The 115,343-nt window shown below is 50.9% G+C and carries 102 protein-coding genes and 3 rRNA genes (2 of these 105 only partly in view); 33 read left to right on the forward strand and 72 right to left on the reverse strand.

Translation table 11 applies throughout. The annotated features are described in order from the left end of the window. The 3 genes in view from NST84_RS25660 to NST84_RS25670 are tightly spaced (at most 60 nt apart) and all read right to left on the reverse strand, a layout consistent with a single transcriptional unit that may run on beyond the window. Positions 1-738 carry the beginning of an ABC transporter substrate-binding protein gene (locus NST84_RS25660; protein WP_342562925.1) on the reverse strand. 873 nt of this gene lie to the left of the window's left edge, so 738 of the gene's 1,611 nt are visible here — the first part of the coding sequence; it begins with the start codon at positions 736-738; its stop codon lies beyond the left edge, outside the window. Between the two features lie 60 nt (positions 739-798). Beyond that, positions 799-1,680: a carbohydrate ABC transporter permease gene (locus tag NST84_RS25665; RefSeq protein WP_342562926.1), complete on the reverse strand. Its 882-nt coding sequence runs from the start codon at positions 1,678-1,680 to the stop codon at positions 799-801. A 17-nt stretch (positions 1,681-1,697) separates the two neighbouring features. Continuing rightward, the gene (locus NST84_RS25670) at positions 1,698-2,555 is read right to left on the reverse strand and encodes an ABC transporter permease subunit (protein ID WP_342566523.1); all 858 of its coding nucleotides are present in this window, start codon (positions 2,553-2,555) and stop codon (positions 1,698-1,700) included. A gap of 513 nt (positions 2,556-3,068) precedes the next feature. Here NST84_RS25670 and NST84_RS25675 point away from each other — a divergent pair. Next, positions 3,069-4,109 (forward strand): LacI family DNA-binding transcriptional regulator, encoded by a 1,041-nt coding sequence (locus NST84_RS25675; RefSeq protein WP_342562927.1) that lies wholly within the window; start codon positions 3,069-3,071, stop codon positions 4,107-4,109. Positions 4,110-4,123: 14 nt separating this feature from the next. Here the strand turns inward: NST84_RS25675 and NST84_RS25680 are convergent, their stop codons facing one another. Beyond that, positions 4,124-4,810, reverse strand: coding sequence for a metallophosphoesterase family protein (locus tag NST84_RS25680; protein WP_342562928.1), 687 nt, complete (start codon positions 4,808-4,810; stop codon positions 4,124-4,126). A gap of 175 nt (positions 4,811-4,985) precedes the next feature. Between NST84_RS25680 and NST84_RS25685 the strand changes: the two genes are divergently transcribed. From NST84_RS25685 to NST84_RS25695, 3 genes are read left to right on the forward strand one after another with little or no spacing between them, the layout of a single operon-like run. After that, positions 4,986-6,461: a hypothetical protein gene (locus NST84_RS25685; protein ID WP_342562929.1), complete on the forward strand. Its 1,476-nt coding sequence runs from the start codon at positions 4,986-4,988 to the stop codon at positions 6,459-6,461. Between the two features lie 14 nt (positions 6,462-6,475). Then, complete coding sequence (locus NST84_RS25690; RefSeq protein WP_342562930.1) at positions 6,476-7,171, forward strand: response regulator transcription factor; 696 nt, start codon at positions 6,476-6,478, stop codon at positions 7,169-7,171. Next, entirely contained in the window at positions 7,165-8,562 is a 1,398-nt protein-coding gene (locus NST84_RS25695) for an ATP-binding protein (protein WP_342562931.1), read from the forward strand. The genes NST84_RS25690 and NST84_RS25695 overlap by 7 nt, the downstream gene beginning before the upstream one ends. An 89-nt stretch (positions 8,563-8,651) precedes the next feature. Here the strand turns inward: NST84_RS25695 and NST84_RS25700 are convergent, their stop codons facing one another. The 4 genes from NST84_RS25700 to NST84_RS25715 form a co-directional block, all read right to left on the reverse strand. Next, positions 8,652-9,245: a flavin reductase family protein gene (locus NST84_RS25700; protein WP_342562932.1), complete on the reverse strand. Its 594-nt coding sequence runs from the start codon at positions 9,243-9,245 to the stop codon at positions 8,652-8,654. A gap of 27 nt (positions 9,246-9,272) precedes the next feature. Beyond that, complete coding sequence (locus tag NST84_RS25705; protein WP_342562933.1) at positions 9,273-10,223, reverse strand: ring-cleaving dioxygenase; 951 nt, start codon at positions 10,221-10,223, stop codon at positions 9,273-9,275. 168 nt (positions 10,224-10,391) lie between these two features. Next, positions 10,392-10,913, reverse strand: a complete 522-nt coding sequence (locus NST84_RS25710) for a GNAT family N-acetyltransferase (RefSeq protein ID WP_342562934.1) — start codon at positions 10,911-10,913, stop codon at positions 10,392-10,394. 64 nt (positions 10,914-10,977) lie between these two features. Then, a complete protein-coding gene (locus NST84_RS25715; protein ID WP_342562935.1) occupies positions 10,978-11,754 on the reverse strand; it encodes an NAD(P)-dependent oxidoreductase in 777 nt (258 codons plus the stop codon). 184 nt (positions 11,755-11,938) lie between these two features. Here NST84_RS25715 and NST84_RS25720 point away from each other — a divergent pair, with 184 nt between their 5' ends. After that, complete coding sequence (locus NST84_RS25720) at positions 11,939-12,733, forward strand: sulfite exporter TauE/SafE family protein (RefSeq protein ID WP_342562936.1); 795 nt, start codon at positions 11,939-11,941, stop codon at positions 12,731-12,733. A gap of 20 nt (positions 12,734-12,753) precedes the next feature. On the opposite strand, the gene NST84_RS25725 is transcribed toward NST84_RS25720, so the two are convergent. Together NST84_RS25725 and NST84_RS25730 are read right to left on the reverse strand one after the other, a co-directional pair. Continuing rightward, on the reverse strand, positions 12,754-13,461 hold the full coding sequence (locus tag NST84_RS25725; protein WP_342562937.1) for an SDR family oxidoreductase: 708 nt from the start codon (positions 13,459-13,461) through the stop codon (positions 12,754-12,756). A gap of 42 nt (positions 13,462-13,503) precedes the next feature. After that, on the reverse strand, positions 13,504-13,953 hold the full coding sequence (locus NST84_RS25730) for a hypothetical protein (protein ID WP_342562938.1): 450 nt from the start codon (positions 13,951-13,953) through the stop codon (positions 13,504-13,506). Between the two features lie 126 nt (positions 13,954-14,079). On the opposite strand from NST84_RS25730, the gene NST84_RS25735 reads away from it, so the two are divergent. Further along, a complete protein-coding gene (locus tag NST84_RS25735) occupies positions 14,080-14,238 on the forward strand; it encodes a stalk domain-containing protein (RefSeq protein WP_342562939.1) in 159 nt (52 codons plus the stop codon). Between the two features lie 65 nt (positions 14,239-14,303). Here NST84_RS25735 and NST84_RS25740 read toward each other — a convergent pair whose 3' ends face one another. Continuing rightward, positions 14,304-14,897, reverse strand: coding sequence for a DUF421 domain-containing protein (locus tag NST84_RS25740; RefSeq protein WP_342562940.1), 594 nt, complete (start codon positions 14,895-14,897; stop codon positions 14,304-14,306). A gap of 305 nt (positions 14,898-15,202) precedes the next feature. On the opposite strand from NST84_RS25740, the gene NST84_RS25745 reads away from it, so the two are divergent. Then, positions 15,203-17,131 carry an ATP-dependent DNA helicase gene (locus NST84_RS25745; RefSeq protein ID WP_342562941.1) on the forward strand — a complete coding sequence of 643 codons (1,929 nt, stop codon included), beginning with the start codon at positions 15,203-15,205 and terminating at the stop codon, positions 17,129-17,131. A 1-nt stretch (position 17,132) separates the two neighbouring features. Here NST84_RS25745 and NST84_RS25750 read toward each other — a convergent pair whose 3' ends face one another. From NST84_RS25750 to NST84_RS25770, 5 genes are all read right to left on the reverse strand, one after another. Then, entirely contained in the window at positions 17,133-17,339 is a 207-nt protein-coding gene (locus tag NST84_RS25750; protein ID WP_342562942.1) for a response regulator, read from the reverse strand. A 94-nt stretch (positions 17,340-17,433) separates the two neighbouring features. Next, positions 17,434-18,240, reverse strand: coding sequence for a phosphonate ABC transporter, permease protein PhnE (gene phnE, locus NST84_RS25755; RefSeq protein WP_342562943.1), 807 nt, complete (start codon positions 18,238-18,240; stop codon positions 17,434-17,436). Positions 18,241-18,255: 15 nt separating this feature from the next. Beyond that, positions 18,256-19,071, reverse strand: a complete 816-nt coding sequence (gene phnE, locus NST84_RS25760) for a phosphonate ABC transporter, permease protein PhnE (protein WP_342562944.1) — start codon at positions 19,069-19,071, stop codon at positions 18,256-18,258. Then, positions 19,061-19,846: a phosphonate ABC transporter ATP-binding protein gene (gene phnC, locus NST84_RS25765; RefSeq protein WP_342562945.1), complete on the reverse strand. Its 786-nt coding sequence runs from the start codon at positions 19,844-19,846 to the stop codon at positions 19,061-19,063. The genes phnE (NST84_RS25760) and phnC overlap by 11 nt, the downstream gene beginning before the upstream one ends. A 102-nt stretch (positions 19,847-19,948) precedes the next feature. Beyond that, positions 19,949-21,031 (reverse strand): phosphate/phosphite/phosphonate ABC transporter substrate-binding protein, encoded by a 1,083-nt coding sequence (locus tag NST84_RS25770; RefSeq protein WP_342566524.1) that lies wholly within the window; start codon positions 21,029-21,031, stop codon positions 19,949-19,951. Between the two features lie 209 nt (positions 21,032-21,240). Between NST84_RS25770 and NST84_RS25775 the strand changes: the two genes are divergently transcribed. Next, positions 21,241-22,836, forward strand: a complete 1,596-nt coding sequence (locus tag NST84_RS25775; RefSeq protein ID WP_342562946.1) for a bifunctional metallophosphatase/5'-nucleotidase — start codon at positions 21,241-21,243, stop codon at positions 22,834-22,836. A gap of 81 nt (positions 22,837-22,917) precedes the next feature. Here the strand turns inward: NST84_RS25775 and NST84_RS25780 are convergent, their stop codons facing one another. The 4 genes from NST84_RS25780 to NST84_RS25795 form a co-directional block, all read right to left on the reverse strand. Next, the gene (locus NST84_RS25780) at positions 22,918-24,756 is read right to left on the reverse strand and encodes a hypothetical protein (RefSeq protein ID WP_342562947.1); all 1,839 of its coding nucleotides are present in this window, start codon (positions 24,754-24,756) and stop codon (positions 22,918-22,920) included. Beyond that, entirely contained in the window at positions 24,740-26,791 is a 2,052-nt protein-coding gene (locus NST84_RS25785; RefSeq protein WP_342562948.1) for a hypothetical protein, read from the reverse strand. The genes NST84_RS25780 and NST84_RS25785 overlap by 17 nt, the downstream gene beginning before the upstream one ends. Next, positions 26,775-28,076 (reverse strand): hypothetical protein, encoded by a 1,302-nt coding sequence (locus tag NST84_RS25790; protein ID WP_342562949.1) that lies wholly within the window; start codon positions 28,074-28,076, stop codon positions 26,775-26,777. Before NST84_RS25790 ends, NST84_RS25785 begins: the two co-directional genes overlap by 17 nt. Before the next feature lie 188 nt (positions 28,077-28,264). Then, positions 28,265-29,353: a hypothetical protein gene (locus tag NST84_RS25795; RefSeq protein WP_342562950.1), complete on the reverse strand. Its 1,089-nt coding sequence runs from the start codon at positions 29,351-29,353 to the stop codon at positions 28,265-28,267. A 420-nt stretch (positions 29,354-29,773) separates the two neighbouring features. Here NST84_RS25795 and NST84_RS25800 point away from each other — a divergent pair, with 420 nt between their 5' ends. Further along, positions 29,774-31,510 (forward strand): methyl-accepting chemotaxis protein, encoded by a 1,737-nt coding sequence (locus NST84_RS25800; protein ID WP_342566525.1) that lies wholly within the window; start codon positions 29,774-29,776, stop codon positions 31,508-31,510. Positions 31,511-31,684: 174 nt separating this feature from the next. On the opposite strand, the gene rrf is transcribed toward NST84_RS25800, so the two are convergent. From rrf to NST84_RS25825, 5 genes are all read right to left on the reverse strand, one after another. Beyond that, a 5S ribosomal RNA gene (gene rrf / locus NST84_RS25805) occupies positions 31,685-31,801 on the reverse strand. A gap of 152 nt (positions 31,802-31,953) precedes the next feature. Further along, positions 31,954-34,871, reverse strand: a 23S ribosomal RNA gene (locus tag NST84_RS25810). Positions 34,872-35,170: 299 nt separating this feature from the next. Then, positions 35,171-36,709 (reverse strand): 16S ribosomal RNA (locus NST84_RS25815). The 16S, 23S and 5S rRNA genes sit together here, the layout of an rRNA operon. A gap of 1,158 nt (positions 36,710-37,867) precedes the next feature. Beyond that, on the reverse strand, positions 37,868-38,638 hold the full coding sequence (locus NST84_RS25820) for a class III extradiol ring-cleavage dioxygenase (RefSeq protein ID WP_342562951.1): 771 nt from the start codon (positions 38,636-38,638) through the stop codon (positions 37,868-37,870). Positions 38,639-38,657: 19 nt separating this feature from the next. Next, on the reverse strand, positions 38,658-39,305 hold the full coding sequence (locus NST84_RS25825; protein ID WP_342562952.1) for a dienelactone hydrolase family protein: 648 nt from the start codon (positions 39,303-39,305) through the stop codon (positions 38,658-38,660). Between the two features lie 172 nt (positions 39,306-39,477). On the opposite strand from NST84_RS25825, the gene NST84_RS25830 reads away from it, so the two are divergent. Beyond that, entirely contained in the window at positions 39,478-40,029 is a 552-nt protein-coding gene (locus tag NST84_RS25830; RefSeq protein ID WP_090718718.1) for an XRE family transcriptional regulator, read from the forward strand. Positions 40,030-40,115: 86 nt separating this feature from the next. Here NST84_RS25830 and NST84_RS25835 read toward each other — a convergent pair whose 3' ends face one another. Beyond that, positions 40,116-41,201 carry an L-dopachrome tautomerase-related protein gene (locus NST84_RS25835; RefSeq protein WP_342566526.1) on the reverse strand — a complete coding sequence of 362 codons (1,086 nt, stop codon included), beginning with the start codon at positions 41,199-41,201 and terminating at the stop codon, positions 40,116-40,118. A 164-nt stretch (positions 41,202-41,365) separates the two neighbouring features. Beyond that, positions 41,366-41,647, reverse strand: a complete 282-nt coding sequence (locus tag NST84_RS25840) for a hypothetical protein (RefSeq protein WP_221803530.1) — start codon at positions 41,645-41,647, stop codon at positions 41,366-41,368. 184 nt (positions 41,648-41,831) lie between these two features. On the opposite strand from NST84_RS25840, the gene NST84_RS25845 reads away from it, so the two are divergent. From NST84_RS25845 to NST84_RS25865, 5 genes are read left to right on the forward strand one after another with little or no spacing between them, the layout of a single operon-like run. Next, entirely contained in the window at positions 41,832-42,074 is a 243-nt protein-coding gene (locus NST84_RS25845; protein WP_074083998.1) for a spore gernimation protein GerQ, read from the forward strand. Between the two features lie 12 nt (positions 42,075-42,086). Next, the gene (locus NST84_RS25850; protein ID WP_342562953.1) at positions 42,087-42,473 is read left to right on the forward strand and encodes a spore coat protein; all 387 of its coding nucleotides are present in this window, start codon (positions 42,087-42,089) and stop codon (positions 42,471-42,473) included. Further along, the gene (locus tag NST84_RS25855; RefSeq protein ID WP_342562954.1) at positions 42,470-43,606 is read left to right on the forward strand and encodes a zinc-dependent alcohol dehydrogenase; all 1,137 of its coding nucleotides are present in this window, start codon (positions 42,470-42,472) and stop codon (positions 43,604-43,606) included. Before NST84_RS25850 ends, NST84_RS25855 begins: the two co-directional genes overlap by 4 nt. A 30-nt stretch (positions 43,607-43,636) precedes the next feature. Continuing rightward, positions 43,637-43,840: a hypothetical protein gene (locus tag NST84_RS25860; protein ID WP_090718710.1), complete on the forward strand. Its 204-nt coding sequence runs from the start codon at positions 43,637-43,639 to the stop codon at positions 43,838-43,840. A gap of 11 nt (positions 43,841-43,851) precedes the next feature. After that, positions 43,852-44,148 (forward strand): spore coat protein, encoded by a 297-nt coding sequence (locus NST84_RS25865; protein ID WP_342562955.1) that lies wholly within the window; start codon positions 43,852-43,854, stop codon positions 44,146-44,148. A gap of 212 nt (positions 44,149-44,360) precedes the next feature. Here NST84_RS25865 and NST84_RS25870 read toward each other — a convergent pair whose 3' ends face one another. Further along, positions 44,361-44,954: an SDR family oxidoreductase gene (locus NST84_RS25870; RefSeq protein ID WP_342562956.1), complete on the reverse strand. Its 594-nt coding sequence runs from the start codon at positions 44,952-44,954 to the stop codon at positions 44,361-44,363. Between NST84_RS25870 and NST84_RS25875 the strand changes: the two genes are divergently transcribed. Then, entirely contained in the window at positions 44,917-45,474 is a 558-nt protein-coding gene (locus NST84_RS25875; protein WP_342562957.1) for a TetR/AcrR family transcriptional regulator, read from the forward strand. The genes NST84_RS25870 and NST84_RS25875 overlap by 38 nt on opposite strands. 247 nt (positions 45,475-45,721) lie before the next feature. Here the strand turns inward: NST84_RS25875 and NST84_RS25880 are convergent, their stop codons facing one another. The 3 genes from NST84_RS25880 to NST84_RS25890 form a co-directional block, all read right to left on the reverse strand. Continuing rightward, positions 45,722-47,131 carry a 6-phospho-beta-glucosidase gene (locus tag NST84_RS25880; protein WP_221803535.1) on the reverse strand — a complete coding sequence of 470 codons (1,410 nt, stop codon included), beginning with the start codon at positions 47,129-47,131 and terminating at the stop codon, positions 45,722-45,724. A gap of 24 nt (positions 47,132-47,155) precedes the next feature. After that, on the reverse strand, positions 47,156-49,060 hold the full coding sequence (locus NST84_RS25885) for a beta-glucoside-specific PTS transporter subunit IIABC (RefSeq protein WP_342562958.1): 1,905 nt from the start codon (positions 49,058-49,060) through the stop codon (positions 47,156-47,158). A 129-nt stretch (positions 49,061-49,189) separates the two neighbouring features. Further along, positions 49,190-50,020, reverse strand: a complete 831-nt coding sequence (locus NST84_RS25890) for a PRD domain-containing protein (protein ID WP_221803537.1) — start codon at positions 50,018-50,020, stop codon at positions 49,190-49,192. 386 nt (positions 50,021-50,406) lie between these two features. Here NST84_RS25890 and NST84_RS25895 point away from each other — a divergent pair, with 386 nt between their 5' ends. Beyond that, a complete protein-coding gene (locus NST84_RS25895; protein ID WP_342562959.1) occupies positions 50,407-51,723 on the forward strand; it encodes an extracellular solute-binding protein in 1,317 nt (438 codons plus the stop codon). 71 nt (positions 51,724-51,794) lie between these two features. Here the strand turns inward: NST84_RS25895 and NST84_RS25900 are convergent, their stop codons facing one another. The 7 genes from NST84_RS25900 to NST84_RS25930 form a co-directional block, all read right to left on the reverse strand. Further along, positions 51,795-53,399 carry a response regulator gene (locus tag NST84_RS25900; RefSeq protein WP_342562960.1) on the reverse strand — a complete coding sequence of 535 codons (1,605 nt, stop codon included), beginning with the start codon at positions 53,397-53,399 and terminating at the stop codon, positions 51,795-51,797. Next, positions 53,392-55,182 (reverse strand): sensor histidine kinase, encoded by a 1,791-nt coding sequence (locus NST84_RS25905; protein WP_342562961.1) that lies wholly within the window; start codon positions 55,180-55,182, stop codon positions 53,392-53,394. Before NST84_RS25905 ends, NST84_RS25900 begins: the two co-directional genes overlap by 8 nt. A 196-nt stretch (positions 55,183-55,378) precedes the next feature. Beyond that, positions 55,379-56,326, reverse strand: coding sequence for an ABC transporter permease (locus NST84_RS25910; protein WP_342562962.1), 948 nt, complete (start codon positions 56,324-56,326; stop codon positions 55,379-55,381). A 1-nt stretch (position 56,327) separates the two neighbouring features. Continuing rightward, positions 56,328-57,818 carry a sugar ABC transporter ATP-binding protein gene (locus NST84_RS25915; RefSeq protein ID WP_342562963.1) on the reverse strand — a complete coding sequence of 497 codons (1,491 nt, stop codon included), beginning with the start codon at positions 57,816-57,818 and terminating at the stop codon, positions 56,328-56,330. Between the two features lie 35 nt (positions 57,819-57,853). Further along, entirely contained in the window at positions 57,854-58,816 is a 963-nt protein-coding gene (locus NST84_RS25920; protein WP_342562964.1) for an ABC transporter permease, read from the reverse strand. Between the two features lie 90 nt (positions 58,817-58,906). After that, complete coding sequence (locus NST84_RS25925; RefSeq protein ID WP_342562965.1) at positions 58,907-60,073, reverse strand: Xaa-Pro peptidase family protein; 1,167 nt, start codon at positions 60,071-60,073, stop codon at positions 58,907-58,909. 53 nt (positions 60,074-60,126) lie between these two features. Further along, positions 60,127-61,137, reverse strand: coding sequence for a substrate-binding domain-containing protein (locus NST84_RS25930; protein ID WP_342562966.1), 1,011 nt, complete (start codon positions 61,135-61,137; stop codon positions 60,127-60,129). A gap of 359 nt (positions 61,138-61,496) precedes the next feature. Here NST84_RS25930 and NST84_RS25935 point away from each other — a divergent pair, with 359 nt between their 5' ends. Beyond that, positions 61,497-62,276, forward strand: a complete 780-nt coding sequence (locus NST84_RS25935; RefSeq protein WP_342562967.1) for an alpha/beta hydrolase — start codon at positions 61,497-61,499, stop codon at positions 62,274-62,276. Positions 62,277-62,491: 215 nt separating this feature from the next. Here the strand turns inward: NST84_RS25935 and NST84_RS25940 are convergent, their stop codons facing one another. Both NST84_RS25940 and NST84_RS25945 read right to left on the reverse strand, forming a co-directional pair. Beyond that, positions 62,492-63,313 (reverse strand): RNA methyltransferase, encoded by an 822-nt coding sequence (locus NST84_RS25940; protein ID WP_342562968.1) that lies wholly within the window; start codon positions 63,311-63,313, stop codon positions 62,492-62,494. A gap of 33 nt (positions 63,314-63,346) precedes the next feature. Beyond that, positions 63,347-64,006: a TrkA family potassium uptake protein gene (locus tag NST84_RS25945; RefSeq protein WP_342562969.1), complete on the reverse strand. Its 660-nt coding sequence runs from the start codon at positions 64,004-64,006 to the stop codon at positions 63,347-63,349. A gap of 192 nt (positions 64,007-64,198) precedes the next feature. On the opposite strand from NST84_RS25945, the gene NST84_RS25950 reads away from it, so the two are divergent. Then, positions 64,199-64,444 carry a small acid-soluble spore protein SspI gene (locus NST84_RS25950; protein ID WP_342562970.1) on the forward strand — a complete coding sequence of 82 codons (246 nt, stop codon included), beginning with the start codon at positions 64,199-64,201 and terminating at the stop codon, positions 64,442-64,444. A 97-nt stretch (positions 64,445-64,541) separates the two neighbouring features. Here the strand turns inward: NST84_RS25950 and NST84_RS25955 are convergent, their stop codons facing one another. From NST84_RS25955 to NST84_RS26010, 12 genes are all read right to left on the reverse strand, one after another. Further along, positions 64,542-66,122: a peptide chain release factor 3 gene (locus tag NST84_RS25955; protein ID WP_342562971.1), complete on the reverse strand. Its 1,581-nt coding sequence runs from the start codon at positions 66,120-66,122 to the stop codon at positions 64,542-64,544. 164 nt (positions 66,123-66,286) lie between these two features. Then, the gene (locus NST84_RS25960) at positions 66,287-67,519 is read right to left on the reverse strand and encodes an MFS transporter (RefSeq protein WP_342562972.1); all 1,233 of its coding nucleotides are present in this window, start codon (positions 67,517-67,519) and stop codon (positions 66,287-66,289) included. Between the two features lie 205 nt (positions 67,520-67,724). Beyond that, a complete protein-coding gene (zwf, locus tag NST84_RS25965; RefSeq protein WP_342562973.1) occupies positions 67,725-69,275 on the reverse strand; it encodes a glucose-6-phosphate dehydrogenase in 1,551 nt (516 codons plus the stop codon). A 328-nt stretch (positions 69,276-69,603) separates the two neighbouring features. Then, a complete protein-coding gene (locus tag NST84_RS25970) occupies positions 69,604-70,641 on the reverse strand; it encodes a YwmB family TATA-box binding protein (protein WP_342562974.1) in 1,038 nt (345 codons plus the stop codon). A 286-nt stretch (positions 70,642-70,927) separates the two neighbouring features. Next, positions 70,928-71,230: a hypothetical protein gene (locus tag NST84_RS25975; RefSeq protein ID WP_342562975.1), complete on the reverse strand. Its 303-nt coding sequence runs from the start codon at positions 71,228-71,230 to the stop codon at positions 70,928-70,930. Then, positions 71,202-71,852 (reverse strand): response regulator transcription factor, encoded by a 651-nt coding sequence (locus NST84_RS25980; protein WP_068725710.1) that lies wholly within the window; start codon positions 71,850-71,852, stop codon positions 71,202-71,204. Before NST84_RS25980 ends, NST84_RS25975 begins: the two co-directional genes overlap by 29 nt. Before the next feature lie 16 nt (positions 71,853-71,868). After that, positions 71,869-72,909, reverse strand: coding sequence for a sensor histidine kinase (locus NST84_RS25985; protein ID WP_342566527.1), 1,041 nt, complete (start codon positions 72,907-72,909; stop codon positions 71,869-71,871). Between the two features lie 34 nt (positions 72,910-72,943). Continuing rightward, positions 72,944-73,591, reverse strand: a complete 648-nt coding sequence (gene liaF, locus NST84_RS25990) for a cell wall-active antibiotics response protein LiaF (protein ID WP_342562976.1) — start codon at positions 73,589-73,591, stop codon at positions 72,944-72,946. Between the two features lie 276 nt (positions 73,592-73,867). Next, positions 73,868-74,572 carry a PspA/IM30 family protein gene (locus NST84_RS25995; protein WP_342562977.1) on the reverse strand — a complete coding sequence of 235 codons (705 nt, stop codon included), beginning with the start codon at positions 74,570-74,572 and terminating at the stop codon, positions 73,868-73,870. Positions 74,573-74,575: 3 nt separating this feature from the next. Next, positions 74,576-75,076 (reverse strand): PspC domain-containing protein, encoded by a 501-nt coding sequence (locus tag NST84_RS26000; RefSeq protein ID WP_342562978.1) that lies wholly within the window; start codon positions 75,074-75,076, stop codon positions 74,576-74,578. A 4-nt stretch (positions 75,077-75,080) separates the two neighbouring features. Then, positions 75,081-75,758 (reverse strand): PspA/IM30 family protein, encoded by a 678-nt coding sequence (locus NST84_RS26005; protein ID WP_342562979.1) that lies wholly within the window; start codon positions 75,756-75,758, stop codon positions 75,081-75,083. Between the two features lie 54 nt (positions 75,759-75,812). After that, entirely contained in the window at positions 75,813-76,115 is a 303-nt protein-coding gene (locus NST84_RS26010; protein ID WP_342562980.1) for a hypothetical protein, read from the reverse strand. A gap of 315 nt (positions 76,116-76,430) precedes the next feature. Between NST84_RS26010 and NST84_RS26015 the strand changes: the two genes are divergently transcribed. From NST84_RS26015 to NST84_RS26045, 7 genes are all read left to right on the forward strand, one after another. Next, complete coding sequence (locus tag NST84_RS26015; protein ID WP_342562981.1) at positions 76,431-78,284, forward strand: glycosyltransferase; 1,854 nt, start codon at positions 76,431-76,433, stop codon at positions 78,282-78,284. Continuing rightward, positions 78,281-78,715 carry an S-layer homology domain-containing protein gene (locus NST84_RS26020; protein WP_342562982.1) on the forward strand — a complete coding sequence of 145 codons (435 nt, stop codon included), beginning with the start codon at positions 78,281-78,283 and terminating at the stop codon, positions 78,713-78,715. Before NST84_RS26015 ends, NST84_RS26020 begins: the two co-directional genes overlap by 4 nt. Then, on the forward strand, positions 78,673-80,682 hold the full coding sequence (locus NST84_RS26025) for an exosporium glycoprotein BclB-related protein (RefSeq protein WP_342562983.1): 2,010 nt from the start codon (positions 78,673-78,675) through the stop codon (positions 80,680-80,682). Before NST84_RS26020 ends, NST84_RS26025 begins: the two co-directional genes overlap by 43 nt. A gap of 200 nt (positions 80,683-80,882) precedes the next feature. Continuing rightward, complete coding sequence (locus NST84_RS26030) at positions 80,883-81,569, forward strand: response regulator transcription factor (protein WP_342562984.1); 687 nt, start codon at positions 80,883-80,885, stop codon at positions 81,567-81,569. Then, positions 81,566-82,600: a HAMP domain-containing sensor histidine kinase gene (locus NST84_RS26035; protein ID WP_342562985.1), complete on the forward strand. Its 1,035-nt coding sequence runs from the start codon at positions 81,566-81,568 to the stop codon at positions 82,598-82,600. Before NST84_RS26030 ends, NST84_RS26035 begins: the two co-directional genes overlap by 4 nt. Positions 82,601-82,691: 91 nt before the next feature. Then, positions 82,692-83,393: an ABC transporter ATP-binding protein gene (locus NST84_RS26040; protein ID WP_342562986.1), complete on the forward strand. Its 702-nt coding sequence runs from the start codon at positions 82,692-82,694 to the stop codon at positions 83,391-83,393. Next, a complete protein-coding gene (locus tag NST84_RS26045) occupies positions 83,390-85,921 on the forward strand; it encodes an FtsX-like permease family protein (RefSeq protein ID WP_342562987.1) in 2,532 nt (843 codons plus the stop codon). The genes NST84_RS26040 and NST84_RS26045 overlap by 4 nt, the downstream gene beginning before the upstream one ends. Positions 85,922-86,108: 187 nt before the next feature. Here NST84_RS26045 and NST84_RS26050 read toward each other — a convergent pair whose 3' ends face one another. Together NST84_RS26050 and NST84_RS26055 are read right to left on the reverse strand one after the other, a co-directional pair. Then, positions 86,109-87,095 (reverse strand): EamA family transporter, encoded by a 987-nt coding sequence (locus NST84_RS26050; protein WP_342562988.1) that lies wholly within the window; start codon positions 87,093-87,095, stop codon positions 86,109-86,111. A gap of 156 nt (positions 87,096-87,251) precedes the next feature. Continuing rightward, positions 87,252-87,704 carry an Lrp/AsnC family transcriptional regulator gene (locus NST84_RS26055; RefSeq protein ID WP_342562989.1) on the reverse strand — a complete coding sequence of 151 codons (453 nt, stop codon included), beginning with the start codon at positions 87,702-87,704 and terminating at the stop codon, positions 87,252-87,254. A 340-nt stretch (positions 87,705-88,044) separates the two neighbouring features. On the opposite strand from NST84_RS26055, the gene NST84_RS26060 reads away from it, so the two are divergent. After that, positions 88,045-88,263: an ABC transporter permease subunit gene (locus tag NST84_RS26060; protein WP_342562990.1), complete on the forward strand. Its 219-nt coding sequence runs from the start codon at positions 88,045-88,047 to the stop codon at positions 88,261-88,263. Continuing rightward, complete coding sequence (locus tag NST84_RS26065; RefSeq protein WP_342562991.1) at positions 88,260-88,496, forward strand: hypothetical protein; 237 nt, start codon at positions 88,260-88,262, stop codon at positions 88,494-88,496. The genes NST84_RS26060 and NST84_RS26065 overlap by 4 nt, the downstream gene beginning before the upstream one ends. A gap of 119 nt (positions 88,497-88,615) precedes the next feature. Here the strand turns inward: NST84_RS26065 and NST84_RS26070 are convergent, their stop codons facing one another. Next, positions 88,616-89,713, reverse strand: coding sequence for an NADH:flavin oxidoreductase (locus NST84_RS26070; RefSeq protein ID WP_342562992.1), 1,098 nt, complete (start codon positions 89,711-89,713; stop codon positions 88,616-88,618). Between the two features lie 238 nt (positions 89,714-89,951). Between NST84_RS26070 and NST84_RS26075 the strand changes: the two genes are divergently transcribed. After that, positions 89,952-90,545: a TetR family transcriptional regulator gene (locus NST84_RS26075; protein ID WP_342562993.1), complete on the forward strand. Its 594-nt coding sequence runs from the start codon at positions 89,952-89,954 to the stop codon at positions 90,543-90,545. Between the two features lie 49 nt (positions 90,546-90,594). On the opposite strand, the gene NST84_RS26080 is transcribed toward NST84_RS26075, so the two are convergent. From NST84_RS26080 to NST84_RS26160, 17 genes are all read right to left on the reverse strand, one after another. Further along, positions 90,595-91,449: a MetQ/NlpA family ABC transporter substrate-binding protein gene (locus NST84_RS26080; protein ID WP_342562994.1), complete on the reverse strand. Its 855-nt coding sequence runs from the start codon at positions 91,447-91,449 to the stop codon at positions 90,595-90,597. A gap of 82 nt (positions 91,450-91,531) precedes the next feature. Further along, positions 91,532-92,194 (reverse strand): methionine ABC transporter permease, encoded by a 663-nt coding sequence (locus NST84_RS26085; protein ID WP_342562995.1) that lies wholly within the window; start codon positions 92,192-92,194, stop codon positions 91,532-91,534. Further along, positions 92,194-92,949: an ATP-binding cassette domain-containing protein gene (locus NST84_RS26090; RefSeq protein WP_342566528.1), complete on the reverse strand. Its 756-nt coding sequence runs from the start codon at positions 92,947-92,949 to the stop codon at positions 92,194-92,196. Before NST84_RS26090 ends, NST84_RS26085 begins: the two co-directional genes overlap by 1 nt. Before the next feature lie 614 nt (positions 92,950-93,563). Then, complete coding sequence (locus NST84_RS26095) at positions 93,564-94,574, reverse strand: endo-1,4-beta-xylanase (RefSeq protein WP_342562996.1); 1,011 nt, start codon at positions 94,572-94,574, stop codon at positions 93,564-93,566. 99 nt (positions 94,575-94,673) lie between these two features. Then, positions 94,674-96,335 carry a glycoside hydrolase family 43 protein gene (locus tag NST84_RS26100; protein WP_342562997.1) on the reverse strand — a complete coding sequence of 554 codons (1,662 nt, stop codon included), beginning with the start codon at positions 96,333-96,335 and terminating at the stop codon, positions 94,674-94,676. 54 nt (positions 96,336-96,389) lie between these two features. After that, positions 96,390-97,349: a carbohydrate ABC transporter permease gene (locus NST84_RS26105; protein WP_128083637.1), complete on the reverse strand. Its 960-nt coding sequence runs from the start codon at positions 97,347-97,349 to the stop codon at positions 96,390-96,392. 3 nt (positions 97,350-97,352) lie between these two features. Further along, positions 97,353-98,327: an ABC transporter permease subunit gene (locus tag NST84_RS26110; RefSeq protein WP_068725679.1), complete on the reverse strand. Its 975-nt coding sequence runs from the start codon at positions 98,325-98,327 to the stop codon at positions 97,353-97,355. A gap of 85 nt (positions 98,328-98,412) precedes the next feature. Continuing rightward, positions 98,413-100,116 (reverse strand): sugar ABC transporter substrate-binding protein, encoded by a 1,704-nt coding sequence (locus NST84_RS26115; RefSeq protein WP_342562998.1) that lies wholly within the window; start codon positions 100,114-100,116, stop codon positions 98,413-98,415. A gap of 112 nt (positions 100,117-100,228) precedes the next feature. Then, entirely contained in the window at positions 100,229-101,761 is a 1,533-nt protein-coding gene (locus tag NST84_RS26120; RefSeq protein WP_342566529.1) for a response regulator, read from the reverse strand. 11 nt (positions 101,762-101,772) lie between these two features. Further along, positions 101,773-103,578 (reverse strand): histidine kinase, encoded by a 1,806-nt coding sequence (locus NST84_RS26125; RefSeq protein ID WP_342562999.1) that lies wholly within the window; start codon positions 103,576-103,578, stop codon positions 101,773-101,775. A 21-nt stretch (positions 103,579-103,599) separates the two neighbouring features. Further along, on the reverse strand, positions 103,600-105,141 hold the full coding sequence (locus NST84_RS26130; protein WP_342563000.1) for a response regulator: 1,542 nt from the start codon (positions 105,139-105,141) through the stop codon (positions 103,600-103,602). A 199-nt stretch (positions 105,142-105,340) separates the two neighbouring features. Beyond that, entirely contained in the window at positions 105,341-106,735 is a 1,395-nt protein-coding gene (locus NST84_RS26135) for an ADP-ribosylglycohydrolase family protein (protein WP_342563001.1), read from the reverse strand. Then, the gene (locus NST84_RS26140) at positions 106,735-107,694 is read right to left on the reverse strand and encodes a nucleoside hydrolase (protein WP_342563002.1); all 960 of its coding nucleotides are present in this window, start codon (positions 107,692-107,694) and stop codon (positions 106,735-106,737) included. The genes NST84_RS26135 and NST84_RS26140 overlap by 1 nt, the downstream gene beginning before the upstream one ends. 59 nt (positions 107,695-107,753) lie before the next feature. Then, positions 107,754-108,692 carry an ABC transporter permease gene (locus NST84_RS26145; RefSeq protein ID WP_342563003.1) on the reverse strand — a complete coding sequence of 313 codons (939 nt, stop codon included), beginning with the start codon at positions 108,690-108,692 and terminating at the stop codon, positions 107,754-107,756. After that, on the reverse strand, positions 108,689-109,738 hold the full coding sequence (locus NST84_RS26150; RefSeq protein WP_342563004.1) for an ABC transporter permease: 1,050 nt from the start codon (positions 109,736-109,738) through the stop codon (positions 108,689-108,691). The genes NST84_RS26145 and NST84_RS26150 overlap by 4 nt, the downstream gene beginning before the upstream one ends. Then, positions 109,731-111,293, reverse strand: coding sequence for an ABC transporter ATP-binding protein (locus NST84_RS26155; protein WP_342563005.1), 1,563 nt, complete (start codon positions 111,291-111,293; stop codon positions 109,731-109,733). Before NST84_RS26155 ends, NST84_RS26150 begins: the two co-directional genes overlap by 8 nt. Before the next feature lie 123 nt (positions 111,294-111,416). Next, positions 111,417-112,556, reverse strand: coding sequence for a BMP family ABC transporter substrate-binding protein (locus NST84_RS26160; protein ID WP_342563006.1), 1,140 nt, complete (start codon positions 112,554-112,556; stop codon positions 111,417-111,419). Between the two features lie 327 nt (positions 112,557-112,883). Between NST84_RS26160 and NST84_RS26165 the strand changes: the two genes are divergently transcribed. The 4 genes from NST84_RS26165 to NST84_RS26180 form a co-directional block, all read left to right on the forward strand. Further along, complete coding sequence (locus NST84_RS26165) at positions 112,884-113,639, forward strand: AraC family transcriptional regulator (RefSeq protein ID WP_342563007.1); 756 nt, start codon at positions 112,884-112,886, stop codon at positions 113,637-113,639. 126 nt (positions 113,640-113,765) lie between these two features. Continuing rightward, a complete protein-coding gene (locus NST84_RS26170; protein ID WP_342563008.1) occupies positions 113,766-114,131 on the forward strand; it encodes a Na-translocating system protein MpsC family protein in 366 nt (121 codons plus the stop codon). Between the two features lie 258 nt (positions 114,132-114,389). Next, positions 114,390-114,944, forward strand: a complete 555-nt coding sequence (locus tag NST84_RS26175; protein WP_342563009.1) for a flavin prenyltransferase UbiX — start codon at positions 114,390-114,392, stop codon at positions 114,942-114,944. After that, a protein-coding gene (locus tag NST84_RS26180) for a UbiD family decarboxylase (RefSeq protein WP_342563010.1) crosses the window boundary here: on the forward strand, positions 114,944-115,343 show its 5' portion. Its footprint extends 944 nt past the window's final position; only the first 400 of its 1,344 coding nucleotides appear in the window; the start codon lies at positions 114,944-114,946; the stop codon falls past the right edge of the window. Before NST84_RS26175 ends, NST84_RS26180 begins: the two co-directional genes overlap by 1 nt.

Here is a 115,343-nt window from a genome sequence, read left to right on the forward strand (position 1 = left end):
CCCGAATGATCCGAACAGGAACACCAGATCCTCCGCACCAGGCTTATTAATGAAGGAAAGCGGAATTTCATCGGCCTGGCCGTTGCCGTTCGGGTCCTGGGTCTTGAAAGCAATCAGCACCTGCTTCAATTCTTCGGTAGTCGTTGGCATGTCGAGGCCCAGATTTTTCAGCCATTCCACATTGATCCACGGCATACTGTCCACTGCCTGAATTCTTTCCTTGCCGTTCCCCAGCTCTTCAATCCAGGGGAAGGCGTAGATGTTACCGTCAGGCGCTGTGATCATACTTTTGTACTCGGGAGCTTCTTCCAGCACTTTTTTAAAGTTGGGCATGTTCTGCTCAATCAGGTCATTCAGCGGAATGATCGTGCCGTCCTTAGCCAGCTTCAGCAGCTCATAGTCACTGTAATCCGCGTTAAAAATAGCATCCGGAAGATCGCCGCTGGCTACGGCCAGATTTCTTTTTTCTACAAACACATCATTCGTGAAGTTCTTCCAGTTGATATGCACATTTGTTTTTTCTTCAAGCCGTTTATTGATCAGCTTGTCGTTCGGATCGGCCGGGGCCAGTGCAGAGCTTTGCGTAATGAAGTTCAGGGTGACTTTGCCGTCAGGGTCCTGCTGCTCACTGGCAGCACTGCCTCCCCCGCTGCCGCATGCAGCAAGAAACATGAAGGAAGCAAGGACAGAGGCAGAAGCTGCTTTTGACAAACCTTTTGTACGTGTTGAGCTTTTCATCGGATATGACCTCCAAAGTAAAAATAAATGAAAAGAAATTATCTATGTGCAGCCTGCTTCCTATTTAATGGAGCCGACCATGACACCTTTTTCAAAATACTTCTGGAAAAACGGATACATAATGATTAGCGGGAGGCTTGAAATTACGATCGCAGCGTATTTGATGATTTCTGACAGACGCTTCATTTCAGCCGCCGCCAGCTGGTCACTGATCATGCCCGGGTCCACCTGGTTCTGGATCAGGATTGAGCGCAGCACGAGCTGCAGCGGGTGAAGAGCAGGATTATCGAGATAGATCATGGCGTCGAAGTACGAATTCCACTGGCCGACAAAGGCATACAGCGCCAGCACGAAAATGATCGGCTTGGAGAGCGGCAATACGATGCTGAAGAAAATCCTCATCTCCGAGGCCCCGTCCACATTGGACGCCTCCTTCAGCTCCTTCGGCACCCCTTTGAAGAAGGTTCTGGACAAAATAATATTCCATACATTGACCGCTCCGGGGATGATGACAGCCCAGACCGTATCCAGCAGCCCCAGATTTTTAACCAGCAGATAAGTCGGGACAAGGCCGCCGCCGAAGAACATCGTGAACAGGAACAGCGTCATAAACAAGCCCTTCCCCTTCAGGCGGTCATCCGACAAGGCATAGCCCGCGCATACAGAGACCGTAACGGTCAGCAGCGCAAAGGCGGAGGCATAAAAAACAGCGTTTGCAAATCCCCGCAGCATTGCAGGATTGGTAAGGATCATCTTATAGCCTTCAACAGACCAGTCAGAAATCTTAAATGAAATGCCCCGGCTCAGCAGGACCGAAGGGTCCATGAAGGAGGCGATCACTACATAGATTAGCGGAAGAATGACCACCAGCACGGCCAGTGTCAAAAAGGCTGCGTTCAGCGCGAGCATGAAGCGATCCAGCCGCGAATGTTTAACGAACATGATTGGTTGCTCCTTTCCTAATAAAGGCCTTCGCCCTCATTCAGCTTCTTCACGGTGAAGTTCACTGTAATCAGCAAAATAACATTGATAACCGAGTTGAACAGTCCCACTGCGGCTGAGTAAGCGTAGTCGCCCGACTGCAGGCCGATTTTGTACACATAGGTTGGAATAATCTCAGAGGTTGGCAGGTTCGTCGCCGTCTGCATCAGATAAGCCTTTTCAAAGCCGATCGACATGATCCCGCCCGCGGCAAGAATGAACACAATCGCCATAATCGGCCTGATGGTCGGCAGGTCAATATGCCGGATTCTTTGCAGCAGATTCGCACCGTCCAGGTTGGCTGCGTTATGTAACTCAGGGTCCACATTGGCAAGCGCGGCTACATAGATGATGGAAGCCCAGCCCGCACCCGTCCAGATGTCGGAAAGGATGTAGATCCAGCGGAAATACTCCGGACGCGACATGAACATCACCGGCTCCCCGTTAATCCAGCTGAACAGCTGGTTGATCGGCCCTGTTGGAGAGAGGAAGATGAACAGCATCCCTACAACAACCACAACGGATATAAAGTTAGGTGCATAGAGGAAAAGCTGAATGTTCTTTTTGACCCCGGCGCGGCGGATCTGATTGAGCATCAGGGCAAGCAGAATCGGCACAGGAAAGCTTAGAATCAGGCCGAAAAAGCTCAATTTAAGCGTATTCATAAAAATAACCTCGAAGTTCGGGGAAGACAGGAATTTCTCAAAGTTGTATAGTCCCACCCATTCACTGCCCAGAATCCCTTTGATCGGGCTAAAATCCTTAAAGGCGATAACCGCACCATACATAGGACCGTATTTAAAAATCAGGGTCAGGATCAGCGCCGGGGCCAGCATAAGATACAGGAAATAATGCTTCTTCAAATATTCCGGCAAGGAGCTCTTCCTCACCGCCGTCACGCGCCGGGAATCCGCTTCTATTGAATTTTGCAATGCCTTTACCTCCGTTCATGTACATGATTTATAGTTCAAAGCTCGGGGGACATTGTTGAAAGGCTTACATTTCAGTGCAAATGCCCTCTGGTTCCTTTACAATTTATCAAATCAATAACCATCAGTCAATACATTTTGTAAAATTAATTTTGTTCATTTGAACATAATTTCATTCTTATTCCTCCCGTTTCTTTTGACAAAAAGCGAGAAAAGCTAACTTTTGTTAAAAAAACCTCCTCTATAAACCTGAAAAGCGGCTTTCTCACAGTATAACCCTTAAATTCGTCCAAATAAGAAATGATATTTTGTAAACTAATTTGTGCATTTGTAAAATATAATTTGCTATTTTGCTAAAACTATTATACATTTAAGGGAGTAGACGAAGAGAAACATTAATATAGAGGTGAGCTTACATATATGGCACGGGGAAAAGTAACGATCCAGGATATCGCCGATGCGCTGGGCATCTCCAGAAATACGGCCTCCAAAGCCTTGAACGGCACGGAAGGCCTGCCTGAGGAAACCAGAAACAAGGTCATCAAGAAGGCGATTGAGTTAAAGTATAAGCAGTTTTCATTAATAGAGCCGGAGAATGTCCTGCCCAAGAGTTCCCGGAACATTGCTCTCTTAACCGAGAATCTGCCGAATACCTCCCACTTCGGTTCAACCCTGATCAGCGGCCTGGAGAAGCACATCAGTGCGGAGGGCTACAATTTGTCCATTCACATCATACGGGAAATCGAACAGAAATCTCTGACGCTCCCTAATAATTTTGATGTGGATAATGTAGATGGTATCATCTGTATCGAGCTGTTCAATCTGGAATACAGCAGGCTGATCACGGACCTCGGCGTTCCGACGATCTTTATCGACTGCTCCGCACATGTATGCTACCCGGAACTCCAGGCGGATATTCTGCTGATGGAGAACGAGCACAGTACTTATCATCTTACCAAAAAGCTAATTGATGGCGGTTACACAACCCTCGGGTTTATCGGGGACTACAATCATTGCATGAGCTTTAATGAACGGTGGTCGGGCTTCAACCGCGCCCTTTCGGCAGCGGGAATCCCTCTACGAACGGAGCAATGTATCCTGGAGGAGGACCGCCTGTTCTTCGCAACACCTGAATGGGCAGCCGGGAAATTACAGGCCATGCCGGAGCTCCCCTCGGCCTTTATCTGTGCCAATGACTATATCGCCGTCAATATGATGAAGGCCCTGAAGCAGTCGAACTATTCCATCCCGGGCGATATCGCCGTCTGCGGGTTCGATGACGGTCCCGAGGCGTGCATCATCGAGCCTCATCTGACCACCGTCCATATTTACAGCACGGAAATGGGGATCAAGGCCGCCGAACTGCTGCTCTCCCGGATCAAAAGTCCGGAGCAGCCCTATCAGGTCAGCCATATCAGCACGAGGCCGGTTATAAGAGAATCAACGCCGGAATTTTTTTAGATTCGTCAATCATCCTAATACCGTCCGATTCGCCGCTCCTCAAGAGTCTGCTTAGCCTGCTTATACACGAGATACGTCATCTCCGTCAGATTGACCAGTCCGAGCGCCCGTTCATCCAGCACGGAGTATGTATTCGAGCCCAGATCGCAATTCATTCTGGCTCCGTCCGAATAAATCCGCTCTACCGGAGTATGCCCGTGTATGACGGGCTTTCCGCCTGTTAAGGCAAGCAGCTCCGCCCGCGGCTGATGATAGAAATCATGCTCATTCATCCACAGGATATCCCGGTTCTGCTGATCCAGCGGCTGACCGGGATTCAGTCCGGCATGGGTATATACATATTCGTCGTCCTCATAATACAAAGGCAAAGAACAGGCCCACACCATATACTTCTGCCGGACCCCTTCATCGGGAAATTCGGCAGCGAAGCTTTTCAGCGTCTCACGCCCCCCGTGGCTTAGCCAGAGCTTGTCCCCCTGCACCAGATAATCCCCCATCATCTCTTCATGATTGCCGATAACCGCATGAACATGATCCGGGTACTGCTCTGTGAGCTGCTTAACCAGTTTGACCACGCCGGCCGAATGTTTTCCGCGGTTAATCATATCTCCCCCGAACACAAGCTGATCCCGTCCAGGCGCCACCTCCGCCTTTTTAAGCAGCTGCTTCAGTCCCTTCAGGTCCCCATGAATATCAGTCATGAAAAATTTCCGCATCCTTTTCTCCTCCATCCTTATAACCCGCACACCTGCTATTTTACTTAATCATACCAAGCCGGCCGCTTGGCAGACAGCGCAACCTTTACCATTTTGCAACTACTTTGCCACACGGTTGGGATATACTAGCCACAGATACAGCAAAGGAGATTGTACCCTTATGAATAAATCAGGTTTAGGCCTCGGTGCCATTTTATTATTAACGTTAATAACGTCAGGCTGCGGCGCACCTAAAGCGCCCAGTGATCTGCTCCGCCCCCCTTCACAGGGCAATGCAGACGGAACTATTACCAGTATTGTAAAATCATTTCTTCCGGCAGGCTCCCATCTGACTGTCCCCGTTCATTCCGAGTCAGGAAGCGCCATTCAACTGCAGGATCTGGACAAGGACGGCCAGAATGAGATTATGGCCTTCTATAAAACGGATAAAACCGATTTTGAAGTCAACACCCTTGTCCTGTCACAAACCGGCGGTGAATGGAACAAGCTGACTGCCATCACCGGAGTCGGCAGTGAACTGGATTATGTGCAATTCGTTGATGTCACAGCAGACGGACAGCCCGATGTGCTGCTGGGCTTCAGCGGCGGCAAAGGCCTCAGCAAGGAGCTGGCCGTCTATAGTTTAAAGGACGGTGCCATGTCCGAAATCCTCAAGCAGCCTTATGACCATCTGGCGGTAGGCGACCTGACCGGCAGCGGGCAAACAGATGTCGCCCTGTTCCAGACGACCTTTACCACCGATATGCAGCCCAGTGCAAGACTGCAGTTATTCCGGCTGGCAGGCGGGCAGCAGCAGAGCATATCCGACCAGGCTTTTGACGGAGCCATCATTCAGGCCCAGTTCGCCAAAGCGGCTCCCGGCGCCAACGCTCTGTTCGTAGATGTGGCAATCGGCGCACATTCTTCCTATACTTCCCTTCTGACTTGGGAAAACGGCAAGTTTATTGATATACTTGCAGCAGATGATTATCATCATGAAGAGCTTTCGGACAGCGGCAATATCACACTTACGCCTCTGGCTCCCCAAGCTGACAGCAAGCTTGGCGTAAGCAATATGGCGATCAAGGATTATCCGCTGTACAGCACGGATGTGAATCGCGACGGCATAGTGGAAATCGGCTTCCTTGTTCCGCCTGCCGGCACAGAGAGTATGGCTCCGCTGGCCACTCCGTTCATCACTAAATATTATCAGTGGGACGGACAAACCGGCCTTGTCTTTACGGAAGAGCAATTCGACAGATGGGGCTTTAATTTCCATATTCCGCAGAGCTGGAAAGGCAAATATGCGCTTGAGATTGCAGAGGAGTCTCCGGAGCCGTGGAAAAATATCCGGTTCAGCTACAAAGATACCGGCTCTGGATCGCGGGCAACACTGCTTGAATTGCGGCTACTGACTAAGCAGGAGTGGCAAAGCACGGAGGCCAGGCTGAAGGCGGAGAATAGGATTTACACCATGCTCTATGAACTGCAGAATACAGAGGATGCTGCGGCACCTACCGTGCTGGTTGCTGTGCTGCCTGCGGATAATGCAGCCGGCAAGCTGAGCGGCTCCCTACTGCAGGAGTACAACCAGCTGAAGCTGTCGCTGGAAGAGGTCCGGCAGCTGGCCGGCACACCGCAGCCGCCGGTGTACTGATTAGGAGGTTGTCCATGAAGGTGCTGGTACTGGAAGACGAGAAGCCGATACGCGATTTTTTACAGGTGAATCTGAAGCGGGCCGGTTTCGAGGTGACCGAAGCTGCCACGGGCGAAGCAGCACTCGCGGCAGCGCGGGAACAGAGGGATTTTGACATTGCCATTCTCGACCTGATGCTTCCCGGAATCGGCGGTTTTGAGGTATGCGCCATGCTGCGCAGGGAATTCCCCCGGCTGGGCATCATCATGCTGACCGCCAAAAGCCAGGAAATCGATAAGGTAATGGGCCTGGATTCGGGGGCGGACGACTATGTAATCAAGCCCTTCAGCCCGGTCGAGCTGCTGGCCCGGGTCCGCTCACTGTACCGGCGCATCTATCCCGGGGAAGCGGTGCTGCAGGAAAACAGTATCCAGCTCCCCCCTTTCACCCTGATGCCCGATGAGCGGAAGCTGCTGAAGGACGGGGTAGAGATTTCGCTCACACCCACTGAGTTTTCTATTGTTAAGCTGCTGATGGAGCAGCCCAATAAGGCGGTTAACCGCGATGATATTCTGACATCGGTCTGGGGGCAATATTTTATGGGGGAGCTCAAAATCGTGGACGTCAATATTAGCCGGATCCGCCAAAAAATCGGCCAGGACGCCACGGGGCCGCAATATCTGGAAACGGTGTGGGGCTTCGGCTATTTATGGAGGGTACAACATTGCTGAGAGGGATCAGGGCACGGCTTATCACCTATATCACGCTTGTCCTGCTCCTGATCGTCCTGCTGCTGGAAGGGGTGTTTATTGCAGCTGTCCACTATTATTACCTGGGCAGTGCGATGGAGACCCTGTCTTCACGGGCTACGACCTCCGCTACCTTTTTCAACAAGTATCTGGAGGGCTATTCGATCAATGAGCGGGCAAGATACATTCTGGAGAACCTCTCCACGGAAGAGAGCAGCAAGGTCGAGGTTCTTAACACTGAAGGCAATGTGATCATCAACTCATTCGGCTTCTCCAGCTCTGAGAGGATTGATACGCCAGATGTGAGAACCGCGCTAAGCAGCGGAAAGGGAAGCTATCAGAGTCTTACTCCCGTGGGCGGGGAACGGATTATGGCCGTCTCCCTGCCGATCAAGGAAGCGGGTACCAATATCGGCGTGCTGCGGTATTCCGTTTCGGCAGAGCCCTTATACGATGTCATTGTCACGATTGTGCTGAACGCGGTATGGGTGGGGCTGCTTGTCATCCTGTTCGGCTTTGTGCTCAGCCTGATTATTGCCAAACGGATTGTCGGCCCGATCCGGCAGCTGACCACGGTAGCCAAGGAGATGGCGACCGGAAATTTTACAGCCAAGGCGGCGAAGCAGCATAATGACGAGATCGGGACGCTGGCGGTCACGCTCAATTATATGTCCGAGGAAATCCTCAAGAGCGAAAAAATTAAATACGACTTCATCTCATCCGTCACGCATGAGCTGCGTACTCCCCTGACCTCCATCAAAGGCTGGGGTGAGACGCTGCTTATGGGTGATTTGTCCGATAAAAAAGAGACCCTGCAGGGTCTCGAGGTAATGACCGGAGAAACAGACCGGCTGATCGGACTGGTCGAGGATCTGCTTGATTTCTCCAAATTTCAGGCCGGGGAGATTACGGTTGATCTGCAGCCGTATGATCTCCGGGGGCTGCTGGAGGATCTGCTGCTGCAGTTCCGGTACCGCGGGCAGACGAAGCAGATCCGGCTCTACGCCGATATTCCCGACCAGCCGCTGCCGGTTAACGGTGATTTCAACCGGCTGAAGCAGGTATTTGTCAATCTGCTGGACAACGCCTTTAAGTTCACTCCGGCTGAGGGTGCGGTAAGTATTACCGCCGCCCAGCAGGAGGAGCTGATTGTTGTAACCGTAACGGACACCGGAGAAGGCATTGAAGCCGCTGATCTGGAGAAGCTCGGCACCAAATTCTTCAAGGGCCGCTCGCGCCAGTCCGGCAGCGGTCTGGGACTGGCCATCTGCAAGGAGATCATCGGGCTCCACGGCGGGCAGCTGAAGATTGAAAGTGAGTTCACGATCGGAACATCAGTGATTGTCGAGCTTCCGCGTTATATTATACAGTAGCTGAATAGAATCAGGTCTGCTTACAAAGTCTGCTTACAAACAGGAAAAAGCCGGTTGATGACCGGCTTTTTCCTGTTCAACATATTCTTTTAGACAGGCCGTTCAATCTCAAAAATCTCCCCGATCCCGGCATAATGATTACCGGCCAGCCGGCTGACCGCCGCCAGCTTGAGCGGATCAATCCTGCCCTGATTATAGATGTCATCGGCAACATGAAACTGGACGACTCTGCCGATCAGCAGTTCGAAGCCCGGGAACTCTACCGTACGCTCCAGCACGCATTCCATTCTTACCTTCGCTTCCTGGACTCCCGGCACAGCTATCAGGGCGCTTTGGACTGGTGTCATTCCTGCAAGCGCAATTTCACTTTGATCCGGTCCAAGGGGAGCTGCGGTCATGTTGACCTGCTCTACATTGTCCCGGTCCACAATATGCACGACAAATTCCTGGCGTTCCATTATATTACGTGCCGTATCCTTCGGCTTGCCTGCCGCATGCTGAATGGACAGGGAGATCATCGGCGGATTCGATGATACGATATTGAAATAGCTGAAGGGTGCACCGTTCAGCACCCCGCCCAGGGATAACGTTGTTACAAAGGCAATCGGCCGAGGAATAATGCTGCCGACGAGCAGCTTATAATTGTCCCTTTCCGTATTGCCTGCCGGGTCTATCGCGAGCATACCCTTCATCCCTCTCTTCAGGTTAATTTAGTCAAGCTCTCTGATCTGGAACGGAACCAGAACCTGTTCAATCTGTCCTCTGTGCGGCTCATACTGGGCAGGCAGCTTCAGCTCCGTACCCATGGTTTCAGGCGTTTCGTCATGAGCAAAGCCGGGAGGATCTGTCGCAATCTCAAACAGAATTTCCCCATGCTCTCTGAAATAAATCGCGTTAAAATAATTCCGGTCCTGCACAGGCGTTACACCATATCCGTGATCATGCACATAGCTCTGCCAATCCAGCTGATCCTGATCATCCTTTGCTCTCCAGGCAATATGATGCACCGTGCCGACACCCATTTCGCCGCGCTGTACAGCGGTCATTTTGAGATCAATGACATTGCCGAGGTCAGCTGCAGAATGGTAGCGTGCGATATCATTTTCCCGTCCGATGAACGTAAGACCCAATACCTGCTCCAGCAGCTCTGCCGTTGCTTCCGGATCAGTGGACAGCAGGGTAGCCCCGCCGAAGCCTTTGATGGCAACTTCAGGAGTAACGCCTCCGAAAGTCCAGTTATTCAATTCTCCGGCTTGGCGTTCCACCAGCTCCAGATGCAATCCGTGCGGATCATCAAATTCAAGCACCTGCTCGCCGAACCGTTCCAGCTCCGTAAAAGCAATCTTGAACTTTGCCAGTCTCTCTTTCCAGAAGCTCATCGCGCCCACAGGGATAATGTACGTTGTTACCCCAACCTGTCCGCCGCCGATTTTTCCTTTGTAAGCTCCAGGCCAAGGGAAGAACGTAATGATCGTGCCCGGTTTGCCTCCATCATTGCCGAAGTAGAAATGATAAGTGCCCGGATCATCAAAGTTGACTGTTTGCTTGACCAGACGCAAGCCCAATACCCCTGCGTGAAAATCCATATTCTCCTGCGGATGTCCGACAATCGCTGTAATATGGTGAATCCCCATTGTTTGTTTTGCTGCTGCATTAGTCATTATAACCGACTCCTTTAATGGTAGTGTTAATTCAAAGGTTACATTTCATACGATATTATATTTTAAAGATTCTTAACTTTAAGATATTACCTGGAAATTATCTTTAAGTTAAGATAACTTCTTGATCTCAATTTACTCCCTTTTTATCTTAAAGTCAAGATATTTTCATTAAAATTTATAATACCAGAAAATTGCCTGCTCATCGGCAGTCGAAAAATTAGAGTACAGCATGTTATCTACCCCGCCGATGATAAAGCCGTAACGGGCATAGAAGCCGCATGCGGCAGCATTTACATCCTGCGTTTCCAGCATCAGGCCGGCCAGCTTGTGCTGCTGTGCCCATTGCACCGCCTGATCCATAAGCCGGCTTCCAATTCCCTGCTGCCTCCGGCTGCCGGCCACGCCAATATCCTCGACCATCGCATATCCGTTCCAATTAGCACGCAGCCTGATCCGTCCGAGACAATGTTCACCCTCATAATACAAAAATACGGCTTTACTCTCTTCTTCTATATAAGCTGCACCTATCTCCTCATCTGCATAACGCTTCATATAAGGTTCTGGCAGTTTCTCTTCCGTATACGTCCACACACCGTTATCATACTTGGGGAAAATCCGGCCGGTAACCGGAAATTCTTCATTCGGCTTGTTATAGTCGGCCCTATTCGCCTCTGTCATTTTGAGAATCAATTGTCAGCGCCCCGTTTCTCTTTAAAAAAGCCCCGCAACGCGGAGCCTTTTTCCTCTGCTTACTTTATTCTTTTTGCCCGCCCTGATAGACCGTTTCGTCCCGGCGGATGTCTCTTCCCTGCGTCTTAGCCTGCTCGAGCAGCTCCGCACCGTCATCCTGCGGCTTGTAGCCGATCAGCTCCTCCAGGTAAGCGATATCATAATAGTTATCGCTGTTGGCAGATGTACCATACAGGTTCAGATACTGCATGGCTTCATCGGCCTCGATACAACAGATGACCAGCTGCAGCATGTCACGTTCGGAAATCCAGATATGACCCGCACGCTCCGAATGAGGACGGTCATCCCCCGGAAAGTTGCCGATACGGATATTAAAGGAGGAGATTTTGCCCTGATCAGCATACAGGCGGCCAAGCAGCTCAATATAGCATTTGCTCAGCCCGTACAAGCTGTCCGGCCGGTAAGGGTCAGACGGGTCAACCTGCTCATTCGTCTTATAGAAGCCGGTGGCATGATTGGAGCTGGCGAAGACAATCCGCTTAACGCCGCTTTTCACTGCAGCATCGAACAGCTTGTAAGCACCGGCTACATTCCCTTGCAGCACCTTTCCCAGAAAATCATCTTCATCCTTAATCCAGGCAAAATGCAGTACCGTATCGATACCCTGCGTAAGCTCGGCAATCCGGTCTTCATCGGCAATGTCCATTTGGACGATCCCCTGTGCAGCATCCTCCTGAATATCTGTCCCGATGACCTCATACCGGACGTCATTCTTCAAACCTTTATAAATAGTATTTCCTATAACACCAGATGCTCCTGTTACAAGCAGTTTCCGTTTCACGGTTAACCAGCTCCTTTTCTCCGTTCATGGGCAATTGTGCTGTTAGTTATTACCCGCAGAGTAAAGAAACTATACCTGACGATATTCCTCCTGCTAAAATGGGTACAAAAGTCTAATAACTACTTTCGCAGAAATGTGGGAAAGTTAACAGTGATTATCTTCACAAAAGAAAGGGAGCTGCTGAGTGCTAACCTATCTGCTTCTATTCATTCTCGGACTTACTGCCGGCATCTCCGGCTCTCTGGTGGGGCTTGGCGGCGGATTTATCGTCGTACCTGCACTAGCCTTTATGTATCCGGATCTGCCAACCGCTCATTTGGCCGGGACTTCAATGGCCATGCTGCTGTTCAACTCCATTTCCAGCACTTATGTGTATGCAAAACAAAAAAGAATCGATTACCAGGCAGCCCTCTGGTTCGCAGCCGCTTCCATTCCGGGTTCAATAGTCGGGGCGCTGCTCTCTGAACAGGTTGAAGGCAGAACCTTCTTTGTCAGCTTCGGCATTTTTCTGATTCTGATTGCACTTTTGCTACTGTTCAAGCCGAAAAAGCCCCTGACCTTGCCGTTTAATCCCACGGTCAAGCGGAGCTTTATGGATGCCGGGAGCAACCGGTTTGAGTATGCCTATCATATGCCTACCGGTGTTATAATCAGCTTTTTTGTCGGTTTCCTGGCCAGCCTGTTCGGCGTAGGCGGCGGCAGCCTGATGGTGCCGACCATGACACTGCTGCTCGGCTTCTCGACGCATATTGCGGTTGCCACTTCCATGCTGCAGATCTTCCTGTCTGCAATTGTCAGCACATCTACACATGCCTACCTGCAGAATATTGAATGGATCATGGTATTATGCCTGGCGCCCGGCGCGATTATCGGCGGCCAGCTCGGCGCCCGGCTGGCCAAACGCCTGCCGGCCAAGCTGCTGCTCCGTCTGCTGGCGGTCTTCCTGATTATTGTAGCTGCCCGGCTTATAGTGAAATAAATTCCGGCCACGGGCTGGGCTTACCAGGGCAGCCGTTCCTCCAAGTAAAAGAAACCTCCCGTTGGCCCGTCCGCCGGCAAAGTGGCATAACGGACAGCTGTTTTGGCACCTTCCTCAGGCGTCAGCTCGGCTTTGTCGCCGCCCATCCGGGTTTTTACCAGACCGGGATGCACCGTATTAATTTTAAGCGGGGTATCCTTGTATTTATTGGCCCAGTATACAGTGAGCATATTAAGTGCGGCTTTGGATGCAGCGTAGGCAGGCGTTGCGATCCGCTGTGCCAGCTCATTGCTCACTTGAAACGCAATGGAACCTAGAGCACTGCTCTGATTAACAATTCTGCCGGCCTCACTTTTAAGCAGCAGCGGCAGCAGAGCCTCGGTAATGTGATACGGCGCAAATGTGTTGACCGCAAATGTAGTTTCAAAAGCATCCTCAGCTTCTGTAGCTTCCGCCAGGATTCCAGCATTGTTCACCAGCACATCCAGCTTGCCATACTGCTCGTCGATCCATCTGGCTAGTGCAGCAATATGCGCTCTGTCTGTCACTTCAAGCTCTACGCCAACTGCTTCGATGCCCTCCTCCTTCAGCTGATCTGCGGCTTCTTCGGCAGCGGCCTTGGTGCGTGCAGACACCAGTACCGTAATTCCCTGCTGGCCCAGCTGTCTTGCTACCTCGAATCCGATTCCCTTGCCCGCTCCTGTTACAAGTGCAATGGTATGACTCATTTGAATTCCTCCTGATTTATGAGAATGAACGTTCTAGTATTATCAGACCACAACCGCATAATTTCCGGCCGCATTCAGCCACCGTACAGCCTCGTTCAAGTCACTAAAGCTTTGCTGCTGATACGGCAGCTGACCCTGTGCGCTTACGGCACGGTTCACGCTTAATTTGGCGACCACACTGCCCGGCTCAATCATTGCGAGAAATTGCAGGCCGCTTTTATACACATGCTGTACAAAAAAATCTGCCATCCATGCTTTATCCTCCTCCTTGATTACCGAGCCCTGCCGGATATCCATCAGCACCTTGCCGCTTTGCTTCTTTCTTAGCAGCTCTGCTCCCTGCATCAGAATCGCCTGAAACCCGTCTCCGTGAGAAAAACCGTTCCACTCAATCTTTACGCTCTGCAGCCGTTCATCCCATGCTACCAAACCATGTACCGACTCAAAGTAGTTCATTTCCGCCAGTCCCTTCAGCTTTTTATACGGGAACAATCATTCTAATATCTGCATTATGTATTGCCTGTTCCCTTGCTTTTGAACCTATCTTAGCATAATGGGAACGATCGGTAAATAATTATTTTTACTGATCGTTCTCAAAAAGGATGGTAAAACGATTCGTTGGACAGTAACCAGCAAACGGTGATGCAAGAAGCTCCTTTACTTTTGAAAGAACGGCAGTTCGTTCCTATTCGATTTGTGGCTGAGCAGTTAAATGCTTCCGTTGAATATATGGGAAGCAAGCATAGGGTCGTGATTTTCAAAAATGAAGCAGCATAACGGGAACCGTTAGTTCAACAACAGCGACTGCTTTATATAGTCCGACATTTTATTTTCACAGAACATCAGCCTTCTTTAATCTGCTCAAACAGATTTTCGTCCGGGCTTTCAGGCCCCTGCTCTTTCTGTGCTGCCGCACTGTGCCCGGCTCCTGTACCGCTCAAGTACTTGGCCAGCAGCTCCTCCACCTGAGCCAGGGTCACCGGCTTCGCCGCATCCTGAAGCTCATAACCCAGCATCCCGTTAGGCTCAATCGTCGCTGTCTTCACATCACTGAGCCGGGAAATCCCCTGCTCCCTCAGGTTCATCTCCAGCGCCTCCAGTGTAAGTCTCAGCTTCCGCAGATTCTGATTCTGGACCCGGCCGTCTTTAATAACGATGACCGCAGGTCCCTTAATCAGCCGCTCAAACAAACTCCATTTCAACTGTAGCCACTCCACCGCAATCAGTACGATGATAAACACTGCGGCAGCCGCCATCGTAATCAGGATATGATGATCTGCGATCGGTTCCACGATAATCGTCCCGATCGAGATCATCGCAATCGTCGTCGGAATGGTCATCTGTGAGATGGATTTTCTGCCGGACAGCCTGAGCACCAGCATGCCAAATATAATCAGAACCAGAGCCTTCCAGATCTCATTCCAAATATCATTCATTATCTTGTCTCCTTCAAGATACTGCATTTAGGATTAATCTGGATATTCTTTGCTGCTCAGGCCCTGATTATGCACTTTTACAGTTACAGAGCGCTGATGAACTCAATTCCCCTGACAACCGGCTTGACTGTCCAGCCTCTATCGGAGATAATTACAGTTTGACCCAAAAAATCAATCTACCGGTAAAGGTGCATTGAAATAGAGAAGGGGCGATTGTCATCAGCTGGTTAAGTGATCTTTATAAATTACAGAAACGGGAGCAGAAGAAGGACATCGAGCCCGCTCTGGTCAATGCCATCTTCCGGATGTACGACCGGTTTCCCAGAATCGGCCTGAGGGAACGGACCGGGCAGCAGGATATGTCGCTGGATATCGCGGAGGCTTATATTAACGGGCGTAACGCTATGATCGAGGCTGGCGTCGGCATCGGTAAATCTTTTGCCTACCTGATCCCCGGTCTGTTAATTAACCATATCTCGCAGCAGCCGGTTATTATCGCCACCTCCTCCATCCAGCTCTCGGAACAGATTCTTAAGGATCTGCGGGTAATCGGGAGCCGGCTCGGATTTACTACGGTCCGTTCCGTAGTCGGAAAAGGGATGGGGCAATATGCCTGCCGCTACAGGGCCGGGGGCTTGAACAAGCCTGAGGATGCAAGCTCCCCGCTGCCGCAGCTAGTTGAGCAGATTTTAAATTATGAGATTGAAGAACGGGCGGATATTAAGGGCGGGATCAGTGATGCCGTATGGTCCGAGGTTTGTGTGAATGACTGCAAATTTGAGCAATGCCGCTACAGAACCACCTGCTCGTTCTATGATATGAGGGCAAAAATCAGCGCCAAAACCGGCGACATGGACTTTATTATCGTTAACCAGGATCTGCTGATCCGCGATCTGATCAAGAAAAAGGAAGGCACCAAGGGCTTAATCACGGAACGTCCCGCCCTGATCATCATCGATGAGGCGCATAACCTGGAGGCCAAGGTCCGGGATGCCATGACACTCGAATTCACTTTTCGGGGAGCCGGCCGTGTGCTGGATGATACGCTGCAGATTCTTTTTAAGCAGTCGAGAGAGAAAAGCCTGATGACACAGGCCAGATTTATCAAAAGCTGCCTGGGCAGCATTTTCAAACAGGTCGAAACGGATTTGCTGCACACCGCCAAACAGGATACCGACCGGGTAAAAGTATCTCAAATCTCCGGGGTTCCGTTTAACCGGGCATTGCAGGTGCTGAAGGAATTCAGTCTAAGTCTTTCGGTGTTGACCTCGCGGCATGAACGGGAAATTGACAATGCTTTTGAAGCTGTGAACGGACTTATTGAGCTGTTTGAAGTACTATCCGGTGCAGAGGATAACTATCTGATCTGGGCAAGCAAAGGGAAGCGGGAAGCCACCGTCAGCATCTGTCCCAAAAACATCAGCCAGTTCCTCAAACACACCTTATTCAACAGTAAAACCTCTGTCATCCTGACGTCAGCAACAATGTGCCAGGGCGGCGATACGCTGGAGGAGCAGTATGCTTATCTGACACAATCCCTTGGTTACAGGGGAGATTATATGGAGCGACAGCCCTCCCCGTTTGATTACGACAGCCACACCATGATGTACATTTCGGGCAGTGTTCCTTATTACAACCACGAGAACAGGAAGGATTATCTTGAAGCAGCGTACAAGGAAATGCTCAGGCTCTGCAATGTAACGGAGGGTCGGACGCTGGTACTGTTTTCGGCAAAAGAGGATATGAAGTACGTGCATGAGAAGCTGCGGTCGGAGAAGCTGGGCTGGGCGCTGCATATGCAAAAAGAAGGCTCGTCCCAGGATGAGATTATCGCTAACTTCCGGGCCAGCAAAGGCGTGCTGCTCAGCACCGGTGTATTCTGGGAAGGGATCAATATCGAGGGCTCCGACCTGTCGCAGGTGATCGTGTTCCGCCTGCCTTTTCCTGTTCCGGCCGATCCCGTCTACGAATATAAGGCGTCGAAGGCCCATAATCCGTTAAAAGAGGTCTTTGTACCGGACATGCTGCTCCGCCTGAGACAGGGTACCGGACGGTTGATCCGCAGTGAAACCGACCTTGGCGTGCTCAGCATCCTCGACTCCCGGCTGTCTGCTGCTGCCAGGAAGGATTACCGGGGAAAGGTGCTGGAGGCTTTGCCGTTCAAGCAGGTGACCGAGGATTTCCGGGTGCTGGAGCGGTTTGTGAAAGCGAAGAGAATAAAGCGCAGTATATAGTCTAAGCCCGGCGGATTAGCGCCGGGCTTTGTTTTATCTGGCTGATTCCGTCGAGGATTTCCTGCATATCCGTGTCTTTCAACAAATAGCCTGCAGCGCCTGCACGTATGCCTTCAATAACATAAGCCTCAACATCGAATGTCGTCAGCAGCACGATCCTGATTTCAGGATGCTCGCGCAGGATGCGCTGAGTCGCTAATATTAACATGCCAATGAATAGGATAGTATAACCGCGACAAAAAAGCCCCGAAGCATCAAGGTTCTCTTGATCATCAGGGCCATTCTTAATGATTGTAAATGCATTATCCCTTAACCAGCTTCGCACGCACCCGGTTCGAGAAGTATTCAATGATAAGAATAAAGACAACCAGTCCGATGAGGATCGAACCGACCTGATCCCATTTGTAGCTGCGCATCGCGAAGATCAGCGGTGCCCCGATGCCTCCGGCGCTAACCATCCCCAGAATCGAAGCTTCACGCATATTCATGTCAAAGCGGTAGATCATGACCGACATGAACACGGACAGGAGCTGCGGCACGATGCCGAAGCGGATTTTCTCAAAGGTGGTACAGCCCACAGAGGTCATCGACTCCAGGACACGCGTATCCAGCTCCTCGATCGCATCGACATACAGCTTGGCCAGCATTCCGATGGAGGTTAGGCCGACAGTCAGTACCCCGGCGAACGCCCCCGGACCGGTAACCCGGATGAACATGAGTCCGTACACCAGTGCCGGTACAGTGCGGATGACGATCAGCACAAGTCTTGTAACCCAGGATACCGGCTTCGGTACAATATTGGAGGCTGCGAGAAAGGCCAGCGGTACTGCCAGTACTGCGCCTACAATCGTCCCGAGAAAAGCAATCGCTACCGTCTCAAGCAGCAGGTACAGCACACTCTGCTTTGTCACATTGAACAGCAGCTCCGTATCCGGATGGGTAAGCCCATATACGATATTTTTGGCAATCCGCAGACCGCTTTGTTCGATTTGATTCAAATTAACCGCGGTCAGTGACCATACGAACAACGCAGCGACAATGGCTGCAATCGTCCACAGATACCGCTGATTACGGGGAGCAGCTGCAAGCTGCTTTTCTATGGTATTCATTCCTGCAACGTCTCCTTAAATAAGCTTCTTACGGAAATGCTCACTGACACTTTCGATCAGGACTACCGTTATAATCAGCACCAGAATGATCATCCCGACTGCAGAATAATCACGCCAGCCGATCCCTTCGTTCAAAATCAGCCCGATCCCTCCGGCCCCGACAAAGCCCAGAATGGCCGCATAACGCACATTTCCCTCAAAACAATACAGGGAAGTTGAGATGTAACCGGGAAGCACCTGCGGCATAACGGCAAACCGGAAGGCCTGCAGCCGGGTCATCCCGATGGACTCCATCGCTTCAAAAGGTCCCATATCCACATTCTCAATCTGCTCGTACAGCAGCTTGCCGACATAGGAAATGGTAAACAGCATGATCGCAACCGTGCCCGCCATTGTCCCCAGGCCAAACACAAAGGTAGCGATTAACGCAGATACCAGTGTCGGCAGGGTACGGAGCAGGCTGAGTACCACCTTACTGATGAAGATTATAATCTTCGACTGGATGATATTTGCAGAAGCCGCCACCGCCACGGGCAATGCAATGACTGCACCGATGATGGAGCCCAACAGTGACATTTTGATTGTATCCAGCAGCGGGGACCAGATATTAGACAGGCTACCCCAGTCCGGCGGAATCATTGCCAGCACGATCGTAAAAAACTGGTTCATCCGTGTAAACAGCACCTTGAAGCTGAAGCCTGTAAAATCCGCGGACAACAATGTACACGCCACCAGAATGAGGATAATCAGCGGTGTACGCGACCGTTTCTGCAGAACAACTTGGCCGGAAGGGAGCACGATTTTTTTCGGGGGAAACAGTTTATCGTACATAGGCCGACTGCTCCTCTATCGCTGCTTTCTCCGCTTCCCATTTTCCGCCGTAAATATCCTGCAGAATCTCCTGGGTTACCTTTGAGGTCAAGCCGTCAAAGACAACCTCCCCCTTGCGGATGCCGATAATCCGGTCCGCATATTCAAGGGCAATCTCCACGTGGTGTATATTCATAATCACGGAGATATTCATTTCTTTATTGATCTTTTTGAAGTCATCCATTACCACGCGCGCCGTAACCGGATCGAGAGATGCAATCGGCTCGTCCGCCAGAATAATGTCCGGACTCTGGGCGAGGGTACGTGCCAGGGCGACACGCTGCTGCTGCCCGCCGGACAGCTGGTCCACCCGGACGAACGCTTTGTCCAGAATACCGACCTTTTCCAGCGCCTGCAGCGCTTTGATCTTGTGCTCCTTCCGGAAAATCCCCGTCACCTTCCGCCACATTGGAAGCTCCGGCACGAAGGATACCAGGACATTGTTGATCACGCTTGTACGGGTAACGAGATTAAACGACTGAAAAATCATCCCGATCCGGCGGCGGAATTTACGGATATGCTGTCCTCTGAGACCCGCTACATCGACCTTATCAACGATGATTTTGCCGCTTGAGATATCATGTATACGATTAATGCAGCGGATCAAGGTAGATTTGCCGGCACCTGACAGGCCGATAACCGCTACAAATTCCCCCTGCTCGATTGTCAGATTAACGTTATTAAGGGCCGTAGTTCCATTCGTATAGGTTTTGGTTACATCGACAAACTGAATCATGGGGCATTCAATCCTTTAGTGAATTTTTGAAAAGCAACAAAAATGAGAGCATCATGAAATCATGATGTTCTCATTCAGATGTTCACGCCTATTGTGAAACTGTTATTTCATGCTCCGGATCAGTTCCTGTGCCTGACGTTCACCGTCATAGTCGGAAGACTGGGCAATCTTGTAACCTTCATGAGAGTAGATCGCGATAACTTCTTTGCCTTCAGGGGTTTCAGCAATTTCCATGAACGATTCCTGCAGTGCTTTTTTCAGCTCGTCATTCATGATCGGCGAGTTTTTGCTTACGCTGACAGTGTCATTGTAAATCGGCTGTGTTACGCCGATAACGTTGGTCTGATCCCAGATCGGGCCAGTGCCGCCGTACTCGGTTGTCCATTTTTCTTCATTGTCACGGCGTGCATCGGCAAATGCGACAACAATGTCAGCCTGTCCGGCAGCAAGGCGGGCAAAGGAGCTTCCGTACGAATCGGACTGTGTTACCTTAGCCAGGTCAGTCAGGCTCTTGCCGTATTTCTCCTGCAGCCACAGTGTCGGATAGATGTAGCCGGCAGAGGATGAAGTAGACATTACAGCCCATGTAGCGCTGTTCAGATCTTCCCAAGTCAGCTCTTCGCCGTTGTTCACTTTTGCAGCCAGCTCTTGTCCTTTAGCGGAAGGACCTGCGATGAGCAGTGAGCGGTAGTAGGAAGCCTGCTCTGTATCAATGCCTGTAGTCGGCTTGTTATCATTCCAGTCCTTCGGATTGTCGGAATCATTAGACAGCGCTTTGCGTGTGGATGTCAGGAGAACTTCTGCCCCGTCATCGTACAGTGTGTATGTACCGCCTGGAATCAGACCAACATCTGTTGTTCCTGCACTGAGTGCTTCTCCCACTGCTTCATACGTTGTTCCTACATCAATTTGTACATCGCCCACTGCGAAACCTTTGGTATCCAGCTGTTTCTTCAGCAGCTCTTTCAACGGTTCAGTAGCTGTTATGATTTGATCCGGATCTTTGGAAGGGACAAAGCTTACTTTCAAAACATCAATGGCTGTGCTAGCAGCAGGCTGTTCTGTTGCCGCTGCGCTATTTGCTGCTGCCGAGTTGTTCACATTTCCGTTATTAGCCGAATTGTTATTTGCGCTGCATCCTGCCAGCAGTCCGATTGCCAGTACCCCTGCAAACAAGTGCTTCATTCTTTTTTTCACTTAGAGAACCTCCACTTTTTTTCGTCTTGGAAAAAGACTGTATTTTTTTGAGTGCTTAATCACTATATAATCCAATTGTTAAATAGCTCACATAGAAATGTAATCGCATTGATAAAACTCTCAGGGTCTAGCAGATTCGTAAATTTGTGTGATAGAATAGTCCAATCTTTCTAGAAAAGCGGTAAAGGAGCGTAAAAATGTCTTCTGAGCAATGTGAAGTGGTTCTTATGGAAACCAGTGATCTGCACGGATTTATACTGCCGGGCAGCTATGCTACCCGCTGTGGAGTACCGTATGGACTGGCACGTACAGCAAGGATTATCAAGGAGATCCGCCGCACTTATCCGCATACCCTGCTTATCGATAACGGGGATTGTCTGCAGGGTACTCCTCTAACGTACTACCATGCCAAGGTGAACAGCCTGCTGCCGAATCCGGTGATCGCCTGCCTGAATGAGCTGCGTTATGACGCTGCCGTTCTGGGCAATCACGAGTTCAATTACGGACTGCCTTATCTGCGGAATGCCGTAGAAGCTTCGGACTTCCCTTGGTTGTCCGCCAATACGTTGGATGCATCTACCGGCCAGCCGGCGTTCGGCGCACCTTATCGTATATTTGAATTGGAAAATGGTATACGGGTCGGCGTCCTGGGGCTGACAACCTCCTATATCCCGGTCTGGGAGCAGCCGCAGCATATCGACGGGCTGCATTTTGAAGATCCTGTGAGTACGGCGCAGATATGGATTCCCGTCATGAAGACTGTGGGAAAGGCGGATGTGATCGTAGTGTCTTACCACGGAGGCTTTGAGCGTGATCCTGAAACCGGTCTGCCGACTGAGCCCTTAACCGGGGAGAACGTTGGCTACGCACTCTGTGAGCAAGTGGAGGGCATAGATGTCCTGCTTACAGGCCATCAGCACCGGGCCATAGAGAACTGCAGTATCAACGGGGTATGTGTAGTGCAGCCAGGAAATGAAGGCAGATATTTAGGAAAAATCACACTGCAGCTGGAGCGGCATCCGGAGGGCTGGCGTGTGACCCGCAGCAAGTCGGAGTTAATCTCCACTGCGGAGTATGAGCCGGATCAGACTATCCAGCAGCTTGTGGGCGAAATCGAGGAGCTGACCCAAACCTGGCTTGATCAGCCGTTTGGCTTTGTGGACGGGGATATGACGATTCGCTCCCATGCCGCTGCCCGGCTGCAGGAGCACCCGCTGATTGAGTTTATTCACCGCGTACAGCTGGACAGCTCCGGCGCGGAACTGTCAGCTGCGGCCCTGTTCGACAATGTATCTCCCGGCTTCGGTGAGGTCATTACGATGCGCGAGATCGTTTCAAACTATATTTATCCCAACACCCTGAAGGTGCTCCGGGTTTCGGGGGCAGATATTAGAGCTGCACTCGAACAATCGGCAGAATATTTCACATTAAACGCAGAGGGCCAGATCACCGTAAACCCGGCCTTCCTGTCACCCAAGCCGCAGCATTTTAACTATGACATGTGGGAAGGGATTGAATATGAGCTCGACATCTCTAAACCGGCCGGCCAGCGGGTAACAATGCTGCAGCGGAACGGCCAGCCGCTTGGTGCAGACACGGAATATGATGTCGTCATGAACAACTACCGCGCAGCCGGTGGCGGCAACTTTGCAATGTTCCAGGGCAAGCCTGTCGTTAAGGACATTCCGGTTGATATGGTCGAGCTGATTGCCGATTATATCAGCGGACGGGGCCGGATCACAGCCGGGGTTAACCACAACTGGCGGGTTATTGGCGGGGTAACGAGTAATTGATAAAGAAGACGATGTTACTAATGTAACCCATCAAACAAAAAACGATCTAAGCACCCAATAAGTGTCCAGATCGTTTTTTTCTTATTTTGCAGCTATCCAGTTCCGGAAAGTATAAACTAACAAATCCAATCCAACCGTATTGCTATGCTCTCCCGGATATAGCTGCAGAAACGTTCCGCAGCCGGTTTCCATCATCGGCTCATGCTGCTCATCTCCAGGATAGATACAAAGGACATTATGCACAGGGGTCCGTTCGTATCTTTTTCTGCCCTGCTCCATGCTTACATATCTGAACATAAAGTATCCCGACATCTGCTGCATAGTATCGGTATAACCCTGATCTGCATAAATATTCCGGACAGGACGATACTTTACCTCCAGGATCATAGAAGACACAAAACGTGTTTCATTGGTTGCTGAATGATGATCTGCAAATAAATCAATGCGGATATCCGGTTTGCGTCTGGTATCCGGACTAAAGAAATGGGTCTGTTTCGTTAAGGCCATCTGGTCAACATTTTCTACCTGCTGGTCATACGTAATGACGATGAGACTGCTGCCTTTTTTCAGCCTCACTGCTGTCCCCTCCTGCAGGCCGCCCATATAATAGTTTTGCTGTAACTGCTCAGTGATCGTATCATGATAAGGCTCATATCCAAGATAACCAAAGCTTTCGATCGTCTTAAAAAGCACATAATATTCGTAAAGCAGGGATGTAGGTTTAACAACGGGAACGAGCACCTCTTTGCCCTGACGCCCGTCTGACTTATTCCATGAAGCGGAACCCTTCCAGATTTCATAAATAACACCATAAGCATGATGATGGCCCAGCAGCAGCCGGCGGGGTGCCTGATCCTGGATTCCCCGCCAAAATACCGATTGAACCGTTTTTCGTAATGTACTGTAATTATACTGGCACTTCTCTTCAAACTTTTGCAACTCACTCAGCTGCTTGGCTAGTAAGGCCAGATTCTGTTTTTTTCCGTAAAGCGTATTAGCGGTTTGATCCAGATGATTCCTCGCTACCACTTTACGCTGTCTCAGCTCCTGGAGGCTTCTTTCCTCCTGCTCAATGATATTCTCCAGCCGGTCATGCTGTAAGGAAAGGAGATGGTAGTCTGCATGCAGCGCAGTGATGACTTGTCCCATCGTAGCCAGGATCGACCGCACCCAGTATTTAATCAGACGGTTAGATTCCGAATCCGCATGCAGCTCCATACGCCGGTTTAAGGTCTTAACGCCCTCATATTTTGCTCCATGACCTGCCGCGCCCCAGCGGACACTCTTTAACGTTTGCCTGCGCTGGGCCGACTCGACCAGATAGATTTGTTTCAGTTCCGCTTCATGATTCAGTTCAATAACCTTCAGAGCCTGAAGCAGCTGCTTCTTGACCCCCTCATACCAGGTAAAATATCTCCATGACGCATATTGCTTCAGCACTTCTGTATCTGCGACAGCCCGTTTCATCTTAAGATAGTCCTGGATCAGGCCTTCCAGTGTCTGGTTCAACGTATCATGCATCGAGATCAGCTGTGCTTCATCAACGTTTCTGGGCCGGACCTCGAAGGTTCCATAATACGTAAGTCCCTGATGGATAACCCGGTACTGATATAATCCGCAACGCCAGGGATATTCCTCAGTACTCCGGTTCAACAGATGCCTGTTATGCTCCCTGGACAAAATAACCGGTTGTTCCGCCGCAGTTTCATTTCGTTCGACTAATTGATCCCACAGAAGAATAACTTCATCATCTTCCCGGCCATTCGTCAGCTCCACACTTAGCTGCAGATTTTCCGTAACCCCAACAGGGCTAATGTCTGCCGGCTGCAGCATAAGATTATCCAGGGGAATCTGTTTGACGGATGCACCTTCCCCTTCCCATAAAGTCAGAAGAAACGGCAAATCAGTTGGCATAACCATGTACAGTCAGCTCTTTCGCTTTTTTCTTCAACATTTGAAGCGAATGCTCAAATGTCGAGCTTTTCTGGCTGGACACCGCTTGAAGAATACGAACCAGTTCGCCTTCCTGGTAAACATCGCCATGAAATTCCCCGACCAGTCTGCCGATTGTTGCTTCCATTCCGGAAATCTTGGATAAGACCCGCTGCTTAAACTGGATATCCAAAGCCGTCTCCCTACTTATTGCTAACGAGCCGTCAGCCAAAACAGGAACATTACTGATGTAATGGGCAATGGCACAGACTACCCTGAAGGATATTCCCAGCTGGCTGTCAGCCTGCTGCATCGTTTCATGAATTTCGTCCATTAGTGAGATCTCATCATCCGTCAAGTCAGAGATGTTTCCGTCAAGGCTCCTCATCCATCCCTCCCTGAACACCGTTCTGGAAACAGGAGCTGCCGTATATGGACCGGCGGTTTGATCCTGCTGCATGCTGTGCACCTCTCTGAAGCTTAGTTTCCGCGGTGTAATGATATTGGCCCGGTCGAGCAGCCGGTGAGAAAACGCTTTGGTCGTCTCATCAAAATTCACCGTACCCACAAAGATGACATTATCGGCGATCTTGACTTCAGGCGGATAAGCATTAGTACACTGCTTCTGCGAATGATACAAACGAAGCAGGCGTTTGCTTGCTTCTAATTCGAGTAATGAGATAAACGGGCTGAACCAGTGCTCAACCTGCGCCAGATTCATCTCGTCAAAAATAAACATATACATTTGCTCAGGATTAGCCTCTGCTTCTATCAGCAGGCTGACAAGCCCCGTTTCACTCTCCAGGTATTCACCTGTGGTCGGATTCAAGAACCCCAATATATCCCCGGGCTCATGATAAGAGGGCGAAATCGGCAGCATTTTCAGATTCTTACCGTACTCCAGACCAAGCGTCTCCCCATACAACAACGCCAGCTGTGATTTTCCAGTGCCGGACATTCCGCCGATAATCGTCAGCATGTTTGTTTTTAAGCTCAAATGTAAATTTGTAAGGTCCGCCTGGTCAAAATAGAGCCCCTCGGAGATTGCGTTATCTGCCAAGTGATCTAAAAATTCAGCTTCACTGACTTCCCGCACTGCCGTTAACTGCTGTACCGCATCATGGGCCAGTACATGAGCCGGCTCGTCAGCAGGTTCATTCACTACCGGAGCATGCTCTATATTCATCGTCTCAATTGTGCCTGTCAGCAGTTGTTTTTTCTTCCGCTCAAGCCGCTTGTCCTTAGCCTCATGCAGGGAGAAACTATTAGCCTTCATTTCTCTCTGCAGACCGGCAAGATATCCGGAGGTCACTATGTATGCCTGATCTGCCTGTCTGATCAGCACGTTATTAAAGAACTCATGGGAGACCTCCAGGCAGCGGACCTCATCCGGATTTTGCAAATAGTATGTAGTAGGATTGCCCGATGTTCTAAGTTTCAGATTGCTGTACAGCACCTTGTCGAGATAAAGGAAGGAGGGGCCTCGTAAAAGATCAGGGTGGTGCGGCAATACAAAAGGTCTTCCTTGCTTCAGACGCTCTTCAAAGTCTCCGCCTCTTTCATTCACTCCTAATAAGGGGCCCGGGATGATTTCATATTTTTCATCTGCTGCCTGCTCATCAGCCTCTTCAACCTTCAGAATATCCAGAAACAGGTTCGTACTGCTTGAAGACAGCGAGAAAAGCACCAGCTTGTTCTCCAGGCTTTGCTGCAGCCTTTTCCTCTGGTCCTCCGGATTCAAATTGCTGAAATTGTGGACGAGCTGAGACTTTATTTTCTGCAGATTGTTGGGGCTTCGGGTGCTGCCGCGGAAGATTTTGTTCTGGTAGGCAAAGTATTGGGCAATCTCATCCGGAAGATCCGACAGGCATTTAAGATGAAAAGTAATAAAATCATAACTATCCACCTTAACCGGCTCCAGCATGGAATAAGCCAGTTCTTCTTCTGTTGTTAATCTTCCGACAAAAACCGCCTTCTTCAAGCGTGCATCAATGTCACTTGTAAGCTCACGTGTTAATTTCATTTATCATTGCTCCTTCGAAATAATAGATGATTTGTCTTGTTACCGCGCTTACGCCGCCGCTTACCGATTTAAATGGACGCTCATAAGCTTCAATAAGCTCATCCAGGTAAAATTGCTCTTTTGACGAAAAGCTGTCGGAATGAACAAATATATATTTAATGCCGGATTCCAGTTGATGCTCCAGCAAATCCTGCGTATCCCGGATCGTAATAATCTGCTCTGCAGGGAGCAGGTTAGCGTAGTCCTCCCGGTCAGAACGGGTAATCAGTACAAAATCCGACTCTTTAACAAGCCGGTATTCATCTGCTCCCCGGGCAGCGGCAGCCTGTGTTAAGGAGATTTGCTGCTGCATGAGTGAATCCTTTTCCGCCTGCATTGACGTGCGCGTCTTTTCCAGTTCAGCTTCAGCAGCCGTCAGCTTGCTCTCAAGCCCGGAAATCACCTTTTTGAATACAGCTTCAGCTTCTTCTCTGTCCGTGTTCAGCTTTTCCAGCCTTTTAAGCTTGCGCTCCTTGGCCTTGTCTTCCCTTTCCAGATCACCCTTTTCCTTCAGCAGGTCGGTCATTATTTTCCAGACTGCCTTCTGGCTGTCATGAAAAGCCATCTGAAAAAAGGCAGCCTTTTCACCCTCCGTCCATTTGCTGATCTCGCCCATTTTAGTAGATGCTAGCGAGGCAATTTCGCCGCTCTCCACTGAGCCCTTTTCCTGGAGCCAGTCCTTCAAACTGCCCTCTATTTCCGGATTCAGATCCAGCGCTTCTTCCATAAGAAAACGGACGGCATCTGTTGCCGGAGGATCTTCCCAGGCCAGGGCTTTTATTTGCAGCTGCCTTTTAAAGGCCAGCTTTTTTGTCCCCAGCTCTTCCAGAGGATGCTTCTTTTCTTCTATGTTCTGCTGCATTTTAACCACATTCTCATTAAAGAGCGCCGGGAATAATATGCCGGTTACTGCAACAGCTTCTGCGGGAGAAACGGTATCCCCGATCCTGTATGTATGACAAAATTCTTCAAAATCTATTTTCGCTTCCTTTACCTTCATTACATTGGGGTCATACCATTTCTCCATCCAGGAAACCGGATTGGTGAATTTCTTTATTTTCTCCACTGTTTTTTTGCGCAGCATGGCTGGCGGGGCCTTTACCGGATTTTTGAAGCCTTGTATTGGCGGCTGAACGATTGCAGCCATCCGGCGCACTTCATTTTCACTCAGCAGCTTATAGATCATTTCCAGCCAAATCTCTGAATCAATAGTTTCTTCAACGTTTTCTTGAGCTTCTGTGGCCATAGTGGATCTCCTTTTGTTGGTTTCTACTTGTATATATTAAATCATAGCAGTCAGTCACTTATTTGCCAGGGAATGTATGTTCTTTTCTCCATAGATAGCTTCGACTATATAAACCCGGATATATGATAATAGGCCTTCCTCAGATATTTTGAGTCAGGCCTATCCATTGATGCTCTATAAGTAAAATCCTAGATTTCTGAAGCTAAGGCATGGTTTATTTTCTCTGTGACTAGTGATAGATCAGACAGGACTTTAAACTTTAGCTCCTTTAAAGACAATGAAGATATATCTCTCTTCTTCAGTTTAGCTATTTGAAGATAAGTATGACTTAACGACCAATTTTCGGGAAGAACTAATTTCTGTTTAACGTTCGTTTGAGCATTTCTATAACTGGACAAACGGATATCCGGCATTTTCTTTTCCACCAGATAGGGGGATGGTATCGTTTTTATCTCTAGTGAAAAGTTATCGAACCATGAAAAATAAATGCCAATATCAAATTCTCTTTCCGGTTTGCGCCATTCAGGTAAATAGAGGATGTATTCGTACAGGATGCCTGCCTTTTTGTTCTCGACATTCCGCTGTGTTAGATACCCTGTTATTGGGCCGCCAAAAATATAGTCAGTGATCCGGTCAAATAAAATTTCTTTGGCAAGCCGGTTTGATCTCCACTGTGCAATCGATCCTAAAACGTTTTGTAGAGGAACATCAAACGCCTCCTGAATGGGCAAATAGAATGTTTCCTGAAAATATTCCCACCATGAAATTAATATCTGATTCTGCGGATCAATATGATCCTTCATAAGAGTGCAAATATCCCGATGAACAACAGTGACAATTTTACGGTTACGTAGCTCGTTAAGTTTCTTGTCCGAAACATATCCTGTTTTGAAAAATACGGGGATTACTTTCATTTCGGGATCCATATCCTTAAGCTTTGCCAGATAGTACTCAAGCTGTTCAAACCGGTTCTCTTCCCCCCAGGTTTTATCCTCAATTAATACTTGAAACTGCCCGCCGGTTATTTTAGATGTAAAAGTAAGTAAAATATCGATATCCTTGATCTGCTGTTGGATAGTAAGCGTATAGCTGTCCCATGATTCAGCGGCGAAATCATTCTTATTCAATTCTCTGTAGTTTTGTATGATTTGGTCCAACAGCTTTCTTGAAATCGTTCTGACAGATGATTCAGCCTCAATGTCCGCATGCCGGAAAACCCAGCACAGAAAGGCATCCTGTGCTAATTCCTTCGTTGCAAAATGAAATAAGTTAGCCATTTGATTGATCTCCTTAAAATTATAATATCAATACCACATTAACTGCTCCCCGTTTAGTTTACCTCTATTTCCCATTATTCGTCATCCTATGTACAATCACCATTCATCCGGCTTGTATAGGATTCAATTGTATAAGCCCATACCGTATCGGCATGGGCACTGTAACAGCTAATAAAGGAACCTTCACTCCTCCTTCTAAGGTGCATGCAGGTGTTAATTGTCGTGCCTAAAGAAAATAGTAACCTGTTGAAATTAAGCCATAAATAGAGAAAAGAACCTACTTTTCTAAAATTTGAGCTTGCAGACCCCGCTGCTCCAGAATTTTTTTAATAATCAAAATTGTATAGCTACAATTCAATGGAAGATGTGTCGATATACATACAGACGTATATATTTTGCAACAAGTTGAGGAGTGGGAAGATGAATAACAAAAGGGGAACTGTATTAGAACGATTGAGGCTTACGATTCGGATGAAATTGTTGGCTGGATTTCTGGTTGTGGCTGCATTGCTTGCCTTTGTAAGCATTTTTGCCTTAACCCAGATTAATGAGATGGCTGAAACTGCCGAATCAATTGATCAAGAGTCGATGCCGAGTGTAAGTTTACTTGGCATGATGAACGGTGATATCTCAGATATAGAGCGGCTGGCTCTTGCAGTCATCGTTGAGACAAAACAGGGTGAAATTAAGAAATTTGATGATTCTTTGGATCAGCTCCAGGTCAAGATAGAAGATGAGCGCAAAGAGTTACTTGCTTTTGCTGAGGGCCGTGACGATACAATGAAACTGTATACTAAATTTAGCACGAACTACGATGCTTATTTAGAGAAACTGCCTGCATTTGTCGAACGAGGCCTGGCTAACGATTATGAGGAGGCTAGCAGGCTGCATGGAGAGGCTTACCCCTTATGGTCTACAGCTAATGATACAATCGCCCAACTGATTACATTAACCAATGAATTATCAGGACAGGCTACATATGATTCAATATCAAAAGCAAACCGTGCATTTATTATTATTTTGGCGGTAACGATTATTTCCTTCCTGATCGCCTTATTTATTGCCTTCTTCATTGCAAGTATTATCTCAAAGCCTATTAAAAAAATGAATGCCTCGGCAATGCTTATTGCAAACGGTGATCTGACCGGCGAAACCATTACGCTTAAAAATAAGGACGAGCTCGGCACATTGGCTGCTTCCTTCAATACCATGACAAGCAACCTGCGCACGATGATCCATTCGGTTTCCATGACCTCCGAGCAGGTAGCCGCCTCTTCGGAAGAGCTGCTGGCGAGCGCAGAGCAGAATGCAAAGGCATCTGAGCAAATCTCAGAAACCGTTGAGCTGCTGGCGGCGGGGACCACGGAGCAGGTAAACATAGTAAAACGTTCTTCTCAATCCATGAACGAAATGTCGCTGGGTTCAGAACAGATTGCTCAGCTTGCCCAGAGCGTTTCCGTATCTGCAGTAGATGCTGCCAACCAGTCGGCTGAAGGAAACAGAATTGTCCATCAGGCAGTAGAACAAATGAGTTCCATCCGTACTTCCATTGCATCACTGACAGAGCTCGTTACCGGGCTGGGAGAGCGCTCTGCAGAGATTGGCAGTATTACCGGGGTAATCAATAATATTGCCCGCCAGACTAACCTGCTTGCATTGAACGCAGCTATCGAGGCTGCACGTGCGGGTGAGCATGGCCGGGGATTCGCCGTTGTGGCCGGAGAAGTACGCAAGCTTGCCGAGGAATCATCTATCTCTGCACAGAAGATTAGCGATCTGGTACAGCTCATTCAAAACGATACGAACCATGCTATTGAGGCTGTAAAAGTGAACAGCAGTGAAACAGAAGCCGGAATTGAGATCGTGACTGCAGCGGGACAGACATTTGGGCAAATCTCGGAGGCAGTGAGCAAGGTCGCGGGTGAAATTCAGGAAGTTTCTGCAGGCTCGGAAGAAATGTCAGCCAGCACAGATGAAGCAGTCCGGTATATGAGTGAGATCTCCAGTATTGCAGAAGAATCATCAGGCGGGGTTCATAATGTATCTGCTGCCGCTGAAGAACAGCTGGCTTCCATGGAAGAAATTGCTTCATCAGCAAGCGCTCTTTCCAAGATGGCAGAAGAGCTTCAGAAAGAGATCAATAAATTCAAAGTATAAATCATTCGCAGTAAGTTAGCGGAATTATATCGCAAGGTATGCCAGCTGAGCCGGGGAGAAATCCCCGGTTTTGTGTTGCCTGATGCAGAAGGTTTACTTTTAAGCAAACCTTCTGAACAAAGCAAAACTTCAAAGCAAAACAAAAAGCACCCCTTTAAGGGATGCTTTGTTTGTGCTTGGCGGCGTCCTACTCTCCCAGGACCCTTCGGTCCAAGTACCATCGGCGCTGGAGGGCTTAACGGTCGTGTTCGGGATGGGTACGCGTGGAACCCCTCCGCTATCGCCACCAAACAGGTTTTTCCGGTCGTGTCACTCCCTGAAAACCTTCAGGAAAAATAACCAACCTTCAAAAAACTAATCGTCCTGCAGAGGACCAAGCTTAAGGTTGTTCAGGAACTTGATTCCTGAAAACTGAATCCGAAACAAATCTGCGTTTGTAGATATTGGATAAGCCCTCGACCGATTAGTATTGGTCAGCTCCATGCATTGCTGCACTTCCACCTCCAACCTATCTACCTCGTCGTCTTCAAGGGTCTTACATACTGGGAAATCTTATCTTGAGGGGGGCTTCACGCTTAGATGCTTTTCAGCGCTTATCCCGTCCGTACGTAGCTACCCAGCCATGCTCCTGGCGGAACAACTGGTGCACCAGCGGTACGTCCATCCCGGTCCTCTCGTACTAAGGACAGCTCCTCTCAAATTTCCTGCGCCCACGACAGATAGGGACCGAACTGTCTCACGACGTTCTGAACCCAGCTCGCGTACCGCTTTAATGGAGCGTAAACAGCCCAACCCCTTGGGACCTCTTCAGCCCCAGGATGCGATGAGCCGACATCGAGGTGCCAAACCTCCCCGTCGATGTGGACTCTTGGGGGGAGATAAGCCTGTTATCCCCAGGGTAGCTTTTATCCGTTGAGCGATGGCCCTTCCATGCGGTACCACCGGATCACTAAGTCCGACTTTCGTCCCTGCTCGACTTGTAGGTCTCGCAGTCAAGCTCCCTTATGCCTTTGCACTCTTCGAATGATTTCCAACCATTCTGAGGGAACCTTTGAACGCCTCCGTTACTCTTTAGAGGCGACCGCCCTGAGTCAAACTGCCCGCCTGACGACGGTCCGTACCCGTTTAGGGGGTACCAGGTTAGAACCTAGATACGATCAGGGTGATCCCAACGGCGCCTCCACAGAAGCTTGCGCTCCTGTTTCTACGGCTCCCACCTATCCTGTACAGATCGTACCCAAATTCAATATCAAGCTGCAGTAAAGCTCCATGGGGCTTTCCGTCTTGTCGCGGGTAACCTGCATCTTCACAGGTATTAATCACCGGATCTCGTTGAGACAGCGCCCAAGTCGTTACGCCATTCGTGCGGGTCAGAATTTACCTGACAAGGAATTTCGCTACCTTAGGACCGTTATAGTTACGGCCGCCGTTTACTGGGGCTTGGTTCATCTTCCGGTTGCCCCTAACCACTCCCCTTAACCTTCCAGCACCGGGTGTCAGCCCGTAACTTCGCCTTGCGGCTTCGCACAGACCTGTGTTTTTGCTAAACAGTCGCTTGGGCCTTTTCACTGCGGCCCCCTCGGGCTATTCACCCTACCGAGGCACCCCTTCTCCCGAAGTTACGGGGTCATTTTTGCCGAGTTCCTTAACGAGAGTTCTTCCGCGCGCCTTAGAATTCTCTTCTCGCCTACCTGTGTCGGTTTGCGGTACGGGCACCTTCTCCTGGCTAGAGGCTTTTCTTGGCAGTGTGAGATCACTGACCTTCGCTACTATAATTTTCGTCACCCCCATCACAGCCCAGCCTTAACGATGTGCGGATTTGCCTACACATCAGCCTCACTGCTTAGACGGACATCCATCAGTCCGCGTCACTACCCTCCTGCGTCACCCCATCGCTCATAGCGGATTACGGTGGTACAGTAATTTCAAACTGTTGTCCTTCGACTACGCCTGTCGGCCTCGCCTTAGGTCCCGACTTTACCCTGGAGCGGACGAGCCTTCCTCAAGGAAACCTTGGGCTTTCGGCGGATCAGATTCTCACTGATCTTTTCGTTACTCATACCGGCATTCTCACTTGTATGCTGTCCAGCGCTCCTTACGGTACCTTCAACCCACATACAACGCTCCCCTACCCCCTGATGCAAAGCATCAAGCCATAGCTTCGGTGGTGTGTTTAGCCCCGTTACATTTTCGGCGCAGAGTCACTCGACCAGTGAGCTATTACGCACTCTTTTAAATGGTGGCTGCTTCTAGCCAACATCCTGGTTGTCTGTGCAACTCCACATCCTTTCCCACTTAACACACACTTGGGGACCTTAGCTGATGGTCTGGGCTGTTTCCCTTTTGACAATGGATCTTAGCACTCACTGTCTGACTCCCGGCAAGAAGATAATGGCATTCGGAGTTTGACTGAGCTTGGTAACCCTTGCGGGCCCCGCCACCCAATCAGTGCTCTATCTCCATCACTCCATTCACCGAGGCTAGCCCTAAAGCTATTTCGGGGAGAACCAGCTATCTCCGAGTTCGATTGAATTTCTCCGCTACCCCCACCTCATCCCCGCACTTTTCAACGTACGTGGGTTCGGGCCCTCAGTGCGTGTTACCGCACCTTCACCCTGGACAGGGGTAGATCACACGGTTTCGGGTCTACGTCCACATACTAAATCGCCCTATTCAGACTCGCTTTCGCTGCGGCTCCGGCTTCTCACCTTAACCTTGCATGTTAAACATGTAACTCGCCGGTTCATTCTACAAAAGGCACGCCATCACCCATAGATCGGGCTCTGACTTTTTGTAAGCACACGGTTTCAGGTTCTATTCTCCCCCTTCCGGGGTGCTTTTCACCTTTCCCTCACGGTACTGTTTCACTATCGGTCGCCAGGTAGTATTTAGCCTTGACAGATGGTCCTGCCGGATTCATACGGGGTTTCACGTGCCCCGCACTACTCGGGATCGCCCTGAGAGAACACAGTTTAGGCTACAGGGCTTTTACCTCTATCGCGGGCCTTTCCAGACCTCTTCGCCTACCATATTCCTTTGTAACTCCATGTGAGACGTCCCACAACCCCAAGGAGCAAGCTCCTTGGTTTAGGCTGTTCCGCGTTCGCTCGCCGCTACTGACGGAATCACTATTGTTTCTCTTCCTCAGGGTACTAGATGTTTCAGTTCCCCTGGTCTGCCTCTGCACATCCTATGTATTCAGATGTGAGTAACCTGCGAATTACCACAGCTGGGTTTCCCATTCGGACACCCCGGATCAAAAGCTTGCTTTACAGCTCCCCGAGGGCAGTTTCGTTGTTCGCCACGTCCTTCGTGGCTCCTGGCGCCTAGGCATCCTCCGTGTGCTCTTATTAGCTTAACCTCGATTTTCTCCGGAGGAGAAATATCGGACCATTGAATGAATTCAAGATCTTCATTTCCTTCACAGAAAAAAATTCGTATCAACTAATAACTATTTCAACTTGCTTACACAAGTTTCAGCTAAAAGATGTTCTAAAACGCAAATTCGTTTCGGTATCCAGTTTTTCAAGGATCAAGGTACTGCTGAGAGCTTAAACTCTCAAAACTGACCAACGAGTGAGTAACAGGCCTAAACTCTGAGTTTTGGAAGCTTAGCTTCCGATTTGAATGTCATCATTGCAGATGACGATTCTCCATAGAAAGGAGGGTGATCCAGCCGCACCTTCCGATACGGCTACCTGTTACGACTTCACCCCAATCATCTACCCCACCTTCGGCGGCTGGCTCCCTGCGGTTACCCCACCGACTTCGGGTGTTGTAAACTCTCGTGGTGTGACGGGCGGTGTGTACAAGACCCGGGGAACGTATTCACCGCGGCATGCTGATCCGCGATTACTAGCAATTCCGACTTCATGCAGGCGAGTTGCAGCCTGCAATCCGAACTGAGACCAGCTTTGCTGGGATTGGCTCCACCTCGCGGCTTCGCTTCCCGTTGTACTGGCCATTGTAGTACGTGTGTAGCCCAGGTCATAAGGGGCATGATGATTTGACGTCATCCCCACCTTCCTCCGGTTTGTCACCGGCAGTCACTCTAGAGCTCCAGTTTAACCTGCTGGCAACTAAAGTCAAGGGTTGCGCTCGTTGCGGGACTTAACCCAACATCTCACGACACGAGCTGACGACAACCATGCACCACCTGTCTCCGATGCTCCGAAGAGGGGCACTATCTCTAATGCTTTCATCGGGATGTCAAGACCGGTAAGGTTCTTCGCGTTGCTTCGAATTAAACCACATACTCCACTGCTTGTGCGGGTCCCCGTCAATTCCTGAGTTTCAGTCTTGCGACCGTACTCCCCAGGCGGAGTGCTTACTGTGTTAACTTCGGCACCAAGGGTATCGAAACCCCTAACACCTAGCACTCATCGTTTACGGCGTGGACTACCAGGGTATCTAATCCTGTTTGCTCCACCACGCTTTCGCGCCTCAGCGTCAGTTACACAGAAAGTCGCCTTCGCCACTGGTGTTCCTCCACATCTCTACGCATTTCACCGCTACACGTGGAATTCCACTTTCCTCTTCTGTAAGCCACCCAGTTTCCAGTGCGACCTCAGGTTGAGCCCAAGGTTTAAACACCAGACTTAAATAGCCGCCTCGCGCGCGCTTTACGCCCAATAATTCCGGACAACGCTTGCCCCCTACGTATTACCGCGGCTGCTGGCACGTAGTTAGCCGGGGCTTTCTTCTCCAGGTACCGTCACTCCGGTAGCAGTTACTCTACCGGACGTTCTTCCCTGGCAACAGAGCTTTACGATCCGAAAACCTTCATCACTCACGCGGCGTTGCTCCGTCAGGCTTTCTCGCCCATTGCGGAAGATTCCCTACTGCTGCCTCCCGTAGGAGTCTGGGCCGTGTCTCAGTCCCAGTGTGGCCGTTCACCCTCTCAGGCCGGCTACGCATCGTCGCCTTGGTGAGCCGTTACCCCACCAACTAGCTAATGCGCCGCAGGCCCATCCCTTACCAGCAGATTGCTCCGCCTTTCATTCTCTCCTCATGCGAAAAGAGAAATATCCGGTATTAGCTACCGTTTCCGGTAGTTATCCCAGACTAAGGGGCAGGTTGCCTACGTGTTACTCACCCGTCCGCCGCTAAGCTTACCCCGAAGGATAAGCTCCGCTCGACTTGCATGTATTAGGCACGCCGCCAGCGTTCGTCCTGAGCCAGGATCAAACTCTCCAATAAGGTTTTTCCGAGCAGCTACTTCACCCGAATGACTCGAGGAAATAACCATCCGAAAACTATCGAAAAAGAGCGATTGCTCATTTTGAAACATCTGACGAGAATTTACATTCTCAAGATGAATTTCTAAAGCGTACAAGACGCTGTGAAAATCATCACTTTTGGATCTCACCGAAGTGATTTCCGATACTCACTCGTTGTTCAGTTTTCAAAGATCAAGCTCGTTGTTGACTTCAATGTTCTCGTCGTCAGCAACTCTTATACTATATCACGTCCAGCCGTTCGATGCAAGCTTTTTTTAATTTCTTTTTCCGAGCTTGGCGTCGATGCTTTTCAGCATTTCTTGGCCGGATTAATAATATACCATACTTTCGAAAGGATATGCAAGACTTTTTTTAATGATAATCTATGAATCATTTAGGCAATATTGAAACAGGTAGAGTTACAGGATTAAATGAATGAAATAAAAAGGGATATACCAGATTGAGCTGCAGGAACCTCTGAGATCTGTTACAGAAATGGCGCTCGGCCAAATCCATCAGGAGCTGGAAGAACAAAGGTTGGGCTACCATGAACCGTTAAGCCTCTCTCATGTCAGCTTTTACTGCCAATTAACCGGCATGTCCAGTCTATCCGCAAACGCAATGCCCCGATCGAAACCGGCGTAGGCCCCACCTGGTGAAGCAGGTGCTGCGTGACATTGATGAGCATCCCGAACGAGAAGCTTCCCTTGCCAGGCTCTCAGAAAATGCGCAAATGTATCCGCACCTCAATTCTCACGCGTTTTTCGCCAATTGACCACTATGAATGTTACCCAATATGTGAACGCCAAACGGATTATCCGTGCCAAGGAGCTCCTGATCCGCTCAGATCACAAGATCGCTGATATTTCAGAACAATGCGGATACGAAACACCAACTCATTTCTACCTGATGTTCAAAGCTTTGACAGGAATAACGCCTCACAAATATAGACAAAATCAGTCCAATATGTAAAAGAAGTCTGAGGAGTATTCAGTGACTAAGTCGCTGCTCCGCAGACTACTTTTTAGTTTCATTTTTCCGTATCTATTTGTCCGGCCCGAACGCCGAAATAACAGGAATTTCGAAGCAAAACCAAAGGGCAGCGAAGATTTACCCATCTCCACTGCCCTTTGGTCTTTTAATTAAATTGCCAGCAACTCAAGCTGAGGTTCCCATACTGATAGCTCCGGTGAAGAAGTTTGGCCTTGCGGCTAGCATCACCAGTGCCCATGGCCAGCAGCAGCGGGATGAAATGCTCGTTTGTAGGAACGGCTTCCCGCGCATAGGGGGCAAGCTCGCGATATTGAAACAATGCTTCGGTATCCCATGTCTCCAGCTTACGCTGAATCCAGTTGTCAAACTGTTCAGCCCACCCGTCAATCCCCTCGGACGACCAGTTCAATCCCCTTAAATTATGCACGGTTCCTCCGCTTCCGATAATGAGCACATCCTGCTCACGAAGCTCAGCCAGTGTCTTGCCGATCTCATACTGCTGTTCATTAGACAAATGACGGTTCACGGATAGCGCTACGACCGGGATATCTGCATCCGGATAGAGCAATTTTAGAATCGCCCATGCCCCGTGATCCAAGCCTCTTGTCTCATTCCGGGTGTTCTCAACACCATACTTGGTAAACAAATTCTGGATTTGATCCGCAAGTACCAGGTCACTCTGCGCCGGATAAGTCATCTGGTACAGCTCGTCCTGGAATCCGCCAAAATCATAAATCGTTTCATACGCCTTAGCAGCGCCAACCGTCTGGACTGCTTCTTCCCAGTGCGCGGAGAAAAGAACAATCGCTTTCGGCTTTGGCGTATTGTCTTTAAACTGCTTCAGCAGCTTCGTATAGTCATTATCCTCAAGCACGATTGAGGGTGCACCGTGTGCAAAGAAATAGGAAGGTATCATCTTTTGTTCCACTCCTTATTTAGATTGAGTTGACATCTTTCTTAAGCCACTCTAACAAATCAATTTGGTTCTCTTCAGATACGCCATGATCAGTCGGATACACTTTGAAAGTCACGCGCTCCGTTTGTTCTTGCAGATAGGCAGCTGTCTCGTGCCCGATGCGGACCGGAAATACAGAATCATATTCCCCGTGCGAGGCAAATATAGAGACGTCCTTAATGCTGCGAAGGGAGTACTCTGTTTTCACAAAATCAGGAATATATCCGTTAAGCGCTACTATCCCCTTTAATTGTGATCCCATCGTAAGGGCAAGTGTCATGGACAGGATCGCCCCCTGGCTGAAGCCGAGCAAATAACGTTTATCCGGATCAACCGGATACTTCTCTGTAGCATAATGAATGAACGATTCAAGCTCTTTTACCGCCTGGTCGAACATCTCCCGGATCGGGTTACCCAGGCTTTTCAGATCGTAATACTGGTATCCGTTACCGAGCGGCAGATTGCCGCGAATGCCTATAATGATGAAGTCATCAGCCAGCGGAGCAACCAGACCATACATATTGCGTTCATTCGAACCTTTGCCGTGAAGCGTAAAAATCACCGGATACTTCTTGTCTTGCTCCAGATTAACCGGTAAGTGAACGTCATATGGATATGCGGTATTCATCCTTGACCCCTCCTTGCTGTTCGTTATCTACTGCTTTGCTTATAAAAATATTAGTAATAAAAATATATTTTCTATATGAGTAATTTAACGCGTCTCACATTGACTTGTCAACCCGAAAATTGATAATATAAATTTAAGTTTTGTATTACAAATATCCCAAGGGTGTGATCAGATGGATATTGGCTCGACGATCCGGGCAATCCGGAAGCGTAAAAATATAACGATTGCCCAAATATGCGAATTGACCGGCCTATCCCAAGGCTTTATGAGCCAGGTTGAAACGAATAAAACCTCGCCATCTATTTCTACATTGGAAAATATAGCCCAGGCGCTAAAAGTCCCGCTGGCCTATTTGCTTCTAAAGAAAGAAGAACGAATGCACATTGTTCGTAAGGACGAACGGACCATTACCACCAGCGGACCGGAAAACCTGAAAGTGGAACACTTGAGCTCTACGAAGAACGTACGTATGAGCATTGTAGAGATCCCTCCCGGTGCCATGACCGGCGAGGCGCCGCATGCGCACGAAGGGCAGGAAGTGCATGTAGTCATTAAAGGGAGGATATATGCAGAGCAAGGAGAGGATGGAGCCGAGTTTACGGAAGGTGATTCCTTTAGCTGGAATGCCTGCACCCCCCATCTGGTAAAAAATATTGGAGAAGACACAGCCATCGTGCTGATCTCCATCTATACCGAGAATGAGAACGCACAAGACTTAATCTAAGACAAAGCCCGTACACGAGCCATTAGGCCGGGTACGGGCTTTTGTGATCATTTTCAGCTAAGAATCCTTTATACCATTCAGTATTGCTAGAAGGTAGGGGCAGGAGACTCGGCTATTTTCATACGTAATAAGCTGTAAGGCTTCTGCCGCAAGTCATTTCCATAGTGAAATCTTGACTGCCGGTGTAATTGGTTCACGATGAAATACAAGCATTGATCTGGACCAATAGAAAAAGTATCCGGCCATAAAATTCTCGGATCATGTGCGATGGTTTCCATTACTCCAGTCGGCAATATCTTTCGGATACTATTGTTTTCATAGTCTCCAGCGTACACGTTCCCTTTTGCATCGGTGATCATGCCATCTGAAGCGCCTTTTTCTCCCCAATACTTCACGTAATCCTGTAGAGTCATATCCGGTATGGTCCGGTCTCTTAAAGCTTCCGTTGAAATCGAGTACAGATGACGGCTGGAGAGCGGGCAGAAATACAACATCTTGCCATCCGGAGAAATGGCTATACCATCGGATGCCAATCTAAAGGGTGAAGTAGACCCGTCTTTGTTTCGATTCATCAGGATCTTACCTTCAACTTTTGGTATGAAAAAGAGATCGGGCGAAGTGGAATTTGCCCCGTTTAACCGTCTCCAGGCATAACCGGTTTCTAAATCAACGACAATAATGGCTCCAGGTCCTCGGGAAGACGAATCCGTGATATATGCATAACCTGCTTTACCAACACGAAAATCAAATCGGACATCATTCAGATAGGTAGTCGGCAATACAACATCTTCTGTAAATGTATATATACTTCTTATGGTGTTTGAATTTAAATCTACAGCGACTAACTTCGCCCCTCCTTTGATAGGCTCTGAGAAATTAGGAGCTCCTGTATCCAGTACCCAAAGCGTACCCTTTCCATCGGCAACGACACTTTGGACACTAATGAATGACGTTGTGATGTTCGATGGGCTTACCACATTGGCTTCTAAGCTAGGGTAAGGCTGTAATGTACCTTGAACGATTTCAGCCACCGTAAATTTAACGTCATCTCCCCACTTTGGAAAGCAAATGAAAATACGCCCGGTCTCAGAAACAGTAACACCTGTAGGCATGGCCCCGTTAAATAAAAAAACCGACTCAAATTCACCAAAATATTTTTCACCCGGTAACATCACTTGGTTAAAGTCCTCCTCAACTGTTCGAACTGCTATCCCTTATTTATATGACCGAACAGGGTTCAATTGCCCGGATAAAAAAATAATTTTACAGCCTGAAAAAGCCTTCAAAACCACTGCTAAAGTGGAATTGAAGGCTCTCTGTAAAAGCTGCCAGCGTTTTATTGTTGGTCCGGCAGACGTAATGCGTTTGCTGAAGTCTGCGCTTGGTCTAAAAATTCCTCTGCCCGGGTCAATTGCTGCCGGGCCGTCTCCAGAGCTTGTGAATTTGTTGCCGCATTAGATTCATTTATCGAGCTTATCGCCTGATTTAATGCCGTTTGCACCTCAGAGACCGCGTTAGATGCATGCTGCTCCAGCGTATTGCCGCCCGAGTTAAGTGCACCTTCTGCCGGTTTTTTTGCATTTTCAGTGGCTAGATCAACTTTCTTTCCATTGGGCAAGGTGAGTCCCCCTTCCGTGAGCAAAGATGAATAACTTAAAACACAAATCAGTATGCGGTTTGGATTATGTTTATATTCTTACAACCGGCATGGGAAAATCCGGCCCCCGGCTACTTTTATTAGTATAAGATCCGATGAAGTCGGAGAATTTAACGGTGAAGTTAAAAGGAGGGAATCGTTCTCAATGAATACGCCAACGCTAGCGCCGCACGAATCAATGGAACTACATGAAGCATTAAACTTTAAAACGCTCTGCCTCGCAAAGTCAAAACTTATGCAAGGCTTGGTCTTTGACCAGGAGCTAAAAGCGTTAATGCAGAAAGACGTAATTCAATCCATCCAACAGATCGCTGAGCTTCAAACAATCTATGCAAGAGCTCCTTTCCAAGCGCCTGTTCCGAATAGCCCGACACCTATAACACACTAAAGGGGAACCCCAATGAATACCGATTATTTAGACCCGATTAATTCATTAAACATGCCGGAAATGGCAGATACGACTTTTGCCATGGACTTCCTTCTTCGTGCCAAGGAAGGTGTACGTAACTTGTCCATCGCCCTGACGGAAACAGCTTCTCCCGATGTAAGAGCGCTGCTGCGCACTCATCTTATGCAGGGGATCGCACTGCATCAGGAAATCTCGGAGCTTATGATCCGCAAAAAATGGTTCCATCCTTATGAGCTGAACGAACAGTACCAGCTCGACCAGCTTTCGGCGAAAAACACGGTGATGATCGGGCAGATGAATTTGTTCCCGGGTGATACGTCGCGTAAAGGGATGTTTGATCGAACTCCAGATGAACATATTGGGGGACATGAAGCATGAAGGCTGTAACATATCAAGGAATTAAAAATGTCGTGGTCAAAGAAGTACCCGATGCTAAGATTGAGAAACCGGACGATATGATTGTAAAGATCACCAGTACCGCCATTTGCGGTTCAGACCTTCACCTGATTCACGGCATGATCCCTAACCTTCAGGAGAATTACGTCATTGGGCATGAACCGATGGGGATTGTAGAAGAAGTAGGCCCTGGCGTGACAAAGGTAAAGAAGGGCGATCGAGTGATCATCCCGTTCAACATTGCATGCGGAGAATGCTTTTTTTGCAAAAATCAGCTTGAAAGCCAATGTGACAACGCTAACGAACACGGGGATATGGGCGCATATTTTGGCTACTCCGGAACAACAGGCGGATACCCTGGCGGGCAAGCCGAGTATTTACGGGTCCCGTTCGCCAACTTTACCCACTTCAAGATTCCCGAAAACTGCGAACAACCGGACGAAAAGCTAAGCTTGATCGCCGATGCCATGACAACGGCTTTCTGGAGCGTCGATAACGCCGGCGTCAAGAATGGAGATACGGTCATCGTGCTCGGCTGCGGTCCGGTCGGACTTCTGGCCCAGAAATTCTGCTGGCTTAAAGGGGCTAAGCGTGTTATAGCCGTCGACTATGTCGATTACCGCTTACAGCATGCGAAGCGAACGAACAACGTCGAAATTGTAAACTTCGAACAGGATAAGAATATCGGTAACACTCTCAAGGAAATGACCAAAGGCGGCGCCGATGTCGTGATTGATGCGGTAGGTATGGACGGTAAGATGAGTGATCTCGAATTTCTGGCCAGCGGTTTGAAGCTGCAGGGCGGCACCATGAGCGCATTTATCATTGCGTCCCAGGCTGTCCGCAAAGGCGGCACCATCCAGGTCACCGGGGTATACGGCGGACGCTATAACGGGTTTCCCCTCGGCGATATCATGCAGCGCAACGTGAATATCCGCTCCGGACAAGCCCCGGTCATTCACTATATGCCGTATATGTATGAGTTGGTTACTTCGGGCAAAGTAGACCCTGGAGACATTGTTACGCACGTCATTCCGCTCAGCGAAGCCAAGCGCGGCTATGAAGTGTTCGATACCAAAACCGATGATTGCATCAAAGTCATCTTAAAGCCTTGAATATGGCAAATACCCGGGAGGACAATTCCAATGAAGAATTCCAATTACGCTTTGCATGAGATACTGGAGGTTCATGAAATGGCTGCGTTCAAGGCGGTTTGCTTAACGAAATCTACGACCATGCAAGCTCTGGTAACCGACCCGGAGCTCATGCAAATTTTGCAGCAAGATGCGACATTATCACAGCAGCAGCTTCAGGAACTCGGTGGAGTTTTATCTAAAGTGACTGTATAGGAGATAAAAAAATGAACCCAATATTAGAACACATGACTGGTCTTCATACGCTGACCGATGACGTGATCGCAATGGATCTTTTGATGAACGCCAAGAGCGGAGTCAGAAACTACGCCATGGCTGTGACTGAATGTGCCACCCCCGAAATCAGGGAAATATTGATGAAACAACTCGGCGAGGCTATTAATTCACATGAAAAGATAACAGACTATATGATGCAGCGGGGCCTTTACCACCCCTACCATATTCCAGAGCAAATTCAGCTTGATCTGAAAAATATTCAGACCGCTACGAACATTCCGTCCTGACAACATATTCGCCAACAAAATGCGCATAATCACCATGGTTCAGGCGCTCGGGGGATAAAGTCTTATGTGACTGCAACAAGAGGCCGTCCCAAAAGCCATGAAAAGGCTGCTTGGGACAGCCTTTTGTTATTCTTGCTTAGCTCCTTCCGCGTGATGGGTTCCTGATTCGCAATTGCCCCCCCTTCGTCCTGCTCCAAATCCTCTTTCTGTCCTTAAAGTCTGCTTCCTCCGGTAGCATCAATGAACTGCCCCGTGATCCACCGCGCTTCCTCAGAGGCTAGAAATACAACGATATCTGCAATGTCCTCAGTAGCACCAATTCTTCCAAAAGCAGACATTGAAGCCGCCCCAGCGTAAACTGCCGGGTCAGCGAGCCAATCCTTGTTCATATCCGTAGCCGTAACTCCCGGCCTTACTGCATTAACCGTAATACCCTTTGCTGCAAAAAGTGGAGCCAAGGCCAAGGTAAGTGTCTCAATGCCCCCCTTGGAAGCCGCATAAATGGAACGCTCTGGACCAGCAACACGAGTAAAGCCAGTTGATATATTAATAATCCGTCCATCATTCCGTATAAAATTGCTGGCTGCCTGAGTAAGGAAATAGGGAGCTTTAAGGTTCACATTAATGACAGCTTCAAACGTTTCTACTGACGTTTCTTCAAAGGGAATTTCCGGTGCAATCCCTGCGTTATTGACCAGGATGTCCAATTGCACAGAACCCATCTCAGAACGGACAGCCTCTTCAAAAGCACTGGACGCAGCACTTTGCATGTTTTGGAAAAAAGGGTACGAAGGCACGTCGTACACGGACCTTACGCAAGCTACGGGTGTAGAACGCCCGGCGCTCTATTCCGCGTTTGGCAACAAGGAGGCGTTGTTCCTCCGGGTTCTTGATCGCTATTACAATCACTACCATACTTTCTTTCCGGCTGCACTGGAGCTGCCGACCTCGCGGGAGGTGGCCGCACGTATCTTTCGCGAAGCGGCCGAATTGCAGACGCGTTACCCCGATCACAAGGGGTGTCTATATGTACACGGTGACTTGGCCGGCACAGATGAGTCCGAACCGATCCGACGTGCATTGGTTGATGCACGTGCGGAAGGGGAAACTTCGCTGCGTGATCGTTTCGAACGGGCGAAGCAGGAGGGTGATCTTCCGGAGAATGCGAACTGTGCTGCGTTGGCTGCATTCGTGATGGCTGTACTCCACGGCATGGCTGTTCAAGCCACGGCCGGCTTCAGCCGCAACATGCTGGAGGCTGTTGCCGAGCAAGCGCTCTCCACCTGGCCTACCGGCAGTTCTGCACTGTCCGGAAAGTCTTCCTAAGCAAATTTCAAAAAGGCTCCCGCTAAATGGGAGCCTTTTTGTTTGCAGCTACTTTAATTTACAATGAAAGTTAATGAGGCCGCTGCATTTCCTGCAGCGGCCTCTGGCAATCAGAAGATAGTATTTTGCTGAAAAAATAATATTATGCGGTCATTACTGGCGGTTGCAGCTACAAACGTATGAGCTTAATCCCGGTCTCAAAAAGGGGCTCCATATATTATAGCTGAGCGATTCAATCTCCCTTAGACTATAAGCTCCCCCCGTTGGAAGCGATAACCTCCTTGTACCAGTCGAAGCTCTTCTTCTTGATTCTCTGTAAGGTGCCGTTCCCCTCATTATCTTTATCTACATAGATGTAACCGTACCGCTTCTTCATCTCACCTGTAGAGGCACTTACAATATCAATCGGTCCCCAGCTCAGGAAGCCCAGCAGTTCAACGCCGTCTTCAATGGCTTTTCCCGCCTCAATCATATGGTCCCGTAAATAGGTGATCCGGTAATCGTCATGGATGCTCTGATCTTCTCCAACAATATCTACAGCGCCGAATCCGTTTTCGACAATGAAAAGTGGCTTCTGATAGCGGTCGTAGAGCTGGTTCAGCGTGAATCTCAGGCCCGCGGGATCAATCTGCCAGCCCCAGTCCGAAGCTTCCAGATAAGGATTCTTGACACCCATTGCCAGGTTGCCCGATACCATCTCCAGTTCACTCGGATTGGCACTGGCACAGCGGCTCTTATAATAGCTGAAGCTGATGTAATCGACGGTATGCTGTCTCAGCAGTTGTTCATCCTCTGCCGTCAGATCCAGCTCGATATCATACTCCCTGAACCATCGTTTCACGTAAGTAGGGTAGTATCCTCTTGCCATAACATCCGTGAAGAAGTAGACTTCTCTGTCCATTTCCATGGCTGTGAGAATATCATCCGGATGGCAGGTATGCGGGTAATACGGCCCTGCGGCGATCATACAGCCCATCTGCGAGCCCGGAATGATCTCATGGCAGGCTTTCGCCGCCAGGGCGCTGGCTACATGCTGGTAATGCGCCATCTGATAGATGATCTGCTTCTTATTTTCGCCTTCCTGAATGACCGTTCCTCCGCCGACGAAGGGAATGTGGAGCAGGACATTGATCTCGTTGAAGGCAATCCAATATTTCACTTTTTCCTTGTAGCGCTTGAATACGGCAATCGCATATCTCTCAAAGAACGCTATCAGCTTGCGGTTTCTCCATCCGCCGTAATCCTTAACAAGTCCAAGCGGCATCTCATAATGGGAAAGCGTCACAACCGGCTCAATATTATACTTCCGCATACAATCGAATAATTGATCGTAGTACTGTAAACCAGCTTCATTGGGAGTCTCTTCGTCCCCATTCGGGAATATTCTTGTCCAGGCAATGGAGGTACGAAGCGCTTTGAAGCCCATCTCAGCGAATAAAGCGATATCCTCCTCATATCTGTGATAGAAATCAATCGCCTCATGGTAAGGATTCTTCTTATCGGGATGCTCATATGGCGGGTTAAAGATCCCGTTGGCCAGGATGTCAGCAATCGATAACCCTTTACCATTCTCCTGATAGGCCCCTTCCGCCTGATTAGCCGAAATCGCGCCCCCCCATAAGAAGCCTTCCGGGAATTGGATGTCTGTCTGTTTCATTCTATAATCTTCCCTTCTGATGTTTTATACATTAAGTTTCAATAGAGTATCCTTTTCTTTCACGGTGGTCTGGCTGACAGCGGTAATGCCTGCGTAGTCGCCGGTATTAGAAATAATTACCGGAGTAATGATATCGAAGCCCTCCTGAGTAATGCTGTCCATATCGAATTCAAGAATCAGATCGCCGACACTCACCCGCTCGCCTTGATTAACATGAAGAGTGAAGTGTTTACCGCCCAGCTTGACCGTGTCAATCCCGACGTGAATCAGAACCTCTGCCCCATCGTCGCTGGTAAGGAGGACCGCATGTTTCTTTTTGAAAGCCACCGACAGCACACCATTAATTGGAGAGACAACACGGCCCTCGCTAGGCAGGATGGCAATCCCTTTCCCCATCGTCTCCTGCGAAAAAGCGGGATCGCTGACTTCGCTCAAGCTTTTAACTTCGCCTGCTATGGGAGCATAGATTTCTTCGTTTTGCAGTTTTTTGGCAGATTGGGGCTCATTAGCGGGCGGACTGGAAGGATCTTCATTGTTCTCTTCCACTGCCTCTTCTTGAACATCCTTGAATCCCAGAACGTAAGCAACAACAGCAGCAACGACAAAGCTGACACACACCGCCAGAACCATCAGCGAAAATTTATGTCCGATATACAGCGGCAAGGACGGCAAGCCGACTTTACCCAGCGCATAGGCTGCCACTTGGAAGATACTTAAGATGAATGCACCTGCCGCACTACCGATCAACCCGGCAATAAAAGGCTTTTTCAATTTGAGGTTCACACCATAAATAGCCGGCTCAGAAATTCCCATCAGCGCACTGATAGTTGAGGCTCCAGACAAGGACTTCATACTGTTATTCTTGGTTCTCAGGAATACAGCGAATACAGCACCTGCCTGCGCGATATTAGCAACGGTCATAATCGGCATAATATAGTCGAAGCCGTTCTGGGCAATCGCCTGAAAGACAAGCGGAATGAGGCCGTAATGCAGTCCGGTGATGACCATCAACGAGAATGTGGCTCCAAGCAGAGTGCCGGCGATCACACCGAAATGCTCATAGAAATACATGTAGCCATCGGCAATGGCATTACCCGCATAAATTCCTAACGGGCCAATCACGATTAATGCGATAGGTGCCACAATTAACAGGATCAGCATCGGTTCCAGGATGGTCTTCAGTACATTCGGTACAATTTTACGGACAAAACGTTCTACATAAGACATGATCCATACGGTAGCAATAATAGGAATGACAGACGAAGAATAGGATACCAGCTTGACCGGCAGGCCCAGGAAGCTCATCGACGTTATACCGTCGGCCATAAATTTGGCAAAGTTAGGATGGAGCAGCACGCCCCCTATAACAACAGCCAGATACGGATTGACATTGAATTTCTTAGCAGAGCTGAAGGCGAGCAGCATCGGCAGGAAATAGAAAACGGCATCCGAAATAATATTCAGAATTTTGTAGAGATCCGTATTCGCCGCTGTGGCATTGAACATGACGATTACAGCCAGCAGCGCCTTGATCATCCCTGCACCCGCTATAGCCGGAACAAGAGGATTAAATATCCCGGGTAATATATCTGCAAAAAACTTGCCAATCGAGCCCTTGATGCCGAGCTTCTGCCCTTTATTGTTACCTTGATGTTCAGCGTTCTCCCTGGTAGAGCCAGCATTGTTTTTGGCTATCTTGCTTAACTCCCCATACACCTTGGACACATCGTTTCCGATAATCACCTGAAATTGCCCGCCGTTAATGTTAACATCCATAACTCCAGGCAGCTCCTTTAGCTTCGCCCGGTCCGCCGCCCCATTATCCCGCAGATTGAAGCGAAGTCTGGTCATACAATGGGTATAATCCTGTATGTTGTCTTCCCCGCCTACTAATTTTAGTATTTCTTTTGCCAGCTTTTGTTGATCCATGATACAGCTCACTCCTCTTCATTTATAAGAAAAACCTAAACTAGTGAAAGAATACCCCTGAAAAACAAAGGGATAGTCCTTTACCAGTTTAGGTTTTGCCTGCTCCGCAGTAGCAACCCCAAACAAGGGTTATTTTAGATGTACGACTCTTTCAATATGAATCGTTAAATACATGACTTCTTCATTGGTTAGTGTGCAATTGTACGTTTTTCGGATATAGTCTTGAATCTTTTGTCCACACAAGAAGGAGTCCTTATACTGCTGTCTGACCATCTCGTATAACTCACTGTCGGTATTCTCGATATGCGTTCCGTTTAATATTCTTCGGGCGAAGAATTTGAGATGGGTGATGAACCTGTAATAGGTTAGCGACTCTTCTGCATAATCGATTTTGAAGTGATATTTCACGATATTGAGAATTTCATGCACAATCTTCGTGATTTTGACTACATTTGGAATCTCTTCATTCATATGCGCATTCACCAGATGAAGCGCAATATGAGCGGCCTCGTCCTCCGGGAACATAATCCCCAGCTTCTCATGGATGAGCAGCAGCGCTTTCTCTCCAATTGCGAACTCATCCTTGTAGAATTTCTTGACCTCCCACAGCAACACATTCTTGATATGATGTCCCTGCTTGAATCGTTCGATCGCTGAATGAATATGGTCTGTTAGACTAACATAGATGCTGTCATGCAATCGCTTCCCCAGATTCATTTTAGCTATCGTGATAACGCTCTCCGATATTTCCATGTGCTCAAGAGGGATTTCAGACAGAAGCGTCTTCATTTGTTCCGATATACTCTCGTTATCCATGAAGATTTTCTCAATTTTAGCTTCTTCGATCAGGTCTCCTGATTTCTTCTTAAATGCAATCCCCCTGCCTATTACCACCACTTCTTTATTCTGGTCATTCACAGTAATGATGGCATTATTATTCAACACCTTTGCAATTCTCATAATAACCACCTTTATCACAAAATAAAAAAGGCAAGACCACAAACTTCACCATATAAATATGGCTCTGTTAATGGTATTGCCTACATACGTAGTAACAATCCACGATATCTACTTAATTTAATTATGAACCGATTATATCATGGATTTTTTGGTTCAACAAGACTTTCTTGCAACCCTTTTCATGGGAAATGTTGCTTCCCTGCGGGAGCATTCAGCCGATTAATGCAGGAGCCCCCGGCTCGGGCGTTTCTCATATTCTTTTCCATACCACATCTTGCAGATGGCAGTATTTGAAAGAAACATTTCTGTCGATTTAATCAAATAATCAAACTATACTATTAGAGAAAGATAACCTGATTTTGCTTTGGGGGTGTGTGGACAAGTCTATGCTCAGATCCAAGCCTTTTTACTATCTGTTATTACTGTCACTCCTGACACTGGCAGCCATCTTCCTCTTGAGCACCCGTTCGAATGAACGCGGGTCTGGAAATGAAGCAGCCCAATCAGCGTCGCCGCTCTCCGGCCGTCCCGACCAGATCAGCATTCTGATCGAAAACTCCTATCTGCCATATATCAGGAAAATAGCCACGCTGTATGAAGAGCAATATGGGATCAAAGTCGATATCCGCTCCACCGATATCAACTCGCTGCATGACCAGATAGAAGGCAGCATCCTGCGGGGAGGCACCGATTTGGATATTATCCTGGTCGATACAGTCTGGACCACCGGATTTGCCAGAACCGGCTTGCTTGAGCCTCTGCGGAACTATGTCACAGGAAGCGTAATTGATAAATTGGTACCCATTGCTTATAACCAGCGGGTTATCAGCAATGATTTATATGCGCTTCCTGATTTATATGCCTTCCCGGTCATCATGGAAGAGAAGTTCCTCTACTATAATGAATCGATGCTGAAAAGCGCCGGCATTTATGCTCCTCCAGGCACCTGGGAGGAACTGCAGGACATGGCGAAGTATATTCAGGATAAGGGACTTGCCAAGTACGGCCTGATCTGGAGCTGGAAGCCGGGCGAAGGCCTGATCACCGATTATACGCTGTTGGCCAACGCCCTTGGCGTGCAGGCGAAGGATGCCAACGGCCGCTGGGTATTCAATGAGGGCGGCGGCGTGCAGGCGCTGGAATTTATGGTGGACACCCTGCGGAGCAGCGGTTTATCCGATCCCGCTTCCCTGACTGCAGGCGATATGTCGGCTATTGAGACCTTCGCGGAGGGCAAGACGCCTTTTTTGATTAGCTGGGCTTATGCCGATCCGATCCTCAGCCGTAAATCCGGCTTTAAAATGGCGCTCGTGCCCGGTTTCCAGGGATATCAAAGAAGCTCCACCGTTACCGGAGGCGGCGCACTCGGCATTACCCGGACTTCACGTCATAAAGACTGGGCCTGGAAATTTATAGATTTGACGATCAGCTTGAGAAACGAAGTGTCTGCCAAGGACCAAATTGGAGGCCTTTCAGTCTGGAACGAGCAGATCGACCAATTCGGGAATGAAGAAAAATACCTGAACCGGAATCTGATGACCGAACAATTTGAATATGCAATCAACAGGCCGAGCATGTCATCTTACGTAGAGTGGTCGGTTGTACTGCAGGATGCCATCACCTCGGCGCTCACCGGCAGCAAGACAGCCGGGCAGGCGCTGAATGAAGCCAAGGCAGAAATCGAAAAGCAGGGCATCAAATAAAAAATCTCTATCCCCGCTTGTTTGCCAAACCGGCCGGGGATAGAGATTTTTTGCTATACGCCCTCCTGGCGTTATAACGCATTGCAGCGGGGGCCGAACAAGGTTTCTTTATATTCCGAGGGTGTCATTCCATAATATTTTTTGTATACCTGCCCGAAGTATTTCCCGTCCGCGAACCCGACCCGGCGGGCAACCTCCAGTACGGTCAAACGACGGCTGCCGGCCAGTAATTGCTTGGCCTTTTCCACCCGTTTGAGCGACAGATACTCGTTAAAGTTAGTCCCCAGCTCTTTTTTAAAAATTCTGCTGAGATGGCTGGCGCTCACATGGAACAAGTCTGCAACCAATTGAAGATTCAGCTCGGGTTCGTCATAATGATCATCCACATACCGGGCGATCCGCTCCGCCAGGCTTCTTCCCATCGATTCTTCCTTCCTCCATAAGGCCTCCTCGCAGGCCAGGGCTGTAATCCGGCTTAACAGGTCCTTATATTCTTCGAAGGTCCGCAGTCCGGTGATTCCCGCAATGGCTTCCGTGATTTGGTCCTTTATCCTCCATTCCGGTACATGCTTGGACAGGCCGAGCAGGAAGTCAAGACAGCTGTTCAGGGCGATGCTTTTATTCCTGCCGGCTCTTATGCCGGCCGTGAATTTGTCCAAATACCGTTTCGCTTCCGGCTCGTTGCCGTCACAGATTGCCTCAAACCATTCATCATCCATACGGCTCAAAGGCGGATTGCCAGAGCTGCACTGAAGTGCATCCTGCAGCTTTGGCATCAGATTTCCCCAGAACAATTGGGTCTCGAGCAGCTTAAGCGCATACTGGAAGGAGCTGTACAGCTCGCTGATCTCCTGAAATTGGGTACCGATGCCGACGCTGATTTGCTTTTTTAAATACATTTCGATGTTCTCCAGACATTCGGTTGTCGCTTCTACCACTCTTTTGCGGATAATCACCTGCTGCAGGGCGGGGTCAGACTTGACGACGACAACGCTCTTTCCTTCCATATCCACGATGGAGGTCGCCATTTGGAAACGGTGGTACGTTTCATTCACTATATTGTTGACCGCATACTGGTACAGGGAGGCATACTCTTCATATGAAAGATCCGAGGGATTATACATCTCAAACACCACGACCACTCCGCAGCCAAGCCGGATACTGTAATCCTCCAGCTTTGTGCGCATAGCGGCAATATCCTTATTGCCGTTCACAATCACATTCATGAGGATGCCCGCCTCCACGATGTCCGCGTTCTCCCGCCTGGAGTCACTGGCCGCCTGCAGCAAAGAAGCTCTACTGCCGTTGATCCTGTCCACCGCCTTAAGAATGCAGGCATTCAGGTCCGGAATCTTGATCGGTTTGAGCAGATAATCGAATACTTGATGCCTTACTGCGGTACGGGCATAGTCGAATTCACTGTATCCGCTCAGGAGAATCGTGATCATCCCCGGATAATGACGCTTGATATGCTCGGCCAGCTCCAGCCCGTTCATCCCCGGCATCTTGATGTCGGTAATGACGATGTCCGGTTTAAAGCGTTCAATGACTTCTATGCCTTCCAGTCCGTTGGCGGCCGTCCCGCATACCGTGCAGTTCAGCTTGCTCCAGTCTACCTTCTCGCTCAGTCCCCGGCTTACGATGTCTTCATCATCCACAATCACGATCTTATACAATATGCTTCCCACCTTCATCCGCAGTATTGGGAGACGCAGTTACAGTCTCCATTACAGGCACTATAATATCGACAATGGTGCCGCTGCCCGGCATGCCGTTGATCGTCAGACCGTAGCCTTCGCCGAACAGCATTTGAATCCGTTTGTGTACGTTTCTCATTCCGTTGCCTGTCCCTTTGGCGCTGCCGAAGTCCACCTCCCCCGTGAATTCCAGCAGCCGGTCCCGCTTCTGCTCCTCGATCCCGACACCGTCGTCAATTACCCGGAATCTTACGTTCCTTCCATCCATGATCCCGATTATGCTCAGGTTGCCCGGACCGACTTTATTCTCCAGCCCGTGCACGAATGAATTTTCCACAATCGGCTGCAAAATAAACCTAGGAATCCATAGCTCCGCAATATCGTCGTCCATGTGGATTGAAACCGTGATCCGGCTCTCAAAACGGGTCTTCTGAATAGCCAAATAAGCATTGATATATTCCAGCTCCGAGCGGACCGGCACCATTTCCCGGTGATCGGCCAGATTGGCCTTCAACAGCTGCGCCAGTGAGATGGTCACATTCTCGATCTTGTCATTCTCACCGTACATGGACAGCCAGCGGATCGTATCCAGCGTATTGTACAGAAAATGGGGATTAATCTGGGCCTTAAGTGCCCGGTATTCTGATTCACGCTGGGCCAGCTCCTTCTGGTACACCTCGGAGATCAAATAATTGATCTTACCCATCATCTGGTTGAAGCTGCGAGCGAGCCGCCCGAACTCATCCCTCCGGTTGATTCTGACCTGCTGATCGAAACGGTCTGTCTCCACCTGATCCATAACCTTCTTTAGCGCGTGGAGCGGAGCAATTATGCGGCTGGCCGTGAACCAGGTCAAGAGGATGCCCACCAGCACGCCGATTACTCCGATCGCGATGATCCAGCGTCCGATCAGTTCCGTGCCTTTGGAGATTTCCTTAAGCGGAACAAGTGAGACTACTCTCCACCCTTCCTGGGCGGATATGAAGGTTGTGAACAGCATTTTTCCGTACGGCTCCATATTCAATACAGAAGGCTTCTCGGCGGACTGCAATTTCGCACGGCGGAGCAAATCCTCCACGCGGATATCCGGAACCTCGCTGCTGCTGACAACGACACGATCCTGCTCGTCAAATACGTAGCTGTAGCGGTAAGGCTCTGACTGCAGGCGTTGCTTTAAATAATCGTCCCTCAGCGAAATGGTTATATAGCCGAGCATCTTGAGCGAATCCCGTTCCCGGATGGCTCTTTCAATATAAATAACCCCTTTGTTAACCCTCCAGGTGATTCTTCCCACCGTGTCATAACGCTGTTTCTTCAGCTCGGACTGCACGTCGTCCTTATTATTCACGCTCCCGGAAGTGTTATAGTTCAGCTTGACCAGGAACTGCTGCGTATTGAAGAGATAGACGGTTTCCAGCTTGTCGGTGGAGTAAAGGATTTTGGAAACGACCAGCTGTTCCAGCGCACTTAACTTCTCATAGGTAAGCTGGTTCGTCTGCAGTAGCATAGACTGAATTTCTGAATCCTCGGTAATACTATCCATCAGCTTACCCATGTAAGAAATGGCATCGTCCATATTCTCGCTGATAAATTGTACCTTCTGGGTATCATTTGCCTTGGCATCGTTCAGATGAAAATTAATAGAAACGGCGTAAGTGACAATCTCGATGATAGCGATTACAAGAATCAGCATGACTACCACCATCAGAATCATCTTACGCTTTACGCTGGAAGACAGGTAGGTTAGCAGTGCACGCTTCAATATCCAGCAGCTCCTTCAAACATAGGTTATGCCTATACTACCAAGAATCCTTTTACATGTTAATAAGCAATATTAACCTGCCTGCCGCGTATCCAGCATGAATTGCCATTATTCGACATGATGAAAACAGCCGAACGCCCCATGATGCGGACTGTCCGGCCATTACTCTTTTGCACATTCGCTATGCACCTTTCGCTCATGAAGCTTCCGCAGCTGCGGATTTCGATTTTACCATCCGGGAAATTGCCAGGGCGGCCAGGATAATGATCAGTCCCCGCACGATCGGCTGGACAAAGGATGAGATGTTCAGCAGATTCATAATGTTCATCACAACAGCGAAAATGAGCAGTCCGATGAAGCTTCCGCCGATCGTACCGCGGCCTCCTGTAAGGCTGGTTCCCCCGACAATCACGACGGCGATGGCCACCAGCTCAAATTGAAAGCCCGAGCGCGGTTCACCCATGCCGATCCGGGAAGTAATCAGCAGCCCGGCCAGAGCGGCAAGAACGCCGCTGATGATATACACGATCACCTTGACGCGCTCAACCTTGATCCCGAACAACCGGGATGTCTCTTCCCCGCCGCCGACAGCCAGCACATGTCTGCCAAACGGTGTACGATTCAGAACAAAATATCCGAGGATGAACACCACTACGACATAGACGGCGGGAAGCGGAATGCCCAGCAAGCTTCCGTTCGCTATATTCGAAAACGCAGGTGTCACCGTACCGATAACTGGCCCGCCGTTGGTGTACCAGAGAGCAACGGCCCGGAAGATCGCCATCGTAGCCAGCGTCGCCATAAAAGGCTCGACCCGGAATTTCGTCAGCACGACTCCGTTGAGCGCACCGACAAGAGCGCCGATCAGGATCACCACCGCCAGAATACCCCACACGCCCAAATGCTGCGTATTGGCGCTGACGACCGCCGTTAAAGCCACAACGGATCCGACCGAAAGATCGATCCCTCCCGTAAGAATTACAAGTGTCATACCAACGGCAATGAGCGCACTTTCCGCACTGTATTGCAGCAAATTCATCAGATTGGCGTACGTCAGGAACTTATCGGACAGGAGTGAACCTACGATCATTAACAGGATGAGGGTTGCCAGCGGGAGATAGCTTCTCCATTTCGCCATATTCATTTCATTTCACCTCCTGCAGTGCGTATTCCATGATCTTCTCTTCGGATGCTTCGTTCCGCTGCAGCTCGCCGGTAATCGTTCCGCCGGAGAAGACAAGAATCCGGTCACACATTCCCAGAAGCTCGGGAAGCTCGGAGGAGACCATGATGAGAGACAGGCCCTGGCTCAGCAGTTTGTTGATTTCCTGGTAAATTTCCATCTTGGCCCCGACATCCACACCACGGGTAGGCTCTTCGAGAATAAGAATTTTATACTTGTCCAGGAGCCAGCGTCCGATAAGCGCCTTCTGCTGGTTGCCTCCGCTGAGAGAGCGGATCGGCGCCTTAATGTTCTTCGGTCTCACCGACAGCTGCTGCACCAATTCATTGGCCTGCCTGCTTTCCTTCGGCTCACTGATCAGACCGAATGTTCTGAACTTGCGCAGCGAAGTAATGGACATATTGGTCCGCACACTTAAATTCAGAAATAACCCTTGCGTCTTACGGTCCTCCGGTACAAATGCAATCCCGTCCGCAATGCACTGCCGCGGATTTTTCGGAACGAACGGCTTGCCGTCCAGCACCATCTTGCCCGAGTAGCCTTTGACCAGCCCGAACAGCACTTTAGTCAAAATATTACCGCCCGAGCCCGCTAATCCGGCAATGCCGAGAATTTCGCGTCTGTTCAGGCTTAAGCTCACATTATGCAGCAGCTCCGGCACATTCAAATCAGAAATCTCCAGCACTTTGTCACCGATCTGTTCCGTATTCACAGGATAATATTCATTCAGCTCCCGCCCGATCATCAGCTGGACGAGCCGCGCTTCATCCGTATCCTTGATATCCATCGTTTTTACATGCTGACCGTCCCTCAGAACGGTAACCCGGTCAGCCATGGCGAAGATTTCCCGCAGCCGGTGAGAGATATAGATAATCGTTACCTTTCTTTTTCTGAGCTCGGCAATCGTCTTGAACAGCACAGCCAGCTCGTCTTCGTTCAGGTTCGCGGAAGGTTCATCCATAATCAGCAGCTCCGCGTTGAACGAGACGGCTCTCGCGATCTCGACCATCTTCCGTTCCGAGATGCTCAGCTCTTCCATTTTCTTATAAGGGTCAATCTTGATGTCAAGATTGTTCAGCAGCTCCCCCGCTTCCTTATACAGCGTCTTCCACTGCAGCAGGGAACCCTTTTGCGGTTCTCTCCCAAGATAAATATTCTCCGCCACCGACAGCGCGGGAATCTCCTGAATTTCCTGAAACAACGTGCTGACCCCGCTCTTCTGCGCCATATAAGGCGACAGGAACTTGACGGACTGGCCTTTAAAATGAACGTTGCCTTCCGAGGGCAAATGAACGCCGGACAATATTTTGATCAGGGTGGATTTGCCGGCCCCGTTCTCGCCGACAATCGCATGGAACTCCCCTTCGCTTATGTTCACGTTAATATCTTTCAGCGCATAATGATTACCGAACTGCTTGGAGATTCCGTCTAATTTAAGGATGACATTATCCATATCGTTCCCTCTTTGTCATATACATGGATTTGTAATTACTTGCGGTTCTTGGAAGCGGAAAAGATGACGGCAGCCAGAATGATGATGCCCAGAATGAACTGCTGAATATAAGGATTCATGTTCAGGAATACGAGCAGATTAAACAGCAGCCCGGCGAGCAGAGCACCTAAAAATGCTCCCCAGATTGTGCCTTTTCCGCCAGATAAGCTGGCTCCGCCTACCACGACGGCAGCGATGGCGCTCAGCTCCATGCCTGTTGCTCCGCTGTTGCCGGACATTGGCTGATAAGCGCCGGTTCTGGAGGCAATCAGCAGGCCCGCTATCGCAGCGAACAATCCGGACAGCGCATAAACGCTCAGCTGCACTTTTTTAACGTTGATGCCCGAGTTATAAGCCGCCACCCTGTTGGACCCTACACTATATATCTGCCGCCCAAAGATCGTTTTGTTCAGCAGAATGAACCCGATGATGTACAACACCAGCATGATAATGACAGGATTGGGAATAGCCCCGATGTACCCCCCGCCAATGGAAAGGAAGCTGTCGCCCGCATCTCCGCTGATGCCTTTGCCTTTCGTCATAAACAACGTGGTTCCGTCGATAATTACCTTGGTTCCTAGCGTTACGATAAATGGCTGCAGCTTGCCGAAGGTAATCAGCATGCCGTTAATGAGACCAAGGAACAAACCCAGTGCCAGGACAACAACCACGATTACGCCAGTCGGCGCCTGCAGCTGAACGAGCATAATGGCCGTTAGACTTACCGCCTGCATCACGGACCCCACCGACAGGTCAATGCCGCCGATCAGTACCGTCAGCAGCATCCCGATTGACACAATCGCCGGATAGGAGATCTGCCGCAGCAGATTTGCGAAGTTATAAGAAGTGAAAAACTCCGGTGAGAAGATTGGAGAGATTAATGTGACTATTACGATAAACAGCAGCAGCAGCGTCTCTTCCTGTTTCAAGAGCGTACGGGCTTTCTGAATGGTTTCCATCTGCCTGATTCCCCTTTATTTAGTGGGACAATGATGGCTTTGCACACTGACGCTTAACTGATGCAAAGCCATCATTGCTTATCTCAAATTTTAATCCTGGTACCAGTTGCAGACATACGGATGATTGGTCAGCGACTCCGGTCCGTCTTTGCGGATTACAACCGTATCTTCTACACGGGTACCGGCATATCCGGGAATGAGCAGAGTAATTTCAAAAGCAATCGTCTGGTTCTCGACCAGAATATCCTGGCTGTCCGGGCCTACTACCGGAATTTCCTCCTCCGGATCCATGCCTGTGGAGTGGGCGCAGCCGCGGCCTTCACCGGCCATATGCGGATAGCCCTCGCGCTTCAGCACTTCGTTGGCAGCCACATCGGCCTCCGCGCCGGTCATGCCCGGTCGCAGAGCGGACATTCCCGCTCTCCATGCTTCCAGGCAGGTATCGAGCAGGCGCTGTTTCTCCGCATCCACCTTGCCGTAAGCTACACCACGCGCCATATCGGACGAATATCCGTTATAACGGCAGCCGATATCGATGAGGATTGTGTCGCCTTTGACAATTTCGCGGTCACGCGGGCGGGCCAGGAAGAAGTCCCCGGAGTTCGGTCCCGACTGGACCATCATGTCGAACGAGACGGTGTCCGCACCGTTCGCGAACATGTGCGCCATCGCTTGACGCGTTACTTCTCTCTCGGTCAGACGTTCGGTGGCGAGCAGCTCGTGGATTTTTTCAATCCCCATGTCCGCCAGCCGGCCGGCTACTTTCATATTACGGATTTCCGTTTCGCTCTTGATCGACTTCAGGTACTCGATAATATTTGTCTTCTGCAGCACTGAGGTTGGATTCAGACTGTCGCGGATCGTCTCATAGAATTCAAGAGCACAATATTTGGAGCCGCTGAGGCCGATTTTGGCGGAATTTCTGCCTTTCTGGAAATCCTTCAGCACATTACCTAGCTCCTGGCGGATGCCTCTTACATCTGAGAACCATGTCTCGTCAGCCGCATAGGATACCAGACTGCCTTCCGCGAACAGCGTAGGTTCGCCGTCAAGCGGGATAAACACCATTGCCGGATAAGGGAACACCCCGTCAAATGCGCGATAGTTGGCTAACCAGCGGACATTGCTCATACGGTACGAGTCTGAATAAACCAGCAGCCCGTCCAGGCCTTCCGCTTCCATTTTCACTCTTGCCTTCTGCAAACGTTCCTTGTACTCGGTTACCGGAATTTCCTGCAATGTGTCTTCAAAACCCATGATGAATTCCTCCTGAATTTATAATTGGATTGGTGCTCTCGGATATGTTTCTTTTAGAACGTTGAATTCGGATCGTAGAAGTTATCAACATTCGACTTGTCGATTACAGGAGAGTCCAGAATCACTCTCTTCTGGATCTCTTTGCCGTTCGCCGCATCGATTGCGAGCTTCACAGCCGTTTCGAAGCTCCATTCATTTTTCACGGACATCATCAGCTCATCTGTATTCTTGATCTTCTCCAGCGCTTCCTTCTGGGAGTCCATACTGACCACCTTGATCTCGCTCATCCGGTTTGCTTTCTTGATGGCTTCAATTGCGCCGAGCGCCATCTCGTCATTCTGGGCGAACACGAAGTCAATCTTGCTGTTGGCCTGCAAAATATTCGTCATCACCTGCATCGCCGGCAGCCGCAGCCATTCTCCGGATTGCTCCGCCACGATCTTGATATCCGGATACTTTTGAATCTCCGGCATGAATCCCTGCGTACGAAGCTGGGAGTTGGTCGACTCGACGACACCGTTGAGGATAACCAGATTGCCCTTTTGGCCCATCTTGTCGGCAATGTACTTCGCTGCCTGCTGGCCCATCGTCACCTCATCCGAAGCAACGAATGTCGTATAAGGAATGCTGTCATCGTCCGGTACGCCGGAGGCCGCGATAATCAGCGGGATGCCCGCTCTTTCCGCTTCCTTGTATGCGGGGTAGATCGCGTTGCCCGACAGGCTGCTCACGATAAGGGCATCGACATTGCGGGCGATCAGGCTCTCGATGTTGGCGATTTCCTTGTTCGCGTCCCCTTGTCCATCTGTCACAATGATCTCAACCCCGAGATCGGCGGCTGCTTTCTTGGCCGTATCTACGTTGGCAATCCGGAACGGGTGATTCATGACCGTCTGCGAGAAACCGATTACAATTTTTCCGTCTCCCGATTTCCCGGATGAATTGGAGCCTTCGGATGTACTGGCCGCTTCTGTCGTGCCTGCATTACCAGCCCCTCCGCCGCATCCAGTAACTGCTATCAGGAGCACTAACAACAATGCCAGTACCGAAGTTTTTTTCTTCATCACTATTCCCCCTGTCATTAATGTTGACCTAACCGCCGTCCTCCTTCCAATGTTTATAGCTTGTTGCCTTGGATTGATTATATAATTAATAACCGCCCGGTTATGGTTGAAAAAAATGACATCAGGGTTGAAAGTTTTGATACCGGAGCGTAAAAAGAGCAAAGCCCAAGCCGTAACAAGGCTTGGGCTTTGCTCTGATGCTGTCTTGAACCTTATCTGCTTGCTCCTGCGTGGGAGTTTTCTCTCTGTAATGGTTTATCATCTACTTCTTCGGATAAACGCCGAAATTACGCATTCACCTTGCCCAGGGCGAATATCTTAAAGGGAAAGTACATTTTTTAAAAAATGAGGCGATTCACTTGGGATACTTTGTTACTGTGGAACCGGGCGTAAGAGTATTTATAGAGGACATCAATCCGACGGGAAATAAAACGATACTTTTTATTCATGGATGGCCGCTAAACCATAACCAGTTCGAATATCAGTTCAATTTCCTTCCTAAGCTCGGATATCGTTGTATCGGAATGGACTGGAGAGGATACGGGAATTCGGATAAACCATTTGCCGGGTACAATTTCGACAGATTAGCGGATGATGTCCGCATGGTCATCGAGGCGTTACAGTTAAGAAACATAACACTTGCAGGACACTCTACCGGGGGCGCGATATCGATTCGTTATATGGCCCGTCACAAAGAGTATGGGGTATCTAAACTCGTCCTGATCGACGCTGCCTCTCCATCTAGCGTTCCGAAAGAATTTACAAATAAAATTATCGAAGATACAAATCATGACCGGCCGCAAATGCTGCAGGACCAAACGGGAAGTTTTTTCTTTCAGTATATTTCCGCACCGAAATCTGATTGGTTCGTTTCAATGGGATTACAAGCCGCGAATTGGGCAACTTCCGCCATTATGGCCACGCTTAGAGATGAAAATGTCTACAACGATCTCGGTCAGATCAATGTACCCACATTAATTATTCACGGAATTCATGATAAGGTCGTTCCGTATACCAAAGCTGAGGAAACAAATAAGCTGATCAAAAATTCGCAGCTGGTTCCGTTCCATTACAGCGGTCATTGCGCCTTTTTGGAGGAGCGCGATAGATTCAACCAATTATTATCCTCTTTTGCATAACGACTCAGATTAGCCGGACTATCGTTCCCATAAGCCCAGTGATTGAGCATGTCAGCCCGTGAGCTTAATGTCTTACAGCCTATTTTCAATATAATGTCCGCCTCAAAAAAAGCCCTGATAATCAAGGTTTTCTTGATCATCAGGGCTAAAATACTTGTGACAAAAAATCGTTACAAACCTGTGCCAAATGACGTTTCAATCGGTGACAAAGTGAGTTACAACTCACATTGGGATGGGTTTATTTGCGGTGGATAACCCCGCTGCCGCATCCCCTCAAACAGCAAAATCGTCGCCGCCATCGCCGCATTCAATGACTCGGCCCGGCCGGCCATCGGGATGATGATGCTTTTGTCGACGAGCGCTGCGGTCTGCAGGGAGATGCCCTTGCCTTCGCTGCCGATCAGCAGCCACTGGCTGCCGCGGAAATCGTGCGTGTAGCAGGAGTCTTCCCCGGTCAGCGAGGTGCTGACCAGCAGCGCTCCGCGCTCGCGCGCCTGCGGCAGAACAACGCCCAGATCTCCCTCCACAACCGGGAGATGGAACATCGAGCCCATCGTGGAACGGATGGTCTTCGGGTTGTACAGGTCGGCGCAGCCTGCGCCGAGAATCACACCGTCTGCGCCGGCGGCATCCGCGCTGCGGATGATTGTACCCACGTTGCCGGGGTCCTGGACACCATCCAGCACGACAACCAGACTGTCCGGCTTCGCCAGGATGGTCTCCACGCCCTGCTGCTCCTTGCGGACAACCGCAAAGACGGGCTGCGGGGTGTTCGTGCTGCTGCATTTGGCGATGACGGCCGCCGAAACGCCGATGACCTCCATGCCCTGCACAGTCTGCAGGTGATCCCGCAGCTCAGACGGCATACCCTTGTCCAGATCGTAGGCGAGTATCTCTACATCCGCTTCCGCCAGCAGCGCCTCCTGCACCAGGTGAATGCCTTCTACAATATATTTACCGGTCTTATCACGGTGCTTTTTCTCCTGCAGTCCGGCCCATTCTTTAACCCGCGTATTTTGCGGTGATAATATTTCCATAAGGTTCTTTCCTTTCACACTTCTCTTAGTTCTTTAATGATAAGCCATCTCCAGCTTCGTGAGGTTATCCTTGTGCCCGACAATAACCAGCACATCGCCGTCAGCCAGCCTGTCCTCAGCTCTTGGGGTAATGTTCATGTCATCGCCCCGGCGGATGGCCATAACGTTGCAGCCGTATTTGGCGCGGATGTCCAGCTCCAGCAGGTTTTTGCCAAGCATCTGCTTCGGCACCTTCATGTCCAGAATACTGTAATCCGGGGATAGCTCAATATAATCAAGGATGTTCGGTGAAGCCAGATGGTGGGCGACCCGCATCCCCATATCCCGCTCAGGATAGATAATTTTATCTGCGCCTATCTTGCTTAGCACCTTGCCGTGCAGCTCATTTTTGGCTTTAACCAGAATCGCCGGCACGCCCAGATCCTTCAGGATCAGCGTGGTCAGAATGCTGGCCTGAATATCTTCCCCGATCGCTACTACCACAACGTCGAAATTGCGGATGCCCAGCGCACGCAGCGCTTCCTCATCGGTGGAATCTGCGGATACGGCATGGGTTACAATACCGGAGATTTCCTGGGTGCGCTGCTCATCGGCATCGATGGCCAGCACGTCGTATCCCATGCCGCTGAGCGCCTTGGCTACACTTGAGCCGAAGCGTCCCATTCCGATAATCGCGTATTGTTTTTTGGCCATGTCCGTGTACCTCCTGCAGCATTTTTCGTCTCAAACAGTATAGCATACGGGCGGGCAAACTTGAATTTTCACTGCAGCCGCAGGGCACATTAGTACAGGGCATTTTGGATGGGGTTCTGCCTGGTGCAGACAGCCTGCTCTGAAGATTGTGCCCCTGAAGCTTTTCATTCTGCAGAAAAAAGGAGGTGCACTATGCCGGTAACCATTGATTTACGCCAGGCGGTTCTGCATAAAGTGCACGGCCAGTCCGAGGAAGACCTGCGTTCCATGATTGAAGGCTCCGTAGACGGGCCGGAAGCCGCGCTTCCCGGACTTGGCGTCGTGTTTGAAATGGTCTGGAAAGATATCGGCAAGGCCAAGCAGGATCATGTCATCGGCCTGCTGCACAGACATCTGGAGGAGATCACCCCAGGATCAGTCACCACTGAGCAGGGCTAGACAGCCAAAAAACCTCCGCATTCCGGCCGTGCAGCGCACAGCCAGAGGCGGAGGTTTTTACCATAATATTAATCTTACCCGGTTAATTTCCGTACACTTAAGGAGCGGTCTCCAGGAACTTCGCAGTCGGATTCTTCTCCATAGCGGTACGCATCGCGTATTCATTTTCGAACAGCACGACATAGTTGCCCTTCTTGTCTGTTACCAGTGTGGAGTTGATCCGGAATTTGCTTGGGTCCGGCTTGTTCTCATCCACAATCCAGCGTGCGAACTGGTAGCTCATCCGCTGAAGCATAACATCCACGCCGTACTCGCCCTTCATCCGGTACTCGAACACCTCGAACTGCAGCTGACCGACAACGCCAAGAATAATATCGTCAAAATTGACCGTACGGAATACCTGGATCATCCCTTCTTCCGTCAGCTGGTCAATCCCTTTTTGGAATTGCTTCGATTTGAGTGCATTTTTGATGCTCACTTTGGAGAAAATCTCCGGTGAGAACGTCGGCAGCTCATCGAACTCCATCTCACCCGCCTGGCTGAGTGTATCGCCAATCCGGAAAATACCCGGGTCAAACAAACCGATAATATCGCCCGGATACGCCTCTTCGACAATATCACGGTCCTGGGCCAGGAACTGCTGCGGCTGGGACAGCTTGATATCCTTGCCCGCCCGCACATGCTTCACGCTCATGCCGCGCTCGAACTTGCCGGATACGATCCGCAGGAATGCGATACGGTCGCGGTGGGCCGGGTTCATGTTGGCCTGGATTTTGAATACATAGCCGGTAAATTTCTGATTGGTCGGCTCAATGGCACCAACCGTACTGCGGCGCGGCTCCGGCTTCGGTGCCAGCTCCAGGAAGTTGTCGAGGAACGTCTGCACGCCGAAGTTGTTGATCGCACTGCCGAAGAAGACCGGAGTCAGCTCGCCGCGCAGTACTTTTTCATAGTCAAAAGCGTCACCCGCCACATCCAGCAGCTCCAGGTCCTGGCACAGCTGGTCATGCAGATATTCTCCGGCCATCTCGCGGATAATCGGATCGTGGTAGCCTTCTACCTTTTGCACCTTGATTACAGAGTGGTCGTCACCCTGGAACAGCTCCACCTGATTCTTCATCCGGTCGTACACGCCGCACAGCTCGCGGCCGCTGCCGATCGGCCAGTTCATCGGTACGGAGCGGATGCCCAGTACATTCTCCAGCTCTTCCATCAGATCGAACGGGCTCTGCCCTTCACGGTCCAGCTTGTTAATGAAGGTAAAAATCGGGATACCGCGCTTGGCGCAGACCTGGAACAGCTTGATTGTCTGTGCCTCCACACCCTTCGCTACGTCAATCAGCATGACCGCACTGTCCGCCGCTGTCAGGGTACGATAGGTGTCCTCACTGAAATCCTGGTGACCTGGAGTATCCAGAATGTTCACCCGGTGATCCAGATAATCAAACTGCATTACGGAAGAGGTTACCGAGATTCCGCGCTGCTTCTCTATTTCCATCCAGTCACTTGTCGCATGCTTGCTTGCTTTGCGGGCTTTAACCGTTCCCGCCAGCCGGATCGCGCCGCCGAACAGCAGCAGCTTCTCCGTTAGTGTTGTTTTACCCGCATCCGGGTGGGAAATGATCGCAAACGTTCTGCGTTTGTCCACTTCCTGTTGCAGTTTCTGATCCGGTGTCATTGCACATATCCCTTCATATATAAATTCATGCTTTACGCTCCTAATACCCGTTCCCTTTCCAGAAAGCATCCTTTAAAGTATATCAAAATTCAGCAGACTTTATCTACAAAAAAGCGGCGGAAGTGAAACAAGTTGTACAAATTTGCTGTTTTTCTGCGTATCCCTTATCTGCTTGCCGTTTCAGCTTCTGTGCGGGCCGTGTCTGTTATAGTATGCCTTCTGCTCAAAAAGAGCAAAACCGCCAGCGAAACCATCAGGCTCACCGCGCCCATCACCCAGATAACAGTATAGCCCAGCCGTTCTGCAGCCAGACCAAGCAGCAGGGTGATTGCGAAGCCCGATAGCGATTTGAGGGCAGATAGCCCTGAGGTGAACGTTGCTCTTTTGCCCCGGGGAATGAAATCCTGCACCCAGGCACTGAATAAGGAGGACTCCAGCCCAAGCCCGAATTCATACAAAACCAGCCCCGCGATGAACACAGCCGGATGTGCAAACAGTCCTGCAAGCAGCAGACCGGAAGCCGAGAGCAGCAGACCGCCGGAAATAATCCGTACCGCCTGCACTTTCCTTTTTGCCAGAAAAGAGCTGCAGAACGAGGACAGGCTGATTACAACCATGAACAAAACCAGCATTCCGCCTAAATAACCCACGGGCAGCCCAAGCTCATTTACACCATACACCTGCCAGCTGAGCAGAAAAGCAAGCAATGCGGCATGGCTAAAGATGCTTTTGAACAGGATAAACCGCATCAGCTTATTTTTCACAAATTCGCCTGTGGTCACATAGACCTCTTTAAAAATACTATCCTCCGTCCGGACGCCATAATTATCGCTGAACCGCAGCCAGGTATACAGACCTAGCCCCATTGCCGCTCCACCCGCTATAGCCACCGGAAGGTATAGATGTATATTGCTGCTTAATGATGCCAATAGTGCCCCTACTACTGCAAAAGCGGACACATATCCGTTCAGTCGCGGCAGTGCAATATTTTTATACTCCTGCATGCCCAGATCCTCAAGCTTATCCAAATACCAGGCCTGCGGCGAGCCGGAAATCAGCGCAACTCCCAGAGACATCACAACCGCAGAAACAATAAACGCTGCCAGATTACCTGCAAAAGCAAATATAGACAATCCCGCCCCCCATATTATAAAACCGATAGCCGTCAGCTTTTTCCTCCCGTACAAGTCCGACAGATTGCCGCTGGGATAATCAAACACCGCAAGGGACAGCGAGGATACCGCGAATACAATACTGATCTGCATCGGGTCAACCCCTCTCATGCTCATCAGAACGATATATACCGCACCATACAGCTTATCAGCCAGATTATAACCGCATAACATCGTTCCCAGAAAAAAACTGTACTGCTTATGCGCCTGCTGTGTCCTTTTCATCAACGAGTGCCCCATTCCTCCAACAGATTTTGTAGGCCTTCAGGCGGCTGACTGCGATCCCCGGATCTTTTCTCTCTACAGTTAATGGGATTATATAGCAAACACGCAGGATTGAAATCCTTTTATTGTAATTTTCATTAAAAATACAAAAAACAGCGATCCCCCTCACCGAGGAACCGCTGTCTGTAATTCTATATAGCTGGTACTAGCTGTTCACACGCCATACCACGTTATCTTCATCCTGTCCATTCACCGGCCACCAATGGAAGCCATCCTGGTCCAGCAGCTGGTCTGCTTCTACCGGTCCCCATGAGCCAGCCGGATAGGAAGCCAGATCACTGTTCTCTTCCTTCCAGGCCTGTGCGATCCGGTCAACAAATGACCAGGCCGACGATACTTCATCCCAACGGGTAAAATAAGTCGAATCGCCGCGTGCCGCATCATGCAGCAGACGCTCGTAGGCTTCCGGTGAATTGATGCCGATCATGCAGCTCTGGCAGAAGTCCATGGCAAGCGGCTGAATTTCCGATTCCGAACCCGGCTTCTTGGCGTTAATCTTCACGTAGATGCCTTCCATCGGATTGACGCGGATCACGAGCAGGTTCGGCTCAAGCTTATGCTTCTGGCCCAGGTATACGTTAGTCGGCATACCCTTGAACTCCACCACTACTTCCGTAGTCTTCACAGGCAGACGCTTGCCGGTACGGATGTAGAAAGGAACGCCCGCCCAGCGGAAGTTGTCTACAAAAATACGCGCTGCAAAATACGTCTCAGTATTGGACTCAGGATCTACTTTATCCTCCTGGCGGTAAGCCGGCAGGCTCTTGCCTTTGTAGAGGCCTTGGGTATACTGTCCGCGCACCACGTTCTCACGTACTTCTTCCGGGGAGGAGTACGGGCGCAGCGAACGGAGAACTTTTACCTTCTCGTCACGGATATCTTCAGCCAGCAGACGGCTTGGCGGCTCCATTGCAATCATCGTCAGCAGCTGCAAAATATGGTTCTGCCCCATATCGCGAAGTGCACCGGCATGATCATAGTACCCGCCGCGCTCTTCTACCCCGACAGTCTCACCAAGGGTAATCTGAATGTTCGCAATATGCTTGTTGTTCCACAGCGGCTCAAAGAACGCATTCGCAAAACGGATAACCTCAATGTTCTGCACCATTTCTTTGCCCAGATAGTGGTCAATCCGGTAAATCTCCTCTTCCTTAAACACCTGGCGGATCTGCTCATTCAACTGCTCTGCAGATTCCAGGTTATAGCCGAACGGTTTCTCGATAACCAGACGGTTCCAGCCTGCACCCTGCAGCATGCCGCCGGCTTTGAGGTTGAACGATACGCTGCCGAACAGCTCAGGAGCCAGAGCCAGATAGAACATCCGGTTGCCCGGAATCTGGAACTTCTGTTCAAGCTGCTCTGTCTGCGCACACAGCTCACGGAAGCCGTCTACATTGTTAATATCCAGTGATTTATATTCGAAATGCTGTACAAAATCATTCCATTCCGCAGCATCGGCTACCTGATAACGGCAGAATTCACGGATGGATTCCTTCACATCCTCCCGGAACTCCTCCTGGGTACGGGGACGCCGAGCCACGCCAATTACCGCAAAATCATGTGTCAGCTTGCCTTCGCGGTACAAGCTATATATCGCCGGGAAAAGCTTGCGCCGGGCCAGATCTCCGGTTGCCCCAAAAATAAAGAATACAGCACCGGGTGTATGCAGTTCATCAAGGGTTTGATTTTCAGCCATGGCTCCTCATCTCTCTGTATGTAATATAGTTAGTTGACAATCATTCTCATCGCGCCGTAGCACGGCGTGATGTCATTTTATCATATTCACCGTGAGGATGCTATCACATTCCTGACAGTTTTTCTCGGGATTTCGTAATTTTCCATTAAACTTTCTTATCGTTTTTCATACCGAAGCTTATAGGCTTCTGCCGAAACAGTAGACGCCGCCACACTTCCATATTATACCTTCCGGTAAAAAGCTCCGCAAACCGGAGCCCGGTTTGCGGAGCTTTTTGTTAGTATATGCGGAATTACAGCGAATTATGACTATAACTGGACGGACTTCATTAATATTCAATCGTAATGAGCGGCAGCCCGATTGTCACACGGTTACTGCTGTCATTGCTGTTCTGGTGAACGGCAGCCTGCAGAGCTATTCTGTGCTCTCCGCTGTTCACAACCCTCTGCGCGTCCTTAACGCTGTAGGTACGGCTGTAAGTCGCCACATCCCCGTAGCTTTCCGCTGGCTCTAATCCGTTCAGCCGCTCAGCAATTGTACCTTGCACCCGCTCAAGTGCCTCCCGGGGGGATCCCTGCAGCGATGACATGCCTTGCAGTGAAGCATTCCACTGCGGCGTGATGCCAGCAGCCAGCACCTGTGCTCCGGCATACGCGGCCGCTGCTTGAAATCCTGCTGCCTGCAGCAGATCCTGCGTCTCCACAGTCACAATTACATAGCTTGTGCCCTGGCCCATTTCACTCCAGAACAATGAATTTGTACTGGCTGAATCCAGCGGACGGGAGGCTCTGTAGGTGACATGGCCGTCTTCTTCAGCGGTCATCAGCTTACCGAGTCCGAGCTGGTCTGCCAGCCGCGCCGCTGCTGCCGATGGATCTGCGGAGGTTGCCGGGGACAATGTCTGAGCTTCCGCTGTGGCTTCTGCATTAGATACGGCTGGGGCCGCAGTAGTGGCTTCTGTAATAGATAAGGCTTTAGTGCCAAAAGCAGCATCTTCATTTAAGGAAACTGGGTCACCGGAGGTAACATCTTCATTAAATGCGGCTTGGGCGCCAGAAGTAATATCTTTATTTAGCAGAGCTTGGGCCGAAGCTGCGGCGTTAGTGCTATCTGTCCCTGCCGCTTCATTGCTGTATTCTCCCTGCCACTTCACAACTAGCCTCAGCGGAGAGCCGGCTGCTGTTACCTCCCGGCCGGCCGAAGCCAGGAGATCCAGGGAACGGCTCAACTGCTCCGGGCTGGATGCAGAGAGGGCAGTGTCTGCTGCAGGCTCATTTGCACTATTGCGGCCAGCCCCGCTTGCGAATCCGGCCAGCAGCAGTACCAGCAGACTGAGGCTAATCATCATCAGTGTTACCTTCCCCATCCCTTGTCCATGTTTCCCCTGCCGCATTCCGCATCTCCCTCTCTCATCCAATCTATCAATCTACTAGAAAGGATAGCCCGATTCGGGAGAAGATATACATACTTGCCAGGTACTCAGCTAAAGTTCGAAACTTGCAGGGTAATACGATTTAGTGTGCACCTACACACTGCGGGGTCTAACCATGAATCGAGAGTATTGAAATGTGCCTATTTATTCGTCCGCAGAAGCCTATACCCCTCTATAAACAAATAGCCAACATAGAGGGAGTAATCCCTTTATGTTGGCTTTACAAATCTGAGGCACTTCTGCCTCTCATTTCGCACATTTGGCCATCGAAGCCGAATTCAGAGGCATTTTTGCCTTTCATTTCGCCCATTTGGCTGCCGATGCCGAATTCAGAGGCATTTTTGCCTTTCATTTCGCCTATTTGGCCACCGATGCCGAATTCAGAGGCATTTTTGCCCTTCATTTCGCCGATTTGGCCGCCAAAGCCGAAATCAGAGGCATTTTTGCCTCTCATTTCACCAGCAAGGGTTGTCCGCCCCGCCATAGCGCTCCCGTTACTCCGCCAGCCCGTTCTTGTACGCATAAATAGCCGCCTGGGTCCGGTCCTCGACACCCAGCTTGGCAAGAATGTTGGTGACATGGAATTTCACTGTCTTGATTCCGATGATCAGCTGGTCGGCAATATCCTGGTTGGATTTGCCCTGGGCCAGCAGCTTCAGTACTTCCATCTCGCGTTCGGTAAGCTCCTTGTAGGCCGGAGCCTCTGCTTTGGCATTGTTGCGAAACCGGTTCATCATCTTGGATGCTACCTGGGATTCCAGCACAGACTGTCCACGGGCAGCAGCACGGATAGCATCCGCTACTTCACTGGCCCGCGAGGTTTTCAGCAGATAGCTGAACGCTCCGGCTTCAATGACAGGATACATTTTCTCATCATCCAGATAACTGGTCAGCACGATAACCTTGCAGTCCGGATACAGTTTGAGCAGCCGCTTGGTCGTCTCAATACCGTCCATGCCTTCCATTACCAGATCCATCAGCACAACATCCGGATTATATTCCTGGGCCAGCCGGATACCCTCTTCACCGCTTCCGGCTTCGCCTACTACTTCAATACCGTCTTCCGTACCAAGTACTGCGGCAAGTCCGATTCGTACCATTTCATGATCGTCCACCAGCAGAACCTTAATTTCTTCTGTTTCCATGGCTGCCCCTGCCTCCTTATTCATTGACCAGCGGTACAGTAATTTCAATCCGCATCCCTTTGCCGGGCGCCGTAATAAACTGTATGGAACCGCCGGTTTCTGCAATCCGCTCCTGCATATTCGACAGACCGTATGAGGTCAGCTTATTGTCATCGATTTCAAAGCCTACGCCATCATCGCGCAGTGTCAGTCTTACTGAGTCGCCGCGCCGGTGCAGCCGGATTTCCATCTTCTCTGCCTTGGCATGCCGCAAAGTGTTCGAAATCGCTTCCTGGACAATGCGGAACAAATGGTTCTCGACCCCTTTAAGCAATTGTACATCCGGGTCCATCTCAAAAATAATCTCCATCGGCACCTTGATCTGCAGCTCTTTAATCAGCTCCTGCAGTCCCTGCTCAAGTCCCTTGCCTTCCAGATACACCGGCCGCAAATGCAGCAGCAGCGCACGCATCTCCGACTGGGCCACCGCAGACATCTCCTCAATCAGGGCAATCTGCCGCTGGGCTTTGTCAAAATCCTTCTCCAGCGTCCGGCCTACAGCCGTCGCCGTCATCGAAATGGCGAACAGCTGCTGGGACACGGCATCATGCAGCTCCCGGGCCAGGCGCTGCCGCTCCTCGATAATCGCCGACACCCGTGCCTGCTCGGCCAGCTTGGCATTGTTGGTCGACAGCCGCTGCAGGGTGTTGACCTGGTTCTCCCACTTGCCGCTGATCCGGCCAAGCTGTTCCCCGAGCCGGCCCAGCTCATCACTGCCAAGCACTGGCATGGCAGGGGTGAGATTGCCCTTCTCCCAGGCAACCAGTGTTCCCCGCAGCCGCTCCAGCCTGCGTTTGAAGCGGAAGCTCTGGAAGAAGCCGAAGCCGACCCCAAAGACCATCGGCAGGAGGATTAGCGTCACAGCAGTGCGGATTCCGATCTCCCAATTCTCAAAAGGCTGCAAATAACCGTATGTATACATAATGTACAAGAAAACCAGCAGCATGACAAAAGAGAACAAAGCCCCTTCACCCATGCTGCGTGTCACCATGCTGCTGTTCTTTTTATCCACGTGCAGGAGCCTCCCTTTCTCAATCCATGCCATGCTGCGGTCAGGATTTGCTGATATCCAGATCACCCATCAGATAAGAAATGCTGAATTTCACTTTATTCGGGCAGGTATCGTAGTTGGCAGATTTCCAGTTCAGCCGGTTCATCATCCCCGTGTCGCGGTGGCTGCCGAACTCAATCGAGCCAAACAGCACGAACGCTTCAATCTCTACGCCATAGTCATCGGACAGGTGAATATCCATATCCCCGAATATCCCCTGAAACAGCATGATGGTCTCTTTATCCTCCGCTATTGCCAGTGAAAGATCAACATCGGCTTCGCCAAGCACATGCCATGCGCTCAGGCAGCGCATGACCCATGGTGACAGATCCCAGTCAAACCGGGAGGAGAAGCCCTGTTTCTGCATAAACACTTTTCCTTGCTGCAGCCGTTTCGACTTGACATAAAAAACGCCAAGTGAGATCAGGCAGACGCCCAGCACCAGCAGCAGATGATCCAGCAGCAGCAATACTGCGCCGATTCCCAGCAGCTTATAGCCCTGTTTGACCTTGCCTGAAGTCGTGCGGTAAATTCCCAGCAGCAGGAACAGGAGCGCAACAACGGAAAAAAATCCGATCCATTTGCCAAATATCATCAAGCAGCCCACGCCAATCAGTCCGATGGCAATCAGACGGTTCCGTTTATCCATAGCGCACCTCCTCAAAGTTTTGCCAAGCAAAACTATCTTCGTAAGCATGTTCTCAGTTTTGCCGGGCAAAACTGTCATCGTAATTGTCAATTATATAACAATAACAGAGGAATCAGATTCCTCTGCTTTATTTTCAAATGTTAAAATGCATAAATTCCGCAAGTTGTGTTCGTATAGCGCATCCCGCTACAAAAGCCATAGCGGTATGGAGACCCATACCGTATGGCTTTTACCTTGTTCAGCATATCATATCCGCCTGCTTTATAGGAACAGGGATTAGTCTTCTTTTTTGTCCAGGGACGGTGCAGAAGGAGGATTCAGTTTATTCTTCAGGGCTGCAAGCTGCTCTTCCACTTTGAGCTGTTTCTCTGCATCAACCGGCTTGTTGTACAAGCCATTAGACGGGCTGTAAGGGGCACGCATAACATCAGCTTCAGCTTCGAGCTGCATAATCTTTTCTTCCATGCGGTGGAAGCCGAGGGATGCGCTGCCGCTCTCAATGGAATGCACGCTGCTGATCTGTGACATCTGCTTCTTGGCTTTGGCCATCTGAGCACGGGATACCAGCTCGTTGCGCTTGTTGCGCAGCTTGTAGAATTCATCCTTCATATCATGCAGCTGCTGTACCAGTTCTTTGGCCTGCACTTCTGCCTGAGCGTGAAGATCGCCGTATTCGCTCTGCTTCTGGTCGAAGTAGATCTTTTCTTCCAGCAGCTTGCGGGCAACCTCTTCCTGTCCGTTCTTCAGGGCCAGCTCAGCCTGGGCTGCGCGCTGTCCCGACATTTTGGCAGCCTCCTCAACACGCTGCTTCATTCGGCGCTCGTTAGCCATCTGCTTGGCAACAGTAACCTCTGCTTCGTGGATTTCAGCCTCCATATCGCGCAGGTACTGGTTCAGCATTACGATCGGGTCCTCTACTTTATCCAGCAGGTCGTTTACCGACGCTTTTGTCATATCCTTAATCCGTTGAAATACTCCCATAATTTACACTTCTCCCTTCTCGTATTTAGCAAGTTTTTGTTTCAGCTCTTCGACTTCTTTCTGCAGTGCCTTCTTCTCGATATCCTTCATCATGGCATCCAGACCGGAGTCTTGGCCGGGGTAGCCGCCGGCTTTGTCATAACCCTGATTCGGGTTATAGCCGGGCTGTCCGCTATGTCCTCCAGGTCCGCCGTAGCCTCCCTGTCCGTGCGGGCCGTGAGGTCCTTGCGGACCGCGTCCGTACCCGGGACCGCCGGCATAAGGGCCGCCGTATGGACCACCGGGTGCTCCCGGTCCGGGACCGAACGGATTATAATGTGTCGGCTCCTTTGGAATGATCAAAGCTGCAATGAAATAGACAAGTATGGTCGCGCCACCGGTAAAGGGAATGCTGACAAGCAGCAGAATCCGGAACAGGGTAGAATCAATGCCGAGCGTCTCGGACAAGCCTCCAGCCAGCCCTGTCATTACCTTGTCACGGGTTGAACGATACAACCGGGTCATAGAACTACTCCTTTCCGCCATTGTTAAGCTTCTCCTTGAGCTTAGCCATTTCTCTTTCAAGTACAGTTGCTACTGTCTCGCCGGCCTGCACTGCGTATTCCTGGCCCATACGGCGCAGATCACGCAGGCTCTTCGCTTCCAGCTCCCAATCGTTCATCCGGTCTTCAAGCCGTCCGAACATTTTGGGAACGTCGCTGCCGTTGCCGTAAGCAGTTGCTCTCTGGTTCATGCGCTGCTGAAGTCTCAAGGACTCCATCCGTGCTGCATAATACTGACGCTTGTTATATACCGTTTGGTATTCAACCTTCAGTTCGTTCAGCTGGCTTTCCAGTTCATACAGCGATCCTTGGCTCTGTTCCAGCAGCCCGCTGTATTGCTCCAGCTTTTCCTCGTGGATAATTTTCTCCTGCAGGGCCATCTTTGCCAGATGATCCTCTCCGGCCTTGAGCGCCAGCAGCGCCTGTTCCTCACGTTTATTTCTCATGGCCGTTGCCTGATTCACCTGCACCTGCAGCTGCTTGGTATGGGCAGCAACTTGCTGGTACAGCCGCTCTGCTTCAGCGATCTCCTCACGGGTCGAATGTAGGAACTGATCGATCAGCTTCACCGGGTCCTGGCTTTGTTCAAGTCGTTCATTTAGATTAGCTACGGTAATATCCCTCATGCGGCGAAAAACACTCATGATTTCCTGCTCCCTCCCTGCTTCTTATTAAGTAATCATGTACAGCTTATATTCTTAGTATGTTCTGCCGCTTCTGCCTCTCAGCACCGAGATGCCCCAGACAACCAGCGCTACTCCGAGCAACGGCCCGATGATCCATGAAAGCTTCGAGATCAAAGCCATAACACCGATGAACAATACGATCCAGCCGATAATTTTACGTCCGCTTTTAATTCCGTAGTATCCGAGAGCTACCAGCAGTACCGGGAACAGGATTCCGAAAATTCCGTGTATCAGGTGGGGCAGTACCCCGAGCAGCATAACCGCTCCGATCACGATCAGGACGATAGCAAGTCCGTTACCTTTTCTATTCTGCATTTTTTCTCACCGCCTTTCGTTGACCTCGTTTCTTATAGCTTTATTCTAGGGTAATTTGCAGACTTTCAAAACAGACCGCGGACGGTTTTACGAACTGGACCTTAGTCGGGGAGGATACCGGACCGGAGAATGCGAGGAAAAAAACTATTCTGCTTAAAAGCTGCTTGATGTACAGATATTTGTGCAATTAATTATTAAAAATCTTCGAAAAAAAGTGCAATTCTCCGGATTACGTCGATAATTGTCAAGAGTTTGTTCAGAATCTAGTGGTATATTGTGATCAACATCATATTATTCCATTGTTGGAGGGACAAAATGCAGATCTCGATAATTGTTCTGGCCCAGCAGCTTCCGCTGCTTAAATCGTGCCTTGCCAGCATTGACCTCTTCACTAATACCCCCTATGAGCTGATTGTCATCAATGATGGCGGGAATAAGGAAGTAAGCAGCTATCTCACCCTCTCCAAAAAAGCCCGCTCTTTTGCAACAAATGAACGTGTGGGTGTAGCTGCCGGATTCAACCTCGGTGCTTCCATGGCTCAAGGGGAGTACCTTATCTTCATGCGCGATCACATGATTGTCTCTGAGGATTGGCTGGCCAGTCTGCTCGGCTGTGCCCGCAGGCATCCTTCAGCTGCAATGATTGGCCCGGTCAGCAATGATGTGAGCGGTCCGCAAAAGCTGCCGGTTGTATGCACTGAAATGGATCAGCTTGATCATATCGCCAGATCTTTCGCCCTCTCCAAAGCCGGACAAGCCAAAACAACCACTCGTTTGCTCAGCCACCTGCTGCTGGTACGCAGTGAAGCTTTCCACAAGCTCGGAGGCTTCGATGAGCAGTTCGGGCTGGAATGCTATGAGGATGATGATCTCTGCTACCGCGCGATTCAGGCTGGATACAGTCTGCACATCGCTTTGGATTGTTTTGTCCGTTATATCCAGCCTCCTCCTCTCTTTCCGGAAAACCCCGCATGGTACAGTACACAACTGGCCGCCAACCGGGAAAAGGCCCGCAAAAAATGGGGAATAGACCTCACAAGCGCTCTATATGAAATGAAACGCAGTATTACTGTAAGCCTATGCATGATCGTAAAAAATGAAGAAGCCACCCTCGAACGTTGTCTGGACAGCGTAGCTGGACTCGCGGACGAAATCATTATAGTAGATACAGGTTCTACTGACCGCACCAAAGAAATAGCAGGCCGTTATACAGATAAGGTCGTGGACTTCACCTGGGTGGACGACTTTGCCAAAGCCCGGAACTACGCCTTCAGCCTCGGGACACAGGAATATCTGTTATGGCTGGATGCCGACGACGAGTTTCTGCCTGCTGACAGGGAAAAATTCCTGGCACTGAAATCGGCTCTGGACTGGGATACCGATGCGGTCTCCATGAACTATAATCTGGCCTTCGACGAACACGGGAACGTAACCTCCAGCCTCACCCGCAACCGTCTGGTCAAGCGGGAGAACGGGTTCCGCTGGTTCGGCGTTGTTCATGAATATCTCGAGGTCAGCGGCAAGGTTCACCGCTCTGATATCTCTGTTACCCATGGCAGAGTTCACGGCAATTCTGACCGGAATCTGCAAATATATGAAAAGCGTCACACCGCGGGCGAGATTTTCTCTACCCGTGACCTATATTATTTCGCTAATGAGCTGAGGGAGCATAAGCAGTGGGAAAAAGCTATTTCCTTCTATGAAATGTTCCTTCAGCAGGTAGACGGCTGGGTCGAGGATAAGATCAATGCCTGCGGCAGTCTCTCTGACTGTTTCCGCGAGCTTGGCAACCTTCAGCAGGCAAGAGCCAAAGCCCTGTATTCCTTCTCCTTCGATCTGCCGCGCGCAGAAAATTGCTGCCGGATCGGCAGCCTTTACATGCTGGAGAACGATTATGCCAAGGCCATCTACTGGTACAAGACGGCCAGCGAGCTGGCCAAGCCGCTGGACAGCTACGCCATACTCCAGCATGCCTGCTGGAGCTGGCTGCCTCATCTTCAGCTCGCCGTCTGCTATGATCGGATCGGCCAGTACGAACGTGCCTGCGCCCATAACGAAATGGCGGCGGAATTTATTCCAAATGACAGCAAAGTGCTGGCGAACAGGGTGTATTTTGAATCCCTGGGCGTTGCAAGACAAACATATATTTTAGGGGGAAACAACCGATGAGCAAGAAGCAACAGATTAATAAGTACACTGAGATCCTTCCAGATCAGGTAAACACGAAAAAGGATATCAAGCCCGTACTAATGAAAACATCAATGGCGGTAATGGTGCTAAGTCAAACCGCAGGACTGTTGCCAAGTTTCGGACTCGGCGGCACGGGTGTTGCTTCAGCTGCAGAGAACAAAGGCTTTAATGATGTAAGCAGCAGCTCCTGGATGTATAAATATGTTATGAAAATTGCTGCACTTGGCTTTGCAGAAGGAGATAACGTCGGTAATTTCAATCCAAAAACCCCGCTCACCCATCAAGAAGCGGCAATTATGGCACTCCGCTTCCTTGGTGTCGATGCCCCATCCTCCCCTGCATCTGCTTCTTCATTAGAAGTAAGCGATTGGGCCAACGCCTGGGTCAAACTGCAATCAGCGAAGGATTAATCAAGCCGGAAGAAGAATTGGCCCAGGGCTGGGGAACCAGCAATGCCAGCCGCGAATGGCTGACACGGCTTGTGATCCGCCTGATTGACAAAGAGAATGAAGCCCTTGCCTTGACCAGCGAAGCTCTTCCTTTCAATGATGAGAACCAGATTTCAGCCTGGGCGACCGGTTATATTAATGCCGCTTCACAGCTGAAGCTGATTCAGGGCTTCGAGGATAAGACCTTCAGGCCTTCCGCCGATGTAACCCGTGCCCAGGCTGCAGCCATTTTCAGTCTGGCAGAGCGGTATGCCCCGGTCGAATCAGGCACAGTGGCCCGCGGTAAAATCATCAGTGTGTCCGGCGGCAAGGTCAGTGTACTGACAGAGGCTAACCAGACAGTCAACCTGACTATTGATGGCACTACACTTATTTTTGGAACAAATGGAGAAACGGCTTCCGCCTTGGCTGTCGGCCAGCCTATTACAGCTATTTACAGCAACGGCGTTGCTTCCTACGTGGAGATTGCCGATATCAGTAAAGCGGAAATCACACTGCCAAAAGGAGCTACCGGTGCTACAGGCGCTACTGGGGCCACTGGGGCCACTGGGGCCACTGGGGCCACTGGTGCTACCGGCAGTGCAGGGTCCTCCGGCGGACAGGGTGCAGTAGGTGCTATAGGTGCTACAGGTGCGACTGGGGCCGCCGGTAATCCAGGGCCTTCCGGCGAGGTGGGTGCGACTGGGGCCACTGGCGCTACAGGGGCGACTGGGCCTGGGGGTGAGGTAGGGGCTACTGGAGTCACTGGCGCGACCGGTCCTGCCGGTCCGATTGGTGAGACTGGGGCTACTGGAGCGACTGGACCTTCTGGTCCGATTGGTGAGACTGGGGCTACAGGGGCGACTGGCGTTACAGGGGCGACCGGCGATACTGGTGCTACAGGGGCGACCGGCGATACTGGTGCTACAGGGGCTACTGGCGTTACAGGGGCGACCGGCGATACTGGTGCTACAGGGGCTACTGGCGTTACAGGGGCGACCGGCGATACTGGTGCTACAGGGGCTACTGGCGTTACAGGGGCGACCGGCGATACTGGTGCTACAGGGGCTACTGGCGTTACAGGGGCGACCGGGGATACTGGTGCTACAGGGGCTACTGGCGTTACAGGGGCGACCGGCGATACTGGTGCTACAGGGGCTACTGGTGCTACTGGTGCTACTGGTGCTACTGGTGCTACTGGCGCTACCGGGGCAACTGGCGCTACCGGAGACACAGGCGTTACCGGAGCTACTGGCGCTACCGGAGATACAGGCGTGACCGGGGCTACCGGGGCTACCGGGGCGACTGGCGCTACCGGAGATACAGGCGTGACCGGGGCTACTGGTGCTACAGGGGCGACTGGTGCTACAGGGGCTACCGGTGCTACTGGGGCCACTGGAGGAGCTTCAACAACACTTATCCCGTTCTCTTCAGGCAAATCCGTCTCTTTGAATACAATTGCAGGCGGTTTATCTGGAAACGCAGGCCTGATCGGCTTCGGCAATTCGGCTACCGTTTCATACTCCGGAGGCTCAAGCATTGATCTGACAGGTTCTAATGATCCAAACAATAGCATCAACTATGCTTTTTCAGCACCAAGCAATGGTACCATAACCTCCCTTAGCGGGTACTTCTCCACAACCGTTGCAATGAGCCTGGTAGGAACTAGTGTTACAATTACCGGGCAGCTCTACTCCAGTACTACACCAGATAATACCTTTACTCCAGTTCCGGGTGCTACTGTAACTTTAAGCCCGATTCTGACAGGAATCATCTCTATAGGTACTGTTTCCAGCGGAATAACAACAGGCTTATCCATTCCGGTCACTGCCGGAACCCGATACCTGATGGTATATTCAGCTACTGCAGCCGGAATTTCACTTATTAACAATCCTCAGGGCTATATCAGCGGAGGTCTTAGCATCAGCAGCGCACCGATTATTCCATAAGGTTTAATGCTAATTTGAGGCTGCCCTGTCTGCAGAAATTTCTGCAGACAGGGCAGCCTCTTTGCTGTGCCGGCATCCGGAATGTGATAAAAGCGGCTTGCGCCATCTTAAGCAGCTGTACATAATATTGAGATAAACCTTCACTTTCCCATTCCCTACTATAATAAATTATATTTGCCCAACCCAAAGGAGCAACGCCCTTGAAAACCCTATTAATCGTCGAAGACGACCGCAGCCTGAACAAAGGCATCGCCCTCTCCCTCGCCCAGACCGGACTGCAAATCGAGCAAGCCTACACACTGGCTATGGCGGAGCAGATTTTCAATACAACCAAAATCGACCTGATTCTGTTGGACATTAATCTGCCTGACGGAAGCGGCCTGGACTATTGCGAGCAGCTGAGGAGAAGCTCGCAGGTGCCGGTTATTTTCCTGACTGCCAACGACATGGAGCCGGATATTGTTACCGGATTCGCCATTGGCGGGGATGATTATATTACGAAGCCGTTCAGCCTGATGGTGCTGCGGGCCCGGGTAATGGCTGTACTCAAACGGACTGCCCCTCAGGCTGACGAGGTCCTTACGTTCGGTGCACTGAGCCTTGATTTCGGAAAGCTGGAATTTTATAAGCATAGGGAGCCATTGGCTTTTAGCAAAACAGAGCTCAAGCTGCTGAACATCCTGGTCTCGAATCCCGGCAGCATTTTAAGCAGGGAGCAGCTAATTGATAAAATCTGGTCGCAGGATGCAGAATTTGTGGATGAGAACGCCCTGACCGTGGCCGTAAAACGGCTGCGTGCCAAGCTTGAGGACGACCCTGCCTCGCCCCAATATATCAAAACTGTCTACGGCCTCGGGTACATGTGGGCAGAAAGGCCGCATGTATGATCAATAAAAGCATTGTCCGGCATGACGGACGGCTCCGGTTTATTTTCGCTGCGCTCTTCTTGCTTCTATTAATAGGTTATGCCGGAACCGTGTTCTATCTGGAGGGGTTCAATCCGGCACTCCTGCAGCTCACTCTACTGTTCCTGATTGCCGTGCTCGGTGCAGGTGCGCTATATAACCGTATGCTGCAGCGGCAGACTACAGGCTTCATGGATACGGTGGATGAGATGGTGGACCGGGCGATTCACGGACGGGAGCAGCTGACCCTTTTTGACGAGACCCGGCTGTCCTCCCTTGAACATAAGCTGCTGCGCTATATTGAAGTGGGGAAGGCCAACGAGCATAACCTGGCTGCCGAAAAGAACATGATCAAGGAGCTGATCTCCGACATCTCCCATCAGACCAAGACACCTCTCTCCAATATCCTGCTCTACAGCCAGCTGGTTGCCGAAACCCCGGACCTGAGTCCGGACACCCGGCAGCTGCTGCAGCAGATCGAGGCCCAGTCGGAAAAGCTGGAATGGCTGATAACCTCGCTCATCAAGCTATCCAGGATGGAGTCGGGCATGATCCACTTACAAAGTGAAGTAAGGCCGGTTGCCGCAACCATTACCAGCGCCCTCTCCCACCTGTACACACGCGCCGGCAACAAAAATATCATCATTACCATAGACTGCGACCCGCTTACGGCAGCCCGCCACGATTATAAATGGACCAGTGAAGCGCTGTTCAATCTGCTGGAGAATGCAGTGAAATATACGGAGCCGGGCGGCAGTATCCGGATTACAGCGGAAGGCAATGAGATGTTCACCAGGATCGAGGTAGCGGATACAGGAATCGGAATTGCGGAGGACGAGCTGGAGCATATATTTAAACGCTTCTATAGGGGGCATATCGCCAGGGAGTATGAGGGGATCGGGATCGGACTTTTTTTGGCGCAAAAAATCATCAGTATCCAGGGCGGCTACATCACAGCAGCATCGCAGCCAGGGCAAGGAAGCAGGCTTACCATCTATCTCCCCCAGCTCTGAATGTGTCAATTCCGTCAGATTTCAGACACTGTCCGGTTAGAATGGTCTGTTATCTTAGAGGACAATCACGAATGATGGAGGAGATACGCAAATGCCGATTCTAAGCACCTTAAATCTGAAGAAATATTACGGCAAAGATCCGCAGACTACGGTAAAAGCACTGGATGATATATCCCTGACGGTAGAAAAAGGGGAATTTGTCGCCATTGTCGGCACCAGCGGCAGCGGAAAAAGCACTCTGCTGCATATGCTGGGCGGTCTGGACCGGCCTACGGGGGGCAAGGTGACTGTGGATGGTAACGAGCTTTTTGCGATGAGTGATGAGAAGCTGACGATTTTCCGGCGCCGTTCGGTCGGGTTCGTTTTCCAGAGCTATAATCTGGTACCGATCCTGAGTGTACTTGAAAATATTACGCTTCCCATCGAGCTCGACGGCGGCAGAATTGACCGGATGTATCTGGATCAGGTGATTCAGGCGCTGGGCCTGCAGTCCAAAATCCATTCCCTCCCTTCTAATCTCTCTGGCGGACAGCAGCAGCGGGTCGCTATTGCCAGAGCGCTCGCTACCAAGCCGTCGATCATTCTGGCGGACGAGCCGACAGGCAATCTCGACAGCAAAACAAGCCAGGAAGTGCTGATCCTGCTGAAGCAAATGAGCGAAAAGTTCAATCAGACCATTGTCATGATTACGCATAACGAGTCCATCGCCCAGACAGCCGACCGGATTATCCGTATCGAGGACGGGCGCATTGTATCCGGGAACGCAGCCTCGGCCGGAGCTAAGACATTATGATTGCCAATAATAACGGCAAGATTGTAACCCGGCTCTCCATCAAAAGCCTGCGGGTAAGTCCGCTGCGCAACCTGGCCGTCATCTCCGCTGTGGTGCTGACGACTCTGCTGATAACCTCGATTTTTACGATGTCGCTCAGCCTTAACAAGTCGATGGAATTAACGATGATGAAGACGGTCGGGACAGATTTTCACGGCAGCTTCAAACGGGTAAGCCCTGAGCAGATAAAGATATTAAGGGAGCATCCGAGCATTAAGGAATACGGTGTTATGCTCCATGCCGGGCTTTTGCGGAACGAGGTGTTCCGGGACAGTCCGGTAGAGGTTAAACGGATTGATGAGGCTTCCGCTAAACATAGCTTCATTCATTTAATAGAAGGAGGCCTGCCTGAAGCTGAGAACGAGGTTGTGCTGAGCACCTGGGTGCTGGATAAGCTTGGTGTGAGGCACGCCTTAGGTGAAAAGATACAGCTGGACATTGATATTACGGAGCGTGTTCTCAAGCAGGATTTTGTCGTGTCAGGCTATTATGAAGCGGATAAAAATCTGGCGATCGCAGGGCTGGCCTTTGTCTCCGATGCATGGGTGCAACAACACATATCAGGGATCGATCCGGCAGAGTCTGAAGCCAGCGGCTCCTATGTAAACACCGAAGAGATGAGCGTAATGTTCAAGAATGCCGTCGATATTGAAAAAAAGCTGGATAAAGTGCTCGCCGATACAGGTATAGATAGACCTACTGGGGTCAACTGGGCTTATACGACATCTTCCCTATCCGACAATCTAATTGAATTTGTGCCTTATGTAGCTGTCATCTTCATTATTATGCTAAGCGGGTATCTGCTGATTTATAATATTTTTTACATATCAGTTGTGCGGGATGTGAAGTTTTATGGTCTGCTAAAAGCGATCGGGACGACACCGAGGCAGCTCAAACGCATGCTCAGAGTACAATCACAAGTATTATATCTGATCGGGCTTCCCTTCGGCCTTGCTGCAGGCTACGTAATCGGACGGCTGCTCACGCCGATGCTGAACACTTTTTCCAGTGAGCCTATGGAAGCCGCTTATTCCGCCAGCCCGTGGATTTTTATCGGAGCCGCCCTGTTCGCCTATCTGACAGTATGGATTGCCGCTGGCAAGCCCGGCCGGATGGCCGCGCGGATTGCCCCTGTCGAAGCAGTCAGGTATACGGGAGTGCAGACAACGCGGCGGATGAACAAACGCTTGAAGCGCGGAGGCCGGCTGCATGTCATGGCTTTCACGAACCTGTTCCGCAGCAAAAAGAAGCTCACCCTCATGCTGACCTCCCTCTCCTTGAGCATAGTGCTGTTCAGCATTATTTTTACGGTAATAGGTTCGCTGGATGTGAATAAGTATCTTAGCACGTTTCTTTCCGGGGATGTGGTGATCCGCAATGAGAAAATTGAAACACATGAAGGTGAGCGCCCAGGTGATCCTTATAAGCTGTCGGAAGCATTTAGCAGTGAATTGGAGCGGATCGACGGCGTGGAGAGTGTGGAGAAGGTTTACTACTATTATGATATTCATGATATGGATGAGAAAATACGTGCTGTATTGCAGCCTCTGTCAGAGACAGAGCCGAAGGAGCCTTATCTTACCAGCCTGCTGGAGCGAAACTCCATTTATCTGCAATTGTACGGCATCGATCCCGGGTGGTATGACCTGGTGCAGAAGGATGTAATTGAAGGGCATTTCGACCGGCAGAAATTCGCTTCAGGTGACTATGTGCTGGTGGCTCAAACTCTTATGTTTGGCGAGGACGAATACACTAATTATCATCATCCCGGTGACATGATAGAGTTCAAAAACCTGGGCAAAAGCTATGAGGTTATGGCTGTGATGAATTACGATGCACTCTATGCTGCCACGACCCAGGCTTTCTCAACGTACGGGTTTAATGCGTTTTTCCCCTCATCGGAATTAACCAGAGAGCTGCCTGCGGGGACCAACCCGCCATGGGCGCTGTCAGCAACCCTGCATATTGACCCGGACAAGCTGGACAGTGCGACACAGGCAGCCAAAGCTCTGGCCGCTTCCAGTGATGAGCTGGTGGTTAAATCTAGAGAGGATTACCGGGAGGAGCTGGACGGATTTATCCGGGTTTTTCAGATTATCGGCTATGGCCTTAGCTTCGTTATTGCGCTGATTGGTGTCTTGAATTATATCAATACAGTCGTTACCGGCGTTATTATGCGGAGGAATGAATTCGCTCTGCTGGAGAGCATCGGTATGACCAAACGCCAGCTCAAAAAAATGCTGATCTATGAGGGGCTGTACAATGTCCTTCTGACCACAGCCATTACCTCAACCCTCGGTGTCTTTCTCACTTATAACATTGCCAAGAGCATCGCGGGCAACACGGCTTTTACCTTATTCCGCATGAGCTGGCTGCCCTTTGTGCTGGTCGTCCCGGTGCTGGCTGTCATTGCTTACACGGTAACCCTGAGCTCGTACAGGATGCTGAGTAAAGATACGCTGATTGAACGGCTGCGGCAGACGGAATAGCGAAAATAATGGAGCAGGCAGATCCGTATGGTTACGGGTCTGCCTGTTGTTATTTGATGAAATTCCGGCATATTCAAGCCGCCCAGATTAGACGGTCAGGTCATTCGGCCATTTATCCGAAAGTCCCATCTGCGTGATCCCCGCCTGCCCTCTCAGCCTTGCAATGTTACGCCCTACCTTGGTCATATCAAACGTTGCTTGAGTTGCTATCCTGCACCTTTACCGGCCGGCCGCGGAACACCGTAACTACCGCCACCGAGGCAATAATGATAGCGGCTGATATCCAGGTCCCGGCCGTCAGCTGCTCCCCGGCCAATAGCCAGCCAAGCAGAACGGCCACAACCGGATTTACAAAGGCATAGGTTGAGACGAGCGTGGGCTCGGCATTTTTGAGCAGCCAGATGTAGGCGGTGTATGCAATAACCGAGCCGAATACAACAAGATAGCCAAAGGCGAGGTATGAGCGGCCTGTAATTTGTGCAATATTCAGCTGGCTCCAGTCTCCGGTGAACACGGAGAAGATCATCAGCAGTACTCCCCCGGTCAGCATTTGCGCCGCCGTGGACATCAGCGGGGAGCCTGGCAGCCGGGCGCCGCGAGAGTACATCGAGCCCGCAGCCCAGCTGATGGATGCCGCCAGCAGAGCAATGATTCCGATGATGTCAAGGCTCGGCCCTCCTCCGCTGCCCTGACCCGGCTGCAGTACCAGCACCGCTATGCCCAGAAAGCCCAGCACAATGCCGGCGATAACTCCGGCCCCGGGCCGTTTGCCGCCCCGGCCGAGCCAGCCTATCAGCAGTATCCAGACAGGGACTGCCGCTACGATCAGCGAAGCCACAGACGAGGACACTCGCTGCTCCGCCCAGGCGACAACACCGTTGCCGCCAAGCAGCAGCAGTGCGCCGACAATCGCGGCCGAGCGCCATTCCTTAAGCATCGGACGCCGTGCACCGCCCAGCCTGGAGAGGAGATACAGCACAACACCTGCTGTGAAGAATCTGGCTCCGGCCATCAGAAAAGGAGGCATGCTCTCAACGGCCACCTTCATTCCGAGATAGGTGCCCCCCCAGAACAGGTAGACGGCCACCAGGGCAACGCCGGTTAAGTAGAAGGCTTTGCCGGGTTTGCCTGGCGTATGTGCCGCCTCTGTCTGCATTTTGGCTGTAGGTCTCATTATTATTACCTCCCAATTTTTCTGAATTTGGTATGTAAGAAAAATCCTGCTGCAAGTGTCTGTGCAAAAAAATCCGGACTTACACAGCTTAGTGCATTCCCCAGACTAGGCTGTGAACCCGGATTATTTAATAGATAAGGCTGCTACAGAGGACTTCTATTCCCCCTTCAAGCCATCTTCATAAATGGTGGATAACACAAAGGTGGTTGACGTTTCCTTGACTTCGGGAATTTTGACCATTTCATCAATCAGCTGAGTAATCTGCTCCGGCGAGCCTACCCGCACTTTTAGCATCATGCACCACTCCCCGGCCATACGCAGACACTCTATCAGCGTCACCCCGGGAATCTGCATGGCCACTATCTGCTCGGCTACCTCCTGGAAGTGGCGGCTGACCACTTTGACCGAAATAACCACCTTGATTTTCTGATCCAGCCTGCTCCAGTCGACAAGCCCTCTGTAGCCCTTAATGATTCCATTCTTTTCAAGCTTCGCCACCCGCTGATGGACCGACGGACGCGAAATATGCAGCAGCTTGCCGATCTCCTCATGGGACAGCCTGCCGCTCTTCTCCAGCAGCTTCAGAATACTGATATCCATTTCATCCATTACGTCAGCCTCCTGGCCAAATTATAGCATGAATTATTCCGGCGTAAACGTATCGTAGGCATAGTCAAGCAAACTCCAACGATTCGAAAGATACAATTCCTAACGGATGCTATATCGTTATCAGAACATCCATAATCCTGAGGTGAAATTACGATTCGTCAGCACGCTGAATAAGTGTTTTTTGTGCATTATAGTTGTACAAAGTGAAGCTAACCTGCAAAAGCAGACTGGGGACGGTTCAAATTCCCGCAAAAAAACGGACACAGCATGCCGTGACTCAACGCAGCTTCTCGAGGTCCCGGCTGCAGGACAGCCGCTCCTCTTCAGGCGTATCTTCCGCATGTGCCAAAATCTCCAGCTGCGGAATGTTCCTTCCGATCTGCTGGAAGCAGGCGAGCTTGACGGGGCCGGCGCTGTGCAGAAATTCTTCCGGATTACCGTGCCGCTGATTTCACCAACCACCCTGTTTCTGTTCGTGGTGCAGATGGTCCAGGCGCTGCAGGTCTATGATCAGATTAACGTACTGACACGGCTGAACAGCTCCAGTGGCTGGAGTTGAAGCTTGGCGGACGAGCTGAAGCGGAGCAGCCCGTCTTTCTCTTCCTGCATCAGCCGCTGATCAACACCGTGGCCGGCTCGCTTGAAGCGCAGAACTGGTACGGGGTTACACAAGACAAGGAGCTGCGCTCCATTCTGGACAAATTCCCGCAGACTCTGCTGTGGTGCGTGGACGCGATTTTACCACTGGAACATGGATTGATGCGGCTTGCTTCGAGGTTCCTGCTTTGCTGAAAACTAACGGTTAATGCCAGCCGCTTACAACGACATGACTAGAGTAATAAAAAAACAGCGGTCTCTCCTTTCCTTAATGGAGCAACCGCTGCTTTGCATTGTATCCTGTAACACCCGGCTTAATATAGTACAGCCGCAGCTTCCGGTGTAAACGGCTTAATCTCGTCCAGCCTGCCTTCATGCACCTTCTTCGCCCACGCCGGATCGCCGAGCAGCGCGCGGCCTACAGCCACCAGATCGAATTCCTGCTGCTCCAGCTTCTCTTTCAGTATGCCGTAATTAACGGAGCTGTCCTCCCCGTCACCTGCTATGCCTACGGAGCCGACAGCAATGGTCGTCTTGCCGCTGAGCTTCTTCACCCAGCCTGCCAGGCTGAGCTCTGATCCGGCAAACGCCGGCTCGTTGATGCGGCGGGTTGAAACATGAAAAATATCTACTCCCGCTTCAACCAGTACCTTCAGGAACTGCTCCAGCTGCTCCGGCGTTTCCCATAGCTTCGCAGTGTAGTCCGCCATTTTCCATTGCGACAGCCGTATCGAGACCGGATACTCCGGCCCCACCGCAGCACGTACAGCCCGCACTACCTCCGCCGCAAAGGTGGTGCGCTGCAGACCATCGCCTCCGTAACGGTCCGTGCGCCGGTTTGTTTTTGCCCAAAAGAACTGGTCAATCAGAAAACCGTGCGCCCCGTGCAGCTCGATCCCGTCAAAGCCGACCCGCTGCGCATGCTCAGCCGCTTCCGCAAATGCCCGGATCACTTCGGCAATCTCCGTTTCAGTCATCGGCTCACTCACTTGCTTGCCTTCAAGATCAAGCCCTGAGGGTCCGAGAGACCTGGCGTGCGGATTAGGCCCCGTGCCTTCGGGCCGGATCATCCCCATATGCACCAGCTGCGGGAAAATCGTGCCCCCCGCTTCGTGCACCAACCGCACTACTCTGCCCCAGCCTGCCAAAGCCGCCTCCCCGAACATATCCGGTAATCTGGACTCACTCGCCGCTGCCGGGTGGCCGATAACCGCCCCCTCTGTAATCACAAGTCCGACTTCATTCTCCGCTCGACGGCTATAGTACGCAGCTACATCCTCTCCCGGCACTCCGTCCGGCGAAAAAGCCCGCGCCATCGGTGACATGACAATCCGGTTAGGTATCGTTAATCGCCGAACCTTATAGGGCTCAAACAAGGCTTCCAATGCTTGTGTCTGCTGCTCATTCCTCAATTGCAACGCCTCCCAGAACTTCCGGGTCCTCGCCCGGGGTATTTTCCCAAGCCGTTTACGGCGGGATCTGTAAGCAAGCTTACCAATCAGACAGCCCCCCAACAACCGACAATCCCGCCGGAATGTTGCTTAAGCGAAGCCCTTGGACAATTGTCGGAAAAAAAGAAACGTTTGTTGTCACACTGGCTCATGATTATAATTAGAAGAATCTTTTGACACCAGAAAGGAATGTTCATTGATGGCTAATGTACTATCCCCTAATCCGACCGATCCGCGTGTGATCCGGACACGGCAGCTGATTCTGGACGCCTTCCTCCGCCTGCTGAATACCAAGGATTTCAACCAGATTACGATCAGTGATATAACCAGTAACGCAACTATTAACAGGGCTACGTTCTATGCCCATTTTGCCGATAAATACGCGCTGCTTGAAGCTATGCTGTCCAGTGCTTTTACAACCCTGGTCGTCCAGAAGCTGGAGGCAGAAGCCCCGCTGACCGGGCAGACCCTTCTGGAGCTTATTGTGGCCCTGTGCGCTTACCACGAATCAAGCCAGCATTGCGTCAAGAAATATGATTCCGTGGCACTGCTGATTGAAGAAAATATTAAGCTCCAGCTGGAACAGCTCCTTCTCCGGCTGCTTGGCAGAACGGCGGGCACACCGGTCTCATCCAAAGAATTAGGCTCCGCCGCAACGCTGCTAAGCTGGTCCATCTATGGGGTCACCTACCGCTGGAATCAGGATGGCCGGACAGAAGCGCCTGCCGAGCTGGCCAAGCGCGTTAGCCCGTTTATTATCGGAGGAATCTCCCATTTGCATAGTATCACATAAAAAAAGGCCCCCGGTGATGGTTCACAGGGATAGCCTCTTTCATTACATGTTATTTAAAAGCCGGCAGAGCGATGTCTGCATAATTATCCTCCAGGAACTTCTTCACCTCAGGGCCGCTGATGCGTTTTGCAAGCTTCTGGATGGCATCGGAACCCTGGTTATCTTCGCGGGCTACAAGCGTAATGGTGAACTCGGAATCCTCACGTTCGGTAATCAGCGCATCCTTCTTCGGAGTCAGGCCAAGCGGACTGGCATAAGCCGGGGTCATTGCCACCAGATCGCCGTCATCCAGCATCCGGGCCAGCATCAGCAGATCGACTTCCTCGAACTTGAAGTTCTTCGGATTTTCCGTAATATCCGCCTGGGTTGCTGTGATGCCTACTCCATCCTTAAGCTTGATCAGACCGGCATCGGCAAACATCTGCAGCGAACGTCCGATATTCGACGGGTCATTGGCCATTACCAGCTTCGCGCCTTCCGGCAGCTCCTCGATGGATTTGTACTTTTTGGAATATCCGCCGTAGATCGCATCATACACAGGCTGTACCGGAACGAGGTTCGAGCCCTTACTGTCATTGAACTGCGTCATGTAAGGCACATGCTGGAAAAAGTTCGCGTCCACTTCCTTGTTCGCCAGCGCCTCATTCGGCTGTACATTGTCGGACAATACGACGATCTCCATATCCACCCCATCTTCAAGCAGCAGCGGTTTTACAATATCAAGAATATCGGTCATCGGGGGAATCAGCGTTGCTACCTTGATTTTCACGGGTTCTGAACTTGCAGCTGTTGCCGCCGGTGCCTCTGTAGCTTCAGTAGTATTTTGAGCATTGTTAGTGTTGTTACCACAGCCTGCAGCAATCAGGACGAACAGCATCAGCATCGCAATCATGGACTTTTTCATTGTTTTTCAATAACCCCCATTGTTTATATTTGGATTTCAAAATAGTACAGCCTGCACATTCCGACTTCAGTCTTTCCTTAAATCAGCGCTTATCCAGCAGTCTTGCCACGGTACTTCCGGTGAACTGGATCAGCTGCACGAGCACAATCATAACGACGATGGCGTATACCATCACTTCTGTCTCAAACCGCTGGTACCCGTAACGGATGGCAAAATCGCCCACACCCCCGCCGCCAACCACACCCATCACCGTTGAAAAAGAGATAAAGCTGATCGTTGAGGCCGTGAGTCCGAGCACCAGGCCCGAGCGCGCTTCCACATACAGAAACTTGAAAATCAGTTCCAGCTTTGATGCCCCCATCGACAGGGCCGCCTCAATTGTACCCCTGGGAACCTCCAGCAGGGACTGCTCCACCAGACGCGCATAGTAGGCAACGGCGACCACGGATAGAGGCACCGTCGATGCGACTGTTCCGATAGCGGTTCCAACCAGAAAGCGGGTTACCGGAATCAGCGCCACCACCAGCAGCAGGAACGGGAAGGAGCGGACCACATTGACGATGCTGTTCAGCACCAGCGACAGGCTGCGGTTCTCATAAAGCTGTCCCTTGCGGCAAAAATACAGCAGCGTCCCCAGCGGAAGCCCGACCAGCAAAGCCGCCAAAATCGAAATTCCGACCATGACAAAGGTTTCACCGATGGACTCCCACATCAAATCCTGGTATTTCAGCATGCTTTCCCACATTATCGCCCACCTGCCTTGCCGGTAATCTGCTCGCGGTAGGAGCCGGTATGCCCCGAAGGCGGAAGGAACCCGTTCTCTTCCCGGGAAAAGGAATCCACGATCCTCCCGCCCTCCATGACGGAGACCTCAGTGCAGATACTGCGCACCACATCCAGCTCATGGGTTACGATAACGATCGTTACGCCGAGCGCGGAGTTAATATGCTTCAGCACGCTGAGGATATCCGCCGTGGTGACCGGATCCAGCGCAGAGGTCGGCTCGTCGCACAGCAGCAGCTGCGGGCTGTTCGCCAGGGCGCGGGCAATCGCTACCCGCTGCCGTTGTCCGCCGCTGAGCCGGGCGGGATACTGCTCCGCTTTATCGGACAGGCCGACAAAATCGAGCACCTCGGCCACCCGCTTCTGCCGCTCGCCCTTGGGCACGCGGGCCAGCTCCAGCGGAATCGCCACATTGCGGCTGACAGTAGCATTGGCGACAAGATTGAAGTGCTGAAAGATCATGCCGATCTTCTGCCGCTCCCGGCGCAGCTCTTTCTCTGTTAATGCTGTCAGCTCCTTGCCGCCTGCCGTCACAACGCCTTTGTCGGGACGCTCCAGCAGATTCATCAGGCGCAGCAGCGTCGACTTGCCGGCTCCGCTGGCCCCGATAATCCCGTGGACTGAAGCCGGTTTCACCGAAAGCGATACGTCCCGGACCGCATAGTGACTGCCTTCCTTCAGTTCGAAGCTTTTACTTACTCCGCTCAGCGCTAAAATCGTATTCCGCCCCTCTCCGGACTTACTGATAATAAAGCTTGTTCCCCCGTAAAGTGTACTACAACTATTTTAAAACTGTTTTATTAAAAATCTCTTTAAATAATAAGGCATAACCTTCACTGTGTCATCATTTATTTTGAAAATGATATATCAGACCTACTGGAGGAATACCTTCTTCTAAGGATGTGCGGCTGGAGTTAAAATTATCCTGCTGCTTTGAAGTAGGTCAAACCTCGGTGCGCGGTCAGCTTTATTGGTGGTGGCTGCTTTATAGCCGGGGGCCGGCAAATTAAAGGGGGTTTTCCTTTGATGGCGGGCTTGAGGCGGGATTCTGGGGTGTATTAATGGGATTTTTCCCTTTAACGACCGCTCCCAGCCAGCTTTAGGCTTATGGCAAAGTTACTTAACTGCATAAACAAAGCAGCGGTCCCATAAACCGGAGACCGCTGCTTAGCTTGTATAGCTTCTCTAACTAAATAATGTGCTTCATTCGGATTAATGATAAGACGTTGAAAACCCATACAGTTACTTTAACAAATCCGATCACGCCTCATTCAGAGTAATAGCACAACGCCGGATGACTCCGCTTACTTGGCTAATTGTGACTCAGCGGCTCAGCGGCTGCGCGCAGCAAGCCGCTCGAATGCGGGCTTTGGCCTGTGCTGTTCGTCGAACAGGAACGGCCAGTTTTTCCGTCCGCGGACAGGGAAGTTGTCCAGCCAGGTGTAATCGTCCGCTGCCCCCCAGAAGGTGACGGACGAGATGACCTGCCGGTATTCCCGCAGCAGCCGGAATACCGCCTCATACCGCTCCGCCTGGAGCTCCAGCAGCTCCGGCGGCGGGCTTGTCAGGTCCGTCCGCTTATCGTCGAAGCGGAACAAGGACATGTCCAGCTCGGTAAGCTGCAGCTGCAGTCCGAGCGAAGCGTACTTCTCGATCGCTGCCCGGATGTCATCCAGTGCCGGATCGTACAGATTCCAGTGTGCCTGCAGGCCGGCACCGTGAACAGGGACTCCCTGCTCCAGCAGCGACTTCAGCAGCGCATATATTTTGTCGCGCTTCTGCGGGTGCGACTCATTGTAGTCGTTATAGAACAGCAGCGCCTGCGGATCAGCCTCATGGGTATATTCAAACGCCTTGGCAATAAACTCGGGGCCGGCAATCTCCAGCCACTTGGATGGCCGCAGCAGCTCAGGGCCTTCATCGGCAATGACCTCATTAACCACATCCCAGGCATAAATCTGCCCCCGGTAACGTCCGACAACTGTATCAATATGCGACTTCAGGCGTGACAGCAGAAGCTCCTTGCTCACTGCCTCGCCAGCTCCATCCGTAAATAACCAGTCACTTGTCTGGTTATGCCACACCAGTGTATGACCCCGCATCGCCAGCCCGTGCCCCCGGGCAAAAGCCGCCAGCTCGTCCGCCTGATCAAAGGTGTACACCTCCTCCTGCGGGTGCACACTCTCAAATTTCATCTCATTCTCGGCGGTGATACTATTGAAATGATAGGCGAGCAGCTGCTCCTGCGAGCGGATCGTCAGCGGATTTACCGCTGCGCCGATCTTAAAATCATCAGTAAACATGCCCTTTAAAGACGGCCCGTTAAAGCTGTTATTTCCCATCCCTGGCAGCCTCCCAAAAAATAAAATTTCAGCCCTCACCCTGCGTAAATAGTAAACCTCCAGCGGTCTTCCCTCTGCAGATTCAATAGATGCTCCAACTCAAGCCCGCCATTCAAACCAATTAAAATAAGCAAAACCCGGCATTTCCCGGCCGTTGCCCGTAGCGTACATGCCAACTACCATTCCGGTAAAAGCATTTCCCTCCGCAGCCTGCGGCGACAGCTCATACGCTGATCCTGCTGCCAGACGGGTCCACTCCTCACCGTCCATAGAATAAAGCAGATGGTATTCGTAATAATCAGCGGCGATTTTCAGGAACACCCTGTTTCCGGTTACCGGGATTTCTGCTGTCAGTTCAACCTTGCCCTTCACCGTTAATCGCGCGAACACGAGAGACTGTCCTTCCCGATGGACCATTCCAACCTCATAATGTGCCCGCTCATTCATCCGGACACATAGCCCCGCCTCCGCGCCGTCTGCCTGAGCGTCCAGCTCAAGCAGTGTGCTCCATTCAGCGGTAAACTGCTGCTGCCTGCGGCAGGCGAATGCCGTCTGGCCAATATCGCTGAGTCCAGCCGGCTGGCCCTTCAGCGCCAGCCAGCCGGGACGCTTCTCCAGCGACCAGCTTTGCTCAGCAGGATTGCGCAGAAAGACCAGGTCAGACGGCAGCACACTGCCGGTAAATTCGTGCCGTCCGTTATAACGGCCGTATTCCTGTGCGTACTCCTTAACGCCACCTTCAAAACGTTCAGCAGCCGTAATTTCCTCCTTCTCATTCAGCTCACCGGCAGCTTCCAATTCACGCGGCTCACTATTACAATCAACAGCCCTGTCGGCTTCACCAGAACTGCCGCAAGACCGCGCAACAATCATCTCCAGCCCAACCGTACCCTCATTGTTATCAATCATCGGCCAGCCGTCTTCGCTCCAGTTCACCGGAGCAAGATACGTCTCCCGGCCAAGCACCCCGTAGCCCTCTTCGCCAAGACGTACACCAAGAAAGACCGCCCACCATCCGCCGTCCGGACCTTCGATCAGATCGGCATGGCCCAGATACTGGATTGGATGCTCTATGCCCCTATGGGTCAGAATCGGCTCAGCCAGCTCCTCGAACGGACCATACGGCGAGCTGCTGCGCCCGATAATCTCGCGGTGCTCCTTGGCCGTGCCGCCGGAGGCCGCCATGATATAGTACATCCCGTTAATCTTGTACAGATGCGGCCCCTCCAGCCACGGCCCGCCGTCCCCGGTCCAGATCACCACCGGTTCAGTCAGTGCTGCTCCGGTAGCAATATCAATTTCATACTGGATGATATGAGAATCATAGCCTGCCCCCTGCTGGGCGGTCACATAGACCTTGCCGTCCTCATCGAACATCAGTGACGGATCGATACCGCCGTGGGGAACAGTAATCGGATCAGACCAAGGCCCTGCCGGATCAGCGGCAGTCACGTAGAAATTACCCCTTCCCCGCACATCCGTTGTAATCATATAAAACACTCCGTCATGATAACGGATCGTTGGCGCATAAATTCCGTCAGAGCTGCCGCAATTGCGGATGTCGAGCTGGCTGATCCGGTCCAGCACATGGCCGATTTGCTCCCAATGAATCAGGTCCCGGCTGTGAAACAGCGGAACACCGGGGAAATATTCAAAGGTGCTGCAGACCAGATAATAGTCCTCTCCCGCCCGGGTAATGCTCGGATCAGGATAAAAACCCGGCAGAACCGGGTTCATGTACTGTATGAATGATCGCTTCATATAAATGCAGACAACCTTTCTTTAATTCGTTAAAGGTACCTGTAATTTCAGCTCCTACTCCTTAACACTACCCACATTCAGCCCGACCACAAAATACTTCTGCATGAACGGATACACGAGCAAAATCGGAACTGAGGCGACTACTGTAATCGCGGCCCGGATCGACAGCGGTGTCACCAGCGCCCGCGCGGAATCCTGGTCCATCCCTACCCCGGCCGCAACGTTCGGGTTGCTGTTGGAGTTCATCGTTGAGGACAAGAGCTTCATCAGCTCGTACTGCAGTGTACTCAGGTGCTGCCGGGAGGAGGTGTAGATAAAGGCATCGAACCAGGAGTTCCAGGCACCCACCGCCACAAACAGCGCTATCGTTGCAAGCACCGGTTTACACAGCGGGAAGACCACCCGCATGAAGATTTTGAAGTCTCCGGCTCCGTCAATTCTCGCCGACTCCATCAGGCTTTCAGGAATGGTACCGATATAAGTCCGGATAACAATCATATTAAAGGCGCTGATCATCGACGGGAAAATATAAACCCAGAAGCTGTTAATCAGGTTCAGATCCTTGATCAGAAAGTAGCTCGGAATCAGACCGGCGCTGAAATACATCGTCAGCACGAAAACCACCGTAATCGGCTGGCGGAAGACATATTCCCGCCGGCTGAGCGTGTAGGCCAGCATCGTCGTCAGAAAGATATTCAGCACTGTCGACAGCACCGTCCGCGCTACTGAAATCAGAAAAGCATCATAAATCGTGCCGGAGGCAAAGATCGCCTTGTAATTCTGGAAAGTCCAGGCCCTCGGCCATAAGTAAATGCCGCCGCGGATCGTGTCATTCCCCGCGTTAAACGAAACGGCAATTGTATTCAGGAACGGATATAGGGTGACAACAACAAGGCAAATCATAAACACCGTATTAAAGGTGGTGAACAGCACAGGCTCCAGCTTACCTTTACCGATGCTTCTTCTCACCGTCATGCCTGTTTTCTGCCCAGGGCTAATCTGCCGGTTATCCATCATTTATAACAACCTCTCTTCCCCAAGCCGCTTGGAAATGCCGTTCGCCATAAGCAGCAGTGTTACGCTGACAACCGTTTTGAAAATACCGCCCGCGGTTGCGAGGGAATAGTTGCCCTGTGCGAGACCGTATTTCAGTACAAAAATATCAATCGTTTCTGCCCAGTCCACAACCAGCCCGTTGCCGAGCAGATACTGAACTTCAAAGCCTGCCTCCAGCACATGGCCGATCGACATAATCATCAGGATGACGATGGTTGCCTTGATTCCGGGCAGCGTGACAAACTGCATTTTTCTGTAACGGCTTGCCCCGTCGATCTCCGCAGCCTCATACAGCGCAGGATCGATTGATGCAATCGCCGCCAGATAAATAATTGTATTCCAGCCGACTTCCTTCCACACGTGGGAGGCGCCGACAATGCCCCAGAAGTACTTCCCCTCACTGAGCCACAGAATCGGCTCCTTAATCAGGTGCAGCTTCATCAGTACAATATTGACAATCCCGTCATTGATCGACAGCGAGGTCGCCACAATGCCGGTAACGATAATCCAGGACAGGAAATGCGGCAGATAAGAGATGGTCTGTACTGTTCTTTTCCACAGCACATTTTTGATTTCATTCAGCAGCAGCGCCAGCACAATCGCCGTTACAAATCCGAGCACCAGGTTAATGATCCCCATGGATAAGGTATTGCGCAGGACACGCAGGAAATTGTCGTCGGTAAACAGAAATTTGAACTGCTTGAAGCCTACCCATTCCTGTTCACTGAAAGACTTGGCAGGCCGGTAATTCTGAAAGGCCATGGTCCAGCCCCAGACGGGCACATAGGCAAAAAGAATAATGTAGAGCATTAAAGGCACTGACATCCAGATCAGCTGATTCTGGCTTTTGATCAGCGACCAGGTAACCGGCCGCTTCTTCTTTTTACGGCGGTTGGAATGCCGGACGGCTATTTCTGTTTCTAAGGTCTCAGCCATAGTAATTGTCTCCCCGCTCCATCGTTTATTGGAGCAGGCGGAAGGCCGGAACGGCCCTCCGCCTGCTAGTTCACTGCGCCTTCATTTACTTGCTCCAGTTGTCAATTCTCCATTTAATCTGCTCATTGATTTTGTCTTCGTAAGCCTTCACATTGGCTTTCTTGATTTCTCCGACATAATCGGTCCACACAGAATCGAATTCTTCCGGACTCGCAAGGATCGCTTTAGGCAGGAATTTGGTCTGCAGTTCAGTTAATTTGGTGTTGGCTATCTTGGCATCGGAGCCCTCAATCAGATCAATGGACCAGGCCGGGTAGTAGACCGGATTGGCAGGCGGCTCACTGAAGAAGTCCACATAAGTATCGAAGCCGTAAGCATCAAGAACTTCTTTATCAAAAGGCTTCAGCCCTGCTTTATACTCTTCCGGCTGTGCTGCCGCGTCGGTAGAGTTGCCGTCGCTGAAGCTTCCCTCCGTCTTAGGCAGGAAGTCAAAGAGTGCCTTGGCTTTATTGGCCAGCTGCCAGGTAGCATCGGCCGCATTGTCGCGCTGTTCCTGTGTTCTCATGAATCTGCCGTTCTCTACGATATAATCCTCGCCCTCAATACCCCAGGAGAAGGTCTTCTGCCAGTCTTCCTGAATCAGGGTGTCGAGCAGCTTGATGATTTTCACCGGATCTTTGGCGTTGATACTGATACCGAAGCCGTTATTAAGATTTAGAACGGCAAGGTCACGGTAATAGTCTTTGGTAGCCTTATCGTATACGAGCGGAAGCCCCACATAGGTACGTTCGATTTTGCCCTGGGTGGTCAGGGAATCCTCGGCCGCATTGAAGTTCCAGTGCTGGTCGAACATACCCAGAACGGTTCCGCTGGACAGCTTCGCCATATACTGGTCGTAGTTCTGCACAAAGGTCTCTTTATCGATCAGACCCTTTTGATTGATTTCATTAAGCTTCTGGTAGTACTGTTTGGCATAATCCTTGTCTGCAAAAATCTCGGCTACACCGTCTTTGACCACGACCCCGCCGTCATTTGGATGTCCGATCAAGTGCTGCGGCGCATTGAACAGCCCCCAGTTTTTCCAGTCATAATTCAGAATTTCGAAGCCGATGGTCGGACTGCCGTCAATTTTCGGATACTTCTCTTTGTATTTCTCAATCAGGTCAAAGTACTCATCCAGTGTCTTGACCTGCGGATAGCCGAATTCCTTGAGTACTGCCTTCTGAATCCAGAAAGCCGGGCCTGAATACCAGGAGCTGTTTACTTTACCGTTGTAGACTCCATAGTTAGGCAGGATATAGATGTGCCCGTCATTAGGGTCCTTCATCATGTTCCAGTAATCCGCATAATGCGCTTTCAAATTCGGTGCATACTGTTCAATCAGGTCTTCAAGCGGAATATAGGCACCTGCCGCGGTCAGCTTCGTATTCCCTGTCATCATATCGGGATAATCCTGGCCGGCAATCATAACGCCCAGCTTCTGGTTAATGTCGCCTGCCAAGAATTCGAAATTGAAGCTGGCGCCCGTTTCATCTTTGATTTTCTTGTAAATTTTGTTGTCCGGTGTCGGCTGCTGGCCGGCTTGACCCAGAAATACACTGATATTGAACGGTTCAATTTTGTCGCCTGTATCCGCAGCTCCTGCGGTTTGGGCCGCACCGGTCTCTTCAGCCTTGGCATTATCCTTGGTATTGCTGTTGTTATTGCCGCCGCAGCCGGCGAGTGCAAAGCTCAGGGATAACAGCGTGATCAATGAAACCTTGAACGTCCGTTTTGACTTGCCCCCCATAAAGCACCTCCATATTTTTGGTTACGCTTCTTGTAAGCACTTACATTTATGAATTATAGAGGTGATCCCAGGCGCAAAATACAACCGAATTAAAGGTATAACCCCAAAAACTTTAGGACTTTGCCTGCCGGTATTCGTTCGGGGACAGATGCATCTTCTTCTCAAACTGCTTCAGGAACTGCCCGTAATTGGCATAGCCCACCTTCTCGGCAATCTCCGACAATTTGAGCCTGCGCTCCTCCAGCAGCTTCACCGCCTCTTCAATCCGCAGGCTGTGCAGAAGCTCATTGAAGCCCATCCCGTTCTTTTTGATCAGGAGCTGGCCTAGATAGACGGGATGCAGATAAAAGATTTCCGCCAGCCTCTGAATCGTCAGGCTCTCACGGTAGTGCTCCCGGATGTAGAGGTTGATATCTCTTACAACATCGTGCGAGCGCCTGCCCCGCTCCTGCAGCAGCAGTCCAATCCCCGCTTCCGCTGCAGCCAGCAGATAATCCATCAGCCTCTCCAGCGTAAGCAGCCGGCTGGTAAGCTCGGATAGATGGTGCTCCCCTAAGTTCTCCTGGCGCATGTCCTCCGGCGGCGGAGCCAGCTCCCGAATCCGGTAGATCAGATGAATGATGAATTTCTTCACTGTGCCGGGAGACACCTGCTGCGCACGGAAGCTGCCGGCCGCGCTGTGCGCTGCCTGCCGGAAACCGGTCAGATCCAGTGTATTTACAAAGCCGGCCAGCTCGTCAGCCAGCCGGATATAGCCGTAATCGCTGCTGAAGGGAGTATCACGTATCTCCTCATACATCAGCAGTCCTGCTGCAGGGGCTCTATAAAAGAAATGCTGCAGCGTCTCTTTAGCAGTCTGGTAACTGTAATTTATACTGTTAAGCATAGCCGCATTGTCACCGGATGCCATGAATAACGGAATATCCGGGCACTCCTGCCGCAGTGCATCCGATATCCGCACAAGTGTCCGGCGGCCTTCCTCAGCCGAAGCACTGCCAAGCACTACTGCACAGCAGCCCGCTTCCATATCGGCCAGAACCGCGCCCTTTATACCCGTGAGCAGCGCAGCAGCCTGGCCTCTGACTTCGGCATAACGCTGTGTCTCAGTCAGGATCAGGCATACACTCCAGCTGTCCGGGTCTTCCGGCAGCCCGGCAAGCAGCTCCGGGGCAGCCTGTACAGAGGGCTGCCCGAGGAGCAGCCCTTTGATGAACGCCGCAGCCTCCTCGGACACGGCAAGCTGACGGCATTTGCGGCTGTGTGCCTCTTGCTCCAGCTCCAGGCGGATTTGACGCAGCTCTTCCCCGGCCTCCTCCGGAAATACCGGCTTCAGCAGATAGTGATGAATACCGTACCGGATCGCTGTCTGCGCATATTCAAACTCACTGTAGCCGCTGAGAATGGCGAACTTGGTCTCCCTGCCCCCTGCCTGCTGCCAGGCGGCAACCATTTCCAGGCCGCTGAGCAGCGGCATGTTCACATCTGTAATGACGAGATCCGGCGCAAGCTCCCGGATCATCTGCAGTCCCGCCTGGCCGTTCGCACAGGTCCCGACAATTTCATAACCCAGCGCCTGCCAGTCAATCCACAGCTCCATTGCCTCCAGAGCGCTAGGCTCATCATCAATCAGCAGCACTTTATACATGGTCACAGCCTTCACTCTCCTCCCGGCGGATGAATCCGCTCCAGCAGCTTCAGCGGGATACCGAACGACACGGACGTCCCTTCATCGGGTGCGCTGATGATTTCAAAAGTAACCTGATCCGCATAATACAGCTCCAGCCTGCGGTATACATTACGCATCCCGATATTCAGCCCGGAGGAATCCTCGGTGCGGATATTATGCAGCAACTCCTTCAGCTTGGCAGCATCCATGCCTTTTCCGTTGTCTGAAACAGTTATCTGCAAGCGGTCCTCCCGCGCAGCTGCCCTGATTCTGATCACCCCAAGGCCCTCTATGGTCTGCAGGCCGTGCTTGCAGGAGTTCTCGACAAGCGGCTGCATGCTCAGCTTAGGTATTTTGTAAGCCAGCGCCTGCTCTTCTATTTCGAACTGATAATCAAATTTGTCACGGAACCTGAATTTCTCGATCTTCAGATACATCTCGATAAACTGCATTTCCTCCTGGAGCGACACCAGGTCCTCCTTCGACCGGAGCAGCCTGCGCAGCAGCTTCGAGAGGCTTTTAATAATATCCGTCACATCGTCATATTTGTTCTTGGTGCAGACCACGAGAATGGCGTTCAGCGTATTGAACAGGAAATGCGGATTCATCTGGCTCTGCAAAAAGTTCAGCTCGGCCCTCACCCGCTCCATTTCCAGGTTCTTGCTCTGGATTTCCAGCTTATACACATCATTAATCAGCGAATTGATCCGCGAGGTCATCCGGTTGAAATTATGAATCAGTCCGCCGATCTCATCACGGCCCTCGTCGATCCTGATGAGCTCGAACTTCTCATTGCTCACCTTCTGCATATGGCGGGCCAGCCGCTTCACCCGGTAATTGTAGGAGCGCAGCATCACATAGATGAACGCCGAGGTAAGCAGCGTGATCGTGGTCGCCAGCACCGCTGCATACAGCCGGATATCCAGAACGGCCTGGGCAATCCGCTCTCCCTGCGTAATGCCGATAATCCGCCAGCCTTTGAGGTAATTGGCCGTACCGATAGGCAGGATATGCACCTCCTGGTCCGAGTCCTCCGGCTGCGTGAACAGCGGGTAAGGCTCGTCCGTTACATGCTGGTAGCCGCTTGCCTCTGACATTACAATCTGATTCTGCTCATTGACAAGGTAGAGGCTGAGGTAATCCTTCTCCCGGACAATGATGTCGTACACCTCACTGAGGTCGAGGTCAATCCGCGACAGCTTCTCATACGTGCCGAATGAGCTGTAGTGATCCATCCAGTCAATGATGCTCAGCATCGGTGTGGAAGAGTTACTGTTCTCACTTATCCGGTAGGCGGCTACAACCACCTGATTGCCGGAAGACTCGGCTTGCCTGTACCAGCTGCTTGTCCGGATTTTCGCGTTAATAGCCTGATAATTGCCGCCGGATACAATAGACTGGTTGGCGGTAAATACCGTAATCCGCTCAATCTGGTTGTTTACGGGCATGTAGCTGTTCAGACGGTCGCGCAGATCCTCATCGTAGGCACCGTAAAAATCAATGGAATCCTTATAGGGCCTATCCAGCATTTCATACAAATTTTTGTCTGTGGACAGGGTATAGCTGACGGCAACCCCGCCTTCAATAAAGTCATGAATGTCCTTTCTTGCCCGCTCGAGAGAAATCTGGAGGTTCTGCTCCTCCCTTGACTTGATCAGATCGGTAATCCGTCCCAGAAACACCAGATTAATAATCATGATAGGCAGAAGCACTCCGATAATATAGATCAGGAAGAACTTGGAGTTCAACGGAATGTCATTGACGATATTAGTGAAGCGGAATCTTTTCTTGAGCATGGAATAGTGCACCCGGCTTTCCTATAGCTGCTTGTGGTGGTCAGAGTTCTTGTATACAGAGGGCAGAACGCCCGCGATTCCTTTGAATTTGTCGATAAAATAATCCGTGTTGCTGAAGCCGACCTGGGCCGCCACATCGGAGATTTTCAGCTCTGTCCGCTTGAGCAGTGCCTTGGCCGCTTCAATTCGCTTAACGTTCAAATATTCGCTGAAGCTTCGTCCGGTCTCCTTGCGGAACAGCTGTCCGAGGTAGGCCGGATTCATATGAAACTGCCGGGCCAGCTCCTGTAGCTGCAGCTTGCTGCGGAATTCCTGATCCACATACCGGATGACGTTATAGATGGTGTTCCCCTCATTTGCCTCCTGCAGCTGTGCCAGATAAACAGCCGCCGTTGTACAGAGACCGCTTACATAATGGCTTAACCGGGAATAGTCGCCGAGATCTTCGAGCCGCCCGTATTTGGCCTGATGACCGTTCATCATGGTGCCCGGCTCTCCGTTATGCTCTGCAACAAGCCGGCACAGAGTCATTTCCAGATGGGCGATACCGGCCTGAACGGCTTCCACGGCAGACAACTGCTGGGCATAGGAGATGAAGATATCCTTTACACAGGATTCAATCCCATCCGGGTCACCGGCCAGCACCTTCCCCGGCAGCTCAGAAAAAGCCGTCTGCTCCCGGCTAGCCGCTGTATTGCATTTCCTGAAATCACTATGAAAGAACACACCACCCTGCTCTTTGCCAAATCGGAGCTTCCACATTTCCAGCAGCTGCAGGTAAATGTCCTTAACAGATTCAATGCCTGTCATCCGGTCACTGACCATTATCGTTACCGGCTGCTGTGCAAGCGCCGTCAGCTCCTGCTGAAGGCGCTGGGCACCGGCCCTCAGACTGTCCCGCGAGAGGCTTGCCGACTGCAGCAGCAGACCGGTCCGCTCAGCACGGTCCTGGAAGCTGCTGTACGCCGGCTCAGGAGTGAAGAAAGACTGCATCGGGTGCAGATGCGCTGCCGCTGCAGGCGGATCAATCAGAAGGCCCAGCAATTCCGTATCTCCGCTGAGCTTCATCACGTTAGAGGCCATCAAGCGGAAGTCTTCCTCGTTCTCCCCCAGAATCAGGCGGCTTAGCATACCGCCAATAATGATCGACTGCTTTTTTTGACGCTCCTGAATGGAAGCGATTTCAGCTTGAATCAGAAGGCTGATCTGACTCAGGAGAAGCTCCAGCTCCTCTTCATCAACCGGCTTCAGCAAATATTGCTCCACCCGCTCGCGCAGGGCAATTCTGGCGTACTGGAAATCATCATATCCGCTCAAAATAATAAACCGGGGCGGTCTTGCCATCGTTCCATTCACTCTGGAAATCAGCTCCAGCCCGTTAATGACCGGCATATTAATATCGGTCAGTACAAGATCAGGCTGATGCAGCTCGATCATTCGCAGCGCATCCGGGCCATTCATGGCTTCACCGCACAGCTCGAATCCGTACTTCGCCCAGTCCACCATTGTCCGCAGCCCTTCCAGCACCCAGGGCTCATCGTCAACAATTATAGCCTTCAGCATAATCCGTACTCCTTCCGCTTTGCTAAAGCGAGTATTTATTAGCCGCATCCGGCTAAATAACTATAGATTATGCTAACATAGTTCACTATTTCTGTGACATATTTCCGCATTAAAAAACGCTCTTTGGCAAACGGAACGCTGTAGCGTCCCCTCCTGTCAAAGAGCGTTGTTATCATTTTATACAAAGGATAATAGCTGCTTAGGCCTGTCCATGCTCCGCACGCAGCTTCAGAAACACCTGATAGCTCCGCTCGGCACAGTCCGAAATGGCAATCGGATGGAAGCCGGGCAGATCCGCGTACAGCGTATCGTTCAGAGGGACCGTCCAGTTTGCCGGCAGCTGGCTTGCCCCCAGCTGCGCGCCCATGATTGAGCCTACCGTAGCACCGTTGCAATCTGTGTCCATTCCGCCATATACAGATGTGACTACCGCCTTCTCGAAATCATTGCCCCCATAGACCAGGGAAGCGGCAACAAGCGCAGCATTATTGACTGTATGCACCGGATCATAATGGCTGAACTTATCCCAGATACGGCTGACCAGCTCCCGTTCACTCTTGGCCGATTGGGCAATGTCGATACCCTGGAGCACCGCCTCGGCAAGCCGGCTCTTTGCCGGAACCTCGCTGAGCCCAATCTCCAGAATCCGCTCGTTGTCCTTCTCGGCGAAGGCGGCCGAAATCATGGCCGCGTTGAACATCTCACCGTAGATTCCGTTCTTCACATGGGAGAAGGACGCATCGCGCCAGCCCAGCTCAGCAGCCAGCTCCGGATGGCCGGCTGCACCGTAAGCCAGCCCGTCTGCCCGGATCGCCGCACCGATCCATTCGCGGTACGGATTAAGATGCATCCGTACCCGCTCCAGCCGCTGTGCCCAATCTGTTGGCTTCTCTTTGTGCATGTGGGAGGTTTCAGCAGCGAAATTCATGTAAGTCTGCGTCTCTGCCGTGCAAACCTGGGCATAGGTCAAATTCCCGTGCCACAGCTTGCCGATATCCCAGGCATCCCAGTCCAGTCCCTTCTGCTCCAGCAGCAGCAGCCCGAGGACGGTATAACGGAGATCGTCGTCACTCTCCATGTAGCTGATCTTCTCCCGGGTACTGGTGAAGGACCAGGCGCTAAGGCCGAGGCCATACTCCGCTTCCGCTCTGGAGTTATCCGGCGTATAGCCCTTGATCGGCCAGGCATCCGCGCCCTGGAACCAGAGCTCGATATTCCTCCAGCCCGGACGGCCGTCCTTGCCGTACAGATAATCCCAGTGCTCCAGCGGCTTGCCGAGCGCACACCCGACGCTTCTGCCCAGCCAGGCCCCGTGGAACTTGTCCCGCCATTGCTCCGGTGTCCATGAAGGGTCCAGCCTGCGCGGCCCCTCCGGCCGCAAGGCGCGGATTTCCTCAAGCGACGATGGCTCCTGATACGGGAAATCCTCGGCCACTTGAAGCTCCATAAGCTCGCGGTAGACCTCCGTTAGCTTGCTATCATCTTTTCCAGCAGCAGCCAGCTTCTCAGCGATTCCGTCCGTCTGGCAGCCTTCCTCATTCCGCTGCTGCAGTTCGAATTTTACCGTCTCCTGCAGATTCTCCCAGCCAGCCATCAGCTATTTACCCCGGCTGCCGCGATCAGCTTCCGGTCCAGCCGTTCCAGTGAATCGAACAGCAGCTTCATAAATGCTTCACGGGCGACGCCGGTCAGCACCTGCACATTCGGCTGGCGGTCCGGCTTCTTTCTGCGGTCGGCAACGGTCATCCCGCGGGTCAGCTTGCCCTCGGTTTCGACTGTCACATATAGATGCTCGGACTGGAACAGCTCCGGATGCACCAGCCAGGCAACGGCGCATGGATCATGCAGCGCATTGCCGACATAGCCCATTTTTTTGCCATAGATCGAGTAGAAATCCAGCAGTTCCCCGACCATAACGGACACCGGGCCCTTCTGCTTCAGTTCAAGGATCTCCTCCTCAAAAATCGCCGCCTTATCCGTCACATCCAGACCGCTCATTACAATCGGGATACCCGATTCATAGACAATCCGTGCGGCTTCCGGGTCTACAAAGATATTGAACTCAGCGGTGCTGGTCACATTCCCGTAAGCCAGGCCTCCGCCCATCAGCGAGATTTCCTTAATCTTGTCCTTTACTTCAGGGTATGCGGTAATTAACAGCGCAATATTGGTTAACGGTGCCATCGGCACCAGTGTGATCGGCTCCTCCGAAGCACGGATGATCTCAAGCATGAACTCAACCGCACCTTGATCCACCGGTTTGAACTTGCTGGCCGGCAGCACCGGACCGTCCATTCCGGATTCCCCGTGTGCTTCCTCTCCCGTTACAAGCTTGCCGAACAGCGGCCCCTTTGCCCCTTTGGCAACAGGAATATCAGCATCGACGAAACTCAGCACCTTCAAGGCGTTATCGGTTATTTTATCAAGAATCTGGTTCCCGCCTACCGTTGTAATTCCCCGGATTTCCAGCTCCTCCGGATGGGCCAGCGCCAGCAGAATCGCAATCGCATCATCATGCCCCGGATCACAGTCAATAATTATGGGTCTTGGCATCGTTGTTCTCCCCCTCATTTCCTTATCTGCAGCCGATCCTTACCTGAAGCAGCTCCCTGCTACTTCACTACAGGACCTTTGACCTTCTTGTTCTTCTTACGGGTTTCTGATATGGCGTAGATCAGCAGGCCGATTACAGTTGCCACATAAGGCAGCGTAGCAATCAGCTCAGCCGGAATTTTCAGCACCTGAAGTGCGTTGGACAGTGCATCCGCTGCTCCGAACAGCAGTGAAGTCAGCGCCGTTCCGATCGTGGTGCTGCGGCCCATGGATTCTGCGGCAATCGCGATCCAGCCCCGGCCGGCGATCATATCGCGTGTGAACAGCGACAGATAGCCCATCGACATGTAAGCCCCGCCCAGGCTGGCAAAAAATCCGCTGAGCAGCAGTGCGGTATATTGGATTTTGATCACACTAACCCCGACCGACTGGGCCGCATGCGGATTCTCGCCGACTGAACGGATACGCAGTCCAAGCGGTGTCCGGTTCAGCAGATAATACACAACCAGCACGGCCAGAATGGAGACGTAAGTCAGGATGTGGTGACCCGACAGAATCGGTCCAAGCACGGGAATATCTTGTATCAGCGGAATCTGGACACTTGGCAGCACCTTGCTCGCAAGCGATGTTGAGGAGCCCTTGTCCCCGCTCAGCAGATACAGGATAAATACGGTACCGCCTGAGGCGAACATGTTGATCGCTACCCCGCCAAGAATAATATGGGTCTTGAATTTCAGGGTAAAAAAGGCCAGTATTCCGGCGATCAGCGTTCCCGATAATACTGCGCCAAGCAGTCCAACCCAGGCACTCTGGGTATAAGCGCTGACAATGACGCCGGCCAGGGCCGACACCAGCATGATCCCTTCCATCCCGATGTTAATAATGCCGGCCCGGTTGGAGATCAGCGCCCCCAGCGCGGCGAACAGAATCGGCGTGGTTACACGCAGCAGCGAAAAGGCAAAGTCCGTCGTAAAAATAACATCCAGCAGACTGTTCATGCGTTTGCTTTCGCCTCCTTCAGCAGCATCCGGTTTTTCCAGAATTTCAGGAATTGCTCAGCAGAAATCAACAGGATAATAACCGCCTGGATGATCGAGATCATCTCGGAAGGCACATCTGACAGACGGGCCATCATATCAGCGCCGATTCGGATATAAGCCAGGAACAGGGCTGAGCCGATGACGGATATCGGATTATTTTTGGCCAGCATCGCTACAAGCGCACCGTCGAGGCCGTACCCCGGCAGGGAAGCCCACTGGAACCGGTTGTACATTCCCAATACTTCGACTGACCCGCCCATTCCGGCGATAAAGCCGGCGATCAGATGGACCAGAATGATTACTTTTGCAGTCTTCATACCCGAGTAGCGGGCAAAATCACGGTTCACACCGGTCATCCGCAGCTCATAGCCCCATTTGGTCCGGTACAGGAACAGGTGGGCCAGAACGATCATTACCAGTACGATAATCAGTCCGGTATGAATACGTGTGCCGGTGAAGATTTTGCTCAGCTGGGCTGTTTCTTGAAACTTGTAGGATACATTGGCAAAAGCCTTCGCATCGCGCAGATGATAGTTAAGCAGATAAAGTCCGATCCCGAACAAAATGTTGTTGAACATCAGGGAGGTTACCAGTTCGTTCGCGTTCCACTTGGCCTTGAGAATACCGGGGATCGCTGACAGGAGCGCTCCGACAATTGAACCTGCCGCAATCGCTACGATCGGATGAAACCAGCTGTTCAGGCTCAGATGAATCGCCAGTACAGAGGCTACTACGCCTGAGAAATAGAAGATACCTTCTGCACCGAGGTTGAACATATTGGCCCGGAACAGCAGAGAGACGGCAAGACCGGTGAACATCAGCGGAATCGCCATTTCGATCACGTTACCGATGTGACCCTTGGTGGAGATAGGCTCCCACAGAAAAATACCGATGGTCTTGAGCGGCTGGTCACTGACCAGCGAAATAATGATAAAGGCGATGGCCAGCGCAATCAGTATGACCGCCGTGGTCCGGATCACCTCAAAATATTTGACTTTAAACATGGTTTACGGCCCTCCCGATCTGCTGCTTGTCCTGCCTGTTAATGCCCAGCATATATAAGCCGAGCTCTTCTTCACTTACCTGGGACGGATTCTCAAAGTAGGCTACAATCTCCCCTTCATACATGACCAGGAGACTGTCGCTCAGCTCCAGAATTTCGTTCAGATCTGCCGATAAGAGTACGATTCCGCTGCCGGCGGAACGCAGCTCCAGCAGCTTCTGGTGAATGAACTGGGCTGCACCGATATCTACGCCCCGGGTCGGCTGCTCGGCAATCAGCAGCTGCGGGCTGGTTGAGCATTCCCGGGCCACAACCACCTTCTGCATGTTGCCTCCGGAGAGCATCCCGATCGGCTGCTGCGGGCCTGAGCACCGTACTTTAAACTCCTCTACCAGCGATGCAGCAAGTGCGGCGATCCGCTTGCCGTTCAGCAGCGGCCCCTTATTCATTTCTTTGGTGCGGTAACGGGTGGAGATCAGATTATCGGAGATGCTGGCATCTCCGGCAGCGCCCTGGCGCATCCGGTCCTCCGGAATATAGGAAACGCCCAGGCTGCGGATGCGGAGAATATCGGATGCCAGAATATCGGTTTCGTTAACCTTTACTGACCCGCTGCTTGATACAGCATGCAGCCCGCCGGTAAGTGCCTCGACCAGTTGATTCTGGCCGTTGCCTTCTACCCCGGCGATCCCGACGATCTGGCCTTCCCGTACCGCAAAGCTGACCCGCTCAAGCAATGCCTTGCCCTGGCTGTCATGCACCGTCAGATTGCTTACGGACAATACCGGCTTGCCGAAAGGAACACTATCTTTATCGTATTTCAGCACGACGTCCCGGCCGACCATCAGCCGTGAAATCTCCTGCTCGCTGACATCCCGCGTCTGGAAGACGCCTTCGCTTTTACCGCCGCGCATAATGGTAATCCGGTCACAGATGGCTTTGACTTCCTTCAGCTTGTGGGAGATGAATACTATCGTGTGCCCCTGCTCCTTCAAATGCTGGAGCTCCACGAACAGCTCCTCTGTCTCCTGCGGAGTCAGTACGGCGGTCGGCTCATCCAGGATAAGGATTTTGGCCCCGCGTACCAGTGCCTTCAGAATTTCCACCTTCTGCTTCATCCCGACGGTAAGATCCTCGACCTTTGCCTTGGGATTTACAGTGAGATTATACTTACGCGCCGTTTCTTCTGTCAGGCGGACTGCTTCATTGTAATTGAAGCCCACCCCTTTACGCGGCTCCATGCCGAGCACCATATTCTCAGCTACCGTAAAGGAGGGCACCAGCATGAAATGCTGATGGACCATGCCGATACCCCGGTCGATTGCATCCTGCGGGGACTGCAGCTTTACCTTTTCCCCGCGGATGCTGATGTCGCCTTCACTCGGCTCCTCCATCCCGAACATGATCTTCATCAGGGTCGACTTACCTGCCCCGTTCTCGCCCGCTATGGCATGAATTTCTCCTTCGCGCAGGCTAAAGTGGACATCCTGGTTGGCAACGACACCATTCGGATATACCTTGGTTATTCCCCGCATTTCCAGCAGCGCGTGTTCCACGGGTTATCAACGCCTTTCAACTAGACTAGTTTTCTGCAAAAATAGGCAGCTGGAATTCTTCTTGGCTGAAGGAATCCCAACTGCAGGAGATACGGCGAACCGGTTAGTGTTTAATTAATGGATTTAAGGTTTAACGGCATTACGGATCGCTTCAACCTCTGAAGTTTCCATACCCATTGCGTTGTCTACGGTGATTTCCTTGTTGATCAGCTTTTGCTTCACTTCTTCAACCTTAGCCTGCAGATCTGCAGGGAATACGCTGGTGTAGATATCATTTTCGGCAATGCCTACGCCGTCTTCAACGAAGCTGAGGACATCACGTTTGCCCATTTCAAGTGTGCCGTCCTGAAGCTTGGTTACGGCACCCAGAATGGCGCTGTCGATTTTTTTAATTGCAGAGGTAATGATCAGGTTTGCCTTCTCACTGTCTGTATCCTTAAGCAGCATAGCCTGGTCGGAATCGACGCCGATGGCATACTTTGTTTTTTCTTTTGCAGCATCGAAGATACCAAGGCCTGTACCGCCGGCTACGTTAAAGATTACGTCCACACCGGAGTTGTACTGGATCAGCGACAATTCCTTGCCCTTAGCCGGGTTAACAAAATCGCCTGCATAAGATACGGCAACTTTTACATCGGGATCAACATACTGGGCACCCTGAATGTAGCCGACCAGGAACGCGTTGATTCCCGGAATATCCATACCGCCGACAAAACCGATTACGTTCTCAGGGTTGGCATTCGGCATATCGGACTGTGTAGCAAGTGCCGCAACAGCACCGGCCAGGAAAGATACTTCATTAGTAGAATAGGACATGTTATACATGTTAGCAGGTGCTTCTTCGATGTCTGTATCGTAGTTGATAAACTTTTTATCCGGATTCGCTTCTGCCGTCATATTGAACATTTCCGTAATTTCCGATCCGCCGGAAATGACAACATCCCAGTCCTCAGCGGCGATATCGTTAAAAGTAGGCTCCCATTTGGTCTTGTCGGTTCCCATCTCGATTACTTTGGTCTCCGCGCCGAGCTCTGTCTGCACTTTCTGCAGGCCATTGTTGGCTGCGTCGAAGAAGGATTTATCTCCAAGCGTTCCCGGGATCAGCAGGACAACCTTCAGCTTGTCGCCGGAACCGGCGTTTGTGCCCTCTGCCGCATTGTTTCCGGCATCCGCCGCATTTCCGTTGTTAGCTGTGTTGTTTCCGCAAGCAGTGACGAGTACCATTACCATAAGCAGCAATAATGCAAGAACATTCTTTTTCATTTTGTCTGTTCACACCCCTGTTTGATATTGATGTAGCTTGTAAAACGGCTGACTTCCTCAATTACACGTTTTGTTCTGTTGTTATGCGGCAGAAGACTTTATGCAAATTCATAAAAAAACTGAAAATTAATGAATAGCTTACATTCAGTGATAAAAAAGGTGGTTTTACGTCCATTAAACGGTCAATTCCCGAACAAGATGGCCAGTCAGGTTGCGGATCTTTCGTTTAATTGATACGATCATAGCAAATAAGAAGACAAACTTTTATATACTTTCGGTCATTTTTTTACACGATTCGGCTAAATGAAAAAGAGTTGGAGGATCAACATGGATCGAGTCCTATATATTGTAAATGCAGAGCATGAAGCGGATACCCATATCCCGCGGCATCAGCATGAATGCTTCGAGCTGGTCTATTACATTCACGGGCTCGGCACCTGCAGCATCGGGCAGCGCAGCTATCATTTCCGGCCGCATTCCTTTGCCCTGATTCCGCCCAATTTCAAACATGATGAGAATCACCAGCCCCGCTCCGAGGTGCTGTTCGTCGGCTTCCATTGCGAAAACCCGGCAATCAGCACTTTGTCCGGCGTATTTGAGGATGATAAGGAGCATACCGTGCTGCAGACGCTGGTGCGGATGAACGGGGAATTCAAGCGCAAGCGTGAGGGCTTCTCCGAGCTGTTGAATTTGCAGATGAGCGAAATTACAGTACACCTGCAGCGGCTGCTGGGCGGCTCCGGCTTCCAGTCTCCGGCGCAGGATCAGATGCAGTATGTGCTCAACTATATGGATGAGCATTACCGGCATAAGCTGTCGGTTCAGTCGCTGGCAGAAATGTCAGGGTACAGCTACGACCGGTTCCGGCATTTATTTAAGGAGCGCTTTGGCGAGTCGCCCCACCGTTATCTTTTGCTGAAACGCATCCATTATGCCAAATCCCTCCTGCTGCACACCCAGATGCATATTTCCGAGGTATCTGCCACAGCCGGATTCGTGAATGACGCGCAGTTCTGCAATATGTTCAAAAGAGAGGTCGGCCTCTCCCCCCGGACCTTCCGCGTCCGCAGTAAAGTTATGTAATGTAACATTAGTCACTTACTTTAGCAGGATTTTCTCTATAATGGAGTTTAACTTATTGAAAAAATGAAGCTTGTACGCTAAGATGGGATATATTATGTAATATATTATTACAGGGAAGTGATCTTCTTGAATGTCACGCTGCTGCTCTCCTCCAATGAATACAAGAAGAAGCTGTCCCGCTGCTATAATGAGGTCCATAAGGAGCTGTACGGCGTCGGGGTTAACCAGCTCCGGCTGGAGGCTGCCAACGATACGATGATTATGTTCCTGGTAAAGCACCAGCGGGTTGCCGCACTGCGTGCCCTGGAGGAGCATTATCCGGAACTCAAGCAGTCCGTGGATGCTGCACTGCATCAGGAATTCAAGCGGCGTATCCAGAGGAAGCTTGCCGAAGAGCTTGAGCTGCCGGTTGCGGGCGTACTCAGGGATTACGATCCCCAGACAGCTTGGGCTTGTACTGTTGTAATTTGCGATACCGGGGCTGAACAATGATGCAGGATTTATCTTGTGGACTTGCGGCTGCCAGTATCGTTCCAGAAGCTATTTTAAAATAAATGAATAGACTGAATGTCAGGCTCCATTTCGATTTATCGTGATGCGCCGCAGCTTTACTAAGGTTCGCCCTATATCTGTTTACAGATTGCAGGAAGCCGTTGATTAGAGGACCCTCTCTATTTCAGCGGCTTCTTTTTGTTATACACAAGTGAAAACATAGACATTCAAGCTCTCTGCTAAAGGAGATTGCCGCTCATGCGAATTGTAGTAGCTATCACGGGAGCCAGCGGCTCCATTTACGGTTATTCCCTGATCCGCAGCCTGCACCAGCTTGGTGTGGAGGTCTATATCATCGCTACTGGTGCCGGGGAAAATGTGCTCGGTTACGAATGCGGCATCAAGCTGCAGGAGCTGGAGCAGTACGGAACGGTGCTGTCTAACACAGACCTGTTCGCTCCCGTAGCCAGCGGTTCATTCAAAACAGACGGCATGGTCATTATCCCCTGCTCTATGAATACGCTCGGCGCGATCGCAAACGGCATGGGTGACACCCTGCTGAACCGGGCTGCCAGCGTCGTATTGAAGGAGCGGCGACGGCTGGTGATCGTCCCGCGTGAGACACCGCTGCATCTGATCCACCTGGAGAATATGCTGCGGCTGGCCCGGGCGGGTGCGGACATTGTCCCTGCCTCGCCAGGCTTCTATAATCACCCGACTGAAATCTGGGAGCTGGTTAACTTCATGAACGCCAGGGTGCTGGACGCGTTCGGCATTGAACATCAGCTGATGAAAAGATGGGGGGAGAGCTAATGGCAGCCATCAATATCAGGCAATTACTTGACCGCTGGGAGCCGGGCGGCGAGCTGCTGCGCATTCGCCGTGAGGTTGACCCGCGCTTCGAGCTTGGCGCAGTAGTGAAGGCTGTCCGCGGCAGGCAGCCGCTGCTGTTCGAGAAGGTCAAAGGCCATACCGGACCAATGGCCGTTGGCTTAGGCGGCTCCAAGGAGCTGATCGCAGACAGCATGGATATGACTCCGGAGGAGCTGCTGCCAAGGCTGATAGCTGCGATCGTCCAGCCTACACCAACCCGGCTGGTACAGCAGGCTCCGGTGCAGGAGCAGGTTATTACTGGGAGAATCAGCCTTAGGGAGCTATTCCCGGTCTGTACGTATCACGCGGAGGACAGCGGTGCTTATTACGTTTCCGGCG

Source organism: Paenibacillus sp. FSL R7-0345 (assembly GCF_038595055.1).
In the GTDB taxonomy this organism is placed as follows: Bacteria; Bacillota; Bacilli; order Paenibacillales; family Paenibacillaceae; genus Paenibacillus_AQ.

Coding starts and splice junctions, on each gene's coding strand:
- NST84_RS25665 (WP_342562926.1), bottom strand. CDS start 1,680: ATGTTCGTTAAACATTCGCGGCTGGATCGCTTCATGCTCGCGCTGAAC.
- NST84_RS25670 (WP_342566523.1), bottom strand. CDS start 2,555: ATGCTGGCCCCGGCGCTGATCCTGACCCTGATTTTTAAATACGGTCCT.
- NST84_RS25675 (WP_342562927.1), top strand. CDS start 3,069: ATGGCACGGGGAAAAGTAACGATCCAGGATATCGCCGATGCGCTGGGC.
- NST84_RS25680 (WP_342562928.1), bottom strand. CDS start 4,810: ATGACTGATATTCATGGGGACCTGAAGGGACTGAAGCAGCTGCTTAAA.
- NST84_RS25685 (WP_342562929.1), top strand. CDS start 4,986: ATGAATAAATCAGGTTTAGGCCTCGGTGCCATTTTATTATTAACGTTA.
- NST84_RS25690 (WP_342562930.1), top strand. CDS start 6,476: ATGAAGGTGCTGGTACTGGAAGACGAGAAGCCGATACGCGATTTTTTA.
- NST84_RS25700 (WP_342562932.1), bottom strand. CDS start 9,245: ATGCTCGCGATAGACCCGGCAGGCAATACGGAAAGGGACAATTATAAG.
- NST84_RS25705 (WP_342562933.1), bottom strand. CDS start 10,223: ATGACTAATGCAGCAGCAAAACAAACAATGGGGATTCACCATATTACA.
- NST84_RS25725 (WP_342562937.1), bottom strand. CDS start 13,461: ATGAGTCATACCATTGCACTTGTAACAGGAGCGGGCAAGGGAATCGGA.
- NST84_RS25740 (WP_342562940.1), bottom strand. CDS start 14,897: ATGAATGATATTTGGAATGAGATCTGGAAGGCTCTGGTTCTGATTATA.
- NST84_RS25745 (WP_342562941.1), top strand. CDS start 15,203: ATGTACGACCGGTTTCCCAGAATCGGCCTGAGGGAACGGACCGGGCAG.
- NST84_RS25750 (WP_342562942.1), bottom strand. CDS start 17,339: ATGTTAATATTAGCGACTCAGCGCATCCTGCGCGAGCATCCTGAAATC.
- phnE (WP_342562943.1), bottom strand. CDS start 18,240: ATGAATACCATAGAAAAGCAGCTTGCAGCTGCTCCCCGTAATCAGCGG.
- phnE (WP_342562944.1), bottom strand. CDS start 19,071: ATGTACGATAAACTGTTTCCCCCGAAAAAAATCGTGCTCCCTTCCGGC.
- phnC (WP_342562945.1), bottom strand. CDS start 19,846: ATGATTCAGTTTGTCGATGTAACCAAAACCTATACGAATGGAACTACG.
- NST84_RS25770 (WP_342566524.1), bottom strand. CDS start 21,031: ATGAAGCACTTGTTTGCAGGGGTACTGGCAATCGGACTGCTGGCAGGA.
- NST84_RS25775 (WP_342562946.1), top strand. CDS start 21,241: ATGTCTTCTGAGCAATGTGAAGTGGTTCTTATGGAAACCAGTGATCTG.
- NST84_RS25780 (WP_342562947.1), bottom strand. CDS start 24,756: ATGGTTATGCCAACTGATTTGCCGTTTCTTCTGACTTTATGGGAAGGG.
- NST84_RS25785 (WP_342562948.1), bottom strand. CDS start 26,791: ATGAAATTAACACGTGAGCTTACAAGTGACATTGATGCACGCTTGAAG.
- NST84_RS25790 (WP_342562949.1), bottom strand. CDS start 28,076: ATGGCCACAGAAGCTCAAGAAAACGTTGAAGAAACTATTGATTCAGAG.
- NST84_RS25795 (WP_342562950.1), bottom strand. CDS start 29,353: ATGGCTAACTTATTTCATTTTGCAACGAAGGAATTAGCACAGGATGCC.
- NST84_RS25800 (WP_342566525.1), top strand. CDS start 29,774: ATGAATAACAAAAGGGGAACTGTATTAGAACGATTGAGGCTTACGATT.
- NST84_RS25820 (WP_342562951.1), bottom strand. CDS start 38,638: ATGATACCTTCCTATTTCTTTGCACACGGTGCACCCTCAATCGTGCTT.
- NST84_RS25825 (WP_342562952.1), bottom strand. CDS start 39,305: ATGAATACCGCATATCCATATGACGTTCACTTACCGGTTAATCTGGAG.
- NST84_RS25830 (WP_090718718.1), top strand. CDS start 39,478: ATGGATATTGGCTCGACGATCCGGGCAATCCGGAAGCGTAAAAATATA.
- NST84_RS25835 (WP_342566526.1), bottom strand. CDS start 41,201: ATGTTACCGGGTGAAAAATATTTTGGTGAATTTGAGTCGGTTTTTTTA.
- NST84_RS25845 (WP_074083998.1), top strand. CDS start 41,832: ATGAATACGCCAACGCTAGCGCCGCACGAATCAATGGAACTACATGAA.
- NST84_RS25850 (WP_342562953.1), top strand. CDS start 42,087: ATGAATACCGATTATTTAGACCCGATTAATTCATTAAACATGCCGGAA.
- NST84_RS25855 (WP_342562954.1), top strand. CDS start 42,470: ATGAAGGCTGTAACATATCAAGGAATTAAAAATGTCGTGGTCAAAGAA.
- NST84_RS25860 (WP_090718710.1), top strand. CDS start 43,637: ATGAAGAATTCCAATTACGCTTTGCATGAGATACTGGAGGTTCATGAA.
- NST84_RS25865 (WP_342562955.1), top strand. CDS start 43,852: ATGAACCCAATATTAGAACACATGACTGGTCTTCATACGCTGACCGAT.
- NST84_RS25875 (WP_342562957.1), top strand. CDS start 44,917: ATGTTTTGGAAAAAAGGGTACGAAGGCACGTCGTACACGGACCTTACG.
- NST84_RS25880 (WP_221803535.1), bottom strand. CDS start 47,131: ATGAAACAGACAGACATCCAATTCCCGGAAGGCTTCTTATGGGGGGGC.
- NST84_RS25885 (WP_342562958.1), bottom strand. CDS start 49,060: ATGGATCAACAAAAGCTGGCAAAAGAAATACTAAAATTAGTAGGCGGG.
- NST84_RS25890 (WP_221803537.1), bottom strand. CDS start 50,020: ATGAGAATTGCAAAGGTGTTGAATAATAATGCCATCATTACTGTGAAT.
- NST84_RS25895 (WP_342562959.1), top strand. CDS start 50,407: ATGCTCAGATCCAAGCCTTTTTACTATCTGTTATTACTGTCACTCCTG.
- NST84_RS25910 (WP_342562962.1), bottom strand. CDS start 56,326: ATGAATATGGCGAAATGGAGAAGCTATCTCCCGCTGGCAACCCTCATC.
- NST84_RS25915 (WP_342562963.1), bottom strand. CDS start 57,818: ATGGATAATGTCATCCTTAAATTAGACGGAATCTCCAAGCAGTTCGGT.
- NST84_RS25920 (WP_342562964.1), bottom strand. CDS start 58,816: ATGGAAACCATTCAGAAAGCCCGTACGCTCTTGAAACAGGAAGAGACG.
- NST84_RS25925 (WP_342562965.1), bottom strand. CDS start 60,073: ATGGGTTTTGAAGACACATTGCAGGAAATTCCGGTAACCGAGTACAAG.
- NST84_RS25930 (WP_342562966.1), bottom strand. CDS start 61,137: ATGAAGAAAAAAACTTCGGTACTGGCATTGTTGTTAGTGCTCCTGATA.
- NST84_RS25940 (WP_342562968.1), bottom strand. CDS start 63,313: ATGGAAATATTATCACCGCAAAATACGCGGGTTAAAGAATGGGCCGGA.
- NST84_RS25945 (WP_342562969.1), bottom strand. CDS start 64,006: ATGGCCAAAAAACAATACGCGATTATCGGAATGGGACGCTTCGGCTCA.
- NST84_RS25950 (WP_342562970.1), top strand. CDS start 64,199: ATGCCGGTAACCATTGATTTACGCCAGGCGGTTCTGCATAAAGTGCAC.
- NST84_RS25955 (WP_342562971.1), bottom strand. CDS start 66,122: ATGACACCGGATCAGAAACTGCAACAGGAAGTGGACAAACGCAGAACG.
- NST84_RS25960 (WP_342562972.1), bottom strand. CDS start 67,519: ATGAAAAGGACACAGCAGGCGCATAAGCAGTACAGTTTTTTTCTGGGA.
- zwf (WP_342562973.1), bottom strand. CDS start 69,275: ATGGCTGAAAATCAAACCCTTGATGAACTGCATACACCCGGTGCTGTA.
- NST84_RS25970 (WP_342562974.1), bottom strand. CDS start 70,641: ATGGGGAAGGTAACACTGATGATGATTAGCCTCAGTCTGCTGGTACTG.
- NST84_RS25975 (WP_342562975.1), bottom strand. CDS start 71,230: ATGCGTACAAGAACGGGCTGGCGGAGTAACGGGAGCGCTATGGCGGGG.
- NST84_RS25980 (WP_068725710.1), bottom strand. CDS start 71,852: ATGGAAACAGAAGAAATTAAGGTTCTGCTGGTGGACGATCATGAAATG.
- liaF (WP_342562976.1), bottom strand. CDS start 73,591: ATGGATAAACGGAACCGTCTGATTGCCATCGGACTGATTGGCGTGGGC.
- NST84_RS25995 (WP_342562977.1), bottom strand. CDS start 74,572: ATGGGAGTATTTCAACGGATTAAGGATATGACAAAAGCGTCGGTAAAC.
- NST84_RS26000 (WP_342562978.1), bottom strand. CDS start 75,076: ATGACCCGGTTGTATCGTTCAACCCGTGACAAGGTAATGACAGGGCTG.
- NST84_RS26005 (WP_342562979.1), bottom strand. CDS start 75,758: ATGAGTGTTTTTCGCCGCATGAGGGATATTACCGTAGCTAATCTAAAT.
- NST84_RS26010 (WP_342562980.1), bottom strand. CDS start 76,115: ATGCAGAATAGAAAAGGTAACGGACTTGCTATCGTCCTGATCGTGATC.
- NST84_RS26015 (WP_342562981.1), top strand. CDS start 76,431: ATGCAGATCTCGATAATTGTTCTGGCCCAGCAGCTTCCGCTGCTTAAA.
- NST84_RS26020 (WP_342562982.1), top strand. CDS start 78,281: ATGAGCAAGAAGCAACAGATTAATAAGTACACTGAGATCCTTCCAGAT.
- NST84_RS26035 (WP_342562985.1), top strand. CDS start 81,566: ATGATCAATAAAAGCATTGTCCGGCATGACGGACGGCTCCGGTTTATT.
- NST84_RS26040 (WP_342562986.1), top strand. CDS start 82,692: ATGCCGATTCTAAGCACCTTAAATCTGAAGAAATATTACGGCAAAGAT.
- NST84_RS26045 (WP_342562987.1), top strand. CDS start 83,390: ATGATTGCCAATAATAACGGCAAGATTGTAACCCGGCTCTCCATCAAA.
- NST84_RS26050 (WP_342562988.1), bottom strand. CDS start 87,095: ATGAGACCTACAGCCAAAATGCAGACAGAGGCGGCACATACGCCAGGC.
- NST84_RS26055 (WP_342562989.1), bottom strand. CDS start 87,704: ATGGATGAAATGGATATCAGTATTCTGAAGCTGCTGGAGAAGAGCGGC.
- NST84_RS26060 (WP_342562990.1), top strand. CDS start 88,045: ATGTGCCAAAATCTCCAGCTGCGGAATGTTCCTTCCGATCTGCTGGAA.
- NST84_RS26075 (WP_342562993.1), top strand. CDS start 89,952: ATGGCTAATGTACTATCCCCTAATCCGACCGATCCGCGTGTGATCCGG.
- NST84_RS26080 (WP_342562994.1), bottom strand. CDS start 91,449: ATGAAAAAGTCCATGATTGCGATGCTGATGCTGTTCGTCCTGATTGCT.
- NST84_RS26085 (WP_342562995.1), bottom strand. CDS start 92,194: ATGTGGGAAAGCATGCTGAAATACCAGGATTTGATGTGGGAGTCCATC.
- NST84_RS26095 (WP_342562996.1), bottom strand. CDS start 94,574: ATGGGAAATAACAGCTTTAACGGGCCGTCTTTAAAGGGCATGTTTACT.
- NST84_RS26100 (WP_342562997.1), bottom strand. CDS start 96,335: ATGAAGCGATCATTCATACAGTACATGAACCCGGTTCTGCCGGGTTTT.
- NST84_RS26105 (WP_128083637.1), bottom strand. CDS start 97,349: ATGGATAACCGGCAGATTAGCCCTGGGCAGAAAACAGGCATGACGGTG.
- NST84_RS26110 (WP_068725679.1), bottom strand. CDS start 98,327: ATGGCTGAGACCTTAGAAACAGAAATAGCCGTCCGGCATTCCAACCGC.
- NST84_RS26115 (WP_342562998.1), bottom strand. CDS start 100,116: ATGGGGGGCAAGTCAAAACGGACGTTCAAGGTTTCATTGATCACGCTG.
- NST84_RS26120 (WP_342566529.1), bottom strand. CDS start 101,761: ATGTATAAAGTGCTGCTGATTGATGATGAGCCTAGCGCTCTGGAGGCA.
- NST84_RS26125 (WP_342562999.1), bottom strand. CDS start 103,578: ATGCTCAAGAAAAGATTCCGCTTCACTAATATCGTCAATGACATTCCG.
- NST84_RS26130 (WP_342563000.1), bottom strand. CDS start 105,141: ATGCTGAAGGCTATAATTGTTGACGATGAGCCCTGGGTGCTGGAAGGG.
- NST84_RS26135 (WP_342563001.1), bottom strand. CDS start 106,735: ATGGCTGGCTGGGAGAATCTGCAGGAGACGGTAAAATTCGAACTGCAG.
- NST84_RS26140 (WP_342563002.1), bottom strand. CDS start 107,694: ATGCCAAGACCCATAATTATTGACTGTGATCCGGGGCATGATGATGCG.
- NST84_RS26145 (WP_342563003.1), bottom strand. CDS start 108,692: ATGAACAGTCTGCTGGATGTTATTTTTACGACGGACTTTGCCTTTTCG.
- NST84_RS26150 (WP_342563004.1), bottom strand. CDS start 109,738: ATGTTTAAAGTCAAATATTTTGAGGTGATCCGGACCACGGCGGTCATA.
- NST84_RS26160 (WP_342563006.1), bottom strand. CDS start 112,556: ATGAAAAAGAATGTTCTTGCATTATTGCTGCTTATGGTAATGGTACTC.
- NST84_RS26165 (WP_342563007.1), top strand. CDS start 112,884: ATGGATCGAGTCCTATATATTGTAAATGCAGAGCATGAAGCGGATACC.
- NST84_RS26175 (WP_342563009.1), top strand. CDS start 114,390: ATGCGAATTGTAGTAGCTATCACGGGAGCCAGCGGCTCCATTTACGGT.